The organism is Paenibacillus caui (assembly GCF_019904135.1).
Lineage (GTDB): Bacteria > Bacillota > Bacilli > Paenibacillales > Paenibacillaceae > Fontibacillus > Fontibacillus caui.
The window spans coordinates 1-96,527 of the sequence record NZ_JAIOGQ010000018.1 but is presented as its reverse complement, the minus strand read 5'-3'; the positions used below and the strand labels follow the sequence as shown (position 1 = coordinate 96,527).

The following is a 96,527-nucleotide window of genomic DNA, read 5'->3' as shown; positions in this document are numbered from 1 at the left end:
TCTGGGCCGTGTCTCAGTCCCAGTGTGGCCGTTCACCCTCTCAGGTCGGCTACGCATCGTCGCCTAGGTAGGCCGTTACCCTACCTACTAGCTAATGCGCCGCAGGCCCATCCGTAAGTGACAGATTGCTCCGCCTTTCCCAAGTCCCCCATGCGAGGAACTTGCGTATCCGGTATTAGCTACCGTTTCCGGTAGTTATCCCAGTCTTACGGGCAGGTTGCCTACGTGTTACTCACCCGTCCGCCGCTAACTCTCAAGAGAGCAAGCTCTCCATCAAGTCCGCTCGACTTGCATGTATTAGGCACGCCGCCAGCGTTCGTCCTGAGCCAGGATCAAACTCTCCAATAAGGATGAATAAATCATTCGTGAATATAGCGAAGGATTTTTCATCCAAAGACGGAAGGATCCGCTCACCCAAGGGGAGTGGTATTCCATCTAATGAAAGAGCGATTAGCTCATTTTGAATCTGACGAGATTAGATGAAACTTGAACGAACATTCAAGCCATCCTAAATTCTCTTAAATCCGGATTTTACATCCGTAAAATCCTCTCACTCGTTGTTCAGTTTTCAAAGATCAAACTGTCTTTCGTGCATCACCGCATCTCAGCGGCGACTTAAATAATATATCATATACCAGACTGAGATGCAAGCTTTTTTTATCAGTTTTTTTTCTACCTTCTGATTCGGAATGATAGTATCGCAAATCAGACAGGAATTAGAATATAACACATCACAAGATATAATACAAGCTTTTTTTAATAGCTTGTTGTTCTATGATAATGTCACTATGGGACAGGAGACATTGTTATTGACTAGAACAGAATTGAAGAAGGAAGGAGCATCATCACTCGGTCTTTCAGAAAGGCAAATCATTCGACTTAAGAAAAGGCATCAATCCGGGGAAGGAGTGAAGGGAACTTATCGGAAGAGGCTAATGCAGCGCTGCCCTGCCTGCTACAGAAGCACAATCGCAAGTTTGCGGTCAAACCCAAAAAGACGGAATCGGCCTACATACCGGCAGCTTGGACCCACAAACACGCTCTCGTACAACGGTAACCTCCTACACACTCGCAAGCCTACTCTTTTCGGTTTGATGCGAAAACGACGGTTTCAGATCCGGCAGACATTTGCCGCGAGGTATTGCTATGGCACCAAGGACAAGTACTAGCGTTGACGGTGACGGAGAAGCCCAAACGAAAAAAAGAAGCAATAAAAAAGGCGGACATGCATAGTGACATTTTCTCAGACGATTGACAGCTTTTTTTGAAAAGCGAAACAGGCGAAGCACATGCTCCGCCTGCAGGCTATTGCTATTCCCTCTTCCATCATTGACTGATCCAAGGATTGCGGCGTGATGACTTAGTCTTGCCGGAAGAACTGCGGGATTTGACACCCTTCTGGCCTAACCGATTTTGTCTTTTTCCGCTTCTTTTTTCAGCAGGCGCTGTCGATACTTTAGCTTTTGCCTCTTCGGATTTTGTGCCGATCTCTGCTTGACTATCAGCCTGATGCGTTTCTGACGCCTTTTCGGCACCGGGTTCCGCAAATTTTCTGAAGTAATCATCGGTGCCCGTACCGCCGATAGGGGAAGCAGGAACCACTGTACTCATGGGATTCATTACATTCATCGGCATCCCGTACGGCGAATACGCGGCGTTTGGATACATCATATTAGAGCCATAAGGGGACGCCGGAGCAAACTGCGGAACGTTCGACATAGGCAGCGAGAACGGAGCGTTCTCCTCATAGGCCGGGTAACTGGGAGCTTGAGGAATCCACGTGTTTGGATGGACGTTTACCGGTTCGGCATAGCTGTATGGCATCGAAGCAGGGAACGGAAAAGGCTGATTATTCACAGCCGGCTCTGCATATCCCCCGCAACCGCAGGGCGGCTCATAGTACGGAGCCGGAGCTAAAGCTCCATACGGCGCGGAAACGTTAGGGTCCGGAGCGAACCCTCCAAACGGAGACACGTTAGGTCCCGCAGCAAACGCTCCAAGCGGTGCAGAGACGTTAGGGTCCGGAGTAAACCCTCCAAATGGAGACACGTTAGGTCCCCCAGTAAATGCTCCAAGCGGTGCAGAGACGTTAGGGTCCGGAGCGAACCCTCCAAACGGAGACACGTTAGGTCCCCCAGTAAATGCTCCAAGCGGTGCAGAGACGTTAGGGTCCGGAGCGAACCCTCCAAACGGAGACACGTTAGGTCCCCCAGTAAATGCTCCAAGCGGTGGGGAAACGTTAAGGTCCGATGCAACCGCACCTGGCTGCCAAGAAGGATAAGGGTTGTTCGTAATGCCGGGGTAATTGCCGCTTAAGGATTCGACAGCCGGCATAGTGTTGGTTACGGGTATTTGCGGAAAATCGTAAAAAGATGATACGTTTTCGGACTGCTTTGTGATAGACAAATTTTCAATTGGTTTGATTTCTGGATAGCTGTACGGAGTTTCAGCTGCTATCGGCATTGGAGGATAATCCGTATTATAGACCGGAGGTTTCTCGATGTTGATCTCCGAGTATTGAACTTCATAGTGATAGTCCGGCTTTTTCGCTTCCGGCATAACAGGCATTACAGGAATAGGGATTGCAGGCTGCTCAGGAGCAGGGACTTCGGCTTTTGGCGCAAGCGGAGCAGGAACGGGGACTTCCACGTTTGGCGCAACAGGAGCAGGGGCCTCCTCTTCAGCTTTTGGCGGTGCAGGAGCTTCTGCTTCAGCTTTTGGCGGAACAGGTGCAGGCTTGGGAGCCGTATTTTTTTTCCCGATAGGTGCGACGTTACCTTCCGATTCAGCCCCTATCTGCGGCGCTTGATGCGTGCCCGATGGAATATTTACAACTTCCCCTACCAAAAGAGCATTCGGATTTTTTAACTGCGGATTGGCATCGATCATCGATTTGAGTGAAACTCCCCAGGCTTTGGACAATTTCCAAAGCGAATCGCCCTGCTTAACAACATGTTTATAAACAATGTTGTCATCTCCGGCAACGGGGACAGCCGCCGAAGGGATTTTCACTTTTTCCCCGATCGTCAGAACATCCGGATTGGCAATTTGCGGATTGGCCTCTATCAATGTTTGCAGAGGAACATCATACTTTTTGGACAGTTCATATAAAGTATCTCCCTCTTTTACCATGTGTATCTTCACGCGGCAAAAACCTCCTAATTTCTTCTTAGGGCCGTGATGTTAGCCCGTTTCCCATTGATACATCCTATGCACCTGCCCTGAAATTGTTATCCCTACAGCAAAAAAAATCCTTTCAGGCTCCCGGGACCGGGATTCTGAAAGGATCGCGTGTAAAAGATCTATTCCCAAACTTTTACTCCGTCCTTGTCTACAATGGAGCGGAATTCTTCAAGCAGCTGCAGCGTAATCGGGCCGGCATAGCCTTTGCCGATCGTGCGCCCATCGACTTCTCTTACGGCAATAACCTCGGCCGCAGTTCCTGTCAGGAACACTTCATCCGCAACGTAGACGTCATGCAAGGTGAAAGGCTCTTCCTTCAGCTTGTAGCCTTTTTGCTCGCAGATCTCTATGATTGCCTGACGAGTGATACCCTCAAGCGCACCCAGATAGCAAGGAGGGGTAATAAGCGTTCCATTTTTAACGATAAAAATATTGTCGCCAGACCCTTCCGTCACATAACCCTGGGCGTTCAACATGATCGCTTCGCCTGCGCCGGCCAGATTGGACTGGATTTTGACCAGAATGTTATTCAAATAGTTAAGAGACTTGATCTTCGGATTGAGCGCATCCGGAATGTTTCGGCGTGTAGAGACCGATACGGTTTTAAGGCCTGTCTTGTATGCTTCTTCGGAAAAGATGGCCAGCTGTTCCGCGATAATGATAACGGACGCCTTCTCGCAGCGGTTAGGATCGAGTCCAAGGTTGCCGGGACCGCGGGAAACAATAAGGCGGATATAACCGTTTCTGAGATTATTGCGGCGCAGTGTTTCTACAAGCGCGTCCTGCATTTCCTCGTAGCTCAAAGGGATGTCCAGCATAATGGACTTGGCGGAATCGTACAACCGGTCCAGATGCTCTTTACATTTAAAAATGTTTCCGTTATAAATGCGGATTCCCTCAAAAATACCGTCGCCATACAAAAAACCGTGATCAAAAACGGATACAACCGCTTTATCCTTCGTTACAAATTCACCATCCAAATAGATCGACTGCTCGAACTGCTCTGCCATCTTTTACTGCACCTCCGTTTGTAGTTCCCCATAAGTATAGCTGGGGTAAGAACCCAGTATCCGTACTTGACAGCCCAATGCTTCAATTTCCCCGATCGCCGCATTTAGAAGTATGGAATCTATCTGTTCAAGCACATCCATATAAAAATAATAATTGCCAAGCATCTTCTTGGTCGGCCTGGATTCGATCCGCGACAAGTTCAGCTTGCGCCAGGCAAATGCGGACAGCACCTGGTGAAGGGCTCCCGGAAAGTCCGAAGGCAAAGTAACCAAAATACTCGTCTTTTGTGAAGCTTGCCTGTTCGAGAGCTGGATTGATTCCCTGCCGATCAGCACGAACCGGGTAAAATTGTTGTTGTGGTCTGTTACCTTTTTGGCCAAAATGTCGAGCCCGAAGCGTGCAGCACCAAGCGATGTGCCGATAGCCGTCCAGCCTTCGCCTTCGTGCTTGGCCACACTTTCAATCGCTTCGGCAGTGCTTCCCACATTCTCCAATTCGGCCTGCGGCATGTGCGAACGGATAAACTGCTGACACTGCGCCATGGCTACAGGATGGGAGAGGACACGCTTTATTTTGCTAAAATCAACGTTTCCCTCTGTACCAACCTCCGACTTTCGCCCAATCAAATTCTGGATAGAAGGATACACCCACTCCAGCTGCATCGGAATGTCAACCTCATGCACCAGCCAATCCATGTGCAGACTTACCGAACCTTCAATCGTATTCTCAACCGGAATTACGCTAAAGTCGACATCCCCGTTCACCGCAGACAAAAACACATCGGATATTTGCTTGTGGTGCACAAGTTCCACCGGCTCTTCTCCGAACAGATACAAGACTGCTTCGTGGGAGACCGTCCCCTCCGGCAGCAGTGCAATTCTTTTCATCTGACTTCCCCTTTACTGTGATCCAAGTAGAAACGGCTTCCGACACCGACCCGAATCGCCCGTTTCCATAAAAAGATTAATGCTTTACACAAGGCTCTCCGCTGCAAAAGGAATCTTCTCTTCAGGCAGCAGCTTCCGTACCCCTTCGGTACTCGGCGAAAGCCAGAGCATTTTGGCGCTGATGCCGTGATCCGCAAGCACATTCTGCAAAAAGGCCGCAAGCTCGTCGCGACGCCCGGCACCGCGTTCTGTGAGTGCAAGCAGCGTCGGTCCCGCCCCGCTGAGCGCGGCGCCCAGCGCCCCGTGATCGGTCGCTTCCTCCAGAATCCGCTCCATTCCCGGAATGAGCGGAGCCCGATACGGCTGGTGCATTCTGTCACGCATCGCAGCAGCAATGAGATCAAGTCTGCCCGCAGCAAGAGCCCCGGTAAGCAGCGAAGCTCTGCTCACATTGAATACGGCGTCTTCCATGGTGATCCGGTCCGGCAGCACCTGCCGCGCTTTTGCCGTTGACAGCTGAAATGACGGAATGGCAACCAGCACCTCAAGATCGGCCGGAGGTTCTATCCGTACATGATTGGCGGAGCTCCCGTCCCATACCGCGGAAATAATGCCGCCAAACAGGGAAGCTCCTACATTGTCCGGATGCTTCTCCAGCGCAGTAGCCATTTCAAACAGCTTTTCTGCGGACAAGGGGGCGCCGATCAGTTCATTGGCCGCATACAGAGCGCCGACAATCGCCGAAGCGCTGCTGCCCAGCCCCCGAGCAAGCGGAATTTCCGAAGCCATCGAAATCTCCAGCTCCGGAACGGAAACGCCCGCTTCATCGAATACCTTCTGGGCTACTTCATAAATCAAATTGCTCTTGTCTTTGGCCACTCCTTTCATCTCTTCACCATACAGGCGGAAGACGGTCTTTGGAGCAGGCTTCAACTCGAGCCAGGCAAACAATGAAAGAGCCATGCCAAGCGTATCAAAACCGGGTCCCAGATTTGCCGTACTGGCCGGCACCTTAACGCGGACCCCTTCTAAATTGATCATACGCCTTTACCTTCCAGTTTGGCAATGGCAGCCATTACCGCTTCTTCAGAATCCTTCACGACGAGCGGTTCGCCTCCGATGCTCTTGATGGCAATGTTCGGATCCTTGAGTCCATGTCCGGTAAGAACGCAAACAACGGTCTCGCCGCCTTTGAAATAGCCTTCCCGCTTCAGTTTGTAAACGCCGGCTACCGAAGCCGCGGAAGCAGGCTCTGCAAAAATACCCTCGCGCGAAGCGATAGTACGGTAAGCGCTCAAAATCTCTTCGTCGGTCACGTAATTGATTTGACCGCCGGATTCATCGGCAGCCGCCACGGCCGTCTTCCAACTGGCCGGGTTGCCGATCCGGATCGCCGTAGCGACCGTTTCCGGCTCCAGAATCGGTTCGCCCTTCACAATGGCCATGGCGCCCTCCGCTTCAAATCCAGCCATGCGGGGAAGAGAAGCGACTTTCCCTTTGGCATGATACTCTTTAAAGCCTTTCCAGTAGGCGGAAATGTTGCCGGCGTTTCCGACCGGAATCGCCAGCACGTCCGGCGCCTTGCCAAGCTGGTCGCACACTTCGAATGCAGCCGTCTTCTGTCCTTCGATCCGGTACGGATTGACGGAATTGACGAGCGTAATCGGATGCTTGGCGGTAATTTCCCTTACAATTTCAAGCGCCCGGTCGAAATTGCCTTCAATCGCGATGACTTTGGCTCCATAGATCATCGCCTGAGCGAGCTTTCCAAGCGCAATGTTGTTGTTCGGAATCAGAACAATACAGTTCAGCCCCGATCTTGCGGCATATGCCGCGGCAGCGGCAGACGTGTTGCCCGTAGAAGCGCACATAATCGTCCGGCTGCCTTCTTCGATCGCTTTGGCTACCGCCATCACCATGCCGCGGTCCTTGAAGCTTCCGGTTGGATTCAGCCCTTCGTATTTGAAATACAAATCCAGACCGAGCTCTTCCGAAAGGTTCTCCGCGCGGACAAGAGGAGTATTCCCTTCCTGCAGCGTCAACATCGGTGTGTGCTCCGTAACAGGCAAATATTCTTTATAAGTTTGCAGCAACCCTTGATACCTCATCTTTTTCTCCAGCTCCTCTATATATATTGCGATAGTTCCCCTGTCAAGACCCTTCTTCTTTAGCCTTCCACACGGTATATGCTCTTGATGCGTCTGATGACATCCAACGATTCGAAATAATTGATCACCTTGTTTAAGCTCGCCTTGCTCGCGCTATGCGTAACAATCATAATTTCCGCGCCCGGCTGCTGTTCATTCGGCGTTTGGATCACGGAATCCAGACTGACGTCATATTCGGCAAAAATCTGGGTAATCCGGGCAAGCACTCCCGCCTTATCGTCCACTTGGAGCAGCAGGAAGTTTTTATAGAAAATTTGCTCGTCGCTCTTCAGCTTTTTGGGCTTATAAGGCGCAATCGCTTTAACACCGTTAACCCCCAGCTTCATGTTCTTGATCACGGCTACAAGGTCGGCCACAACCGAGGTTGCCGTCGGCAATTCGCCTGCGCCCGCTCCATAGAACATGGTCTCTCCGACAGCCTCTCCATATACATACACGGCGTTATATACGCCGTTCACCGACGCTATCGGGTGGGAAGATTTCACCATGGTTGGCTGAACGCTGATTGAAAACTCTTCGCCATCCCGCTCGGCGATGCCAAGAAGCTTCATTTCATACCCAAGCTGCTTCGCATAAGCGATATCTTCCTTCGAAACGCTGGAGATGCCGCGTACGCTGACATCACGAAGCTCTACATTGGAGCGGAAGCCCAATGTTCCCAGTATGGCCATTTTTCTCGCCGCATCCAGACCTTCAACGTCGGAAGTAGGGTCAGCTTCGGCATAGCCAAGCTGCTGCGCTTCCGCCAGCACGTCTTCATAAGAAGCTCCTTCCTGGCTCATTTTGGTCAGTATGTAGTTCGTCGTTCCGTTGACGATGCCTACAATTTTCATAATGCGGTCCGAAGAGAAGCCTTCAATCAGCGTACGGATAATCGGAATCCCGCCCGCCACGCTCGCTTCATAAAATACGTCGCACTGGTGCTCAAGCGCCTTGGCCAATATTTCGCTGCCGTAAAGCGCCATGAGATCTTTATTGGCCGTAATAATATGTTTTCCTCGTTCCAAAGCTTCGAGCAGATACGGCTTTGTTTCTTCGACTCCGCCCATCACTTCGACGATGACATCGATATCGGGATGACGTATAACCTCCCAAGGGTCCTGGGTCAGTTTGTCTTTGTCCACGTTAATGCTACGGGACTTGCTTATATTCTTTACTGCAATTTTCTCAATTACGATCGGTGAACCTACCTGGCTGCTCAAATCTTCCTGATGCCCTTCCACAATGCGTACAACGCCAGTACCAACGGTACCGAGGCCAAGCAGACCCACTTTAATTGCTTTCAAAAAGATCCCCTCCCAATCATCCTATCTTCTCTCATTATGAATAGAAAATTTCGTTGCTTAAAGATCAGCGAACAGCCTAAAGCCGGCCCGGCTAACCCTGCCCGACGATTTGAACTTTCTTCACCCCGGGAACTCCGCGAAGCTTTCCGAGCAGATCGTCCAATTCTTCCGTAAGCCTCGAAGTCTCGACAGAGATTACCACATTGGCTACTCCCTGCAGCGGGATACTCTGATTGATGGTCAGCACATTCCCGCCAAAGCTGGCCACAAGCGCCAGCATTTGGGAGAGAATTCCCGATCTGTGCTCCAGGTCAAGCGATACCGTCACGATTTGGTCACGTTCAAGCTGGTTCAGAAGATGGATTCCGTCTTTATATTTATAAAATGCGCTGCGGCTTAATCCTATCTGCTCTACAGCCTCGTGAACAGTCTTTACATTGCCGCTCGCCAGCAGCTGCTTCACCTGGAGTGTCTTGAGTACCGCTTCCGGCAAAATATCTTCCCGGATCAGATAATAACGTTCCCGCAAGGGCGTCCTCTCCTTAAAGACTATTGTATTCATATTGTGGACATTATAACTTATACATCCCATGTAAGCAATAGAAATCGGCCTAAATTCATTTCCGCATAAAAAAAAGGATGTCCGCAGTCCCCGAACCTCGAACTGCAGACATCCCCGTCTTAATAATAGTAACTGCTGCCTTCCACAAATTCGAACTCAAAATCCCCGATCCGGACGATGGTTCCGTCCGTAGCCCCGCGTTTTCTGAGCTCGTCGTCGATCCCCATATGGCGCATCGTCCGGGCGAGCTTCAGAATCGCGTCATGCGAATTGAGCTGCATCCGCTTCATCATCCGCTCGATTCGCGGACTTTGAACGACGAACGCTTCATTATCCCGGGTAATGGTGAAGCTGTTGTCAACCTGTTTATCCAGCTTGTATATTTTCCGCTCGTTAAGCGTTTCGACTTCTTCAATCGCCGGCGCTTCCGGTATTTCGTCCAGCAAATCGGCCGTTTTATAAAGCAGCTCCTGCACGCCGTCACGGGTAAGCGATGAGATCGGCATGATCATAAGTTCCGGGCGCACTGCTGCGATTTTCTCGCGGAAAGCTTCCAAATGTTCCGCCGCTTCCGGCATATCCATCTTGTTGGCCGCTACAATCTGCGGGCGTTTCTCCAGATCCGCGTTATACAGCTTCAGTTCCTCGTTAATCTTAACCCAATCCTCAAACGGATCGCGGCCTTCGGAACCGGCCATATCCACGACATGAACAATAACTCTCGTCCGCTCGACATGTCGCAAAAATTCATGTCCAAGCCCAACGCCTTCATGAGCGCCTTCGATCAATCCGGGGAGATCGGCCATGACAAAGCTCCGTCCCTCTCCAACTTCAACCACGCCAAGATTTGGCGTAATCGTTGTAAAATGATACGCGCCGATTTTTGGCCTTGCAGCCGAAACGACCGAGAGCAGCGTCGATTTGCCTACGCTGGGGAAGCCGACCAGGCCGACATCGGCCATAACCTTCAGCTCGAGAATAATCCAGCGTTCTTCGCCTTCTTCTCCATTCTCGGCCAGTTCCGGAGCCGGATTGTTCGGCGTCGCAAAACGGATATTCCCCCGTCCGCCCCGTCCGCCGCGGGCCACAACGACCTGCTGGCCGTGCCGGGTCATATCCGCCAGAACTTCCCCGCTCTCTTCATCGATAATAACCGTACCCGGAGGAATCCGCACGATCATATCTTCGGCCCCTGCTCCATGCTGGCTCTTGTTGCGGCCTTTTTCCCCGCGCTGCGCCTTGAAATGGCGCTGGTACCGAAAATCCATTAGCGTGCGCAGGCCCTCGTCTACGCGAAAAATAACGTCGCCGCCCCGTCCGCCGTCGCCGCCGGCCGGCCCGCCTTCAGGCACGTATTTCTCCCGCCTGAACGCAACGATGCCGTCGCCGCCGTCGCCGCCTTTTACATAAATTTTGGCTTTATCTACAAACATGCTTTCACCTCGTTTAAATTTCCGCACGGCATGCGGAGTTCATATGCCTTGGGCAGGGCTGCATCCTTCGCATAAATTCGTTTGCCGCGAGTAGCCTTCTCCACATTTCGTCTGAGCGTATCCTGATTTCCGGAATTGCCATCCTGTTCAAAGCGGACAACAACTTCGCCGCCTTCCCGGTAAATGGACATCGTAAGCCCAATGATCTCGCCCCACGACGAGCGTCCTCCAAACTGGAAGGCACGTATAGTCTCCATAATCGTTTCGGCGAGCTCTTCAGCCGCCTGACGATCCATCAATTTTCCCAGCTCCAGCTCTTCTTCGATCCTGATTTCAAGCTGCACCGATTTGTTCATTTCCCGGAAAGACTGCAAATAAAAGACGAGCGAGGGAATACCCAGCTTCGAAATTTTGCTCTCCGCAGCCATCCGTTCCCTTATTCTATCCAAACAGCTGAGCAGTTTATCATGCTTGCCAAGCTGAACATATCCGTAAAGAATTTGCAGATCATTCATCCAGTCGTGCCGATGATGTCCGAGTGTCGCAGAGGCTGCACGTTGGAAAGATTCCAGCAAACGGAGCTTCTCCTGCTCCTGCTGTTTGCGGGAATAGGCAACATATCCAACTACAACAGCAAGCACCCATACGCACAGCAGCAAGTATACACCCACTGATTTGTTGAAATAAAACAATACCAGGGGAACGAGCAGCAGGACTCCGGCTGCGATCGTCACTGATTTACGATCTTTCATGAGTTATCTCAATCCTCTACGTATTTTTACATTCCTGTCCAACTTACAACAGTATAACATAAAGTAACATTTTCCATGAGGCATGAGCTCTATACTTCAAAAAAAATCCCCGGCATACTGCCGGGGATTTCCGATCCGTTAAGGCTTCTTAAGCTTCCACTGCAGCCGCTACAGGAGCGACTTCAACAGGGTACACGCTCACTTTCTTGCGATCGCGGCCCCAACGTTCAAATTTCACTACACCGTCCACTTTCGCGAACAATGTATCGTCCTTGCCGATGCCAACGTTGGTTCCTGGGTGAATTTTCGTACCGCGTTGACGCACGAGAATGCTTCCGCCAGTAACCAGCTGTCCGTCAGCACGTTTCACGCCAAGGCGTTTCGCGATGCTGTCACGGCCGTTCTTTGTGGAACCTACACCTTTTTTGGACGCGAACAACTGAAGATCCAATTTCAACATGTTTGGTCAACCTCCTTCTTTAATTAGTCTTGGTCGAATCTTCTATCTTAATATACTTTCCGTATGACTTCTCAATAGTCCGAAGCATGACGACCAGCGAAGACAGAAGCAGCTCCGCCTTTTCCTTTGCCTCCACAGGGAATGAAAGCGGAAGATCGGCGCTTAAAAAGCCGTTCTTCATACGTGCATTCATCGCAATACCGGTCAACTCTTCCACTGCATTCACCGTTCCAACGGTAACGGCCGATACACCAGCGCAAACAATATCCCGTCCTGCCTTGGCGAAATTGGCATGGCCTTCAATCTTAAATCCGGTTACGGACCTTTGCTCGTCGCGTTTGATGGTCACGATAATCAATTACCGCACCTTCTTACGCCTGGATTTTCTCGATAGTCACCTTCGTGTACGGTTGACGATGACCTTGCTTTTTATGGTAGTTCTTCTTAGGTTTGTATTTAAATACAACCACCTTTTGGCCTTTGCCGTGACGATCGACTTTCGCCGTTACACTTGCGCCGGATACCAAAGGGGATCCTGCTACCAAACCGTTATCTTTGGAAACAGCCAATACACGGTCGAAAGTTACAGTTTCTCCATCAGCTGCGTTCAGCTTCTCGATGTAGAGAACGTCTCCTTCTTGAACACGGTATTGTTTGCCACCAGTTTCGATAATTGCGTACATTGCTTGCACCTCCTCATGTCTCAGACTCGCCTAATCCAGGTGACGCCAACTTGCAGACGCTCTTGTGACCCGACCGGAGCGGTTACAGCATGTGTACAAGCATTACTTGACACACATACTTTTGTATTCTAACACGGCTTTTCAAATAAATCAACTATGGTTTTAGAATTTTGTCGCTGTCTGAAACCTTTGATCCACGCTTTCCCGCATTTTTTTGCGGGTCATTTCGAGCAGTCCGAGCTTGGTCCATCCCATGATATGATGCTGCGTCCGGTCGCTTCGCATGCAGATCTGCAGCCGGTTCAGCACTTCGGTCCGGTGCTCCTCAAGCTCCATATCGATAAAATCAATAATAATAATGCCGCCGACATCGCGAACCCGAAGCAATCGGGCAATTTCTTCGGCTGCCTGAAGATTGGTACTGAATACCGTATTCTCCAGAGAATCTGTGCCGATATATTTCCCGGTATTAACGTCCACTACGTTCAGCGCTTCGGTCTGGTCCCATACCAGATATCCGCCGCCAGGCAGCCACACTTTTCTCTGAAAATCCTTATCCAGCTGCTGCTTCACACCATATGCTTCAAACAGCGGGGTTTGCGACCTGTGAATCCGGATCTGCGGTTTTCTCCCCGCCGCTATATGGTCCAGAAAGAGGCCGGCTTCCTCAGCCTGATCCGGGCAGTCCATCAGCAGTTCGTCCGACAGCGGGCTGAATACATCCCTCATCAGGCGTTGTACCATGCTCAGATCGCTATGTAGCAATGCGGGGGCAGGAAGAGTTTGCGCTTTAAGTTCAATGGCCGCCCATTGCCTGCGCAGCATATTCAGATCCTCTTCGATCACCCTTTGTTCCTGATCCTCTACGATAGTTCGAAAAATCAACCCCTCTTCTTCGGTACGCAGCTCTTCTCCTATATACTTCAACCGATTTCGTTCAGATTCGCGTTCGATCTTCTTGGAAACCGCAACATAACCGGCTGTAGGCATATATACAAGAAGCCGACCCGGGAGGGAATAATGCGTTGTAACCCGCGCCCCCTTCGTCCCCATCGCGTCCTTCGTCACCTGTACGACTACTTCCTGTCCAGGCACCAGCAATTCCGTAATAGAAGGTTTGATCTTCGGTTGTTTCTCCAAATGAGGGGGGAGGACGTCATCGATGTACAGAAAAGCATTTCTCTTTTGCCCAATATCGACAAAAGCAGCCTGCATTCCGGGAATTACATTGGCTACACGTCCTTTAAAAATACTGCCCACAATTTCTCTCTCATCCGATCGTTCAACGGCGTATTCCACCAGCCGACCGTCTTCCAGCAGCGCCATCTCGGCAGAACCGGGTTCGTAATGCACCATCATTTGTTTCATGCTTTCACCTCTGCTTCCGCTCTGGCAAGGAACGATGACCAGAGCCGCCCCCTGGAAATGATGGCAGTTGCCCGATCATCCATCCTTGCAGGAACCCATGCCGCTTCTTCATTTCAATTAATTTCCAAAAAACACACTCGTTCATTATATCATGAGGGCGGCCTCTTCAGAGCTCCGGATGTCCGGAAAGATAAGAGGCGATGATTCTTTGTTCGGGAACAATTCCCATCAATTCTCCCTTGACATTCATAACATAGACGAAATGATATTTTTCTCTCTTAAGTAGACGCAAGATTGCGTCCAAAGGTTTCGCTTCATCGGCAACAATCGGCTGGGCTTTTTTTGCCGCTTGCAGTTGTTTGGAAAAAGTACGTTGTCTGCCAATCAGAAACCGGATAAACCGGAACGGAATATGGCCGTGGTCCACCAGATTGGAATACAGCAAGAAGATGCCGACCATCAGCAAATTAAGCTGAATTCCCTGCCCTAGGACGAGCGGGTGAAGGGAATATACAGTGAGAAGCCCGCTGAAAAACACGCTGATCCGCGAGGACCACAGCAGCGTGGAATGATAAGGAATGAAGAGGCTGCATAGGGACTGACAGATTCTGCCCCCGTCAAGCGGAAGAATGGGAAGCAGATTGAACAATACGATCAGCAGATTCGATTCTATAAAATAGGTCAGAGACGGCCCGTCCCACCATTCGAACAGATGCAGCAGCAGGGCCATTCCCGCAAGAATGATGTTTTGCAGGGGTCCGGCCAGGGCAATCGCTATTTCTTTCTTCGCAGTCAGATATCCATTCTCTTCCATTACCGCGACACCCCCAAAGGGCAGCAGCTCTATGGACAGAACGGTTACCCCAAGCATTCTGGCGGCGGCCGCATGACCTAGCTCATGAACAAATACGATTCCGAACAGCACAATCAGTTCTGCAAAATGGCCGGTAAAGACGGAGGTAAGCATGACAATAACAAACAAGGGGTGAAAAGAAACCGGTATGCCGGCAAGCTTAATCAAGCGGCACCACTTCTGACGGATCGAGATAAAGGCCATCTTTTTTCATTGCAAAATAAAGCGTATCCGAACCGCTTGACTTCCCCGTGTAAATGCTGCCAACCGTTTCTCCGCCTTCAAGCCAGTCGCCTTTGGTCACGGAAACTTCCGACAGACGCCCGTAAACGGAGACATAGCCTCCGCTGTGCTGGACAACTACGGTTCTCCCTGTTAAGGCATCATTGCTGACATCGGTAACCCGCCCCGTCTCCACGCATTTGATTTCCTGGCTTCCGCTTGAATCCTGATCGGGCATAATCTCAACCCCTTTCAGGCTTACGGCAAATCCTTCCGCAAGCGTTCCCTGAACGGGAGCGGTAAACCCGCGGGAGCTTTGGACAAGCTGCTGCGGCTCATCCTTTCTGCCGAAGATGGGAATAAAGCTTGGAGCGCCTCCGAAATTGCGCTCATACCACGCTTCCACCGCCTGAAAGTCCATTTCCTTGTTCAGGGAGTCGGCAACAAAGCTGCGGATGGGCGAAGACCAGGGAGGCTGATAGCGGTGAATGCCCCATAAAATCCCGAAGACAACAGCGCTTGCTAACGTTCTTACCAGCAATGTCCGAAAAAAGGATCCGCCGGAAACCGGTTCGGATGGAAACGGCGGTTTTCCCGGCGAAAGCACGCCCTCTTCACGCCATAAACCGCGGCCTTGTTTCCATAAGAGCTCGGGATCCCTCTCCTCTGTCTGCCAAGGCGAAGGCGGCAGGGTCTTGTCGTGCATCTTTCTCTCGTGCTCATGATGAGGCGCTTCAGACGGCGCCGGGCGCTCCGGCGAAGACTCGCTCCCGAGGAGCTCCCTAATCCGCTCTACGCGGCGTTTTTTCGCATTGGATTCAACATTCATAATGTACCTTCCCCTCTTCCCGCGCGAAGAAACCGGCAGCAGGAGATGAACCGGCTGTCCCATATCTCCCGGGGCTTGTTCGCTACATTTTATGAGCTTGCCGAAGGGAATATGAACAAGCTCCCAGGAATAAAGGCAACAGAAAAAGGGCGCCCTCCAAAGCCGCTGCTGCGGCCCTCAGGCACCCTCGATACCGTTATTATTCAGATTTGCATTATGGCGGAGAATGGAATTAACCGCCTATTCCTAAAAACTTCTTGAACCGCGTAAAAGCGCCCTTCTTCTGATTAAGCGGCATAAGCGGAACCGTATCGCCAAGAATCCGGCGAGCGATGTTCCGATAGGCGATAGCGGCCCCCGAATCCGGATTCATTACGGTCGGTTCACCGTTGTTCGCCGCCTTGATGACATGTTCGTCATCCGGCACAATGCCGATCAGATCGATGTTAAGCACCTGGATCACATCTTCGATGTCCAGCATATCCCCGGACTTGACCATGTTCGGGCGAATCCGGTTCACGACCAGCTTGGGCGACTCGACATGAGATCCTTCCAGCAGGCCGATAATGCGGTCCGCGTCACGGACAGACGCATGTTCAGGCGTCGTAACGACAATGGCCCGGTCGGCTCCGGCGATGGCATTTTTGAAGCCCTGCTCAATTCCGGCAGGACAATCGATAATGACATATTCATACTCTTTCTTCAGCTCCAGAACGATATCGCGGACCTGCTCCGGGGAAATCGCATTTTTGTCCTTGGTCTGGGCTGCGGGAAGCATATACAGCTCATCGAACCGCTTGTCCTTCACAAGGGCCTGGTTCAAACGGCAGCGGCCTTCGGCTACGTCGCAAATATCGTAAATAATCCGGTTCTCCAGTCCCATCACCACATCCAGGTTCCGCAGACCGATATCCGTATCCACAAGACACACCTTTTTCCCCAAAAGCGCAAGCGCCGTACCTATATTAGCCGATGTAGTTGTCTTGCCTACTCCGCCTTTGCCTGAAGTGACGACAATTGCCTCTCCCATATCTACACCCCTTTAAACACATTGAAGTCCGGACGAACTTTTCCCACGTTGTTTATTTTATCAATCTGCATGGTTCCTCCCCGCAGAAAAGCAAACTCCATGCTGGACTCCCGGTTCTCCCATTCGTCGGGAGGCCTGCTGATAATCTCGGCAATCCGAAGCTGCGTCGGCGCCATGTAAGAAGCAGCGATGATGGCGAATTCGTTGCCATCCGCTCCCGCATGGGCCATGCCCCGGAGAGCTCCGACCACAATGACGTCTCCGCTGCATATGATCTGGCCGCCCGGATTCACATCGCCCAAAAACAACAGATTGCCCTCATGCCGCAAAACTTGTCCGGACCGAACCAAACCGCATAGCGTATGCAGGGAAGATCCGGCCTCGTCTTCCGGAACGCAGCCCTGCGTCTCGACCGAACGGATCAGCAGGTTCCCCTTTTGCTTCAATGTATCGAGAATTAGCGTTTTCTGTTCCTCGGAAATATTACGCATGCCCAGCTTCACATCGACATGCATAATCGGACCTGTCAATATATTCTGGTGGCTATGCTCCAATTTATAGCGCAATTCATTCAGCAATTCTGAAAATTCGCATTGATCATCAAGCAGGAAAACCAGGCCATCTTTGATGCCCTTGATTGTCACATGGTTGGATTTTACCGTCATCGCCTGTCCCTCCCCTTATGTTAATTCGCGCAAGGGTTGCTTTTTTCCTGCTTTCTACGCAAATTGACAGCCGGCGGCTTAAGCCTTTTCCTCCTGGGAACGGCGACTCGTCCTGTTTTCCAGATAGCGCCTAAGCGGAACATAGACGGCAAGCGCAAAAATAAAATGAAAAATCATATTCGGAACCATATGGTTCATGAGTGCCCAGCTATATGCGTGATGATCCAATTCAAACAGCTTGTAGATGCCGAATAAAATGGAATCAAGCATCAGGCTGCCCGTCAGTATGGCAAACAGCATCAAAGGAAGCGGCGTCCGTCCAAATTTGAAGATCAGGCCGATCAGATAGGCGGTAAATCCCATGCCAAACGAGTAGGGTCCAATCATTGCCCCATAGTAGACTACATCCTGGAGAAGGCCGAACAGGAGGCCGAGCAGCAAAGCTTTATGCCTGTTTTCATAAACGGCAACAAACAGGATGACGATAAAGACCAAGTGTGGAATAAGACGTGTCTGCCATAACGGAGGAATAAACCATGGCAGGACGGATCCTTCCGCTATGAACAATCCGAACAAAAGGAGAACAAGAAGATACCGGCGTTTTCCCATTATTGCGGAACCTCGGGCGTAATGACGACAAAAAGCTCGTTCCAATCGGAAAACTCGGTAGCAGGCTCAATATATGCCGTATCCGTCAATCCGTATGAACCTTTCTGCCGGCTGACTACCTTGCCGATGACCATAAATCGCGGAAATTCTCCTCCAAGTCCCGATGATATAATGGTATCCCCTTCTTTCAGCGGGTCGTCGCTCTTGATTTTGGTCATGAGGAACATGCCTTTATCCGAATCAAAGCTTTCGATCATGCCGAACGATTTGTTTTCATTCCCCTGAACGGTAGCCGCGATCGCGTTCGAATTGGGGTCTTTGGGGTCAAGCGTAGTGAGCAGCTTTACCGTCGAGGTAAAGTTGCTCACATGGCTGACCGTGCCTACGAGGCCCTTGTCGGAAGTGACCGCCATGCCATTTTTGATCCCGTTTTGGCTACCCAGATTAATGACCAGCGAACGGTTATCCGGATCATTGCTCACACTGATTACTTGCGCAATCCGATATTCATAGTCTTTGTTTCGCGCTTTCTGTTCATCCGTAAACTTCAGCAAATTAGAGTAGCGTTCATTATCCTGCTCGATTGAGTTGTATCTGGCTTTATCGCGCGTATAATGCGCCAGCGCAATCTTGAGCTCTTCGTTCTCCTTCTGGAGGGATCTCAGATTAGCTATATCTTCAAAGAAGCCCGTTATGTAGGAGACGGGCTTGTAGACAATATACTGTACAAATCCGACGGTGTCTTTCGTAAACTTCTCCGGCCAGGATAACCCCGCTCGCGGGCCGAGTGTAAATCCCATCACCGCAATGAACAGGATGAGTCCCATCAGCAGGAAAAAAAGCCGTTTATTTCCCAGCAATTTGAACAGTGTAAGCACCCTCTAACCATACATTTTCTCTCCCACTTCAAGGGTGGTTTATCTATTTTAACGTTTCGAACGGGCGGACTGGCTTCTGGTTTTAAACATATGGATGTTGTCAAGCGCACGGCCTGTCCCGATCGCTACACAATCAAGGGGATTTTCGGCAACAATGACCGGCATTCCCGTCTCTTCCGCCAGCAGCTTGTCAAGATTCCGCAGCAGCGCTCCCCCGCCTGTAAGCACGATACCCCGGTCCATAATGTCGGCGGCAAGTTCCGGCGGACACTTCTCAAGGGTCACTTTCACGGCCTCGACAATCGCGCCCACCGTATCGTTTAAAGCCTCGGAAATTTCATCGGATGTGATCGAAATCGTCTTTGGCAAGCCTGTGACGAGATCGCGCCCGCGAATTTCCATTGTCTCAACGGTTTCAAGCGGCATGGCCGATCCGATGTCCATCTTGAGCTGCTCCGCCGTTCTTTCCCCAATCATCAGGTTATACTGGCGTTTGATATATTGAATGATGGACTCATCCATTTCATCGCCCGCCACACGTACGGATTTGCTGGTCACAATGCCTCCGAGCGAAATAACGGCTACCTCCGTAGTGCCTCCGCCGATATCGACGACCATGCTGCCTGTCGGTTCCCATACCGGCAAATCCGCTCCAATAGCTGCCGCAAACGGCTCCTCAATCGTATAAGCTTCCCGTGCTCCCGCCTGCTTTGTCGCATCCTCGACGGCACGCTGTTCAACAGCCGTAATGCCGGAAGGCACGCATACCATAACATTCGGATGGCGCTGAAACATGGAGCGCTGCTTTTGAGCCTGGCTGATAAAATATTTGATCATGGTAGCCGTCGTATCAAAGTCGGCTATGACGCCATCTTTCATCGGACGAATGGCACGGATGTTTCCAGGAGTTCGGCCAATCATCTTCTTCGCCGATTCCCCAACCGCCACAATGCTCTTGGTGTCCGTATGAATGGCTACCACGGAAGGTTCTCTTACAACAATTCCTTTGCCGCGAACATAAACGAGCGTATTCGCTGTTCCCAAATCAATCCCCAAGTCTTTCGTAAAGCCACCAAACATGCTGTATTCTCCTTTTCTTATATCGCCCTGTTTCGGCATGATATCTGGACTATTATATTACATCAAACCTTGTTCCTTCAAACTGACAAATTCCCCGTCCCCGACAATGATATGATCCAAAACGTCAATGCCGACAATTTCTCCTGCTTCGCAAAGCCGTTTGGTGATATGAATATCCTCCGGACTTGGCGCGGGGTCTCCGCTTGGATGATTATGAGCGCAAACGATGGATGCGCTGCTGCATTTGATGGCCGCCCTGAACACTTCCCGAGGATGAACGATCGAAGCGTTCAGGCTTCCTATGGAAAGCGTCTCCTGGCCGATGAGGTGATTTTTGGTGTTCAGAAACAAACATACAAAATGTTCCTTCTGGAGATACCTGAGCTGATCCATGACCACTTCCGCAGCGTCTCTTGGACTGCGGATTACCGGGGACTCTCCCAGGCTCGAGCGCGCCAGCCTTCTGCCGATTTCAACCCCGGCAAGAAGCTGGATAGCCTTGGCCTCTCCGATTCCTTTAATCTGCATCAATTCATCAATGCTAAGATCAACGAGATTCCGGATGCCTCCCGCCCTGGAAAGAATTCTCTGGGCAACATGTATGGCAGACTCCTGATGTGTTCCTGTCCGAAGCAGTATTGCAAGCAGTTCAGCATGGCTCAGCGCACCCGCTCCATATCGCATCATGCGTTCTCTCGGTCGTTCTTCATGGGGGATGTCGCGCAGCATATATTGCGGCGACTCCATCGTGTTATCCTCTTTTCATCTAAAAATAACTGCAGGCTGCGGACAATCTCTAAGGCTGCCCGTAAATACGTGCATTCAAGTAACGTTTAATGAAGGTTAAAAGTTTCAATCCAGCACTTGAAGTCCGAGTTCGCCCAGCATATCGGCAAGAAGCGATAGAGGCAAACCCACCACGTTGAAATAGTCGCCTTCAATTCGGGTAACCAGGGAAGCGCCCAAGCCTTGAATCCCGTATGCTCCGGCCTTGTCGAGCCCTTCTCCGCTCCGGACGTAGGCCATCACTTCGTTCCGGGATAAAGGCTTCATGGTAACCTTTGTAGCCCTCGAGCGGACAATGGTTCGTCCGGTTTCAGCGTCGATACAGGCCACCCCCGTATAAACCTCATGATCCCTTCCTTGCAGGGAGGAAATCATGGAAGCGGCTTCTTCTTCATCCCTGGGCTTGCCCAAAATCTGTTCATCCTTGACGACTACCGTATCGCTTCCTACGATAATCGCCTCGGGCTTTGTCCCTAGTGAATCATAAACCTGCTGCGCTTTGCGCAGAGCAAGCTCGGTCACCATTTTCTCCGGATTCCAGTCCTGTGGAACAGTCTCATCTGCATGGCTTGGCATTACGGTGAACGGAATGCCGAGGACAGCCACAAGCTCTTGTCTGCGAGGGGAAGAAGAGGCTAGAATGATGGATTTGGAAGACTTCGTATTCAAACGCAGGAGCTCCTTCATGCCGGTCATATCTCAGCGGCAAACAGGCAGCAAACATTCAGTGTAATTGCCGCAGCCGGCTTAATCGTTAGTAGTTGTAGATTTGTAAAGATTACTGAAACGCAAAGCTTATTATAAGCTTGGAAAAAACAAAATGGCCCCAGTGTGACAAGAGTAGTAATCCCTGTCAAGCCTCGCCATTTTTTGACACTACATTATTATAAGGTTATTTGTGCCGCAATACAAACAGAAATCCGGCAGGGGAAAGTATTTCCTTCTCCTGCCGTAACCGGTCAGCCAGCCCCGCTTCAATTTTCCCGAAACAGCTGCTGTTCATCCAGTATGTAGCGCATGATTGAATTCTGCACTTCCCATAAATGCGACTTTGCTTTTGTTTTGCCAAACTGCTGAAGCGCTTCGACGGCGCTGTTCATCTCCGTTTCCATGCTCTGTACAAGCTGGCTGTCGCTGACGGTAAATCCGCTGCGTATAGCGGCCGCGCTTTGCGTAAAACTCACATGCTTCTCCTTCAGGCTGGCAAGAAGATCGGGATCCGCCGCCGGTGACTCTTCCAGCAGCAGCGAAGCCGACGTTTCGCTTAACAGCTTGACGAGCTCGGCGCTCAGCTCGGCATACGCCTCCAGCGAATCGCTCGCATTGCTGTAGCGGACAACCGCGGTAGTCGGAATAACCGCTTCATGCAGGATCAGATTGACGCCTTCAGCCTTCAGCTGTCCGCTTAGCAGCTTGGCCTGCTCCCGGTCCGGAGAGATGCCCGCGTAAACCCGATTATCGTTCAGGGTGTCCTTGGCTGCCGCTAGTCCGGAATCCTGAAGCTCCTGCTGGGCTTGTTCCACTCTTTCCGGCGTGCTGAAAACGCCGTATTGCAGAAAATAGTAGCTCTGCTCCGGAAGCGACAGCTGTACGGCCGGCGCATCGGATGCATCTTCGCTGGCTTCGCCCGTTACAGGCAGCGCGTCCACCGCCCTTTCCGCAGATTGACGAATTTCCGAGAGACCCGGAATCGGGAACTCCACTTCCTTATTAAATAAAGACAATACGACCAGACCGAACAAGGCTCCGGTGACAACCGCCCCGGTGACCGACCCGAATACTTTCCAGCCCGACGAACGGGAAGGCGGCCGGTAGTTTATCGGCTCATCCGTCCACAGCGGTTCCGCGCGGTTGAATCGCTCCTCCACGTCAAGGCGAAAATCGCGGCCTGCCGTATCTGTTTCGTATACAGGTCCATTTTCGTACATCGGGCCTTTTTCGTACATCGGATCTTTTTCGTATACCGGGCCATATTCCAAATCCTCTTCGCGGCCATAAGCTCTGTCATGCCCTCCGTCACGAGCCCGGTCATGAACCGGTTCAGGCTTCCTCTCATCTGTTTCGATCACACCCTGCAGCCCAATCGACGAGTGGTTTTGAAACGGATTGCCCCAGTCCTCCTGTATGTCAGTCCAGTTCCCGCGAAGCACCCCCGTCTCAGCAGAGGGCTCGTACTTCCGGACGGCTCGCCCGGTTTCATTGTCATCAGGCGTCGTCTGATGGCTGACAGCTGTATCCAATAACGATTCACTTTCCGGAGAACGGGCTGTTCCCGGTTCGTTAAACCGGAATGTCATTCTGGCTTTATTCACCGTCACACTCTCCTTGTCCATCTTCTATACTTAAAACGTATGATAGAGTTCAAAGAGATATGCTTGCATCAGCCTACATACTTTTCGGGATCATCAGCAGTTCCCGGATATCCTGTTCCGACCAGATCGATTTATCGGCCTCCGCGGCACCTAAGACATCCCGGATCAAATCCTTCTTTCGTTGCTGCAGCTCCAGCATTTTGTCTTCAATGGTTCCTTTTGCCGTAAGGCGTATGACCTGAACCGACTTTTTCTGGCCCAGCCGATGGGCCCGTCCCGCCGCCTGGTCTTCCACCGCCGGATTCCACCACAGATCATACAGCACCACCGTATCCGCGCCTGTCAGGTTCAGTCCCGTTCCGCCCGCCTTCAGGGAAATGAGGAAAATATCCTTTTCGCCCTGATTAAAACGGGCACACATGTCCACGCGCTCTCTGGCAGCGGTTTGGCCATCGAGATAAAAGGAGGACAGACCGTGACCGGTCAGTTCTCTCCTGATGAGTTCAAGCATACCGGTAAATTGGGAGAAGATCAGCATCCTTTTTCCGCCGGACATGCATTCGTTTACAATTTCCATAAGCTGCTCAAGCTTCCCGGATGACCCTTGATAGTTATCGATAAATAAACCGGGATGGCAGCATAGCTGCCGAAGCCGGGTAATACCGGCCAATATCTTTAACCGGCTTTTTTGGAAGCCCGCGGTCTCCAAATCCTCTTCCGTCTTTTTCTGCAGTTTGCTCAGGTAGACGGCATACAGCTTCTTCTGTTCCAACGTCAGCTCCGAGCGGGTCACCGTTTCAATTTTTTCCGGCAGCTCACGAAGCACTTCCGATTTCATCCTGCGCAAAATAAAGGGGCTCACCGCACGGGAAAGCTTGTCCCGGGACATCTCTTTAAATGCCTTTCTGCCGGTAAACAATTCGGGAAACACCGCATCCATAATCGACCACAGCTCGTCCAGCGAATTCTCAATCGGCGTCCCGGTAAGAGCGAAGCGCCGTCCGGCGACAATTTCCTTAACCGCTTGAGCCGTTTGTGTGGCATGATTCTTAAATGCCTGGGCTTCATCGAGAATCATGCTTCCGAATCTGAGGGACGCGTATATGTCCGTATCCCTGCGCAGCAAAGGGTAAGAGGTGATGATCACATCCGTATCCGAAAGATCCGCCGTCAGCTCATTCATTCGCTCGTCCTTGCTCCCCGCTACGACCTTTACCTTCAATTCGGGCGCAAATTTGGCAAACTCGTTCTCCCAATTATAGATCAGGGAAGCAGGGGTTACGATCAGCCCGGGAAGGCGCTCTACTTCAGGGAGGCGCTCTTCGTCAAGCCGCTCGGACAGAAGAAACGCGATGGTCTGCAGCGTTTTGCCGAGCCCCATATCGTCGGCGAGGATGCCTCCAAAGCGGTATTTGGCAAGCATTTTGAGCCAGCGGTAGCCCCGTTTCTGGTAATCGCGCATTACGTCTGCCAGGCTGGGCGGGACGTCCAGCTCAAGGCGCTCGGGATCGCGGATCTGCTCGAGAAAGCGGGACAGCGCTTTTCCTTGCCTGACTCCGTCACGGTATGTGCCGTCCAAATAAAGCGCGCGAACCAAGGGAACCCGGGCCGAGCCGGCCAAATCGCTTTTCCTCAGCCCCAGATCGTGATAAAGGCCGGCAAATCCGGCGAAACCGTCCTCTTCCAGGGACAGAAACGCGCCGTCCGGCAGGCGGTAGTAATTTTTCCGTTCTATAACCGCCAGAAGGATGCGCCGGATTTCCTTTTCGTCCACTCCATCCATGGAGAAAGAAATCTCGAGCCAGTTCATGGAAGCGTCTGCATCAATCAAAGTCTGGAACGTATCTTTGCCGGTGTGCACCCAATCCCGGACCGCCTGCGTAGCATAAACTTCCGCCTCGTTCTCGAGTGACGGAAGCAGCCGGAACAGCACTTCATAAATGGCCTCTTCCTCAGCCGTTATCCATTCATCGCCTTGCTCGGCAAGCCCCAGGCGGGCAACCGCGGACAATACCCGGGCTTCCTGCTCCGTATCTCTTAGGAGAATGGAATCCTCATGGATGGTCTGCCGCTGCTCTCTTCTAAGCGGAAAAATAACGATTCCGTCGTAATGAAATTCAAGCCGGATATAGAGCGTATCGTCCAGGCGATCCAGAAACAGCTTGGCCGCCAGCTTCGGCTGGATGATGCGGGACTCAATCGACCGGTCAATCGAAACAGTCCCCAGCGTTCTTAATTTCGGAACTACTTTTTCGATAAAAGCGTCGATTTGGCGGTCCGGAATTTCAAGCCCTTCCTCTTCCTCGAGGCCGGCCCGGTCCATCGCATTTTTGAATTCCTTAAGCATGCCCAGCCTGGCTGCGGACATCCGGTATACGTTCCCCCGGAAAACGGCGCAGTCGTAAGCCGGCATCAGCACCGTCTCCCCCAGGCCGCTTGCCACAAGAAGACAGCGCTGCGTCCCCTGCTTCTTCAGTTGAAAATCGATAGGGGGTCTCTTGTCGGTCAGCTGCATTTCGGCGGTAAAGCCTCCCGGCAGTTCCATAACCGCCCCGGCGGCAGCCAGCGAGTCCGCAAGCCGGTCCCAGGCAAGAGGCGGAATCAAAAGCTGCTTTTGAAGCGCGGACGATCTGCTTTTTCCGGTAAAACTGCTTTTTCCGGATGGCCTGCTAAACATGTGCCCGGACGCTTCATAAACGCGTTCACTGGCATAAATGGATACGAGCTGCTTCAGCACATCGTTGTCCTGTTCCTTGAATCTATGTAGAGGGTCATACGTAAACCCTTTGCTGAAAGGCAGCGGTTTGTTCTGATCCACATGCTCGAGAAACTGCCGGATATCCCGGACCGTGTAGAGCCGCCCCGGGCCTATCTTCACGCTGACGGCAAACCTGGAATTGCCGCTCGAATACAGCCCTTCCTCCAGGTGGCAGGTGAACTCCGCACCCAGCATCTCCTTCCTTTCGTCGGTCGTGTATATCGGAGGGGCGGCCAGACCGGCAGCACGGGTCTTCCCGCCAGACGCTGCCGATTGCCCGCCGCCGAACAAATCGATAAGCTGCGTGGCAACCCGTTCATGGCGGCGGCTTTCGGCAGGATCCATCGTTGGGGAGGCGGATCCCATAGCCATGTCCTCTTCCCCGTGTTTCGGACGTTGACCGTCTTCCGCAATCAGCTGGATCAGCACAGCGGCAATATGACTGCAGTAGCGAAAATGAGTATGAAAAGCAGGGCATTCGCACCGGGCCTCCGGCATGTCTTCCTCCCGCAAATCCACCGATACACTGTACCGTTCCCGTCCATCCACAGCCGCGCTGTAGCGGTTGACATCTGTCTTCTCAAGCTCGGTTATAAGACCTAATCTATAGTATTCCTTGCCTATTTTATAGGCATCGGGACCGCACAAGGTTCGGACCGTCCATGAATTCAGCATACGTTTACGGTATCCTTTCAAGTGTTTATTCAACTATAGCATATTTGCACTTTCCTTATTCAATTCCAAGGGTTGCCCGAAAGAAAGGCCATTAAGCCTGTAAAGGGCTGGCCGCCTGGCCCGCGTACCTCATCAGACATAAAAAAAATGGCCCGGGCAGAAAGTTCTTTCGCCCAGCCATTTTAAAAGTTCTGCAGTGCTTTCTATTTAAAAATCGACTTCATAGCCCATATCTCCAATGACTTCACCTGCAGCGTGCCATCTGCCCAGACCTGAAGGCCAAGGGCGTCCGGGCGGCTTGGATAAGCACGGGTAGTCAGGCTTTTAAGACCGTTTGCGTACATTTCAATCATCGAATGATCCACATAAATGTGAAGGTCCGGATCCTCTCCCTTAAGCTCCAGATGCCCTCCCTGGATACCGCCGCAGCGTTCTTCCGGACTTCGTGACGTTTTGCTTCGATCCGCTTTCAGCATTTGCTCGCCGGCATCATAATACAGCAGCGTCTCTTCTTCTCCGCCCGGGGAGCGCCGGACTTTAATCCCCATCTGTGTTGCCGTTCCGGCCTTCAGGCGGATGCGGATCTCCAGCATGTCGCCTTGAATGCCGCTGATTAGCCGATTGATCTGCTCCACAGGCACATCATGGATGTCGGCCAGTTTCTCGCCGCGAAGCGACTGCAGCTCTTCAATCGGTTCAACCCCGATACGTCCGTCCTGCCTTAGGAAAAGATGAACAGGCAACCCGGCGTTATGCGCCCATCCGGCTTCATATTCGGCTTTGGAGGTGCGTTCCCCCTGGGCAATCGTGAATACGATGTTTCTACCCGTCCGCGGATCGACCATACCGCTGGGACCGGTAAAATGAAAATCCCCGACATCCACCAGCTGCGGCTCCTCCTGGTCGGGATGGAATTTCACGTTTTCTTTGTCCAGCTCGCCGATCCAGTAAAAGACCTCGACATCGGCACCCGAGCCAACCGGACTGATCAGAAAGAGATGCTTGGTTCTTCCCTCCGCGTCCTCTCCCAGCGGCAGCAGAACGGGAAGCTCCCAAACCGGGCCCAAATAAGGGTATTTCTCATCATTGCCGATGTAAAAAGGGCCCTTGTACGTCCAGTCCAGCATATTGTCCGATACGAAAGCGAGCGCAGTTCCGCCTTGGCCATCCGTGCCGGAGCAGACGAGCATATACCACTTCGTCCCGTCCCGCCAGACAAAAGGATCGCGAAAATCGCCGAACAGCCCCATCCCTTGCTTCTGAATGATCAGCGGGTCCGGATGCTTGATCCAGCGAACAAGATCGTTATCCCCGTCCTCTTCAAAAGTGCTGCGCGCCAGCGCTATCCGCTGATTCGGCGATGCGCCGTCATGCCCGGCGGTGAAGAACAGCACCGGCAGGCCGGATTCATCGTAGGAAGCGCTTCCAGACCAAATGCCGTCAGGCGCAAGCTCATCTCTCTCCGGTGCAAGGGCTACCGGCAGATCCCGCCAGTGGACGAGATCATCGCTGACCCAATGCCCCCAGTGGATGCCGTGGAAATAAGGACCTTGCGGATTATGCTGGTAAAACAAATGATATTGTCCGTTGAAATAAACCGGCGCGTGAGGCTCGTTCATCCAGTGTGCAGGCGGACTGATATGGAACTTTGGACGGTGTTTGTCTTGGAGCAGGGGGCTTCGGTCGAGCGCAATATCTTCCTTGCGGATGGGCGGAAGATCGCCGCCGTGAACGGACAACGTTTGGGCAAACGAGGCTGCGATCTCCTCAGCCGAAAGGGCATCCCCATAGAGTTTAACCTCATCGATCAGACCGCTGAACATGCTCAGCGTAAATATCTCCGCGAGCTTCGCCGGGCAGTTGTTTCTCCCGATCAGCAGATCCCCCGGCCCTGCTTCGAGCCGGCTTCCGGGGCTGATATCCTTTGATCCGGCTTCGCGTCCGTTTAGATAAAGCTTGACGGTTCCTTCGCTTCCGTTAAAAACCGCCGCGATATGGGACCACTGATTTTTGCGAAGCGGATAGGCGTCATCAGCCCATACCTCCGTCCACCCGCCGTCCAGTCCGAACTGGAATGACCAGGAACCGTGCCGGAACATGCCTAAAATATAGCCGTGGCAAAGCTCACGGTCATGCTGGTTCACAATGGCCGACAATTTGCCTTCATCCCCCCACTCATAAGAGCGGGGGGCAACCCAGGCTTCAATGCTAAAGGAGGCACAGGAAAGTCTCTTCCCGTTTTCGTGGCGCACGTACGTGGAATATCCGTCAAAGGACAAGCTGCCGCCATGAACGCCCGGCCTCCACTGCGGATCGCGGGACACGGTATAGCTGGCCTCATTGAACACATAATGAACGGCGTCCTCCTGTCCGGTTACGGCTTCCCTGACTGTCCTCCCTTTTCCTTCATCCATAGGCCAATAAGCGATTAATTCCTTTCGCCCAGCTCCATTCATCATCGGTTCCCCTTATCTATAGATGGATTCCAGCTCATGAACATGCAGATCAAGCACTGCTGCGCTCCCGCCCAGCGCGTAAAACTCCATGTCTCCGCCAGGCTGCCCGGGAAAAATCTGATCCGTCATGACGGTCTTTCCGCCATCTCCAAACACCTCGACCGAGCTGCGGTCCACCCAGATCTGAAGCTGTACCGTTCCATCCGCTGGATTCATTCGGGCGCTGTGTCTGCATGCAAAATCGGGATGAAACTTGGTCTCGCCGGAGACGGTTCGGTCGATAAACAGCTCCTGACTCCTTGCGTCATAACCTACTTTCGTCTCCTGTCCCTGTATCCCGGTGCTTAGCTTCAGACCTACTTCAGCCGCCTGCCCCAGCTCAAACAGCACCTCGATCTCCAACAGCTGCCGGTTATGGCTCAAGCGGAAATCAGCCCCGGGCTTAAGGTCAAAGCGGTCCCGGCTTTCTGTTGATAGACGGAGCTTCCGCAGTTCTCTGACCGGGGTTTGAACGAGACGAAGGCCATCCTTCTCCTGCTTCAGATACAGCTCACGCGGGAGGGTCATGGCTCCGCGCCACGACTCGGCCGGGATGATCTTCGCATATTTCCAGTTGTTCATCCAGCCGATATAAATTCTCCGGCCGTCGCTGTCCGGAATATCGCTCCACGATACACCGGCATAGTTGTCGCGGCCGTCATCAAGCCACAGGACTTCGTCAGCCGGACGGTCGTTCCTGAATTCCCGCCCGTCGAACTCGCCAATAAAATACTGCGTCTTTGATCCGGCCTCAGGACTGTCGCCAATGCTCACGATCATGATCCATTTGCTTCTGCCGCCCCCGGCTGAAAGCCGAAACAAATCCGGGCATTCCCAGACTCCGTCGTGCGAGCCCTCGCCTATGCCAAAGTGGCTGGCGAACGACCATTCCCGCAAATTTGGCGAGGTATAGAAGGCGATCCGGTCCCCGGCCGCCAGCAGCATGACCCAAAGGCCGCTGTCTTCATGCCAGAACACTTTCGGGTCCCGGAAATCCTGATAGTTCTCATCCGAAAGAACCGGATTTCCAGCGTATTTGGTCCAGGTCCTGCCGCGGTCCTTGCTGAAAGCTATGCCTTGACACTGAAACGGGGTCCCAGATTCAGATCCGTCATCCGCCAATGTGAACAGGGCAACCAAACCCGACCCTCCGTTAAAAAGGCCGCTGCTGTCATCCTGGTCAACCACGCAGCATCCCGAGAAGATCATCCCTGCCTCATCGGGAAATAGAGCGATCGGCAAATGCTCCCAGTGCACCAGATCCCTGCTTACGGCGTGTCCCCAATGCATCGGTCCCCAGACACAGCTGTCTGGATGATGCTGATAAAATAAATGGTATTCCCCTTCATAATAAACAAGCCCATTCGGATCATTCATCCAATTTGCAGCCGGAGTAAAATGAAACTGCGGCCGAAGCGTCTCGTTAAACTGCTCTGTCATATGAACCCGTCACCTCTCTGATTCCGGGCAGGTATGATTTCCTGCACGATTCTCCCACCCATCTTTATATAATGTTTTTTGATCTATATAAGTTGAATAAATGATTGAATCATATGTCACTACGAAGATGGATAGTTCTTTAAGGTCGCTGTTCCCCCCGGATTTCTTTGAATAGGCCTTAACTAAGGAGAAATCCGGGGACAAAGGCGAACGCTTCGCTTCTTCAGAATCTATCCATCTATGATTATTTGATGTTTTGGTTGTAGCGGTCAAGACCTTTCTGATAAACCTCCATCAATTCTTTAAGGCCCATCTTGTCGAGCGTTTTCACATAATTGTCCCACTCCGCATCGATATTGCCGTCAACGATGAATTTCCCTCTCTGCGTATTCACGAATTTAATCAGCTCCGGCTCGATCCGGTTAATCGTATCCAGCTCTTCCGGCAGGAAAAAGATGCCCGGATAATTCTCCTTCTCCATATAGGGCTCATAGAATTTCTCCAGATCCACCTTGCGCTGCTTGGCGCGCGGCTCCATATCCACAATCTTTCCGAAATCGTCTTTGGTGATCACACCCGGCGCCCCGGCTCCGGGGGCAACCTTTTGGCGGAATTCGCCCGCTGAAACGCCTTCCGGAAGCGGCAAATTCACCAATTTTCCGCTAGCGTCCTTCTTATACACAACATCGATCGGACCCCAGTGAATTTGCGCCGCCATGTAAGGTTCGTACTGCTGATCAATCCACCGCATCGTAATTTCAGGATACTTATCCGCCTTCGTAATCACAAATGATCCGCGTGCAGGCCCGCCGCCATTGGCACGGCCGATGCCCTGCTTCCCGCCGGGTCCTTTCAGCGGAGGCACCAGCGCATAATCCTTACCCCGGTCAGCGCCTACAACCTCTTCGATCTCCCACCAAACGAAGGATCCCAGCGTTTCATCGGAAGTTTTGCCTTTAGCCAAATATTGGGGCGCATCCTGGGTGAACGATTCGGGATCAATCAGTCCTTGCTTATACCACTTCTCATTAAAATATTTCAGGGCTTCCTTGTACTCCGGCTGAACTGCGGTAAAGATAACCTTCCCGTCCCGAACGATCCGGTGTTCCAAATTGTCCGGCAGTCCAAACGCGCCGAACAATCCGCCGATATCCATACACCACTGCATGTGCATAAAGCTTAAAGGAATTTCGTCCGGTTTGCCGTTTTCATTTGGATCCTGGTTTTTAAAGGCTACCAGAGCATCGGTATACTCATCAAGCGTTTCCGGGAATTTGAGTCCAAGCTTATCCAGCCACTTTGTATTGATCGCATGGAAGAACGGATTCGTTCCGATTTCATTTTCTTCAAAGGTCGGCAGTCCGTAGATATGCCCATCTGGTGCAGTGATGGCTGCCTTGATATCCGGCCTCTTCTCCAGCAGCTTCTTCAAATTGGGGGCATACTTGTCGATCAAATCCTCCAGCGGCAGGATCGTGCCGTCCTTACCATAGGTCACGAGATCGTAGTCCGTAAACCCGGCGGCATAAAACGCGTCCGGAAGCGTGTCGCTCGCGACCAGCAGATTCTTTTTCTCGACATAGTCGGTATCCGGGATGTTCTCCCAGTCGATTTTCACATTGGTTTCCTTCTCCAGCTTTTTGAAGATTTCCATCTCACTGAAATTCGGGGCCAGAGCGGCTTTAGGAGCAACTACTTTCAATGTCACCGGTTCTTTGACGATCGGCAATCCTTCTTTGTTGAAATTGGTATCCTGTTCAGCCTTGCCCACATACCCGTTCCCATTGCCCGAACTCCCGCCGGAACAGCCCGCCAGAACCAAAGCTCCGGCAAGCATTACAGCTGAGGCGGATCTTACAATCTTTTTCATTTGTTCATAACCTCCCTTATTGATCACCATGACTTCTGGCACTGCTGCTAATAGCCCCTACAAAAACCGAGAGGCTGCTCCGTCCCGGGTGGACCACCCCCCTTCAGTGTTCAGACGTCTATCCCTTGATAGAGCCGATCATGACACCTTTGACAAAATATTTTTGCAGGAAGGGATACAAAATCAGTAAAGGCAAGCTGGACACGATGATCACGCCGTATTTGATCAGCTCGGTGACCCGCATCTTCGCGGCATAGGATTCCACATCGACCATCATGTTTGCGTTCACCTGGTTTTGAACGAGAATATTCCGCAGAACCAGCTGGAGCGGGTACTTCTTCTCGTCATTGAGATAAATCAGGGCGTCGAAGAATCCGTTCCAGAAGCCGACGATATGATAAAGCACCATTACCGCGATAATCGCCTTCGATAAAGGAAGCACGATGCTCAGAAAATATCTCCAGTTGGAACAGCCGTCGATGGAAGCCGCCTCCCACATTTCATCCGGCAGCGAGGACTGGAAGAAGGTACGTACGATAATGATATTGAACACGCCTCCGGCACCGGGCAGGGCCAAAGCCCAAATGGTATTCAGCATATTCAGATCCTTGATGAGCAAATAGGTTGGAATGAGTCCTCCGCTAAAAAACATCGTAGCGAGCAGAAACCACATGATGGTCCCTCTTCCCACCAAATCTTTTCTGGATAGCGGATAGGCCGCAAGCACCGTCAGCGATACTCCGATCAGCGTCCCCACCACTGCGTACAGAATGGAGTTCGCATACCCGCGCCAGATGGAAGAGTCGTTAAATATCCGGTCATAGCCGTCCCAGGTGAACCCCCGGGGAAACAGCCACACTTCTCCGGAATAAACCAAATTGGGGTCGCTTATGGAAGCAATCAGGATAAAATACAGCGGATAAAGCACCGTCAGCATGATGAGGGTCAACAGAATATAGTTGGCAGCGTCAAACAACATATCGCCTTTTGTTTTTCTGCTTAGTAGAGTGTTCACGGCGGGTCCCTCCTACCACAGGCTGGTTTCTGTCAGTTTTTTGGCAATTCGGTTGACTGCAACGATCAAAATGATATTGATCACGGAGTTAAACAGGCCGATGGCTGTCGAGAAGCTGTACTGCGATTTTTGAATCCCCAATTCGTACACATAAGTAGGAATGATGTTCGAGGTGGCGTAGTTCAGGTCACTTTGCATCAAGAAAGCCTTTTCAAAACCAATGCTCATAATATTGCCCAAGGCAAGGATCAGCAGGATCACGATCGTCGGCAAAATCGCCGGAATATCCACGTGCCAAACCCGCTTCCATTTGTTTGCGCCATCCATGACAGCGGCTTCATGAAGCTCCGGATTGACTCCCGCTAGGGCGGCTAAATAAATAATGGTTGAGAAGCCCGTCTCCTGCCAAATGCCGGACAAAATATACAGGGGGCGAAACCAGTTCTCGTCAGCCATAAACAGTACCGGTTTTCCGCCAAAAAACGAAATGATATGATTTACAATGCCGCTGTTGGGCGACAGGAACACGTTCAGCATACCGACTAGGACGACAGTGGAAATAAAATGCGGTGCGTAGATGACAGACTGGACAAATTTCTTGTATCGTTTGGCGAGCATTTGATTCAGCATGATGGCCACGATAATCGGCACCGGAAAACTGAAGACAAGCGACAGAAAGCTTAACGTGATCGTGTTCTCGATAAGGTTCCAGAAATTATAGGAGTCAAAGAACTGCTGAAAGTATTTGAAGCCGACCCATTCGCTGCCCCATATGCCCCGGCTTGGCGAAAAGTCTTTGAAGGCAATCTGAACCCCATACATCGGATAATACCTGAATACCAAATAAAGGATAATAATCGGCAGCAGGAACAAATAAAGCTCGTAATTGCGTTTTATTTTGCGCCAGGTATGTTTTTCGGGCTTGATTGTCTGAGCGTACTCATGTGGAGTGCTGATCTCCCTGTTCGTCAACATCATGCTTCCCCCTTTAAAATAAAGCGCTATCATTTTATTAAAACGATTACGTAATCGTTTTAATAAAATGTCCGGCTAATCTTTCGCAAAAGAATTAGCTCGAATTTCGGATAACCAGCTCTGTCGCCAGTTTGACCTCCCGATAAGGATTCTCCGGTTGTTCGATTCGCTCAAGCAGCATTCTTGCCGCTGTCTCCCCCAGTTCAATGGAAGGCTGCCTGACCATGGATAGAGCCGGCTGCGTGACCTGGGCCCATTCGTAGTCGTCAAAGCCGATAATGGCGATCTCATCAGGAATTTTGATCTTGTGTTCCTGTAAATAGGATAACGCTCCCATCGTCATCACGTTGTTGGCCACCAAAATAGCCGTAACTTCCGTTTCCTGCACCAGCTTTTTCGCCAGAACATAACCGCTCTTGAAGCTGGAGTGGGCGGAATCCGCGACCTGGATCAGCTTGTCGTCAACCGCTATTCCCTTCTCCGTCAGCGCCCTTTTGTAGCCATCCAATCTTTCGTCGCTGCTGGTGATTCCGAGTGACCCGGTAATAAACCCAATACGGCGATGTCCCTTCTTAAGGAAGTGGGTGACCGCCTGGTACGCTCCTTCTCCCCCGTCCGACAGAACACAGTCGCCTTGCATTCGCGTGGGTTTGCGGTCAATAAAGACCAGCGGATAATCTTCAAGCGTCATATCGCTTAAGTAAGAATGATCGTCAAAAGTCGGCGCCATAATTAAACCGTCAATCAGGTGGGAATTGAATGCTTTGATTTGTTCCCGCTCAACGTCGATATCCTCTTTGGAATTGCTCAATATGAGGTTGTATCCGCTTTCTTTTAAAACGTTTTCTATCCCTTGTGCTACAGACATGAAAAAGAAGTTCGAGGTATCCTGCGGCATAATCGGAACCAGCAGGCCGATAATTTTCGACTTCTTGCTGCGCAGGCTTCTGGCAACCGAATTCGGCCTGTAATTGAGCTCCCGCATAGCGTCGTAGACTTTCTTGCGCGTCTCCTTCATGACAAACCGTGTACCGTTAATGACATGGGATACGGTCGCCGTTGAAACATTGGCCCGTTTCGCTACATCTTTGATTCTTACCATGGGTTTTCTCTCCATTTAATCGTTTACGTAATCGATTAACTCTACACCTCACATGATAAATTTCGGAATAATTGTTGTCAATAATTAATTTGTATTTCTCCCACCCAATTTTTGATCTCCCTAAAAGTATTTAAAAATACGACAAAAAGCGTCCCCCTTGGAGGGGACGCGGTATTTATCGAAATTCGCGCAGTGCCTCAGTCGCTTAGGTTTAGTTCTCCCGTATCTGCTTGGCCAGCGCGTAGCCGACCTTCCAGATATCGCCGGCTCCCATGGTGAGAACCAAATCTCCCGACTGCAGCCGTCCCGTCAAATCCTGAATAACTTCTTCCTTAGTCGGGATGTATCTTGCTCCGGCATTGCTGTTCTGCTTGATCAGCTCAACCAGCTTGGACGAGCTTACGCCTTCAATCTGCTTCTCGCCCGCAGGTGAGTAAATGTCGGTGATAATCACCTCATTCGCATCCCCAAATGCTTTGCTGAACGCATCAAGCAGGAAAAAGGTGCGCGTATAGCGCTGCGGCTGAAAGACGGCGATAATCCGTTTGCCTGTCGCTTTGGCCGCACTGATTGTCGCCTGAATTTCCGTCGGGTGATGGGCGTAATCGTCGATTACCAGGATGCCGTCCGCTTCACCCAGCACCTGAAACCGGCGCTTGGCTCCGTGAAAATGAGACAGAGCCTCGGCAATCCCTTCGAAAGGAATGCCCGCTTCCAAACAAACGATAACTGTTGCGAGCGCATTGTATACATTGTGCTGACCAGGAATCGGCAGTTCAATGCTGCCCAGCTTTTGCTTGTTATGGTTCACCGTAAACGTGATTTTGCGGTCGCCGAGCACGATATCGCTGGCCGTATAATCACAGGCCTGTTTGATGCCGTAAGTAATAACTGAAGCTTTCACCTGCGGCAGCAGCTCGTGTATCGTTTCATCATCGCCGCAGACAACGGCCTTGCCTTCCGCTTTGGTCTGATTCAGAAACTGAACATAAGCTTCCTTCAGATGCCCGAAATCGCCGCCATAATTTTCAAGATGGTCGGCTTCGATATTGGTCACGACAGAGAGGGCCGGAAAATAGTGCAGAAAGGAGCCGTCGCTTTCATCCGCTTCCGCGACAACATACTTTCCCTTCCCGGCTTTCGCATTCGTCCCGATATTCATAATTTCTCCGCCTATGATATAGGTCGGGTCGGTCCCGCATTCCTCCATCACAAGCGCGATCATGGAGGAGGTTGTCGTCTTGCCGTGAGCTCCGGCAACGGCCACCCCGCTGCGTTCATTCAGCAGCCGGGCCAGCATCTGCGAACGGTGAAAAACCGGAATGCCCTGTTCCTGGGCCTCCACCCGTTCTACATTGTCCTTCGGGAGCGCCGTGGAGTAAACAACCATATCGGCGCCATGCACCTGCTCGGCCGTGTGCCCGATATAAATTTTGGCTCCTTTAGCCGCGAGTTTCTCTGTAAGTTCCTGGGAAGCGACGTCGGATCCTGTGACGGTATACCCCATCTCCAGCATGACACGGGCAATCGCACTCATACCATAGCCGCCGATCCCGATAAAATGAACGTGTTCTGTAACCGTATTTGACATTGTTTTCACCAGCCTTTTTCAGAATCGGTTTGATGCAGAAGAGCTGCCCGAACATCGGAAATTAAATAGAGCGTACCGGATACGACCCCGAGATCCTCCGCTTCCGTCTGCGATTTAAGGATTTCGAGAGCCGTTTTCCAATCAGGTTCCACGATGACTTTAAGCTCCGGCTTCGCTATACTTTCCTTCAGTTCCTGTACAAGGCTTAACAATGCCCCGGCATCCATTTTCCTGCGAAAATCCGGCTCCGTAAGGATGAGTGTATCCACTATTGGTAATATATGCTTGAAGTAACCGTGATGATGCTTGTTAGCCAGCATGCCCATCATCAAATTGAGCTTGCGGTAACGGTACACTTCCGGAATCGATTTGGAAAGCGTCTCCGCCCCTTCCGGATTATGGGCACCGTCAAGAACGATGCGCGGATCTTTGCTGACCAGTTCCATACGGCCAGCCCATGCCGTATTTCGAAACCCGCGTTTTACATCCTCATCGTCCAGGACAAATGCCATATATTGTCTCAGCACTTCCAGAACCATGATCGCTCCGGAAGCGTTTTTGCATTGATGTTCGCCCTGCAGCCCGATATCCAGGCCGATTTCCCGAAACGGTCCCTTGAAGAGCAGACTCTGTTCGTTCTCATGAATTCCGCCTCTCTCATAGGTGAACTGCTCTCCGAGCAGATAGAGGGCGGACTTGTTCTCGGCAGCCGTATTCTTCATGATACGGATCACTTCAGGCTGCTCTACGCAGCTAATAACAGGAACTCCGGGCTTGATGATGCCGGCCTTCTCCGCTGCAATCTTCTCCAGCGTGTCTCCCAAAATATCGGTATGGTCATACCCGACATTGGTGATTAGGGAAACGACCGGCGTTACGATGTTTGTTACATCCATCCTTCCCCCCAGGCCGGTCTCCCAAACAACGACATCCGGATAGCAAACTTCGGCATAATAGAGAATGGCCAAAGCCGTCGATACCTCGAACATCGTAGGCGAACCCAGTTCGGTCGCCGCTATTTCCTGTACAAGCGGGTAAAGGCGGTTCGACAGCTCCAGCAGGACGCTCTCGGGTATATCTTCACCGTTATACTGAAAACGATTCGTAAATTTTGTAATATATGGGGACGTATAAGTTCCCACAGCATAACCGCTTTCCCGCAGCGCGCCGGTCAAAAAAGCGCAGGACGAACCTTTGCCGTTCGTACCGGCGACGTGAATAAATTTCAGCCGCCGGTGCGGGTTGCCCAGCCGGTCCATCATAGCGTGAATCCGGTCCAGTCCCGGACGGATGCCGAACGGGATAAGAGCGTTGATCCATTCGACCGCTTCGTCGTAGGAACGAAGCGGGGCCCGGGTTTCTCCTTCAAGTACGTTCATGTTAGTTCACCTTAACCCTTCAGCTCTTCGATCCGGGCAAGCACTTTGGCGCGTTTGTCCGCATAATCCTTCTGCTTCGCTCGCTCCTCTTCAATGACATGCGCAGGAGCCTTCGAGACAAAGCCCTGATTGCTCAGCTTCTTGTCAACCCGCTCGACTTCCTTGTTTAGGTGGTCCAGCTCCTTCTCCAGGCGAGCGATTTCCTGGTTGATATCCAGCAGTCCGGCCAGCGGCAAATACAGCTCCGCTCCCGTAACAACAGCCGTCATTGCTTTCTCCGGAGTCGCGGTTTCCAAGGAAGAGGCAAAATCGGAAGTGTTGCAGAAACGCTGGATGTAATGCTCGTTGCGCTTGATGATATTTTGCAGATCGGCAGATGCCGGCTTCAGCAAAAGCTCAACCTTCTTGCTCATCGGCACGTTCACTTCCGCCCGGATATTGCGGACCGCGCGAATGATATCGATCAGCAGGCTCATCTCTGCAACAGCATCAGGAGCCGCAAGAGCTTCATCATAGGCAGGCCACTCCGCAAGTGAAATCGTCTCGCCCCGGTGCGGCAGATGCTGCCAGATTTCCTCTGTGATGAACGGCATAAACGGATGCATCAGGCGAAGCGTGCGGTCCAGCACATAGGCAAGCACCGATTGCGTCTTCGATTTGGCGGCCGCGTCGTCGCCATAGAGCGAGAGCTTCGAGAACTCGATATACCAGTCGCACAGGTCATCCCAGATGAAGTTGTACAGCAGCCGTCCGGTTTCCCCAAATTCATAGGAGTCGATCAAGCGTGTAATGTCGCGGGCCGTTTCATTGAAACGGTGCAGGATCCAGCGGTCGGCTGTGCCAAGGTTCCCGCTGATGTCGATTTGATCTGCCGTCACGCCTTCCAGATTCATCAAAGCGAAGCGGGAAGCGTTCCAGATCTTGTTCGCAAAATTGCGCGCCTGCTCGACACGCTCCCAGCGGAAACGCAAATCCTGTCCCGGCGTGCTGCTTGTCGAAATCATGTAGCGCATGGCGTCCGTGCCGTATTTCTCGATGACCTCAAGCGGATCGACGCCATTGCCAAGCGATTTGGACATTTTGCGGCCTTCGCTGTCTCTGACCAAACCATGCATAAGCACGTCTTTAAACGGCATTTCGCCTGTAAATTCAAGCCCTTGGAAAATCATCCGCGCCACCCAGAAATAAATGATGTCGTAGCCGGTTACCAGCACGTTTGTCGGATAATAGCGTTTAAAATCCTCGCTGTTTAAGTCCGGCCAGCCGAGCGTTGAGAACGGCCACAGGGCGGAGCTGAACCAAGTATCCAGCACATCCTCGTCCTGTCTAAGATCGTCCTTGCCCAGCTTCGCGCGCGCTTCCTCTTCATTCTTCGCTACAACAAACTCGCCGGTCGACTCCGAATACCAGGCGGGAATCCGGTGTCCCCACCAGAGCTGGCGGGAAATGCACCAATCCCGGACATTTTCGATCCAGTTCAGATAGGTTTTCTCAAACCGTTCGGGTACAAAATTGACGCCCTTGCCTGATTTTTGCGCCTCAATCGCCGCTTCCGCAAGCGGCCCCATCTTCACAAACCACTGTGTGGACAGGTACGGCTCTACAACGGCGCCGGATCTTTCGCTGTGCCCGACTTGGTGGACGTGATCTTCAATCCGGATCAGCACGCCAAGCTCTTTGAGATCGCTGACAATTTGCTTGCGCGCATCCGCACGGTCAAGCCCCTGGTACTTGCCCGCATCCGCGTTCATCGTACCGGTCTCATCCATAACCGTAATTTGCGGGAGATTATGGCGAAGCCCCACTTCAAAGTCGTTCGGGTCATGCGCCGGCGTAATTTTGACGGCCCCGCTGCCAAACTCCTTCTCGACATAATCGTCGGCGATAATCGGGATTTCCCGGCCGATAATCGGCAGAATCAGCGTTTTGCCAATCAAATCCTTATAACGCTCGTCCTTTGGATGTACGGCAACAGCCGTATCGCCGAGCATCGTTTCCGGACGGGTCGTAGCCACCGTAATATGGCCGCTGCCGTCTTTAAGCGGATACTGCAGATGGTACAGATGCCCATTAACCTCTTTGTACTCCACCTCGATGTCGGAGAGCGCCGTGCGTGCGGCAGGGTCCCAGTTGATAATTCTTTTTCCGCGATAAATCAGGCCTTTCTCGTAAAGCTTCACAAACACTTCCCGTACGGCCTCGGACAACCCTTCATCCAGCGTAAAACGCTCCCGGGAATAGTCGAGCGAAAAGCCCATTTTGGCCCACTGCTCATGAATGGTGTTCGCGTACTTGTCTTTCCATTCCCAAACCTTCTCCAAAAACTTCTCGCGCCCCAGATCGTAGCGGCTTACCCCTTCCTCGCGGAGCTTCTGCTCCACCTTGGCCTGGGTAGCAATGCCGGCGTGGTCCGAGCCCGGAATCCATAAAGCGTCATAGCCCTGCATCCGCTTGGTGCGGATCAGAATATCCTGCAGGGTACAATCATTCGCATGGCCGATGTGCAGCATGCCTGTTACGTTCGGCGGGGGAATGACGATCGTATAGGGCTCGGCATCCTTTCTCTGGCCTGCTTTAAAAAATTCATTATCCATCCAGTAGCGGTACCATTTCTGTTCCGCCGCTTTCGGATCATACGTGGTCGGCATTTCTGCCGATGCTGCTAGTTTTTGCTCCTGTGTCATTTTCTTCGATTACCTCCTGCTCTTTGGCCAAAAAAATACAAAAAGCCCTTCGTCTCAAAGGACGAAAGGGCTTTATCTCTCGCGGTACCACCTTTGTTTCGCCTAAAACCGCCAGCGCTCTTGTTCAAATGTTCAAAAAAAGAGGGGTTCAAGCGACACTTGATTAGCAGGGTAACGGCTGCGAGCCGGCCTGCTCTAACCCGGGTAAGGGGCTCAAACAGGCGACTTCCGGGCGACTTCGATCAGCTGTATCCTGCGGAATCTCACAGCTTAAGCAATTCCACTCTCTGAAGGGCATACTGTCTACTCTTCCCGATCATCGTCTTTGACTATAGTTCATAATAACTTTCTTGAAGCCTATAGTCAATGGCCGGAAGCGGATAGCTGACACAAATATACCCTGTTACGGCAAATAGAGAACCTGGCCTTCTGCAATATTTTGCTCGGACAGGCGGTTATGCAGCAAAAGTTCACGGGCGCTGACGCTGTAGCGGTCCGCGATTTCGTCAATCGTTTCTTCGCGCTGCACGATGACCATGCGTACCTTGCGGAACGGACTTGCTTCGTTCAGCTTGGAAATAAAGGACTCCTTCCACTGCCGGTCTTCCGGCTCGGCCTGAAGGGGTTCAGCGGCGGGCCGCTCTTCTTTCGTTTTGGCTTCTTCAGACGCAGGCAGCTGTCTGGGAGTCTGCAGCAGCTGGCTAAAACCAAAATGTTCGCCCCCTGATGCTTCGCTCTTTTTCTGGCTGTTCAGAGCGATCTTCGGCTCCTGGGGCTTCTCCCCTTCCGCAGGCAGTATTTCTGCCTCCGCCACGGGCGGTTCAGCGAAAGCAGCCTCCAGGACAGCGGGCTGCTCTTCTTCTGCAGATCCGGAAATCTCCGCAGCCTCAGCCGCCGCAGCCACCGGTTCGGCTGCCTCGGGTCTCGCAGCCTCGGGTTCCACTGCTTCGGGTTCGGCAGCCTCAGGTCTCGCAGCTACCGGTTCCGCAGCCTCCGATTCCGCAACTACTGCTTCCGCAGCCGAATCGGCACTGCCGGTTTCCGCTTCCGGAGGGTCTAGTTTCCATACCGGAAGCGCTGCAGGCTCGGCTGAGGATACAAATGCAGAAACCGTCTCATACCCAAACCGGCCGTCATCTTCTTCCGGCACCGCCGGCAGCGGCTCTCCGGACTCGCCTGCCAAGGCCGAAAAACCGGCTGCCGAAAAGGACTCATCGGCTTCCTGCGGGAATTCGCTCTCTTCCTGGTAACCAATATCTTGTCCCAAACGTTCTTTAACGTAAGCAGCGTCAGTGACTTCATCGAACCATTCGCCAGTCAAATCGGCCTGTTCCCGATTTTCGCTTGCGGATTCAAAGCCGGCTTCATCCTTCGATTCCTCCGCCTGTTCAAATAAAACGGCCTCGTCCCGATCATCTGGAGCCGATTTCTCCGTATCGAAGGCTGCCTCGGATGTAATCCATGGCGCCGATTCCTCTTCCCCTTCTCCCTGAACGTACGATGCCGTGTACTCCCGGCTGGTCCAGTCCTGCGGGGCAGGCGCAAAGGCAGTTGTTTCGATGCCCTGAAGGGACAAAACGCCGGTTACATTGAGACTTCGTTCATTCAAAAGATCGACGTCGAAATTTTCAATTTCCACGGAGATGTCCTCCAGCCGGTTGACCCTGCTGAGCGGAATGGTAATTTCAACCGGGATCAGGTGGGACAGTTCCCGTCTTTCGCCTTCCCCGCGGTATAAACCTGTCAGCAGCAAATGTCCCCGGAGCGTCGCATAATCATCCCCGGGCATAACCTGTATTCTTGGAAAAAGCTCAATCTCTTCCAGTTCCTCGATGCCGGTCTCTTCGTCCGATAAATGAACACGCTCGTAAATATCGAATCTTAAACCATAGGACTGATCAGACAAGGGCACATACCTCCTTTTTACACTTGCAAAAACGGGATTCTTCGCTCACAAAATGTGACCATAGCTACATCATCGCTCGTTTTTATCTATATGCCGTAAAAAGAAGCACATGCCAATCTTTTCGTCTGCTTAGCGGAAAGTTGCTTTTTGCAGCCTGCTGTGAAGCAGCGCAAGCTCCGTTGGCCAAGGGTCCAGTACCTCGATCTTCTCGCCTGTAAAAGGATGGACAAACTCCAATCGTTCCCCGTGCAGCGCCTGATGATTCAGCAGATTGTCCTTGGCTTTGGCTCCGTAAAGTTTGTCTCCGATCAGAGGATGGCCGGAAAAACTCATATGAACGCGAATCTGATGCGTTCTTCCTGTCTCCAGCGTCAGCCTGACCAGCGTGGCATCAGCAAAGGTCTGGACCACCTCAACGCGGGTAACCGCAGGCTTTCCTCCGGGTGACACGCGCCGGCGCCGGCTGTTGTGGCGGTCCCTTCCAATCGGGGCATCGATCACTGTAAGGGACGGGGCCACGACGCCCTCGACCCAGGCGATGTAGGTCCGCCCTATCTCCTTGCGCGACATGGCTTCGTCCAGCTTCAGCTGGGCGAGTTCATTTTTGGCATACAGGACGGGGCCGGATGTGTATTCATCGAGCCTATGAATATGCCTGACCGCGACTTTCTGGCCGCCCTCCGCGTAGTGGGCGGCGACAGCATTGGACAGCGTCGGCTCCTCCTCCCCGCCGTCAGGATGAACCTTTAATCCGGCGGGCTTGTGGACCACAAGGCAATGGTCGTCTTCATAGAGAACGACCGGGGGCGTGCCCCCTGGTTCAAACCCATATTCGCGCGGCGGGAACAGGCGCACGCGCAAGCGGTCCCCGGCAAGCCGAATATCCCCGCCGCCGGCAAGTCGCTTGAGCAGCTTGTCAGGCATGCCGATCACGCTGCCGAGCCATCCTGCCGCTGCCTCCGCCGGGTCAGCGGCTCCTCTGACCGCCTTGCCGGGCATCAGCTCCAGCCATTCTCCCCGCCGTCTTCCCGGACCCGTCATAGTCACAGCTTCTGCAGGGCGCGGCGGTTGGCTTCGATCGTATCGTCGATATCGGCTTCCGTATGAACGCCGGAGACGAACATGCCCTCGAACTGGGAAGGAGCCACGCTGACGCCTTCATCCACCATCGCCGCAAAATAACGGCGGAACAAGTCAAGATCGCTCGTTCTTGCCGTATCAAAGTTGATGACCTTTTGGGCCGTAAAGAACGGGCATACCATCGAACCGACGCGGTTCACGGTGAAAGGAATACCGCACTCTGCGGCATTTTGCTCAAACCCGGCCGCAAGGCGAGCCGACAGCGTCTCAAGCCGGTCATACACCTCGGGGGTAAGCAGGGACAGCGTCGTGAACCCGGCGGTCATGGCCAGCGGATTGCCGCTCAGCGTGCCGGCCTGGTAGATCGGTCCGGTCGGGGCGATTCGCTCCATGATTTCGCGTTTGCCGCCGTACGCGCCGACCGGCAGTCCGCCGCCGATCACCTTGCCGAGGCAAGTCAAATCCGGCGTTACGCCGAACCGGCCCTGCGCGCAGTTCAAATGCACGCGGAACCCCGTCATGACCTCGTCAAAAATAAGCACGCTGCCGTATTGCTCGGTAAGACTTCGAAGGCCTTCCAAGAAGCCCGGCAGCGGAGGCACGACGCCCATGTTCCCTGCCACGGGCTCCACAATGACGCCTGCGATCTCCTCGCCAAACCGGTCAAAAGCCAGCCGGACCGTCTCGAGATCGTTATAAGGCACTGCGATCGTATTGGCGGCCACGCCTTCGGGGACGCCCGGACTGTCCGGCAGGCCCAAGGTGGCTACGCCGGAGCCCGCTTTGATGAGCAGGCTGTCCGCATGGCCGTGGTACGAGCCTTCGAATTTCAGAATTTTGCTTCGTCCCGTATAGCCCCGCGCAAGGCGGATCGCGCTCATCGTCGCTTCGGTTCCGGAGTTGACCATCCGAACGATATCGATCGACGGCACACGGTCAGCGACCAGCTTCGCCATGGCTGTCTCCAGCAGCGTAGGCAGGCCGAAGCTGGTCCCTTTGGCAGCCGCTTCCTGCAGCGCCTTCACAACCTCCGGATGCGCGTGCCCCATGATCAGCGGTCCCCATGAGCCTATATAATCGATATAGGAATTGCCGTCGATATCATAAATATGGGAGCCTTTCCCATGATCCGCATAAACGGGCGTTAGTCCAACGGACTTGAAAGCCCGAACCGGACTGTTGACACCCCCGGGTATATATTGCTTGGCTTCGTCAAACGCTTGCCGCGATTTTTCCTCGATCCGTCCCTTGCTCTCCAAACTCATGAAATGTTCACTCCCCAGCTATGTAATGTATAGGCAAAAGACCGCCCTCTTCCGAAAGCGGCTTCTGCCGAATGTACTTACGTATAATATACCCTGAACGCAAGGCAAGCAGCATGGCTTGTGCCTTTATTTGGACTCCCGCAGCCAGCGGGCCATATCCTTGGAATAATAGGTGATGATCATATCTGCCCCGGCCCGCTTCATCCCCAGCAGCATTTCCGTTACAATGGCCTGTTCATTGATCCAGCCCTGCAGGGCGGCCGCCTTCACCATCGAATACTCGCCGCTGACATTATAAGCCACGATCGGCAGATCGAACTCTTCCCGAAGCAGCCTAATGACATCCATGAACGCCAGCGACGGCTTGACCATCAGCATATCGGCCCCTTCCAGCACATCCGATTCAGCTTCGCGCAGCGCCTCGCGAACATTAGCCGGATCCATTTGGTACGTTTTCCGGTCGCCGAACTGCGGCGCGGAATCGGCGGCCTCCCGGAAAGGCCCGTAGAAAGCCGAAGCGTATTTAACGGAATAAGACATGATCGGGATATGCGGGAAGCCGGCTTCATCCAGTCCATGGCGGATCGCCTGCACGAAGCCGTCCATCATGTTGGACGGAGCGATAATATCCGCGCCGGCCTGAGCCTGGGATACCGCCGTGCGCGTCAGCAGCTCCAGCGACTCATCGTTGAGCACATCGCCGTATACATGGCCGCCCTGCTCAAACGTATGGACCATGCCGCAGTGTCCGTGATCCGTAAACTCGCACAAGCACGTGTCGGCCACGACGAGCAGATCGGGGTAGAGCGACTTGATCTTCCGGGTCGCCTGCTGGACAATGCCGTCTTGAACGAACGCGGAAGTGCCGATCGCGTCTTTGGTTTCCGGAATCCCGAACAGCAGAACCGCCTTGATGCCAAGGTCAACGATTTCTTTAAGCTCCTCTTCAAGCGTATCCAGCGAAAATTGATAAACGCCCGGCATGGAAGCAATTTCCGACTTCACGCCGCTGCCATAAGTAATGAAAATCGGTTGAATCAAATCATCCACCGTCAATACCGTTTCACGGACGAGGCTGCGAATGGCTGCGGATTGGCGCAGACGGCGGTGGCGTACAATTGGAAAAGACATCATGCAACAGCTCCTTATTTCGATTTGCGGTTCAAGCCGCTTAACGATTCTATTAAACTGTCTATCGTAGCCTCTTCGGCGGTGACGGACACGCGCAGGCCGGCTTCCTCAGCCGTTCTGGCCGTGATCGGCCCGATGCAGGCAATGTTCGCCTTGTTCAAGGCTTCAGCCGGTTCGGCAAGCCCCATGCGCTTCAGTATGGCAATCAGATTCGTGACCGTCGAGGAACTGGTAAAGGTCACGATATGGATGCCGCCTTCTTCAAGCAGCTTCAGCAGCTCTTCGTCATCCTCCCCGGGCAGCACGGTTTCATAGGCGATGATTTCCGTTACGTCCAGCTTCCGCTGCCGGAGCACTTCAGGCAGCCATGAACGCGCCAGATTCCCCCGTGGAAGCAGCGCTTTCTGGCCGGGTTTCCACATTTCGCCCAGCTGTTCCACCAGTCCTTCGGCCTGGTATCGTTCCGGCAGGCTTTCCGCCACAATGCCTCTGGCAGCCAGCGCCGCTTTTGTGGCCGGTCCGACGGCTGCAATTCTCGCCTTGTGCAAGGATCTGATGTCAGTGCCCGCGCTCTCCAAATGACGGAAGAAGAACTCTACCCCATTGACGCTGGTGAAGAACACCCAATCGAACTGCTCAAGCGAGGAGAGCGCCTGTTCCGTATGCTTCAGCACCTCGGGATCTGTCGGCAAAACCGTTTCAATAACCGGCAGTTCATACGCTTCCCCGCCCAGTTCCTCAATCCGGCGGACCAATACGCTTGCCTGGGATCTCGAGCGGGTCACGAGGACCCGCCTTCCAAACAGCGGCAAATCTTCCACCCATTTCAGCTCTTCCCGCTGCAGTACCGCTTCTCCGACTACAATAACAGCCGGAGGCTGAAATTTTGCTGCGGCCACCTTGGCTTCAATATCCGCCAGCGTGCCGGTCAGCGTTTCCTGCTCGGCTCTCGTTCCCCATCTGATCAGCGCTACCGGCGTATCGGGCGAACGTCCGTGCTCAATGAGCTGCTGGCTGATATAACCGATTTTCGCAACACCCATCATAAACACAAGCGTGCCGGTTGAATTCGTTACTTTGTCCCATTTGATCGAATGATCCAGCTTCTCCGGGCTTTCGTGGCCGGTGATGATGGACAGGGAAGAAGCCAACTCCCGATGCGTCACGGGAATCCCTGCATAAGCGGGAACGGAGATGGCCGCCGTAACTCCCGGCACGATTTCAAACGGAACGCCACTACGGCGAAGCAGCCCCGCCTCCTCGGAGACCCGGCCGAAAATGGTCGGATCTCCGCCCTTCAGCCGAACGACCGTTTTTCCCTGAAGCGCCAAATCCACGAGCAGTTGATTGATTTCTTCCTGCTTCATCGTATGGCGGTCGGGCTTTTTGCCGACGTATATTTTTTCTGCTCCTTTTTTCATAGATTTCAGCAGACTGGGATTGGCCAGACGATCATATACGACAACATCCGCTATTTCTATGCATTGCAATCCCTTAACGGTAATCAAACGCGCATCGCCGGGGCCCGCCCCTACCAAATACACTTTTCCCGCCATACGTTCTCATCTCCTTACTTCAGCCAGAATGTCTCCCGCTCCCCGGGCGATCAGCTTATTCGCAACCTCGGTGCCAAGGCGCTCCGGATCGGTTCCTCTCAATTCCTCCTTCAAAATCGTCCGTCCATCCGGCGAACCGACCATACCGGTCAAATGCAGCTGAAGAGGAGCCGCGTGATCACTTGCCATGCTGTCACTCGCTTTATTTTCGCTGTTCGCTGCGGCATCGGTGTTGTCCTCAATGACGGCATAGGCCCCGATCGGAATCTGGCAGCCCCCGTTCAGTTCAGCGAGGAAACGCCGCTCGGCCTGCACGGTCAAGGAAGTAGCCGTGTCGTTGTACAGCGACAGCAAATGTCTGAGCTCTTCATCGTCTTCCCGGCATTCGATGCCAAGGGCCCCCTGTCCGACAGCAGGAAGGCAAAGCTCCACAGGCAGATAAGACGTAATCCGGTCCTTCCAGCCCATTCGCTCAAGTCCCGCTGCCGCCAAAATGATCGCATCAAAACCTTCGCTCACAAGCTTGCGCAGCCTGGAATCAATATTTCCTCTCAAGGTTTCGAGCCTTAAATCCGGTCTGCGCGCCTTGAGCTGGCTGGCCCGGCGAAGGCTGCTTGTTCCCACTTTCGCATTTGGCGGCAACTCATCCAGCGTCATGGACCCTCCTCCCTTTGCGATGAGCGCATCGCGCGGATCGGCCCGGCGGGGAACGGCTCCATTGATCAGGCCTTCAGGCAGCCATGCAGGCATATCCTTCATACTGTGTACTGCCATATCTATTTCCTTCTCCAGCATGGCCTGTTCGATTTCCTTGACAAACAAGCCTTTGCCCCCGACTTTGGACAAGGTTACATCCAGAATCCGGTCGCCTTTGGTTACGATTTTGCGTACTTCAAATTGAAAAGGGAGGCCCTGCTCCTTGCATATCGCTTTGAGGTCCTCGATAACTTGACCTGTCTGGGTAAGCGCAAGCTGACTTTGCCTTGTCCCTACTACAATCGTGCGCATGCTGTTCATCCTTTCACAATCCATTCATCGATTTGCTCTTCCGTCCACGGGCTAAAACGTCCCGCCCTGATCTGTTCCAATATATCCAGCTCCGCCAGTTTGCCAAGCAGAAGTCTTCGCTTGTCCGCATCCTCCACGGCGGCTTTCACCCGCTCTCTGACCGTTCTGAGAAAAGATACATAACGTTCATATTCCGGACCAAAAACCGATTCCAGATCTTCGGCGATCCGGCGCGATGCAGCCGGTCCTGCTCCGGAGGCGGACACCGAAATAACGAGATCTCCGCGCCGGATCACATTCGGACTAATAAAGCTGCCCTGCTCCGCAGATGTCGCTACATTGACAGGGATATTTAAACTTTTCGCCTCGGCTGCCGCCTCCAAATTTGCGGTTTTCTCGTTCGTGCAGGCATAGACCAGTCCGGCGCCTGCTTCCGCAATATCGCCAATCCTGTACGGTCTCTTCACCCAGCGAAAAGCGCCGGAGGCGTGACGCTGCTCAAGCTCCTCGCATAGCTTCGGGCTGATAATCGTAAGCACTGCGCCAGCCTCAATAAGAGGTTTGGACTTGCGGGCCGCGATCCGCCCCCCACCGATAACAACGATGGGCAAGCCTTCACAATCCACCATGATCGGGACATAACGGGGCATAGCATTACCTCCAGTTCCAGCTGTGAAAAGCCGACAAGGAATTGCTCAGAAAATTCACAATAACAATAGCATACCCCAGCAGCACCCATTTTGCCATGGAGACCCCGGATATACGCTTGTAGCTCCTGATTATAAAATAAAGCAAATACACCAGGAGAGAAACAAAAGTGGAAATCACCTTCAGGTCGAGGAAGGATTGCAAGCTTCCTTCTTTGGCCATGACCACCCCCGCGATTAACAAGGAAACTGACAGCAGTGAAACTCCCCACATGACCGCACCAGGCATGGAGCTGTCCAAATCCTCAAGGCTGGGCAGCCGGCGGATGGTGTCGCTCCACTTCTTCGTCTTCAGGCGGTGATGCAGAAAAAGATACATCGATGCGAATACGGCAGCCAACGTTAATGCGGCAAAGCTCACCCCTGCCAGAACAATGTGCAGAGTCAGCATACTGTGAAGCGTATAGCCATGAACCAGAGGATACTGGTCATCCGAAAAGCTGAGCCGGTTGGCCACCAGCATGACAAAGCCGGCCAAACTGACGAGAAGCACGGCCAGTTCTGTTCTCGGGAGGAAGGTTATGAACACCGACGACAGCATCAGACAAAAGGAGACCCACTGCAGATAATCGTAGGCAGACAACAGGGCGGCCACTCCTTCGGTTTGAAGGCGGCTTCCGAAAGCGAATAACATCAGAACCATCGAACAAGCAAGAAGCCCTGCGCCCATCCGCTTCGCTCCCGGATTGCGGCGAAAGCAATTCGAGAAATAAAACAGAAGGCTCAGGGCATAAATATAAATAGCAGCATCATCAATAATTACAAGTTGCGCCAAGGCTGTTCACCGCCTCATACGGACATCTGCGCCACAGAAAATGGTACGCTCTCAGATCGTGGAGATTTTTGGCTTTGAGAAGCGCGGTTGTCCGCGGCATTCTCCTTTACCGCCTGCGCCTCCTCGTTCCCAGCCGCCAACTGCTCCTCAAGCGCAAAAATGTAGCTGAACATGTCAAGGGCCTCAGCACCATTCTTCTCGGCAGCCATCTCCTTGATCCGGTTGATCGGATCATGCATCATCTGGTTCACGATGCTTCGCGTCAGTCGGCGAATGACCGTCCGCTGGCGCTCGTCCAGCTCGGGAAGCTTGTTGAATAAGCTCTGCAGCGTATCCTCATGAATGTCCGTAGCTTTTTCCTGGAGTGCCCGGATCACCGGCTTGACGCCAAGCGTCTGCAGCCAGTATGCAAAAGCATCCATTTCCTGCTTAATCATCAATTCGATCTTGGCAGCCTCATTCCGCCGCATCTCCAGATTACTCTCCACAATCCCCTCCAGATCATCTATATCATATAGAAAAACATTCGACAATTCTGAGATGGAAGGATCAAGATCGCGCGGCACAGCGATATCAATCATAAAAAGAGGATGCGAAGGCCGCTTCTTCATGCAGGCCGCGACATCAGCGGCTTTCAGGACATAGCCTTCGGCTCCCGTAGAACTGATCACGATGTCCACGTCCGCAAGTCTTTCGCCAGCCTGTTCAATTGTGCAGGGAGTTCCACTGAATCTGGACGCCAATTCCTGGGCACGAGAAAGCGTGCGATTGGCCACAATTACTTCGGCGGCGCCATTTGCAAACAGATGTTTTACGGTAAGCTCGCTCATTTTGCCGGCCCCGACAATAAGCACCCTTTTACCTGCAAAACTTCCAAAAATCCGCTTTCCCAGTTCAACCGCCGCATAGCTTACGGAAACCGCGCTTTCGCCGATGGATGTTTCGGAATGAGCCCGTTTGCTGAGCGTAATCGCTTGTTTAAACAGCATATTAAACAGCGTGCCTGTTGCTTTATTCTCTTGGGCAAGCAGAAAAGCAGCTTTAACCTGGCCTAAAATTTGCGTTTCGCCGAGCACCATCGAATCCAGTCCGCAGGCCACCCGGAACAGATGCTGAATCGCCTGCTCTTCCTCATAGGTATATAAATGCTGCATGAATTCGGTACGCGGAACATCAAACCATTGTTCCATGAAGCTGTGTATGAAATGGCTGCACATCGGCAGCCGATCTATGGCTACATAAAATTCGGTACGATTGCAGGTTGCTAGAACGACAACTTCCAATACACCTTTCATCTGTTTCAACTCCGCAAGCGCTCCCGGCAAATCTTGCTCTGCAAAAGTAAACTTCTCTCTTACCTCTACCGGCGCCGTGCGGTAGTTCAAGCCAACTGCAATAATGTGCATTGTAAGTTTCACCTGCCTTGTTAGGAATACTAAAAAACCAAGAAATCATTTTTTTCACTCTCAAACAATGTTAATTATATCACACTGCCAGCCCATCTTTCGGCCATTAATATGAAATGTTTATGAAGAATAAAACGCCCCTGCGAGAGGGACATTACCTATCGTTACCCATGAATGAAAAAAAATAACCGTGGAGACTAACTTCCACAGTTATTTGCGCCGCATTCCGAATCGTCTTAGGCGAGCTAGACTTCAGGAAATGCACAGTTTATTTTTTTCGGGAAAATTGAATTTATTACCTATGATTGGCTTTACACAAGTTCAACTTGCACGCCGGATGGTGTTTCCACCTTCATTTCACCCAAACCGCGAATCAGTTTCTTTGCATAGGTTTTCTCCGGTTTCAATATGGATACCAGGTAATCAATAGCCAACTGCGGGTCAACCGTTTCTCCGCAAGTGTAGCAATCAATTGCCGCAAATCCTCTCTCAGGATACGTATGAATCGAGAGATGACTCTCTGACAGCATTACAAGGACCGTAGCCCCTTGTGGCTCGAATTGCTTGGATTGTACGGACAATACAGTTGCCCCGCATGCTTCAGCAGCTTCTACAAGATGGTTTTGCAGGAGCTCCGCATTGTTCAATACATCAAAGTCGACTCCCCAAGTATCAACAGCAACGTGTCTTCCGAAAGTTGAATATTCCATCTTCCGGTTCCCCCTTCCTAGGAATAAAATGTTTGAAAAATTTCATCCGCTAGGACCTACGTCATTCACTTCCCGAGGGAATAATCTCTCGCAACATCTACATGTCCTGAGTGAATCCTGGTTCCTATATTCTTTTCAACGAGATTAAAAATAACATCTATTAATGACAAATGCAATACTTTTTTTGAAATCCCGATCTTTATCCGAGCCCAAGTTTAGTACGGCCTGTCTGCCCTTTTTTCGTGCCTTATTCCCTTGCCCCGAACAATTGGAAAAACCTCTGAAGGAAGCTTCTGTTTCAATAATAAACCGCCTCCGGCAGGAGGCGGTTTATTATGCTTATTCGCTTTCGCTTAGTTAGCGTAGGGCAATCCAGAATCAAGCTTCCAAAGCGAATAGCCTCTGCGAATTGCGCCGCAGCTCCTTATCTACCCAATCTACGGTATCCCCGCTAACGTTAGCCATTCGCAGTTCCAGCAGCGCATTGATTTCCTTGCGGATCTGGTCGATCTCGGCCTCAATGAGCTTAAGCTCAAAGAGGCTTCGCAGTTCACCAAGCGTATTCTTGTATTGATATACCAGCTTGCAGGCATCCGCCTTTTGCTCAGCAATTTTGATCACACGACCCTCTTCATAGCTGTACTCCATCACAAAACCTTCGTAAATACGGTATACCAATCCGCAGCCTTTGAATTCGGCAAACATTCGCCGCATCACATTCGTCAGTCTCGGATTCTTCAGGCGGAAAGAACATTCACAAACATAAAATCCGTCTTTGCAGTCAAAAGCCACATGGAGTTCCTCACCGTCACGGTCCAGCAATACAACCTCCTGGCCGCCGCCCTCAAGCACTTTGACCTGCTGACAGACGTGGGGATCATAAACTTTACGAACAAACTCGCTCATTTGGGCTTCCGACATACGCATCGTGGCTTTTACATATTCTGTGGCTATCCGCTTAGCCATACAAATCTCCTCAATTCCTTTAACAATCCTTTAGCATAATTATACACTACTTTTTTAAGGAATTGCTTGGTGTGAAAATCATGAATTTCATCCGAATTTCAGAAAAAAACGGATTGAGGCTGATTGTGCGCCAAAGATTCGTAAGCTTGCTCGGTTTCCTGTTCCAACTTCTCTTGTTCCCATGCCGCTTTGACGGATTTTTCAAATCTGCATAAACGATGAATCAAATCCCGTTATCTGCTTCTAACGCGCCAATGCTCCGGCTGATGACTTCCCACAGCTCATCCTTGCCGATGCCTTCCTCGGCCGAGAACATCACAAACTCATCTCCGGCCCGCAGCATCAAGTCTTCCTTAATGACCTTGATGTGCTTCTGCCAGCGGCTCTTCGGAATTTTGTCCGCTTTGGTAGCCACGATGCAAACCGGAAGCTCGTTAGCCTTCAGCCAGTCGTACATCAGAATGTCGTCCTTGCTCGGCGGATGCCTAAGGTCAATCACCTGAAGCACCAGCCTAAGCGTTTCTCTCTCGGTCAAATAGCTTTCAATCATTTTGCCCCAAACGGCGCGCAGGCTTTTGGACACCTTGGCATAACCGTATCCCGGAACGTCGACGAAATACAGATCATCGTTAATCCGGTAATAGTTCAAATGCTGCGTCTTGCCGGGCGTGGAGCTCGTCCTTGCGAGGTTCTTCCGCGAAATCATCCGGTTGATCAGTGAGGACTTGCCTACATTAGAACGCCCTGCCAGAGCAATTTCCGGCAAGGCGTCTTCAGGATACTGATCAGGCCGGACCGCACTAATGATAAATTCGGCCTTTGTAACTTTCATATTCAATCCCCTTCTAATGCACTTCGCTATGCTGCACAAGCGCGTGCTCGAGTACCTGGTCCATGTGGGAAACCGGTACAAAGACAACATCGTTTTTGACACTCTCCGGGATATCCTTCAAATCCCGTTCATTGTCCTTGGGCAGCAGAATTTTCTTATATCCGGCACGGTGGGCGGCCAGCGACTTTTCTTTCAATCCGCCGATCGGGAGCACCCGGCCGCGCAGCGTGATCTCGCCCGTCATGGCGATATCTTTGGAGACATAGCGGTTTGTCAGCGCGGAAATAAGAGCTGTCGCGATCGTAATACCCGCCGATGGCCCGTCTTTCGGAATGGCGCCCTCCGGAATGTGAATATGGATATCGTTCTTCTCATGAAAATCTTCCGGGATGCCAAGCTCCTTCACCTTCGAACGGGTATAGCTGAACGCCGCCTGCGCCGACTCTTTCATGACGTCTCCCAGTTTCCCGGTCAGCGTCAGCTTGCCGGAGCCCGGTACGACGGTCACTTCGATGACAAGCGTCTCGCCGCCGACCTCCGTCCAGGCCAGACCCGTTACCGTACCGATCTGATCTTCAAGCTCCGCAACACCGTAGCGGAATCTCGGAATGCCGAGATATTCCTTAATATCTGCGGGCTCTATGCTGATCGTCCGTTCGGGATCCGCTACGATGGATTTGGCCGCTTTGCGGCACAGCGCCGCAATTTGCTGCTCCAGGTTCCGGACGCCGGATTCGCGGGTATATTCACGGATCGTCGTCATCAGTGCATCTTTGCCAATCTGCAGCTGCTCGGGGCTAAGTCCGTGTTCCTTCTGCTGCTTCGGCAGCAGATACCGCTCGGCAATCTCAAGCTTTTCAAGTTCCGTGTAACCCGGGATGTTCAGAAGCTCCATCCGGTCAAGCAGCGGTCTCGGAATATTGTGAACCGCGTTGGCCGTCGTAACAAACATGACGTTCGACAAGTCGAACGGAAGCTCGATGAAATGATCGCTGAACGTATTGTTCTGTTCCGGATCGAGCACTTCCAAAAGCGCTGCGGACGGATCCCCCCGGAAATCGGAAGCCATCTTGTCGATCTCATCGAGCAAAAATACAGGATTCATCGTTCCCGCTGTCTTCATCCCTTGAATGATCCGGCCCGGCATTGCGCCGACGTATGTGCGGCGATGCCCGCGGATTTCCGCTTCATCACGCACGCCGCCCAGCGAAATCCGGACAAACTGCCGGCCAAGGGAACGTGCGATGGAACGGGCAAGCGATGTCTTGCCTACTCCGGGCGGGCCTACTAGACAGAGGATGGGCCCTTTCAGCTTCTTGACCAGCTTCTGGACGGCCAAATATTCGAGCACACGTTCTTTCGGCTTGTCGAGACCGTAATGATCCTTGTCAAGCACGGCCTCCGCTTTGTCCAGGTCGAGATCATCCTCCGTCTTCTCGCTCCACGGCAAACTGAGCAGCCAGTCTACATAGTTGCGGATGATGCCTCCCTCCGCGGAGCTGGCCGGCATTTTCTCAAGACGGTCAATCTCCTTGGCAACCTTCTCACGGACTTTCCCCGGCAGGTTTTTGTCCTCCATTTGCGTGCGCAGCTCTTCGGCTTCGCCCGCCCGGCCCTCTTTGTCGCCGAGTTCCTTCTGGATTGCCTTCATCTGTTCGCGCAAATAGTATTCCTTTTGCGTCTTTTCCATCTGCTTCTTGACCCGCTGGTTGATTTTGCGTTCGAGCTCCAGCACCTCGCGCTCGTTATTTAAAATGTCCAGCAGCTTCTCGAGCCGCGCCCGGACATCTATCGTTTCGAGAATTTCCTGCTTCTCCTTGATCTTTAGAGACAAATGGCTTGTGATGACGTCGGCGAGCCGCCCCGGCTCTTCGATATCCGAAACGGCGGCAAGCGTCTCGGGGGTCACCTTCTTGGATAAATTAATATAATGTTCGAACTGGGCGAGCAAAGTACGCATCAAAGCATCGACCTCCGGATCGGAGGTATCCTCTTCGGGACGTTCTTTGGCAATGACCTCATAAAAATCCTCATTATCAAGGTATTCCATGATTTCAGCCCGTTCCATTCCTTCTACCAGAACACGGATTGTACCGTTCGGAAGTTTGAGCATCTGTCTTACTTTCGCTACTGTTCCAATCCGGAAAATATCTTCTTGCGTGGGCTCTTCAATGTTCACTTCAGCTTGAGAACACAGGAGAATCAGGTTGTCTTCAACCATCGCTTTATCCAGTGCCTTCACTGACTTCTCACGGCCTACATCCAGATGCAATACCATGCTCGGGTAGACAAGAATGCCACGCAAAGGCAGCAGCGGAAACCGGCGGCCCTTGGATTTATGATGTCCCATCGCTTCGCACCTCCATTGGCTCTCGGGTACAATTGCCTGCCTGCCATTCATATGACCTGCATGGCAATATCATTCCTATTTTAGCAAATGTTTATTTAAAACACCAACTAAGCAAACTGACCAGCTTATTACGAAACGCTTGCTTACAGGCACAACAAAAAGCAGCCTAAGGACAGTGTGTCCATTTCGGCTGCTTTGTCATTCTACATTTTGCCTGATTGCGGGGATTTCGCATGCAGGTAAGGAGCCGGCGGGGAAGGAGGCGGCATAAAAAGATCAGCCACTCCTTTGGAAGCTGTACCCTCCGTCTGGTCTTCATATCCCGGACCAAAGATGAGCCCAAACGCTTCATTAATTGACTCAAGCGGAATTACCCGCACACCTTCCAGCCCTTCAAACAGCGTTTGCCAATTCTCCTTCGGAATCAGGACTGTGGTGGCTCCGCTTTGGAAGGCGGCTTCCACTTTCGCCACGACGCCGCCTATCGGCTTAACCTTCCCGTAAATGCCGAGCTCGCCGGTCATCGCGATGCGGGGATCGACAGGCACCTTGCGGATGGCCGATACAACAGCCGCGGCAATCGCAAGGCCCGCTGAAGGTCCGTCAATCGGGGTGCCGCCCGGAAAATTGATATGCAAATCGTATTTCTCCGGCTCGATCCCGATATTTTTGAGCACGGTCAGCACATTTTCAACCGATCCCTTAGCCATGCTTTTACGGCGCAACGTGCGGCTGCCGCCTCCGCCGATCTCTTCTTCATCGACAACGCCTGTGATGTTGCAGATGCCCTGACGGCCGTTCGGTGCCGGAACGGCCGTCGCTTCGATTTCAAGAAGGGTGCCCATGTTGGGACCGTATACGGCCAGGCCATTGACTACACCGATTTGCGGATAATCGGCAACCTTTTTGTCCGGACGGGGAACGAGCTGACTGCTCGTGGCTACCCACTCCAAATCCGAGGCAAGCAGCGTATTGCGTTTCTCCGTCAAAGCAAGCCCGGCGGAAAGCTGAATCATGTTGACGGCTTCCCGTCCGTTGGTCGCGTATTTCTTGACGACTTCGACCGCTTCCGGACAAGGCTGGAATCCGAGCCTTTTCACGGCGTCTTCCGCAATTTGCGCAATTTCCTCCGGCAGAAGCGGCCGGAAGAAAATTTCCATGCATCTCGAACGGAGGGCCGGCGGGATCTCTTGCGGCGAGCGGGTAGTCGCCCCTACAAGGCGGAAATCCGCCGGAAATCCATTTTGAAAAATATCATGAATATAAGCAGGCGTGCCTGTATCTTCCGAGTTATAGTACGCGCTGTCAAGGAACACCTTGCGGTCCTCAAGCACCTTGAGCAGCTTGTTCATCTGCACGGGATGCAGCTCGCCGATTTCGTCAATAAACAGGATTCCCCCGTGCGCTTTAGTGACAGCGCCTGCCTTCGGCTGGGGAATTCCCGCCACTCCCATGGCGCCTGCCCCTTGATAAATCGGATCATGCACGGACCCGATCAGCGGATCCGCAATTCCCCGTTCATCAAATCTGGCGGTCGTGGCATCGATCTCCGTAAACTTGGCATCGGCCCGGAAAGGGGATGCGGGATTCTTTTTGGCTTCTTCCATGACGACCCGCGCCGCCGCCGTTTTGCCGACCCCCGGAGGCCCGTAAATAATAACGTGCTGGGGGTTCGCGCTGCAAAGCGCTGCTTTTAACGCGCGCAGCCCATCCTTCTGACCCACGATATCTTTCATGGATGCGGGACGAGTGCGCTCTGCGAGCGGCTGGGTCAGCGATATGGAGCGAAGTTTCCGCAGCTTCTCCATTTCCTTCCGGGATTCACGGTCCACTGCGGATCGGCTTCCTTTCTGGCTCCGGAGCAGATTCCAGAAATACATGCCGATAATAACCCCGAAAAACAGGTTTACAACCATGACAATGACGCTTAGACTCATGCTAGATCAACCTCCCGTTTTCTCCTGCTGTACTGCTATGTCATCATGGGAAGATCAAGTTGCCCTGACTCTTCACTTCATAATGAGCTCATACTTGGTAGTATAGCCTTTTCGAAAACGGCTAAACGCGGGTTGCCTTAATTTTTCTAAAGCGCTCATAAGAAAACCGTCCGGAAAATTCGCCGGACGGTCCTTTGTCGTGCTATGAGATACGTTTGTACGTGCCCTATATTGCATTGCGGGCAGGCTGGAAAAACCGAGTTGAGTTATGAGGAATGGGTTAGCCCGTGCTTCCGGCCGGGAATTTCCCCCGTCTCCTCATACACTTTGACAATGTTGTCGATTTCTTTCTTGAGCTCAGTCAGCAGTTCGGCTTCCGGCACTTTGCGGATCATCTCGCCGTAACGGAACAACAAGCCTTCTCCCCGGGCGCCTGCGATGCCAATGTCTGCTTCGCGCGCTTCACCCGGGCCGTTAACGGCGCAGCCTAGCACGGATACTTTAATCGGCACCTTGATTTTCGAAATGTATTCCTCCACTTCATTGGCGATGGAGAACAGATCGATATCAAGCCGGCCGCAGGTCGGGCAGGAAACCAGTGTAGCGGCGTTGGTGATCAGCCCGAAGGTTTTGAGCAGCTCGCGCGCCACCTTTACTTCTTCTACCGGGTCCGCGCTGAGTGATATCCGGACGGTCGAACCGATGCCCATGGAGAGCAGCGCGCCGATGCCGGCCGAGCTTTTTACCGTCCCCGCGAACAGGGTTCCCGATTCCGTAATTCCCAAATGCAGCGGATAAGGAATCACTTCAGCCGCTTTGCTGTACGCCGCAATGGCCATCGGCACGTCGGAAGCTTTGAGGGACACGATAATATCGTGGAAATCCAGTTCTTCCAGAATACCTATATGGAACAAGGCGCTCTCCACCATAGCCTCAGGCGTCGGATACCCGTATTTTTCAAGCAGATGGCTCTCCAAGGAACCGGCGTTTACCCCGATCCGGATCGGAATGCCGCGTTCCTTGCAGGCATTGACAACCGCTTCTACCTTCTCACGGCGTCCGATATTGCCCGGATTGATCCGCACTTTATCGATGCCGTTCTCGATGGCGAGCAGTGCAAGCTTGTAATTGAAATGAATGTCCGCCACCAGCGGAATGTGAATCTGCTTTTTAATTTCTTTAATGGCCGCCGCAGCCTCTTCATTGTTGACGGTTACCCGGACAAGCTGGCAGCCCGCTTCCTCAAGACGTAAAATTTCGGCAACCGTAGCCTTCACATCTGCGGTTTTTGTTGTACACATGCTCTGAATAATCACTTCATTGCTGCCGCCAATCGTTAGATTGCCAACTTTGACCGGCCGCGTATCTTGTCTGAGATATGTCATCAGTCTCTCTCCCATAATGCCAAAGCTCCACCCCTTGCCGGGGCTGTGTTCCTCATTAAACGCAGGTTCCGGTAGAGGTGGAGATTCGGCATTTATAATTGACCGCATTCTGCAGGCTGCACCATTGCAGCTTTATGCGCTCTCTTCTTGTTTCTTGCTGCTGTCCGTTTTCAGTTCCGGAATCATCTTCTCTTCCACAACTTTTTCGGTGATGACGCAGCTGGTTATGTCGTCACGGGAAGGCACTTCGTACATTACGTCGAGCATGATGTCCTCAATAATGGCACGAAGACCGCGCGCGCCTGTATTGCGTTTGATCGCTTCGCGCGCAATCGCTTCAAGGGCCTTCGGTTCAAACTCGAGCTTGACGTTATCCAGCTCAAGGAGTTTCTGATACTGCTTCACGAGCGCATTCTTCGGTTCGGACAGAATACGGACAAGCGTCTTCTCATCAAGCGGCTCCAGAGCGGAAATGACCGGGAGACGTCCTACAAACTCCGGAATAAGGCCGAATTTAAGCAGATCCTCAGGCAGAACGAGCTGCAGGTATTCACCCGGCTTCAGTTCTTTTTGACCATCGGAAGCGGCATTAAAACCGATTACTTTTTTGCCGACCCGGCGTTTGATCATCTGTTCGATTCCGTCAAAGGCGCCGCCGCAAATAAACAGAATATTGGTGGTATCGATCTGGATGAACTCCTGATGCGGATGCTTGCGCCCGCCCTGCGGCGGAACAGAGGCAACCGTGCCTTCCAGAATTTTGAGCAGAGCCTGTTGCACACCTTCGCCCGACACGTCGCGGGTGATGGAAGGGTTCTCCGATTTGCGGGCCACTTTATCGATTTCATCGATGTAGATGATGCCGCGTTCGGCCTTCTCTACGTCATAATCGGCTGCCTGAATCAGCTTCAGCAAAATATTTTCGACGTCTTCGCCAACATAGCCGGCTTCCGTCAAGGATGTCGCATCGGCAATGGCAAATGGAACGTTCAGAATTTTGGCCATCGTTTGCGCCAAAAGGGTTTTACCCGAACCGGTAGGTCCGAGCAGCAAAATATTACTCTTCTGCAGCTCCACTTCTTCAATCTTGCTGCCTGAATTTACGCGTTTGTAATGGTTATATACCGCAACGGAAAGAGACTTTTTCGCAGCATCCTGTCCGATTACGTATTGATCCAAAATTTCGCGGATTTCGCGCGGCTTTGGAATCTCCTTCAGATCAAGCTCTTCGTCATGCCCCAGTTCTTCTTCAACAATTTCGGTGCAAAGCTCGATGCACTCGTCACATATATAAACGCCTGGTCCTGCAACCAGCTTGCGAACCTGATCCTGCGATTTACCGCAAAAGGAACATTTCAGTTGGCCTTTTTCTTCGTTGAATTTAAACATTACGACACCCCTTTATGAAATATTAGGCTTATCGATGACTTTGTCAATGATCCCATAAGCCTTGGCCTCATCAGCACTCAGGAAATAGTCGCGGTCTGTATCGCGCTGTATCTTCTCAAGGGGCTGCCCTGTCCGCTCTACATAGATCTGATTAACCTTTTCCTTCGTCTTCAGAATCCAATCGGCATGGATTTTAATATCCGCCGCCTGACCTTGAACACCGCCCAAAGGCTGGTGAATCATCACTTCACTGTGCGGAAGACCGAAACGCTTTCCCGGAGCGCCTGCCGTAAGGAGCAGTGACCCCATGCTTGCAGCCATGCCGACGCAAATTGTAGAAACATCAGATTTGATGTACTGCATTGTATCATAAATACCCATCCCCGCCGTTATAGAACCACCGGGAGAGTTGATGTAAAGGTGAATGTCTTTCCCCGGTTCTTCAGCATCCAGAAACAGCAGTTGCGCTATTACAAGGTTAGCCACTTCATCATCGATTGCGCCACTGAGAAAGATGATTCGGTCCTTAAGCAGTCTCGAGTATATATCGTATGACCGCTCTCCGCGACTCGTCTGTTCCACAACCATTGGTACTAAGCTCATGACACCGACCCCTTCTTCAAATCATCTCATCAGCGCTTACACCTGTATTCTAACACGTTCAAACCCCTATGTCATTTTTCCAAAAGCGATGCTTTTTTCGGGGGAAGTTGAAACGGCAAAGCCGTGCTGTGAAAGACGGCATCCGTTTCTGCGGGAATGATTAAGAAAGAATAGGTGTTCCGCTATTTTTTCCGATCGTTTAAAATAACCCCACTTTGTGGGGGGTTCGCTTCGAGGAGGGTTCAGGCAATTTACCGAGGACCCCGGAAGTCTTATTGCTTGAAAAATGAAGGCACGCAAAAAATCACGTGCCTTCCTGCATTCATTATATGAAACTCATTTCGGAAAGAGACAATTACTCGGCAGCTTCTTCTTTTTCCGCAGCCGCTTCTTTGACAGCTTCTACTTCCTTGCTGTTTGCAACAAGAAATTCGATGGTTTTGCGGAGCTGAACTTCTTCGCGCAGGCTTCCCAAAGATCCGTTAGCCGCAAGAATGTTGCGGATTTCGTCATTGGAACGCTTGTACATTTCAGCCATATTCGAAAGTTCCTGCTCGATGTCTTCTTCGGAAACGGCAATGTTCTCCTCTTTCGCAATTTGCTCAAGAACAAGGTTGTTGCGGACGCGCTTCTCGGCGTCGCCTTCCATTTGCTCTTGCAACTCGGTCAGAGTTTGTCCGGAGAAGCTCAGGAACATATCCAGGTTCATGCCTTGCGTGCGAAGACGATTGTCAAAATCGCGAACCATGTTTTGAACTTCGCCAAGCACCATCGGTCTTGGAATGTCCACTTCGGCATTTTCAGCCACTTTTTCAACAACCGCAGATTCGCGAGCCGACTCATTTTCTTTCTGTTTGCGGGATTCGAGTTCTTTCTTCAAATCCTCTTTATATTCTTCAAGCGTGTCGAATTCGCTGACATCTTTCGCAAATTCGTCATCCAGCTCAGGAAGCTGTTTGCGTTTGATCTCATGCACTTTCACTTTGAAAACCGCTTCTTTTCCGGCAAGCTCTTTGGCATGGTAGGCTTCCGGGAAAGTAACGACAACGTCTTTGAAGTCGCCGGTTGCCAATCCAACCACCTGTTCTTCGAAACCAGGGATGAAAGAACCGCTGCCGAGTTCAAGCGAATAACGTTCGGCTTTGCCGCCTTCGAAAGGCACGCCGTCTACGGATCCGTCGAAATCGATAACGACCGTATCACCGTTTTGGGCTGCTTCTTCGTCAATCACGCTCAGTTCGGCATGACGCTGTTGCAAGCGTTCAAGCTCTTCGTTCAGTTCCGCCTCCGTAACTTCGGAGCTGGCCGCAGGCACTTCCACGCCTTTGTATTCTCCGAGCTTTACTTCAGGCTTAACCGTTACTTTAGCTTTAAATTTGAAAGGTTGTCCTTTCGCAAACTGCTCCACATCCACTTCAGGACGGTCTACCGGAAAAATATCGGTTTGTTCGACAGCTTCGGTGTACACTTCAGGGAGCAAAATGTCGATGGCGTCTTGGTAGAGGCTCTCCACACCGTAGCGTGCTTCGAAAATCGGCCGAGGCACTTTACCCTTGCGGAAACCAGGCACATTCGCTTTCTTGACCACTTTGTTAAAAGCTTTATCCAGCGCCGCCGCTACGCGTTCCGCTTCGACTTCAACCTCGAGAACGCCGAGGTTCTTCTCTATTTTTTCCCAAGTTGCTTTCATTATATGCTTTCCCCTCCAAAATAGTTCACATTACTGAAATGAAAAACGAAGCGAGTTATCCGTTTTCAGTATGTCTGATCGATTTTCACGTTCAGAATAACCATTATATTATATACAAGAATAGTTGATTTTACAAGTATGCAGAGCCGTGCAGGCAAATGTCAACCTTTTCTTCAAAACATTGCTCCGCGAGCCGCAAATTGTTTCATTGAACGATAAGCTTGTTCAAAACGCAAACGCAGCGAATCCGTAATGCCGTATGCCGTACGGATCTCCTCATCCGCTCTGTTTCCTTGCAGGCTTTCTGTAACGGTTTTGTGAAGGGCTGCCGCCCATACGTCCAGCGACGCATCCACTTCGCTCAAGATCGAGCGGTAATCCGAGGTTCCGTACACTCCCATTATAAACTGATACCAGAACTCCTGGGCAAAATAAAACAGAGCCGGATTATGAACCTGAGCCTCCTGCGCAACCCGGTCCAGGACATTTTGTACGGCGGCCGGAAAATCTTCCTGCCCCAGCGGAACCGACTCGATGTCGATCCCGATATGCTCCTCGGCCCTTGGCAGTTCAACGCTGCCGCTGCCTCCCCGCTTTCGCAAGGTTTGCAGAACCCGGAACTCCAGAACCGGATGATGCGAGCCGCTCTCCAGCCACTTACGCAGGGTTTCGTCAATCTCGGGCGCTTGTATAAATGAAAGCTGTTCAAGAGCAAGAAATGTATGCTCGGACAGCGGTTTTTCGGTGACCGTTTGGAGAAGCCTTTCGGCATACCCTTTATCTTCCGCGAATTTCATTTCCGCACGCCTGCGGGCAAAGCCTTCTTCCTCTTCGGCCTGAACTTCCCGCGGTTTCTCCGGAGGCTGTGAGGATGCCGGGAACGCCTCATTAAGCCAGTTCAGCAGCGCCCCCCATTCATCATAATGGCGGGGATCCTGAACTTCGCATTTCAGCAGAAAGCGCAGCAGCTCGGCTGCGTCAGCATAGCGCTCCGTTTCGAGCATCCGGGTAAGTTCCACCTGGTAATAATCCAGCGTCTTGGGAAACAAAACAAGATTGTCTTTGCTTGGCTGCTTATTCCCGTTAATAAATTTCTCCCACCTTTCTTCCGAAATCCTCAATGATTTGTAGATTATAACATAGAGATTCCAAAAGTGAAAAAATTCGGACTGTTTAAAATTAGCTTGCTAATTCTCTTATTATGTGATATATTATTTTTTGCTCGCATTTTATTATTTTTTGTCCCAGTAGCTCAGCTGGATAGAGCAACGGCCTTCTAAGCCGTCGGTCGGGGGTTCGAATCCCTCCTGGGACGTAATACCAAAAAGCTCTCCTTTACGGAGAGCTTTTTTTACGTCCAGGGGATGAGAACCCCATCAGGGGTTCGTCGGAGCGATGCCGACTGTTCGTGGCGGCAGAGCGGAGTCTCGAGCGTTAGCGAGAGTACCCTGACTGGGACGGGGCCTAAAGCTCTCCTTTGCGGAGAGCTTTTTTACGTCCAGGGGATGAGAACCCCACCAGGGGTTCGTCGGAGCGATGCCGACTGTTCGTGGCGGCAGAGCGGAGTCTCGAGCGAAAAGCGAGAGTACCCCGACTGGGACGGGGCCTAAAGCTCTCCTTTACGGAGAGCTTTTTTTACGTCCAGGGGATGAGAACCCCATCAGGGGTTCGTCGGAGCGAGCCATCCCAAAACTTTTGCTCGCGCTCCCGTTGGAGTTGCTTTGTCACAGGGGCTTCAGCCTTAGGTTCTCCACCAACTGCCCGTCAGCTACAAGTCGACTTGGTTCTTACCTCTGCCGGACTTGCATCGGCTTGTTGTGCCTAGCTTGACTAGGCGCGCGGTTTAAAAAAGCTCCCGGGAGGGGAGCCTTATTAAGCTGGTATATCCTTAATTTTCTTTTTACTTAAAATCCCCATAAATCCAGCCACTACGAACAATACGCCTGAGAGTATGTAGAAGAACGAAATACTGATAAACCCTGCAACTCCACTAACCAACATAAACCATCCCGCAAGTTTTGGTTTAGCCTTTGAGAAGGCCGCACCTACTATTCCTAAGATGCTAAATATCAGGGCTGAGATTGCCAATCCTGTAATACTGGACGTTCCAGTTTCTGAAAATGCAGCATCAATACTCCCAACAAACATCGCAATTATTGCTGCGATAATGCCAAAAATCCCTGCAACTAATCCCATTGCAAACAACTTACTTCCTCCCTTCATTTTATAGTTCTAATATACCACTTATTTCTATGCATTGCACCAATTTTTCCTCGAAACTAGAAATATATTCCTAGTTCTTATAGACTATTCGTGTAATGATTATGCATATTAAGGGGATAAAATGAATGAAAATCAAGCTAGGAGCGACTGCAATTCCAGAAATATTCAAGATTGTGATGAAACCGTTGAAAACAAAGGTATTGAAGAAGCTGCTGTTTCCTGAGTCATGAATACTGGCTTGTCTGATGCCGAAGATCCGGAGCACAATTTGCGGATTTTATATTCGTTTTATTCGAAATGAATAACCGGATCGTAAAAAAAGGGGCGTCCCCAGCAGTTAAAAACTGCTTTCAGGGACTGCCCCTTAACTTCTATAGGAACCGCTGCGCCGTGATCACACCAGCGCCCGAAGGCTGAGTGTCACTTCTTTGCCTTTTGCCGTATCTTGTTCCTGGGCGACGACCCAATTGACAGCCAGAGTTTCTTTTAACCGCGCAAGCTGTTCATCTGTCAAATGAAGTCCCTCGATCCGTCCTTCTCCTACCAGGAAGTCCGACTCCGAGCTTAAATGAAAGGCTTCTTCCAGCCATATTTTCAGCCCGTTCCGGGTGTTGAACGTGATCCGGTATCCGGCAAGAAGCGCTTGCTCCAGCTGCTCCCCATGCTCCTCCGCGTAAGTAAAGAAGTCGTCGTAACGGTAATGCTCTTCCTCCGCGGCCCGAAAGACATTGACGTCTCGGGAAGAAAGGGCATCAAGAAGCTGGGTCTGATCCAGGCCGGCTTTTTTGGCGTGCTCTAGCAGGATGGCCGTATGCTGGGATAGTTTAACTTGTTCCATACAAATGATCTCCTTCAATTTTTTTCGTCATGGAGGTGGCAGGCGACAAAATGTCCCGGGCCTATTTCGGTCCACTCCGGTTCTTCCTGTCTGCAGCGTTCAGTGGCAAACGGACACCGGGAAGCAAATTTGCAGCCGCTGAGGTTGCTTAATGGGCTGGGCAAATCGGCTTGCAAAGCCGGGACAGAGACGTTCCGGACTTTTGGATTGGGCACCGGAATAGCGGCGAGCAGCGCCTGCGTATAAGGGTGAGCGGGATGCTCGTAGAGCTCATCGCTCGGAGCCATTTCCACCAGCTTTCCGAGATACATCACGCCGATGCGGTCAGAGATATGCCGAACCATGGAAAGGTCATGGGCAATGAACAAATAGGTTAGTCCGTATTCCGCCTGTAAATCTTCCAGCATATTCACAACCTGCGCCTGGACGGAGACATCCAGCGCAGATATCGGTTCGTCGCATAGAATAAATTCCGGCTTGACCGACAGCGCTCTAGCAATGCTGATCCGCTGACGCTGGCCGCCGCTGAATTCATGCGGATAACGGTCCGCATGCTCCGCCTTAAGGCCTACCTTGTTCAGCAGCTCCAGCACCGTTTCACGGTTCTCCTTCTTATTCTTGAACCCGTGAATGCCCAGCGGCTCGCTGATCAGCTGGGTTACGTTCATGCCTGGGTTAAGCGAAGAGTAAGGATCCTGAAAGATCGTTTGCATTCTTTTCCGGTAAGGCTTAAGCTCGCGTTCGTTCATTTTCGCCAAATCCTGGCCGTCAAATCGAATAGAGCCCTCCGTAACGTCATATAACCTTACGATACTGCGTCCTGTCGTCGATTTTCCGCAGCCCGATTCGCCGACAAGTCCAAAGGTTTCGCCTTTAAAGATGTGAAAGCTTACACCGTCCACCGCTTTGAGCAGACCCTTTTTACCATGGGCTCCCGTTCCTCCGCCGGATGCGGAAAAATATTTCTTAAGCCCTTGTACCTTGAGCAGAGGCTGTGCGTCCATAGGATTCCTCCTTCCGAGGTTTTGTGTCATTGCCTTCCACGTCCTGGCCTATCCAGCAAAGAGAGCGATGTCCCGTATTTGTCCGCCGATAAGCCGGCATTCTGGAACAGATGCTACCGGCATACGGGCAGCGCTCCATGAACGGGCATCCGGGAGGAGGCGCCAGCATATCAGGCGGAGACCCTTCGATAGCTTCAAGACGTTCTTTGGTACCCGCCACAGATTTCGGTATCGATTTCAGCAGCCCTTGTGTATAGGGATGAAGCGGGTTCTCAAAAATCTCTTCAACGGTTCCTTCCTCCATAATGAGCCCGCCGTACATCACAATAACCTTCGTGCACACTTGGGCAACCACGCCCAGATCATGGGTAATGAGCATGATTGCCGTATTCGTACGCTCTTTGAGCTGCTGCATCAGTCTCAGAATTTGCGCCTGGATCGTAACGTCCAACGCAGTGGTCGGCTCGTCGGCGATGAGAAGCTCCGGATTGCAGGAGAGCGCCATGGCGATCATCACCCGCTGACGCATCCCGCCGCTGAACTCGTGCGGATACTGATCGATCCGCTGTTCGGGAGAAGGAATGCCCACACTCCGCAGCAGCTCGATCGCCTGCTTGCGGGCGGCTCTTTTACTAACCTTTTGGTGACGTAAAATCACTTCGGTAAGTTGCTTGCCGACACGGATGACCGGATTAAGCGAGGTCATGGGATCCTGAAAGATCATGGATATCCGGTTGCCTCGTATTTGTCGAAGATCCCGCTCGGGAAGGTCCAGAAGATCGGTATCATGGAACAGCACTTTACCATCCATAATGCGTCCGGGCGGCTGGATGAGACCCATAACAGATTTGGCGGTCACGCTCTTGCCGCTGCCGGATTCGCCAACGATCCCGAGCACCTCGCCCTGATTTATAGTAAAGTCCACCCCCCGGACAGATTGGACTTCGCCCTGCTGTGTCATAAAGGAAGTTTTCAGGTTTTGCACGGATAATAAATTTGTCACGGTTTCACCCCGGTAAATGGTTGAATTACTGTACGGCTTCGTCGGCTTCAGCAATGGCTAGCGTTTGCTCGCTTTCGGTTCGAAGGCCACCCGGAAAATATCGCCGAGAAAATTAAAGGACAAAACCGTCAGCAGGATAAATAAACCTGGAAAAATAGCCATGTAAGGAGCGTCGCTGATAAAGCCCTGCGCATCATTCAGCATACTGCCCCACGAAGAATTCGGCTGTTTGATCCCTAGCCCCAGAAAGCTGAGGGAAGATTCCATCAAGATCGAAGAAGCGATATTCATCGATGCCGAAACAATAATAGTAGGCATTATACTAGGTATAATGTGCTTCATGATAATACCGAAGGTGCTTTGCCCCGAGACCTTGGCATAAAGCACGTATTCGCGCTGCTTGACGGATAGAGTCTCCGCCCGGACGATTCTGGAGATGCTCATCCAGCTCAAAATGCCGATAATGAATACAATAGTTCCAATCCCCGGTCTTAAGTAAGCGTTCAGGATCAGCATCAGAAAGAACGAAGGAATGGACATCAGAACGTCTACGAGACGCATGAGGATATTGTCTATTTTTCCGCCAAAGTACCCGCTGACCGTGCCCACAGCCGTGCCAAGCGCTACCGAGATCATCATGGAAAGGAAGCCGACGCTCAAGGACACCCTCCCTCCGTATAAAGCTCTTGCAAAATAGTCACGCCCATAGTCGTCTGTACCGAACCAATGGGCGCTGCTTGGGCCCTGGAGTCTGTCCATAACGACGATCCGGTTAGGATCATAAGGAGCCAGAAAGGCAAAAATCGCTGCTAGAATAAAGACCGCCAGCACAATCAGGGCGGCTACCCCGGTTTTCTGGTGTTTAAACTGGCCGACCATGGCGCGCCATCGCAATGAATTCATAGCTTGTTCACCCCGCCGTTTTAATGCGCGGATCCACCACGCCGTATAATATATCAGCCGTCAAGTTGCCGATGACCAGCATGACAGATGTTAGCATTGTAATGCCCATGATGACCGGATAGTCCAGCCCGGACACGGATGTGATGCCTAGCGACCCCATTCCCGGCCAGGAAAAAACCGATTCGGTAATAAAGGCTCCGGCAATGAGCTCCGGAAGAGACATGCCCAATATGGTAACGACCGGAAGCAATACATTGCGAAAAACGTGGCGCCACAGGATCGTATTGCGCGTCGATCCGTAAGCATACTGGATTTGCACATAATCCTCTTCCATTTCGCTAATGGTGCTGGACCGGATGTAACGCATATACATAGAGATATTTATAAAGCTAAGAACCATGACTGGAAGAATCCCGTGCTTCATGATGTCCCATGCGGAGTTTGAGCCGACTGTGCGCATGCCCATGCTGGGCAGCCAGTGCAATTTAAAGGAGAACCAGAAAATCAGCAAGATGCCGAACCAGAAGCTTGGAATGGAAATGCCGATATATGAGAATAAACTAAGAAGCCGGTCAACAGGGCGATTTTTGCGGGAGCCCGCATACATACTTAAAGGCACTGTAATGATTAATGACAGCACAAGCGCAGTTCCCATCAATCCGATCGTGGCCGGGATTCTTTCGGCAATCATGGTCAGCACTGGTCTATGGTTAATCAGCGAGTAACCAAAATCACCCGTCAGAACATTTTTCAGCCAGAGAAAATATTGAATATAAACCGGCTTGTCAAGCCCCAGGCTTTGCCGAATTCGCTCTACATCCTCTGCGCCCATATTAGGGGTGACAAAAGAAAGCACCGGATCCCCGGGAGCCAGCTTGATCAGAGCAAATGAAACTAACGATATGAAAAATAGCAGGGGAACGGCTTGCAGAACCCGCCGCAGAATAAAGCTTTTCAAGAAGTTTCCCTCCCAAACGGGGCGCCGGCCCAGGCAGGCCGGCGTCATTAGTAGCTTGCTGATTATTTTTTGTAAAGCTTGGACAAGTCCTCAAGCATAACTACCGGTTTAGGACGGGCTTCTTCAATACCGCCATAGCTGTTGTCAACCGCTACGACCGCTTTCGTGTAGGCTATCGGATAAACCGTCATTTCGTTTGCCACCGTTTGCTGGATTTGCTTGTACAATTCCGCCCTCTTGGCTTCATCCGTCTCGACCGCACCCTTGTCCCAGAGAGCGTCGAATTCAGGATTTTTGTAATGGGAATAGTTGTACGCTTCATTACTCATATAAAGAGATTTATAGGCATCAGGTTCATATCCCATAATATAGCCGCCGAAGTTAAGCTCGAAATCCTTGTTGTTCATATCGAGTGTTTTGTTGCCGTAAGCCGTGACATCCATGGGAACGAGTTCAACCTCGATGCCCGCATCCTTAAGCTTCTGCTGAACATACAGGGCTTGGCTTTCCTGCGGCTTGTTCGTATTGGAATAGGCCAGACGAAGCTTCAGGTTGCTTACGCCAGCTTCGCTGAGCAATTGCTTGGCTTTGTCCAGATTATAGTCATACTTCTCTAGATCCGAAGTTTGATACAGCGTATCCGGAGTCAGGATCGATGGGGCCGGTTCCGCAAATTCCGAAGAAGAGTAGGAAGCCGCAATCATTTCATTCTTGTCCAGCGCATAGGCGATAGCCTGACGGACTTTAACATTTTGCATGGATGGAATATTCAGATTGAACACCATGTATTGGAGGCGTCCTTCCGGATAGACCAGCAGGTTGAATTTTCCGGTATCCTTCAGCTTCTTGTAATCCTGCGTATCTACCATGCGCATCTGGATTTCGCCGTTCTGCAGGGCGAGATTGGCAGCATTCGGATCTTTGGCGATCCGGTAAGTCACCGAATCCAGATGAGGCTTGGCCGCAAAATAATCATCAAAGCGCTCCAAAGTCACATATTCGCCAGGACGGTATTCTTTGAATTTGAAGGGGCCGGAACCAACGGGATTGCTATTTTTCCTACTTTTCTCAATATCCGCTTCACCTTTAAAAATATGTTCCGGAATCGGGTAAAGCTGAACGAGCGCGCCGTCAAATGCAGCAGACACTTCAGGCAAAACAATGTTAACCGTCAAATCGTCCACCTTGCTCACTTTCACCGGCTTGCCGTTAAAAACATACATGCTGCGGAACGGATTGTTCTGCTTTTCATCCAAAATGCTGTTGATCGAAAATACAAGATCGTCCGCTGTGATCGGCTGGCCGTCATGCCATTTCAGGCCGCTGCGCAGTTTGATCGTATACGTCAAATGGTCGTCCGACACCTTCTCGCTTTCGGCGAGCACAAACGTCTTCTTCCCATCGTTGATATTAAATAAAGGAGAATAAAGTGCCTGGTTAATCGTCAATGTCACCCGATCCCCTGCGTAAAGCGGGTTGAGTGCTTTGGGATCATCGGACACGGCAATAATGATGGAGCCGCCATCTTTCGGCTGGCCGTTATCGGCAGGTGCAGAGCTGGCAGAACTGTTCTGGCCGGACGAAGCCGTCGAACTGTTTCCGCCTTCGCCTCCGCATGCGCTGAGTACCGTCATCACGGAAATGAGCAGCGCGGTTAGCCATAAATACTTGCGATTCATGTTTATGTACCCCCAATAGATTAAGTTTATAATCAAGTATAATCAGAGGTATAAGAAAATTCAATATAATTATTCACACTTTTTTGATCGGATTTTAAAACTTTCAAGGTGATGGACGAAGTCGATTTCGGGGGCGTAGAAAACCTCTGGGTCAATGCCGAGGTAGGCGATGGCGGAGCCGTGTTTGTGCGCTGACGACTTCCTACTACAATTAATAGCTTGAATAATCCGGAAGGCAGCCTACGGAGGCATATAGCATTTTGTTGACTTTGTCATACACTGTCTTACAATTTGTCTTACAACTCTAAATCATCCTCTTCATCCTCGGCCCGACCACTTTACATTTTTAATTGGACGCTGTACAATAATCACATTGCAAGACACTTGGGTTAGTCATTAAGTTGTTAGTGTCAAAGACGTGATCATATTAAGCAATAACTTCCTGCGGGTGTAGTTCAATGGTAGAATGCCAGCTTCCCAAGCTTGAGGCGAGGGTTCGATTCCCTTCACCCGCTCCAACGACTCCCTAGCAATAGCCGCTTTTAAGGGCGGATGGCTTTTAATGAGGAATTATCCATAAAAAATAGTGCATATATATTTTGTAGATGAGCAGCGCTTATTGCTGCTCTTTTTTGCGTTGTAGATAAATTGATGAACTCGTTTGAAGTTAGGTAGGTCATTTTTTCATTTTACATAAATCCCCAACTAATAACGCATAATACGCGCATCATTTCCAAATTATGAAAGACGGAAAGACTGCCTTTCTTTCGCTTATGGTCAAATGCAGCATACTCGGGGCGCTGCCGGCATATATATGGGATGATACGTTTCATCCTGTTATGAATCTATCTATTATGCATTTTATTCTGAGGGGGAGTTTTACTTTGAAAACAACCGGCGATCGTATTTCAAAGCTCGTTCTGCTCACGGCTGCCTCCATGGTGTTCATAGGAGGATGCGGAAGCAAAGACTCCGCTGTCCAAACGGCAGCGACGAATGTTAAATCCCAGGCCTCTTACTCCATTTCAAAAGCCTCATACGCTGCTAAAACCTCAAAGCGTCATGCCATCGAAGCTACGGACGGCAGCCTCAGACTGACCGTGCCGGATGGCTGGGAGAAGGACGATACGCTTAACAGGGCGGCAGCGCTGGCCGTCTCCGACCGTTCCAGGGAAAAATACGCGCTCATCATCCCTGTATCGCGGAATGCTTTGAGTAAGGGCGCGGCGCTGGAAAGCTTTAAAAAAAGGTTCATAGCCGATACAAAAGTAGCGCTGCACAACTTCCGGATCGTCGAAAGCAAAGACATCTCCATCGGGGGATTTCCTGCCCAAACGGTTGAGTTTTACGGAACGGCCAGAAATGTAAATCTCCACTATTTGGCCGCCATTATGGAGAAGGACCGGCATTTCTATCAAATTATCACCTGGTCTACCGAGAGCCGTTTCAGTGATTATAAAGACGAATTCTTGAATGTCGTTCAATCTTTCAAAATATTAAAAGAGAACACCGCCGCCTCCGTTCCGGTCCTCGGTTCTGCAGCAGCCGAAGCTTCGCTTTTGATCAGCAGCGACCAAGAGACGGGAATTACCGTACCCGAAGGCTGGACCGCTGATAGCGATTTGACCGCCGGAGCCGACCTTCAGGCCTCTCACCCGGCAACAGAAGATTACCTTGTCGTATTAAGAGAGAGAAGATCCGAATTCTCGCAGAATACAACGATCACGGACTATTACAGGCTGGTAAGCGACAATATGAAGCACTCCATTCAAAACGCCAGGCAGGACAAGCCCCGTCAAACCAGCGTCGGCGGTCTGACGGCAGTTCAGTTTATGCTTAGCGGCGAGGTGGACAAAGTCAAAGTCAGCTACCTGGTCACCCTGGTGGCCTCCGGGGATCATTTTACCCAGGTGCTGCTGTGGACAAGATCCGATCAAATGGAAGAGAAGCTGAAAACCTATAAGTACATCGTAAATTCGTTTAGAGAGCTATAGCGTTCAACCGGAAAACTCAGATTGGAAATCGCTGTAACCGCCATGCTAAAATATAAATAACATCTAAAAATTTATATAACCGCCAAACGCGATACGCGGGCGGCAGCCGTTCCTTGAGGAGGGATCGTCAGATATGAGCTTTACATTGCAAATTGGGGATAAAGCGCCGGATTTTTACCTGAAAGGAACCGACGGGAATCACTATTCTCCGGAAAGCTTTGCAGCTTCCAAATATCTCGTCATTTTTTTCACTTGCAACCATTGCCCGTTTGTGCTGGGCTCGGATGAAATCACACGCCATACAGCGGACAAGTTCAGCAAGGATAGCGTAACCTTTGTAGGCATCAATGCCAACAGTGAACATACACACCGGGAAGACTCCTTTGAGTATATGATTGCACGCATGGAAGAAAACCGTTTCCCATGGATTTATCTCCGGGACGAGCACCAAAAGACTGCCAGATCCTACGGCGCTCTTCGCACTCCGCACTTCTATGTTTTCGACGAGGAACGCAAGCTGGTTTACACCGGCCGAGGCGTAGACAATCCGCGGCAAACGGACAAAATGACCGTGAATGACCTGGATCGCGTCCTCACGGAGCTTGTTTCAGGCAAGCCAATCAGTGTAAGTGTAACGAACCCGATCGGCTGCAACGTGAAATGGGACGGCCAGGACGCGCATTGGATGCCGGCGGAAGCCTGTGACTTAATATAAGGAGGAACTTAAGGATGTCCGAGATTTACGATTTCAAGGTCAAAACGATCGATGGCGAAGATACTACCCTTCGTCCCTATGCGGGTAAAGTGATGTTGATCGTCAATACGGCCAGCGCCTACGGCTTAACCCCGCATTACAAAGGACTGCAGCAGCTGTATGATACATACAAGGATCAAGGCCTTGTAGTGCTCGGCTTTCCGTGCAATCAATTTGCCGGGCAGGAGCCGGGCACGGAACAGGAGATCAAGCAGTTCTGCGAGCTGAACTACAAGGTCAGCTTCCCTATGTTTTCCAAAATCGACGTAAAGGGCGAACACGCGCATCCGCTCTATCAATATCTCGCCAGCAGCACCCCTGCCCCATATAAGACGGGCGATATCGAATGGAACTTCGTTAAATTTCTTGTCGACCGAAACGGAACGATTGTTAAACAGTACAGCGCGCGGACCGAACCTTCCGCGATCGAAGAGGACGTCCAAGAGTTGCTGGGATAGTCCTGTTTGACCGGCTCGAACCCGCAGTACAAAAAGCCGACCCTCTGCAAGAATGCTGCCAGGGCCGGCCCTTTTATTTTCGGTAAACCGCTCCCGGGACTTGCCCTGGCCGGTTCTACCATGTCCTCTAATTCTTCATCTTCGGGTCAAGCGCGTCGCGCAAACCGTCACCCATCAAATTAAACCCGAGCACGGTCAGCATGATCGATGCCCCCGGGAAAATAACGGTCCAGGGCGCCGTCTGAATGAACTGCCTGGAATCGGACAGCATTTTGCCCCATTCCGGCTGCGGCGGCTGGGCGCCGAGTCCGAGAAAACCCAGAGCGGCCGCTTCAATGATCGCCGTAGCTATCCCTAGCGTCCCCTGAACAATAACAGGAGTCAGACTATTCGGCAAAATGTGGTGCAGCAGAATTCCGCTGTTCTTCATCCCGATCGACCTTGCGGCGGTTATAAACTCCTCTGTTTTCAAACTGAGCACCTTCGCCCGGACAAGCCGGCCGTATGCCGGGATATTAACGATGGCTATCGCAACCAGCGCGTTTTGCAGGGATGGCCCCAGAACAGCGACGATCGCAATGGCGAGCAGCATGCCGGGAAATGCCAGCAGAATATCAAACAGGCGGGATATCGCCATGTCAAGCCATTTCCCGTAATAACCAGCCAGAATACCGAGAAGAGTGCCGAAGATCACCGAGCCGATGACCGAAAAGAACCCGACCCACAGGGAGATCCGCGCTCCGTAAATGACTCTCGTGAATATGTCCCTGCCGACATCATCCGTTCCAAACCAATGGTCGCCGGAGGGCGGTTTCAGCCGGTCCAGCAATTGAGGCTCCTTATAGCTGTATGGAGCAATCAAGGGAGCCAAAGCACCCAGCAAAATAAAAATGACAATAATGAAAAGCCCAATCATCGCCAGCTTGTTGCGGCGAAAGGAATGCCAGGTTTCCCGAAGAGGACCTTCCGTCTTGCTTGATACAGCCGGCGGCGTGCCGGCAGTCTTCATCGCAGCCTCTGCCATTCGATTCCCCTCCTTTAACGATATTTAATGCGACGATCGATCACTGAATACAATAAGTCGACGATGAGGTTGACCATCACAAAAATAAACGCGATAACCAGAATGCCCGACTGGATGACCGGATAGTCCCGGTAGCTGATCGCATCATACAGATAGCGGCCGACACCGGGCCAGGCGAAAATCGTTTCCGTCAGCACCGCCCCTCCAAGGTGGGAACCGGTCTGCAGTCCGACAACGGTCAAAATGGGAATGAAGGCATTTTTCAGGGCATGCTTGTATACGACAAAAAACTGCGGGAGCCCCTTGGATCTGGCTGTACGGATATAATCCGACTTCATGACCTCAAGCATGCTGGAACGGGTCATACGGGCAATAACCGCCATCGGTATCGTTCCTAAAGCAATGCTTGGCAGAATCAGATGCTTGATTACAATCCACAGCTGATCCCAGCGCCCTGCAATCAGGGCGTCAAGGATATACAATCCGGTTACGGATTCCAGCGGGTTGCGCTGATCTATGCGTCCGATGGACGGCAGCCAGTGCAGCTTGATCGAGAATATCCACTGCTCCATCAGCCCCAGCCAGAAAATCGGCATGGAAATGCCGATCAGGGCCAGCAGCATGGCGACATAATCAAACCAGGAATTCTGCTTCCAGGCGCTGATGATCCCGGCATTGATCCCGACTACGATCGCAAACAGCATCGACGTAAACGTTAATTCCAGAGTAGCCATCAGGTACGGCCCCATTTCCTTGGCAATGGGCATTTTGGTGCGAATGGATTGCCCCAAATCCCCTTTAAGCAAATCCCCCAAATAGGTGAAATATTGCTGAAGCCAAGGTTTATTAAGGCCAAGCTGCTCTCTGAGCGCCTGCTTGGACTGCTCTGTCGCCTTCTGTCCCAGTATCGTTTCCGCCGGATCGCCGGGAATCGCATGAATAATGGAGAATACAATAATCGTCATCCCCAGAAGCACCGGTATGAGCACCAGGAGCCGCTTTACCACATAAGAGTTCATCTTGCTTCACCTGCCGAGAAAAGAGTAGGAACGGCCCGAAACCGGGCCGTATTACGATTAGGCTTATTCAAAATAAACACTGCTGTAGTATTCGGTCCCCGTTGGATCCGGTACAAAACCTTTCAGGCTAGCTTTGCCAGCCAGGATCGGAGTGGTATGAACGAGCGGAATCCACGGAGCATCCGCCTTGATGATGACCTGCGCCTGTTTGTACAAGTCGGAACGTTTGTTTTGATCCGTTTCCTTCTGTGCTCCAGTGAGCAGCTTGTGGAGGTCCTCATTCACGTAAAAGCTGTAGTTGTTCGATCCAATGGCATCCTTGTCAAGCAGCGTGTAAATAAAGTTGTCAGGATCTCCGTTATCGCCGGTCCAGCCGAGCATGTACAGATCGTCTTTTTCGCCCGCCTTGGCATCATCCAGATAGGTAGCCCACTCCGGAGACTCGATATTCACTTTGACTCCGATTTTGGCAAAATCAGCCTGAATGACCTCGGCCACTTTTTTGCCGTCCGGCATATAAGGTCTTGAAACCGGCATTGCGTAGAACGTGTATTCACCAGGGAGACCGTCCGGGTATCCGGCTTCTGCAAGCAGCTGCTTGGCTTTATCCAGATCATAGGTATAATCCTGCACGGCATCGTTGTATCCCCAAAGGGTAGGCGGCATCGGGTTTACCGCAGGGGTGGCCTGGCCGGCGAAGAACGCATCAATGATTCCCTGTTTGTTAACGGCATAATTCAAAGCCACGCGAACCTTCGGATTGTCGAAAGGCTTTTTCTTCGTGTTAAATCCGATGTAGGCAACGTTAAACGGCGGACGTTCAATCTTTTGCAAAGACGAATTGGATTCGAGCTGCGATAAATTATCGGGACTCACGTCCTCCATCAGGTCGATTTCACCGTTTTGCAGGGCGTTAAATCTTGCGGAGTTGTCCGGAATCGAGCGGACGATCACTTTATTCAGCTTCGGAAGACCTTCCTTCCAGTAGTCCGGGTTCTTCTCCAGGGTGATGGAGTCGTTGCGTTTCCATTCCTTGAAGACAAAAGGACCTGTGCCGACCGGCTCATTCTTGAAGTTTTCTTTCTTCTCCTTGATGGCCGTCGGACTCGCGATGCCAAAGCAGGTCATCGCCAGGTTCTGCAGGAACGGAGCCTGGGGCTGGTTCAGAACAAATTTAACCGTATGGTCATCGGCTGCCACCACATCCTTAATAACACGGGCACCATCTGGACCAAACATGGAATCATAATAGTCGAACGAATCGCCTTCAAATTTGAATTCGCTTTTCGGATCGCTCCACCGCTTGAAGTTGAACACCACCGCATCCGCGTTGAAATCGGTGCCGTCATGGAATTTGACGCCCTGCCGCAGGGTGAACGTATACGTCAGGCCATCCGGTGAGATGTCCCATTTTTCAGCAAGGGCCGGTTCGACTTCTGTCGTGCCTTCCTTGTACTCAAGAAGCGAATCATAAACCTGGTGGACGATTTTCAGGGATTCACCGTCGGTCACGATAGAGCCGTCAAGGGAGACGGAGTCTCCGCCGCGTCCGATAATCAGCGTATCCTGAGTCTGTCCCGAAGCGGGCGCCGAGGCCGAGGCTGAAGCAGGCCCATTGCTGGCAGAGGCGTTGCTGCTCTCTGAAGCGTTATTCGCGCCGCCACCGCACGCACTCAAAAACATGGTCATTCCCAGAACCACAGCAAGCAATCTGCTCGTTCCTTTGTTCATTTAAGACCCTTCCTCTCTCATGATTAATATGTATTTAAAACCGGCGGAGTGCCAGTTCTAAACAGATGCCCTGCTTTGTTCTCTGCTTTGTTCGGCCTGCCCTTGCTGCGCCGGATCCGGGTCCTGCAGGCGGCCGCTTTCGTTATGCAAGAAACAGGCTGTAAAGTGCCCTTCCCCCGTTTCCTGCAGCGATGGCCTTTGCTGGCGGCATATCTCCATGGCATGGGGGCAGCGGGTGTGAAACGCGCATCCTTCCGGAGCCTTGGATGGGCTCGGCACATCGCCCTGAAGAATAATGCGCTGGCGTTTAGCCTTCGGATTCGGGATGGGGACGGATGACAGAAGAGCCTGCGTATAAGGATGCTGCGGATTGTCGTAAAGCTCCTTTTTCCCCGCAATTTCAACAATCCGTCCCAGATACATCACAGCTACCCTGTCGCAAATATGCTTCACCACGCTTAAATCGTGGGCGATAAACAAATACGTCAGTCCGAATTCCTCCTGCAGGTCCTGCATCAAATTGATGACCTGCGACTGGATTGAGACATCGAGGGCTGACACCGGCTCGTCGGCGACAATCAGCTTCGGCTGAACCGCCAGCGCCCGGGCAATCCCGATCCGCTGCCGCTGTCCCCCGGAGAATTGGTGGGGATAACGCTGCAAATGGGCGGCGGGAAGACCGACAATTTCCATCAGGCGTTCGATCCGCTCGCGCCGTTCTTTGCCGCTCCCTATACCGTGAACCTTTAGCGGCTCTTCGAGTATGCGCTTGACGTTTTGTCTGGGATCGAGCGATGAGAACGGATCCTGAAATACGATTTGCATTTCCTTTCTTCGCTTCCGCATCTCTTCCGCCGAAAGCCTTGTGATCTCCTCCCCGTCAAAAAAGATTTGTCCGTCCGAAGGCTCGATCAACCGCAGCAGGCTGCGGCCGGTTGTTGATTTGCCGCACCCGCTCTCGCCAACAAGGCCAAAGGTTTCACCGCGGCGGATAGCGAAAGAGACATCGTCCACCGCCTTGACATAAGATACTGATTTCCGGAACATTCCGTTATTTACGGGATAATACTTCTTCAAGTGCTTCACCTGCAGCAGCTCGTCACTCGGGTTCGCTGAATTCATATCGCGCCCTCCTTTGCCGAGGAATAGAGCCAGCAGCGGCAGCGATGTCCGGAATCCTCGCCCTCAAGCTCCGGCAAATGCCCCCTGCAGACCTCCATCGCATGCTCGCACCGGTCGGCGAAACGGCAGCCCTGCATATCCATGCTCATCGCCGGGACCTGTCCGGGTATCGAATACAACCTGTCAACCGACTCATTCATCAGCGGGATCGAACGGAGCAAGCCTTGCGTATAAGGATGCATAGGGTTATCAAAAATTTGTTCTGTTTCGCCTTCCTCGACGATTTTCCCCGCATACATCACGACGACCCTGTTGCACATTTCGGCAACCACACCCAGATCGTGGGTAATCATCATCATGGCCGTGCCGTTTTCTTCATTCAACTGCCGCAGCAGGTCCAGAATCTGGGCCTGGATCGTGACATCAAGCGCAGTCGTGGGCTCGTCCGCAATCAGCAGCTCCGGGCTGCAGGAGATCGCCATGGCGATCATGACCCGCTGCCGCATGCCCCCGGATAGTTGATGCGGATATTCGTCTATGACGGATTCCGGCCGCGGGATGCCCACCTTGGCGAGCATCTCTACGGAATGCTTCCGGGCTTCCTTGCGGCTCGCTCCCTTGTGAATCCGCACGGTTTCCCCAAGCTGCTGACCAATGGTCAACAACGGGTTTAGCGAAGACATCGGTTCCTGAAATATCATCGAGATCCGGTCCCCGCGGATTTTTCTCATTTCCCTTTCAGGCAGCGGAACCAAATCGCGTCCTTTAAAGCGGATAGAACCGTTCACGATCCGTCCCGGCGGCTTAGGAATGAGGCCTAGAACGGATAAGGAAGTCACGCTTTTGCCGCAGCCGGACTCGCCGACAACGCCGAGCACTTCCCCGCTCCGAACCGTAAGGCTTACTCCGTCCACTGCCGGAATCTCCCCGCGCGATGTTATAAAATGAGTATGCAAATCCTGAATCTCCAGCACAGATTCGTGCATAACACCCCTCTTTTCCCGAAAATTTGTTCAATCCATCCAGAAAAAAGGAAAATACCCATTTCTATTATCGGGTAATGAGAATATTACAATAACTTTACTATTTTCACAATATAAATGTAAGTTTAGTTCCCGTTATTTGTTACATATTTTTGAATATCATTTTAAATTGTATGTTTTTATGTAATATATAATGACATTTAAATTTGAGATGCACCTAATGATAACGGCTGACGCCATAAATAGACGGCAGCCGTTCCTGTAGAAATCTTTTAAAAATCATTGCACGGCGCTGCACTCGCCTTGCAGTTCAGAACCCTGTCCATACGTCCTTGGCGTACAGCCCTTCCTGGAGCAGTCGGTCCAGCCAGTCAGCAGCCTCATCTTCGCCGGTCTGGTGAACTTCGGCGTAGGCCTCCTTCAATGCCGCCTCCACATCAGGAGCCATGCGTGCCCCGTCTCCGCAAATATACAGACGTCCCCCGACATCCAACATGCCGATTAGGGCTCCTGCCTCCTCCCGCATCAGATGCTGCACATAGCATTTTTCTCGTCCTTCCACCCTGGAGAAGGCGGTATACAGGGTAACAAGCCCATCCCGCTGCGCCGCCTCCAGCTCTTCGCGGTATAAGAAGTCCTGCTGCGGATGCCTGCAGCCAAAGAACAACCGGGCCTCCCCAAGCTTCCGTCCTTCGTCCCGGAGGGCGCGCCGCGCCTGAAGGAAACCCCGGAACGGCGCTATGCCGGTCCCTGGTCCGACCATAATGACAGGCGTTTCCGGATCTTCAGGAAGCTCGAAGATAGGTCCGGGAGTCCGTATGAACATGAGCACCTGGTCCCCGGGCTTCAAGTTCGCCAAATAACCTGAGGCGATCCCCTTGTATTCGCCGTGGCCGCTCCAGGCAGGCCCCCTGACGACGCTGACGGTGATGCTGGCCTGATCCGCCCGGATCCTCGGCGAGCTTGAGATGGAGTAGTAACGCGCCTTCAGGGGCGGAAGCAGCTCCAGAAAGCGTTCGAACGGCAGCTCGCAGGCCTCGTATTTTTCCAGAAGAACGAGCATTGAAAGCCGTTTTTGGCGAACCTGTTCCATATAGACCTGTTCGTCCATTAAAGCCTCGAGCTCTCTCTTGTGAGGGGGACAGACGGTGCAGGCGGCCAGCTCCCGCAGTTGGGCCCGGGTGGCCGCATCCTGCAGCTCCACACTGTGGCTTAGCAAATCGAACAGATTGACCGGCTTGCCAAGCGGCAAATGGGCTGCGCTCCGGCCGGCGCCGTCCAGAACCAGATGCTCGGCTCCGCTAAGCCCGAACCGCTTCAGCACCCGTTCAACCAGCTCCGGCGGATTTAGAGGTATAATCCCCATGTGGTCGCCTTCACGGTAGCTGACTCCCTCCGGCAGCGCTATTTCCAAATGCCGTGTGCTCCGGCCGCTGCCCTCCAGCTGCAGCTCGCGATTCTCCACTACCTCAGCCAATTTGGCCGCATATGTTTCCGCCAGCGGGATTCCCGCCAGACCGTTTACAAATCGGACGGACAGCGAACTTTGGTCGCTTCCCTTGCCCTCGCTCAGCTTCAAGCCAAACGACCTTGCCAAATCAGGCCACAGCTGCCCGGTCCATTCATCTACCTGCTTCTCAAAGTCTCCGCTTGCGTCGGCTTCTCCAAGCCGGGACAGCCGCTCGGCGCCCCCTGCCGCCAGCAGCCGATCAATCAGATGCGGTATCCGCTGGTACGTACCTGCCCAGTTATGGTCGCCGCAGCCCATAACGGCATATTTCACGCCCTTGAACTCGCCTGCTTCCGCATGCTGCAGCCATTCGACAAAGGCTGACGCATTGCTAGGCGGCTGCCCGTTATACGAGGCAGTTACGATCAGAATGGCGCCTTCCTTCGGGAGCTTCCCGACCTTCTCATCCAATGCCGCCGCCTCGCTGCGAAAGCCTTGGTATCTAGCCTTCTCCGCCAGTTCACGCGCAATGCCCTCCGCCGTACCCAGATTGGAGCCGTACAGGACCAGCAGCGGCGTCTGATGCGCGTTTGCTTCATCCGGCAGCACTCGTTTGACAGCAGGTTCCGCTTCTTCCGGCACGAAGCCGGGAACAGCCACAGCCGGCTGTCCGCCGCGCGGACGGACCCGGATCGTGAAGTTTTCCGGCTTGAGCGTGAGCGTCTCCTTCACTTTAAGCCTGTAATCCGCATAGTCGATCAGGTCAAAATGTTTCAGTACCATTCCCAGCACCAAAGTCGCCTCCTGCAAGGCGAACTGCTGCCCGATGCACGCCCTTTGCCCGTTGCCGAAGGGCTTGTAGGCATGGTGCGGTATTCGGCTTAGGTCTTCGAACCTTTCCGGCCGGAAGCTTTCCGCATCGTCCCCCCAAGCTTCCTTGTCCCGGTGCAGCTTCGGGATCAGCACATTGACGCTGTCCCCTTTCTTTAGCGGATACTCGCCGCCAAGAATCGTATCTTCCTTCGCATAGAGGGAGAAAGCCGGCGCTGTCGGCCAAAGCCGCAGCGATTCATTTAAAACCATCCGAATATACTTCAGATTTCGAACTTGCCCGTAGGTCGGCACCATATCCTTCAGCACGCGGTCCGCTTCTTCTTGCGCCTTGCGCAGCGTATCCGGATTTTTCAGTAAAAAATAGATAGCGAACGACAAAAGCCCGCTCGTCGTCTCATGTCCGGCAATCAGGAACGTGATGATCTGGTACCGGATATTCTCATCATCCAGCCCCTCTCCCGTTTCCGGATCCTTGCCGCTGAGCATGTGGGACAGCAAATCGTCCTCCCCCCCATGCCCTCGCTTCTTCCGCTCCGCGATCAAATGATCCACCAGGGAGAACATCATCCGGATGTCCTGCTCAAACTGCTTCTTCTTGGAGATCATCAGCGTGTTCTGCAGCCGCAGCCGCTGCAGCTGGCCCATCGCTTCATCCAGCGCCCGCACCATGCTTGCAATAAAAGGATGCGGCTCTTCCCGGTAAAAACTGTTGAAGCGGTAGTTGAAGCCGCACAAACCGATCGTATCCAGCGTAAGGCGCGTCATATCCTCGGGAACATTCACATTCTCGTCCGGATTGAGACGCGACCATTTCTGAACAAGCTGCAGCGCCAGATCAAGCATTTTGGCATGATAGCCCTGCATGGCCCGCTGGCTGAAGCTTGGCAGCAGAATATGATGCGCTTTTTGCCAATTGGGCTCTTCTGTCCAGCTTGTAAACAGTCCGTCACCCGTAAAAGACCTCACCTTCTGCAGCGGGGCCCATACCCGCTTGTCGAATCTGGACTCATCCGACGCGTCTGCCACCAGCTTAGGGCTCGAAATATACAGCTCCGTACGCCCCGGCAGCTCCAAACGGAAAATGGGGCCGTATTCTTCGGCCAGCTTAACCATTGATTGCACAGGCTCTTCCAGATTCAGCTGCGGCAAATTGCCTAGCGGACCAAATGTTTTCGGCTGCGGAATGGAAATGGATCGAGACATGCTACTCACTCCTCACTTATGATTTCGGCAATGACTGCGGCCTTCAACAACACGAAATGACTAAAATGGTATTACGGTCAATTTTAAGCAAAACAGGCTTCCCATAGGAAGAGGAAAAATTGTAAGCCTCTTACAGTAACCTATCACTTCTAAAATAGATGTTCAACAGGCTCAAGGTCTAAGATTCCCTGCGAACAAAGGCCTAAAAACAGAAATCGCCAGGTACGCTCACAGATAGATCCGAATCCAGAAACACGGAATTTTTTAAATATGTTATATTTTATATAGTGGCTTTAGAAAAAAACGTGCATCACCGTGAACAAGCAAGAAGGAGGACCGGCAATCTTGAAGAGTTTTGAACTGCTCACTGCTTATTTGAAGAAAAATTGGCCCCTCTATTTGACCGCTGTAATCCTGATCATCGCCTCTAACGGTGTTCAGGCCCTGCTTCCGCAGGTTCTGGGAAAAGTGACGGACGGCCTTAAGGAAGGCTCGCTCGGGCAACAGGGTATCATCCGTTACAGCCTTATGCTGCTGACCATTGCAGTCTCCTACGGCGTGCTGTTCGGGCTCGGGCAATTCACGATTATGCGTCTGGGCCGAAGATTTGAATTTCTGACGCGGGGCAAAATTTTCGCCCAATTCTCCCGCCTCAGCGAGGACTATTTCTCCAAGCAGGGCACAGGCAAGCTGCTCAGCTATGTTATGAACGATGTTACGTCCGTTCGGGAAGCTATTTCTTTCGGGATGACCCAAACAACTAACGCCGTCTTTATGGTTATCTCCTGCATCGTCATGATGCTGATTACCGGCATTCCCGCATCCCTGATGCTGGTCAGCATCTGTCCGCTTGCCTTGATCCCGTTCCTCGTCACGTATTTTGGTCCCCGCATTCGCGCGAGATCCATGGCCGTGCAGGAAAACCTCGCCTCGATGACGGAATCCGCCGACGAACAAATCGGCGGCATCCGGGTCACCAAGACGTTCGCCATTGAGGAAACAGCCCGGCAGCGGTTCGGCAGTACGGTAGAGAACGTACGAGGCGCCCAGCTGCATCTGGTGCGGCTCTCTTCCCTGTTTCAAGCGCTGCTTCCCTTTCTGGGCGCTCTGTCGCTGGCAGTGTCCCTGATCGTGGGCGGCTATATGACCCTTCAGCATCGAATGACCCTCGGCAGCTTCGTCGCCCTTACCTTCTATCTCCGCATGCTGACGGGACCGCTGCAGCAAATCGGAAATGTCATCAACATGATGCAACGGTCAGGCGCTTCGCTGGATCGCGTCAACCGGCTCCTCGCGGAGGTTCCCAGCGTGCGGGACCGCAAATCCGCCGTTCCGCTGCGTTCCGCCGGCAGCATTGTTTTCGATCACCTCTCCTTTTCCTATCCCGGATCAACCGACAAAGCGCTCGACGATATCAGCTTCAGCATCCCCGAAGGCCATACGGTCGGACTGATCGGCCGGACCGGAAGCGGCAAAACCACTCTCGCCAAGCTGCTGCTGCGTATTTACGAACCGCCTGAAGGCACGATTACGATAGGCGGCCAGGACATCACCAAGCTTACGCTGGAAACGCTCCGGAGAAAGATCGGTTACGTGCCGCAGGACGGCTTCCTGTTCAGCACCGATATCGCCGACAACATTTCGTTCAGCGACCGCTCGGCGGACATGGGGCAAATTCGCTTTGCGGCGGAGCAAGCTTTGCTGCTCGAAAGCGTCAATTCATTTCCGGAAGGGTTTGAAACCAAGCTGGGCGAACGGGGCGTAACCTTGTCCGGCGGGCAAAGACAGCGGGCCAGTTTGGCAAGAGGGCTGATGAAGAAGCCGGAATTTCTCATTCTTGACGACAGCATGAGCGCGGTGGACGCCTTAACGGAATCAGGCATACTAGGAAATCTGGTCAAAGACCGCAGGGGAAAAACAACGCTGATCATTGCCCACCGAATCAGCAGCGTCCAGCATGCGAATGAGATTATCGTTCTGGATGAAGGGCGTATTGTGCAGCGCGGCACCCATGAACAATTGATGCAGCATCCGGAAGGCATGTACGCTTCGCTATATCGGATTCAACAGGAGGGATTACAGCATGCCTAATTCCGCATCCTCCGCCATGCAGGCAGAGCAAGCAGCGAAGGCGCAGACACAGGAAAAAAACAGGTCCTACGAGGCGTTCAAGGCCGTGTTTGCTTATGCCAAACCGCACCGTCTCACATTTATCGGCATCTTTTTCTGCGCGCTTCTGGGCATCTCGGCCGATTTGCTTCAGCCCTATCTGGTTAAGATCGCTATTGACGATCACCTGGCAGGAGGAAAGACCGACTTTGGGTTTATCGCCATCATTGCCGGCGTTTATCTCGGCATATCCATCGTCAGCTTTATTTTCACTTATCTGCAAAACAATTTGCTGCAATATGCAGGACAAAGCATTGTGGCGCGTATCCGGAACGATTTGTTCGAGCACATTTCAAAGCTCTCGATGTCGTATTTCGACAAGGTTCATCGCGGCAGCCTCGTGACGAATGTTTCCAGTGATACGGAGACTATCAGCCAATTTTTCACGCAGGTGCTGCTGAGCCTGATTCGCGACGGAATGACGCTCATTCTGATTATCGTATTCATGTTCCGGCTTGACCCTGCCCTCGCTTGGTACTGCCTGATCGCGCTGCCCGTCATCGGACTTGTCGCGTTTCTGTTCCGACGCTATTTGCGCGAGGCTTATCAGGTAACACGGAGCCGTCTGTCGCGGCTCATCGGCTTTGTCGCCGAAAATCTGTCCGGAATGGGACTGATTCAGGCGTTCCGGCAGGAGGAAGAGCAAACCCGCCGCTTTAACGAGAATAACCAAAGCTATTGGCAGGGCATGATGCGGGAAGTTCGCGCCAACGTTCTCTTCAACCGGACTTTCGATATACTTGGCAACGTCGCGCTGGTGCTTGTCGTCTGGCTTGGCGGGATGGCCGTGTTTCACAATCAGATTGAAGTGGGCGTGCTTTACGCCTTCACAAGCTATATCCGACAGTTCTTTCAACCGATCAACCAGATTACAATGCAGTGGAATACTTTTCAGTCAACCATCGTGTCGATGGACCGGATCTGGAAAATATTCAGCACCAAGCCGGCTGTCAAAGAACCTGAACAGGCCAGCAGAAGGAACCTTCAACTGGACACGGTTCAGGGGAAAGTCGACTTTAATGACATCTCCTTTGGCTATTCGTTAAGCAAGCCAGTTATTCCGCATCTTGATCTGCATCTGGCTTCAGGCGAAATGGTCGGGATCGTCGGAACAACCGGAGCCGGAAAAAGTACGCTCATCAGCCTGCTTAACCGGTTTTACGATGTGAACAATGGCAGTATAGAAATTGACGGGACCGATATCCGTGACATTCCGCAGCATCAGCTGCATCGTCTCGTCGGTCTGATCCAGCAGGAGCCGTATCTGTTCTCCGGCAGTGTTTTGGACAATGTACGCCTGTTCCAAAGCGATATTTCCCGGGAAAAAGTGGTCGATGCCTGCCGCTTCGTCGGCGCCCATGACATGATCATGCGAATGCCTAAAGGCTACGATACGCCATTGTACGAAAGAGGGAGCGGCCTTTCCGCCGGTGAACGCCAGCTGATTTCTTTTGCAAGAATCATGGTGTTCAAGCCTAAAATTTTGATCCTGGATGAAGCCACCGCGAATCTGGACTCACAGACGGAACAGCTTGTCCAGAACGCGCTGCAGACTGTCTCGAGGGGACGAACAACGCTTGTCATTGCTCACCGTTTATCGACCGTTATGCACGCCGACCGCATCCTGGTCATGAAGAACGGCCGGGCTGTCGAGGAAGGAACGCACCAAGAGCTGCTAAAGATGCACGGATATTACGAGCAACTGTACAATCACGCCAGGGCAGAATGCTGAACAAACCTGTTTAATCCCCGAAATTTGCTAGATCATGTTCCCTCTCCAGGGCTGAATGGTTATAATTGGATCAAATGACCTTTGTCGGAGGATTGCTTGATGGTTACACGCAGAAAAGAACCGTTTCGTTACTCGATGGAAGCGCCGCTTGATTGCCGGATCGAAATTACTGCCATCGACCGGATGCCGGTAACAGGCAGGCTGGCCCAGGTGGAACTGCTTGACATCAGTAAGAATGGCTGTAAAATCCGTAGTCAGCTAGATTTGCATGCTGCCGACCATTCCATAGAATGTTTGGTGCATATGCAGTTGAATGACGAGCCGTTTGTATTTCCCGGCCGAATCCGGTGGCAGCGGGAACTGGAAAGCCCGTACCAGTATTATGGAGTTCAATTGCAGATGAGTGCTGAGGAGAAAGAGAAAGTCAATGTGGAGCTGCGTACCCTCGCAGCCGAGCGAAAAATAAAAGTGATGTAATAGACTTTTTAGACATGATGGAGACTGGATTTTGACCGGCGTATTTACGCCGGTTTTTTTCGTCTTGTTGTTAGAAGAAAATTCGGCTATTTACTTTTCCCGCCCCAGGGCTTACAATGAACTCATAATTGAAGTGAGTAATCACTCATTTTCTAAAAATAAGGATGTGATTTTTGTGCAAACCTCCGCTTCCCCCGTTCTATCGGCCAGCCAGGTCAGCCGGTCGTTCGCGGGCAAAACTATTCTCAGCGATATCAATCTGGAGATTATGCCGGCTGAAACCTTCGGGCTGCTTGGACCGTCCGGCTCCGGAAAAACGACTCTGGTGAAGATGCTCGCCGGGATCGACGCCCCTTCCTCCGGGGAGGTGAAGCTCCTCGGCACACGGCTGCCCAAACTGTCCATGCTTAAGGAAATTGGCTATATGGCTCAGGCCGACGCCTTGTACAATGAGCTGACCGCCCGGGAAAACATGGAGTTCTTCGCCGCCCTGTACGGCTTGAGCGGCAAACGAAGAACGCAGCGGATTCTGGAAACGGCGCAGCTTGTGAATCTGGAAGAGCACCTGGGCAAAAGAGTTCAGCAGTACTCGGGCGGAATGAAGCGGCGCCTGTCGCTGGCGATCGCCCTGCTGCATGAACCGCCGATTCTGCTGCTTGATGAGCCTACCGTCGGGATTGACCCGCTGCTGCGCCAGTCGATCTGGGCAGAGCTTAAGGCGCTGAATGAACGGGGTACCACCGTTGTGCTGACGACCCATGTCATGGATGAAGTGGAGAAATGCGACCGCCTGGCCATGATTCGCAGCGGACATATCATTGCTGAGGGTACTCCGGCCGGGCTTCTGCGGACGACCGGCGCTGCCACGATCGAAGAAGCCTTTATTCAATTTGGAGGTGAAGCCAAATGAGAACCTGGGCCATTATGCTCCGCATTTTGCGGCAGTTCCGGCGGGACAAACGGACGGTTGCGCTTATGTTCATTGCTCCGCTTCTGGTGCTGACCCTCATGAATCTGGTCTTTAACGGCAAAGATTACGTTCCCCGGATCGGGATCACCGGCAATTCTACAGCTCTAGCCGCCATGCTGGAGAAGCAAGACGCCAAGGTCATCGTTTACGACAGCTCGGATCAGGCTGAAAAAGCGCTGCAAGGACAGGAAATCGATGCGGTTGTCTCCGCCGGGAATCATAAGGCGCCTGCCATAAGGCTTGAAGGAAGCGACCCCACCGCCAATCGTTCGGTCATGGAGCTGATGCAGAGCGCCCTTTCCGGTCAAAATCCGGGAGCCGATGCGGCGAAGCCCGAAATCACCTATTTGCATGGCTCCGGAGACATGAGCACCATTGATCATCTCGGACCCGTTTTAATCGGATTTTTTATTTTCTTCTTCGTATTCCTGATCGCAGGCGTCGCTTTCCTGAGGGAACGGACGACCGGAACGCTGGAGCGGCTGCTCGCCTCCCCCGTCAGACGTTCGGAAATTGTGCTCGGCTACGTAGGCGGGTTCGGGCTGTTCACCATCGCCCAAGCCCTGCTCATTACCTGGTACAGCATCAAAGTGCTTGGGATCGTGATGGCAGGTTCCTTCGGCTATGTGCTGCTGCTTACGCTGCTGCTGTCATTAACCGCCCTCACGCTGGGGACGCTGCTTTCCGCTTACGCCAACAATGAATTGCAAATGATTCAGTTTATACCGCTCATTATCGTCCCGCAGCTGTTTCTCTCCGGATTGTTCAATCTGGATACGCTGCCTGACTGGCTGGCCGCCTGCCGGGTAGTTATGCCTATGTACTACGGTGCGCAGGGACTTAGCGACGTAATGATCAGGGGACAAGGCTGGAGCGCCATAGCGCAGAGCGTATATGTTCTGCTTGGATTCTGTCTGCTGTTTACGGTGCTGAACATCCTCGCGCTTCGGAAACACCGCAAAATCTAGGCGGGTATGTTAAAATGATTGAAAGGGTGATGAATACCAGAAAGGGGAAAGGCCATGACTCGTCAGCAGGATCAGGAGATTGAACAATGGCTGCAGGAGCTGTCCCTGTTGGATGAGGATCGCAAAATGACGGCCAAGCAGCTGAAAATTATCCAATCCGCCGTTGAAATTTTTGCCGAAAAAGGCTATGCGTCCGCATCGACAAGCGAGATTGCCCAGCGTGCGGGCGTAGCGGAAGGAACCATTTTCCGGCATTACAAGACAAAAAAGGACCTGCTTCTTTCGATTGTATCGCCGCTTATGGGCAGACTGGTAGCTCCGTTTATCATCAATAATCTCAAAGAAGTGCTTGATCCGGTTTACGATACATTCGAGGATTTTCTGAGGGCCGTTATTGCCAACCGTATCGCCTTTGCGCGCAAACATATGAAAGTCATCAAGATTCTCATCCAGGAAATTCCGTTTCAGCCCGAACTGAAGAAAGCCTTCATTCAGCGGGTCGGAGCTCCAATTGCCGCCCGAATCCGCAAGGTTATCGTTTATTATCAACAGCAGGGACAGCTTAAAGATATTTCGCCTGAAATGGCCGTGCGTTTCATGGCATCTACCATTATAGGTTTATTTGCCGAAAAGTTTCTTCTGTTCCCGGACGATCCCTGGGATGAGGAAGCCGAAACGGAGCAAGCGATTAAGCTCATTTTGCATGGCCTTGGGAAAGGCAATGACTGAACAATAGTTGAAGAATGATTGGGAATAATTGTAAACCATGATCCTCTGCATCGCAGTATTCCAGAAGGAGGCGAGGTTATTGAATCTGTATTTTCGGGATAATTTTTTTAGTACCGGTGTTACGGAGATTCTGAATGAACAGGGAGAAAATGTCGGCCATCTAGATTTGAAGAGCGCTTTTAGCTCGGCGATCGATGTGTATGGGCAGAATGGCCAGCTGCTGTGCAAAGGGCATTTTCCGTTCTTCTCAGGCAAATGGGAGGTTACCGGTGGCGATGGAAGACCGCTCGGCGTACTCCGAAGCAGAGTTGCATTTTTCACCAAGAAATTCACATATGAAACCCAAGGACGAGGGAGTTACGAAATAACATCCCCGGCGTTTTCAAGGGAATATGAGATATCCGATGAATCCGGTATTGTGGCCAGTTTCAAACAAGTAAATGGTTGGTTTTCTTCAGGTGCTTTTCTTCTGAACAATCAATGTGCTGATTTGAATACTTACGAGCTTGTGACGGTGATCATGGGAATGCACCAAATTCAGAAAAGGCACCAAGCAGCGGCAAACAGCGCAACCTGATCGATGTTCAACGAACGGGAAACGAAAACGATAAAAAATCAAGAATCCGCGCGGAGCGGATTTTTTGATTTGTGACGAAATCCGCCAAGGGGGTTCCATTATATGCGGGAAGTCATGAAAAAGCACAGGGCACTGCCTGCGCTTCAAGGAGATTTTCGGGTTTGAGCGCCCTTTGGTGTCACGCACTTTCTTGCTGTGCGATCAGCTCCGCCGAGCGGTTAACGGTACGGACAGGAGACAGCATCAATAGGGCAACGGAACAAAGAGACAGACAGCCTGCCAAGAAGATCGTCCAGCGAAGCCCGAGCCACGATCCCGCGATCCCCCCCAGCAATGCTCCCAGCGGAATTGCGCCGCGGCTGATAAAAAGCTGCGTGGCATTCACCCGCCCCATAATCTCATTGGGCGTCACGGCCTGTCTTATACTGACCTGGGTGATAAAATAAACGGAATTGCCCAAGGAAGAACACATTTGAGCCAAAAACAGCAAAGGCAGAATCAAATAGAAATTACCCGCCGCAAAAGAAACCATCATCAGACCTGCTCCAATCATGACGGCAGCACCGATAATCGCAGAGCCTATGCCTATTTTTTGGGCCAGCCGATTTGAAAGCAAGGCTCCCGCAATGGAGCCGACACTCCCGACACCATAGATCAAACCGATCTGGGCCGGATTTACGGAAAGATTTTGCACCAGAAAAAGCATATAGACCGCATCGAATGCACAGCGGGAAAAATTGAGGATGGCGGTAGTGAGCGAAATGGTCCGCAGAAAAGGGCTGGTAAAAATATGCGCAAAACCGCCTGTAATTTGTTTCAGCATGCCTTTTCTGGGCAATGACGGTTTGACTTCGTTAGCCTTGATTCTCCTAAAGAAAAAGATGGATACAATGTATGTAAGGACATCTACTAAAATGGCTACCGGAGCGCTTAAAACCTGAATCAGCGATCCGGCTGCGCTGGGCCCGACAAATTGAGTCGTAGCACGGGTAGCCTCCAGCTTGCTGTTTCCTTCCGTCAATGCTTCTTTGCTCACGATAGTCGGCAGGAAAGACTGGTAAGCAAACTGAAAAATCATCGAGCATGAGGCCGTCAAAAAAGCGATCAGACAAAGCAGCCACATATTCAGCAGCTGAAGCCCGTTCAAAACAGGGATGAGCGCTAAAATTAGCGCAGCGATCAGATTGGAGTAAATGAGGATAGGAAGACGATTTACCCGGTCAACCCAGACTCCGGCAAATAAACCGATAATAAAAAAAGGAGCCGTGGAGGCTGCTGTCAGCAGACCCATTTGCGCGGCATCCGCCTGAAGCATAACGACCGCGATAAGCGGGATGGCCATGAACGTAATTTGCGACCCCATTACAGAAACTGTTTGACCGATCCATAACTGTCTGAAATTCAGGTTGTTCCATAGGCTTGATGAGGCAAGCCTGATTCTTTTGATCAATATAAAAATCCCCCTTCTCGTTTAAACCCGCCACTAGCATTCACACCCTAATGGCTGTCCTTTCAGGGATATTATACCAGTTTATGTTCCATTTTTAACCAACTTATTTATTCTGAATTCTCAATATACTTATCATTGTTAGAAAACAGATTCAATTGGACTCGAGGTGAATGAACATGTACCGGGCTCCATTATTTGAGAACGATGCACCCGTAGCACTTTTCCACCCTTAGTGGAGTGATACTTAAATGAAAAACACTTGGTTAGGACTTTTGGTTTGTTTAGCGACAATCGGCGTTTTCAGCTTTGGAATCGCGGATTGCAGCTGCTTAACGCCTCAAGCGGAGGGCTATTGTTCTTCTTTCAGCCCGTGGTTGGGACATTACTCGGATGGCTTGTTTTAGGAGAGGACATAGGTGTAACGTTCTGGATCGGCTCCATCCTGATTCTTAGTGGTGTTTTATTTGTTATCAACGAGAGCAAATAGTATTTAATGCCCGGTTGAGTTCTGTCTTCAGCTTGCAGCCTCGCTTTTTCAATATCCGCTAAATCAGGCCTTGACCATTATTCCTCGAAGGCCATTTAATTAGGCACGATCACTAAATTGCACTATTACTGCTGAGTTTGATTTTAAAAAGTGTACAAGTCATAGCTTGTATATCTTTTATCCTCTACTCTAAAAACACCTACAGATTCAAAATACAGAAATTTCAGTTCATCTTCTTGTAGATCAAGCGGGAGCTCTTTGAACCAATCCTTATGAATATCCTCTTCGATTGTTCTACTGGATCTCCAAAGGGAAAGTCCAATTTCAGGGAAAACATACGTAGAGCCTAATGCTGGATGTTTCTTATCATACGGTGAAATACTATCCAACTGGGAAACTAACTCTCTTACTTTTGTTCGGAATAGATCAATTTCATGAAAAAAGAACCCCTCTGTATCATCGGGCGGAACCTCGATAAAGCTTGCCAAACCATCAGTATACTCTACTCTATACCAAATACCACTGTCTCTTATGAGTTGATTGATCTCATTTTCGTTCATCCCAAGTTTTGCTAGGCCTATTGATTTCCCTGGAACAACGGGTATTTTTCTCAAAATTTGATCCCTCCTGAAGAGTTATTACTGACTTATAAATCCGAAGAATCCTTCAGCTACATTGTCCTTGGCGCGCTCGAACAAGGCTGCAGGAAAGTGTCGGCTTTCAGCAGCGACGGTGGCAAACTGACGGTAGGCGAATGGGAAAGCATGTCTGATCGGGACGGCTCGATGCAACGGCAAGGAAGTTGGCATTTCGGAGCGACGGTTCATTATGCGGACGGAACCGGTTTTGCCGATGTGAGCGGGTATGCGAAACCTTTCTACGACCAGCTAAGCGGACTTCCCGTAGAACTATGATGATGACCCTTCCGGGGTCATTTTCTTTTGTGTGCAACCTTTTATCGTTACCAGGCGTAGCCGCTAAGAATCGGTGAACACGTTTCGCAAAGAGGACCAATCGGTTATTTTGGGTTCCAGCCGTTGCTCGATTTTGAGGACATAGATGTCATGGCGAATATAATCCTCCGTTACCGTAACGAAAGCTTTATTTCGAGTCCAGCCGCCCTCGACTTGCCCATTCGTCCAGAACGTCGCCGTCAAGGATTGTTCCCGATCCGCTACAATGTTCAGGATCCGTCCGCCTTTCTCCTCGTAAATCGTGTTCTCGATCGGATGTCGGTAGACAGGTCCGATATCTTCGATCTGATGCTCTCCGTAATGAATGACAGCGATGCGGACTCCTCTTGCGGAAGCTTGTCTAATGTGCGGAAGAAGGGAAATGGATTCCTCCCGCCACATGGCGATTAATAGTTCCCGTTCGGCAGTTTCGATCATTTGTCCGGCCTTCGCCAGCGCTTCTTCGCTCGTCGCCAGAGGCCAAATGTAATGCTCATTGCTTTTCGCTTTTTCATCCGCAATCGTTTTGGACACCGTCTCTAAACTTTGGACGATCTTTTGCGTTTCTTTGGATGCGAGCTCATCCGTCTCCATCGCGGCATACAGCCGCCCGTCCTCGTTGTCGGTAACGGGGAGAATATACCCTTTTTCCGCCAATTTCCGGACGACTTCGTATATTTTGGAGGTGGGTATTCCGGATTTTTTGGCCATTTCGTATGGCGTTTCAGGCTGATGCATTAATAGAGCCAAGTAGGCCTTCGCTTCGTATTCGGAAAAGCCGATATTCGTCAGCGCTTCAATGGCAGTCGGGCGTATTTTCATGGATGGATCACTCCTGAATCGTATTGAGACTCCCACGACTAAAGTCGCAAGCCCTACACCTTACGGTGTGACGGGTGGGATTCTTGAATGACTAAACGTTCGCAGTCCATTTCTGTTTTGAACAGCCTTCAAGATGAGGGCATCTCATCGCCCCTCCTAAGACAGTGCATATAGCATCTTAGGCTGATTGACTGTTACCATCAATCATAGGTGCATATCGAATATTCATAGCACCGACTAAATCTCTATGTTTTTCGAATCCGCATTTACACTTAT

Annotated in this window: 79 protein-coding genes, 2 tRNA genes, 1 rRNA gene, 2 pseudogenes and 1 other annotated feature; of the genes and pseudogenes, 14 read left to right on the top strand and 70 right to left on the bottom strand. The window is 51.8% G+C overall.

Going from position 1 to position 96,527, the window contains the following annotated elements; all coding sequences use genetic code 11:
• The 53 genes from K7397_RS12450 to K7397_RS12190 all read right to left on the bottom strand — a co-directional run.
• Positions 1–348: ribosomal RNA gene (locus K7397_RS12450) — 16S ribosomal RNA — on the bottom strand; the annotation flags it as partial.
• 978 nt (positions 349–1,326) lie between these two features.
• A complete protein-coding gene (locus tag K7397_RS12445; RefSeq protein WP_223068284.1) occupies positions 1,327–3,144 on the bottom strand; it encodes a LysM peptidoglycan-binding domain-containing protein in 1,818 nt (605 codons plus the stop codon).
• A gap of 158 nt (positions 3,145–3,302) precedes the next feature.
• The gene (gene ilvE, locus K7397_RS12440; protein ID WP_223068283.1) at positions 3,303–4,193 is read right to left on the bottom strand and encodes a branched-chain-amino-acid transaminase; all 891 of its coding nucleotides are present in this window, start codon (positions 4,191–4,193) and stop codon (positions 3,303–3,305) included.
• A 3-nt stretch (positions 4,194–4,196) separates the two neighbouring features.
• Positions 4,197–5,081 carry a prephenate dehydratase gene (gene pheA / locus K7397_RS12435; RefSeq protein WP_223068282.1) on the bottom strand — a complete coding sequence of 295 codons (885 nt, stop codon included), beginning with the start codon at positions 5,079–5,081 and terminating at the stop codon, positions 4,197–4,199.
• An 84-nt stretch (positions 5,082–5,165) separates the two neighbouring features.
• Entirely contained in the window at positions 5,166–6,122 is a 957-nt protein-coding gene (thrB, locus tag K7397_RS12430; RefSeq protein ID WP_223068281.1) for a homoserine kinase, read from the bottom strand.
• Positions 6,119–7,189, bottom strand: a complete 1,071-nt coding sequence (thrC, locus tag K7397_RS12425) for a threonine synthase (RefSeq protein ID WP_223068280.1) — start codon at positions 7,187–7,189, stop codon at positions 6,119–6,121. Before thrC ends, thrB begins: the two co-directional genes overlap by 4 nt.
• A 59-nt stretch (positions 7,190–7,248) precedes the next feature.
• Positions 7,249–8,535 carry a homoserine dehydrogenase gene (locus K7397_RS12420; protein WP_223068279.1) on the bottom strand — a complete coding sequence of 429 codons (1,287 nt, stop codon included), beginning with the start codon at positions 8,533–8,535 and terminating at the stop codon, positions 7,249–7,251.
• A gap of 91 nt (positions 8,536–8,626) precedes the next feature.
• Positions 8,627–9,064, bottom strand: coding sequence for an ACT domain-containing protein (locus tag K7397_RS12415; RefSeq protein WP_223068278.1), 438 nt, complete (start codon positions 9,062–9,064; stop codon positions 8,627–8,629).
• Positions 9,065–9,216: 152 nt separating this feature from the next.
• Positions 9,217–10,530, bottom strand: coding sequence for a GTPase ObgE (gene obgE / locus K7397_RS12410; RefSeq protein WP_223068277.1), 1,314 nt, complete (start codon positions 10,528–10,530; stop codon positions 9,217–9,219).
• On the bottom strand, positions 10,521–11,282 hold the full coding sequence (locus tag K7397_RS12405) for a Spo0B domain-containing protein (protein WP_223068276.1): 762 nt from the start codon (positions 11,280–11,282) through the stop codon (positions 10,521–10,523). Before K7397_RS12405 ends, obgE begins: the two co-directional genes overlap by 10 nt.
• 148 nt (positions 11,283–11,430) lie before the next feature.
• A complete protein-coding gene (gene rpmA, locus K7397_RS12400; protein ID WP_223068275.1) occupies positions 11,431–11,742 on the bottom strand; it encodes a 50S ribosomal protein L27 in 312 nt (103 codons plus the stop codon).
• 19 nt (positions 11,743–11,761) lie between these two features.
• On the bottom strand, positions 11,762–12,100 hold the full coding sequence (locus K7397_RS12395) for a ribosomal-processing cysteine protease Prp (protein ID WP_223068274.1): 339 nt from the start codon (positions 12,098–12,100) through the stop codon (positions 11,762–11,764).
• 13 nt (positions 12,101–12,113) lie between these two features.
• Positions 12,114–12,425, bottom strand: a complete 312-nt coding sequence (rplU, locus tag K7397_RS12390) for a 50S ribosomal protein L21 (protein ID WP_223068273.1) — start codon at positions 12,423–12,425, stop codon at positions 12,114–12,116.
• Between the two features lie 12 nt (positions 12,426–12,437).
• Positions 12,438–12,519, bottom strand: a sequence feature (ribosomal protein L21 leader region).
• A gap of 68 nt (positions 12,520–12,587) precedes the next feature.
• Positions 12,588–13,793, bottom strand: coding sequence for an Rne/Rng family ribonuclease (locus K7397_RS12385; RefSeq protein ID WP_223068272.1), 1,206 nt, complete (start codon positions 13,791–13,793; stop codon positions 12,588–12,590).
• 166 nt (positions 13,794–13,959) lie between these two features.
• Positions 13,960–14,814, bottom strand: coding sequence for a M50 family metallopeptidase (locus tag K7397_RS12380; RefSeq protein ID WP_223068271.1), 855 nt, complete (start codon positions 14,812–14,814; stop codon positions 13,960–13,962).
• On the bottom strand, positions 14,807–15,697 hold the full coding sequence (locus tag K7397_RS12375; protein ID WP_237690875.1) for a M23 family metallopeptidase: 891 nt from the start codon (positions 15,695–15,697) through the stop codon (positions 14,807–14,809). Before K7397_RS12375 ends, K7397_RS12380 begins: the two co-directional genes overlap by 8 nt.
• 232 nt (positions 15,698–15,929) lie before the next feature.
• Entirely contained in the window at positions 15,930–16,727 is a 798-nt protein-coding gene (gene minD / locus K7397_RS12370) for a septum site-determining protein MinD (protein ID WP_223068269.1), read from the bottom strand.
• Between the two features lie 2 nt (positions 16,728–16,729).
• Complete coding sequence (locus K7397_RS12365; protein WP_223068268.1) at positions 16,730–17,392, bottom strand: septum site-determining protein MinC; 663 nt, start codon at positions 17,390–17,392, stop codon at positions 16,730–16,732.
• Between the two features lie 78 nt (positions 17,393–17,470).
• Positions 17,471–18,001 carry a rod shape-determining protein MreD gene (gene mreD / locus K7397_RS12360; RefSeq protein WP_223068267.1) on the bottom strand — a complete coding sequence of 177 codons (531 nt, stop codon included), beginning with the start codon at positions 17,999–18,001 and terminating at the stop codon, positions 17,471–17,473.
• Entirely contained in the window at positions 18,001–18,879 is an 879-nt protein-coding gene (gene mreC, locus K7397_RS12355) for a rod shape-determining protein MreC (protein ID WP_223068266.1), read from the bottom strand. Before mreC ends, mreD begins: the two co-directional genes overlap by 1 nt.
• A 48-nt stretch (positions 18,880–18,927) precedes the next feature.
• Complete coding sequence (locus K7397_RS12350) at positions 18,928–19,959, bottom strand: rod shape-determining protein (RefSeq protein WP_223068265.1); 1,032 nt, start codon at positions 19,957–19,959, stop codon at positions 18,928–18,930.
• A gap of 57 nt (positions 19,960–20,016) precedes the next feature.
• Entirely contained in the window at positions 20,017–20,706 is a 690-nt protein-coding gene (radC, locus tag K7397_RS12345; RefSeq protein ID WP_223068264.1) for a RadC family protein, read from the bottom strand.
• A gap of 105 nt (positions 20,707–20,811) precedes the next feature.
• A complete protein-coding gene (locus tag K7397_RS12340) occupies positions 20,812–21,414 on the bottom strand; it encodes a Maf family protein (protein WP_223068263.1) in 603 nt (200 codons plus the stop codon).
• 305 nt (positions 21,415–21,719) lie between these two features.
• Positions 21,720–23,057 (bottom strand): SPOR domain-containing protein, encoded by a 1,338-nt coding sequence (locus tag K7397_RS12335; protein WP_223068262.1) that lies wholly within the window; start codon positions 23,055–23,057, stop codon positions 21,720–21,722.
• 73 nt (positions 23,058–23,130) lie between these two features.
• Complete coding sequence (locus K7397_RS12330; RefSeq protein ID WP_223068261.1) at positions 23,131–26,490, bottom strand: DEAD/DEAH box helicase; 3,360 nt, start codon at positions 26,488–26,490, stop codon at positions 23,131–23,133.
• Between the two features lie 203 nt (positions 26,491–26,693).
• Entirely contained in the window at positions 26,694–28,949 is a 2,256-nt protein-coding gene (locus K7397_RS12325; RefSeq protein WP_223068260.1) for a LamG-like jellyroll fold domain-containing protein, read from the bottom strand.
• 9 nt (positions 28,950–28,958) lie between these two features.
• Positions 28,959–30,425 carry a glycoside hydrolase family 32 protein gene (locus K7397_RS12320; RefSeq protein WP_223068259.1) on the bottom strand — a complete coding sequence of 489 codons (1,467 nt, stop codon included), beginning with the start codon at positions 30,423–30,425 and terminating at the stop codon, positions 28,959–28,961.
• A 244-nt stretch (positions 30,426–30,669) separates the two neighbouring features.
• Positions 30,670–32,295 (bottom strand): ABC transporter substrate-binding protein, encoded by a 1,626-nt coding sequence (locus K7397_RS12315; protein WP_223068258.1) that lies wholly within the window; start codon positions 32,293–32,295, stop codon positions 30,670–30,672.
• Positions 32,296–32,413: 118 nt separating this feature from the next.
• Positions 32,414–33,310, bottom strand: coding sequence for a carbohydrate ABC transporter permease (locus K7397_RS12310; RefSeq protein ID WP_223068257.1), 897 nt, complete (start codon positions 33,308–33,310; stop codon positions 32,414–32,416).
• A 12-nt stretch (positions 33,311–33,322) separates the two neighbouring features.
• The gene (locus K7397_RS12305) at positions 33,323–34,288 is read right to left on the bottom strand and encodes an ABC transporter permease (RefSeq protein WP_237690874.1); all 966 of its coding nucleotides are present in this window, start codon (positions 34,286–34,288) and stop codon (positions 33,323–33,325) included.
• A 91-nt stretch (positions 34,289–34,379) separates the two neighbouring features.
• Positions 34,380–35,387 carry a LacI family DNA-binding transcriptional regulator gene (locus tag K7397_RS12300; RefSeq protein ID WP_223068255.1) on the bottom strand — a complete coding sequence of 336 codons (1,008 nt, stop codon included), beginning with the start codon at positions 35,385–35,387 and terminating at the stop codon, positions 34,380–34,382.
• A 211-nt stretch (positions 35,388–35,598) separates the two neighbouring features.
• Positions 35,599–36,978: a UDP-N-acetylmuramate--L-alanine ligase gene (murC, locus tag K7397_RS12295; protein WP_223068254.1), complete on the bottom strand. Its 1,380-nt coding sequence runs from the start codon at positions 36,976–36,978 to the stop codon at positions 35,599–35,601.
• 5 nt (positions 36,979–36,983) lie between these two features.
• Positions 36,984–38,357: a bifunctional folylpolyglutamate synthase/dihydrofolate synthase gene (locus K7397_RS12290; protein WP_223068253.1), complete on the bottom strand. Its 1,374-nt coding sequence runs from the start codon at positions 38,355–38,357 to the stop codon at positions 36,984–36,986.
• An 11-nt stretch (positions 38,358–38,368) separates the two neighbouring features.
• A complete protein-coding gene (locus K7397_RS12285) occupies positions 38,369–41,041 on the bottom strand; it encodes a valine--tRNA ligase (RefSeq protein ID WP_223068252.1) in 2,673 nt (890 codons plus the stop codon).
• A 403-nt stretch (positions 41,042–41,444) separates the two neighbouring features.
• Positions 41,445–42,947: a LysM peptidoglycan-binding domain-containing protein gene (locus K7397_RS12280; RefSeq protein WP_237690873.1), complete on the bottom strand. Its 1,503-nt coding sequence runs from the start codon at positions 42,945–42,947 to the stop codon at positions 41,445–41,447.
• Between the two features lie 129 nt (positions 42,948–43,076).
• Positions 43,077–43,988 carry an RluA family pseudouridine synthase gene (locus K7397_RS12275; protein WP_223068250.1) on the bottom strand — a complete coding sequence of 304 codons (912 nt, stop codon included), beginning with the start codon at positions 43,986–43,988 and terminating at the stop codon, positions 43,077–43,079.
• A 2-nt stretch (positions 43,989–43,990) separates the two neighbouring features.
• Positions 43,991–45,292 carry a glutamate-1-semialdehyde 2,1-aminomutase gene (gene hemL / locus K7397_RS12270; RefSeq protein WP_223068249.1) on the bottom strand — a complete coding sequence of 434 codons (1,302 nt, stop codon included), beginning with the start codon at positions 45,290–45,292 and terminating at the stop codon, positions 43,991–43,993.
• A 126-nt stretch (positions 45,293–45,418) separates the two neighbouring features.
• Entirely contained in the window at positions 45,419–46,423 is a 1,005-nt protein-coding gene (hemB, locus tag K7397_RS12265) for a porphobilinogen synthase (protein WP_223068288.1), read from the bottom strand.
• 14 nt (positions 46,424–46,437) lie between these two features.
• On the bottom strand, positions 46,438–47,979 hold the full coding sequence (cobA, locus tag K7397_RS12260; protein WP_223068248.1) for a uroporphyrinogen-III C-methyltransferase: 1,542 nt from the start codon (positions 47,977–47,979) through the stop codon (positions 46,438–46,440).
• 6 nt (positions 47,980–47,985) lie between these two features.
• Complete coding sequence (hemC, locus tag K7397_RS12255; RefSeq protein ID WP_223068247.1) at positions 47,986–48,987, bottom strand: hydroxymethylbilane synthase; 1,002 nt, start codon at positions 48,985–48,987, stop codon at positions 47,986–47,988.
• A 5-nt stretch (positions 48,988–48,992) separates the two neighbouring features.
• Positions 48,993–49,637, bottom strand: coding sequence for a precorrin-2 dehydrogenase/sirohydrochlorin ferrochelatase family protein (locus tag K7397_RS12250; protein WP_223068246.1), 645 nt, complete (start codon positions 49,635–49,637; stop codon positions 48,993–48,995).
• A gap of 4 nt (positions 49,638–49,641) precedes the next feature.
• Positions 49,642–50,469, bottom strand: coding sequence for a cytochrome c biogenesis protein CcsA (gene ccsA / locus K7397_RS12245; protein ID WP_223068245.1), 828 nt, complete (start codon positions 50,467–50,469; stop codon positions 49,642–49,644).
• Positions 50,470–50,483: 14 nt separating this feature from the next.
• Positions 50,484–51,875, bottom strand: coding sequence for a glutamyl-tRNA reductase (gene hemA / locus K7397_RS12240; protein WP_223068244.1), 1,392 nt, complete (start codon positions 51,873–51,875; stop codon positions 50,484–50,486).
• A gap of 311 nt (positions 51,876–52,186) precedes the next feature.
• Positions 52,187–52,585 (bottom strand): adenosylmethionine decarboxylase, encoded by a 399-nt coding sequence (gene speD / locus K7397_RS12235; RefSeq protein WP_223068243.1) that lies wholly within the window; start codon positions 52,583–52,585, stop codon positions 52,187–52,189.
• Between the two features lie 378 nt (positions 52,586–52,963).
• On the bottom strand, positions 52,964–53,551 hold the full coding sequence (locus K7397_RS12230; protein ID WP_223068242.1) for a non-ribosomal peptide synthetase module: 588 nt from the start codon (positions 53,549–53,551) through the stop codon (positions 52,964–52,966).
• Between the two features lie 223 nt (positions 53,552–53,774).
• Complete coding sequence (gene yihA, locus K7397_RS12225; protein WP_223068241.1) at positions 53,775–54,383, bottom strand: ribosome biogenesis GTP-binding protein YihA/YsxC; 609 nt, start codon at positions 54,381–54,383, stop codon at positions 53,775–53,777.
• A gap of 13 nt (positions 54,384–54,396) precedes the next feature.
• Positions 54,397–56,733: an endopeptidase La gene (lon, locus tag K7397_RS12220; protein WP_223068240.1), complete on the bottom strand. Its 2,337-nt coding sequence runs from the start codon at positions 56,731–56,733 to the stop codon at positions 54,397–54,399.
• Between the two features lie 203 nt (positions 56,734–56,936).
• Positions 56,937–58,670 (bottom strand): ATP-dependent protease LonB, encoded by a 1,734-nt coding sequence (gene lonB / locus K7397_RS12215; protein ID WP_223068239.1) that lies wholly within the window; start codon positions 58,668–58,670, stop codon positions 56,937–56,939.
• Positions 58,671–58,936: 266 nt separating this feature from the next.
• A complete protein-coding gene (ispG, locus tag K7397_RS12210) occupies positions 58,937–60,055 on the bottom strand; it encodes a flavodoxin-dependent (E)-4-hydroxy-3-methylbut-2-enyl-diphosphate synthase (protein ID WP_223068238.1) in 1,119 nt (372 codons plus the stop codon).
• Positions 60,056–60,187: 132 nt separating this feature from the next.
• The gene (clpX, locus tag K7397_RS12205; protein WP_223068237.1) at positions 60,188–61,444 is read right to left on the bottom strand and encodes an ATP-dependent protease ATP-binding subunit ClpX; all 1,257 of its coding nucleotides are present in this window, start codon (positions 61,442–61,444) and stop codon (positions 60,188–60,190) included.
• Between the two features lie 12 nt (positions 61,445–61,456).
• Complete coding sequence (gene clpP, locus K7397_RS12200; protein WP_223068236.1) at positions 61,457–62,047, bottom strand: ATP-dependent Clp endopeptidase proteolytic subunit ClpP; 591 nt, start codon at positions 62,045–62,047, stop codon at positions 61,457–61,459.
• Positions 62,048–62,402: 355 nt separating this feature from the next.
• Entirely contained in the window at positions 62,403–63,737 is a 1,335-nt protein-coding gene (gene tig, locus K7397_RS12195) for a trigger factor (protein WP_223068235.1), read from the bottom strand.
• Between the two features lie 173 nt (positions 63,738–63,910).
• A complete protein-coding gene (locus K7397_RS12190; RefSeq protein WP_420488780.1) occupies positions 63,911–64,741 on the bottom strand; it encodes a hypothetical protein in 831 nt (276 codons plus the stop codon).
• A gap of 237 nt (positions 64,742–64,978) precedes the next feature.
• Between K7397_RS12190 and K7397_RS12185 the strand changes: the two genes are divergently transcribed.
• Positions 64,979–65,052, top strand: a tRNA-Arg gene (locus K7397_RS12185).
• Between the two features lie 557 nt (positions 65,053–65,609).
• Here the strand turns inward: K7397_RS12185 and K7397_RS12180 are convergent.
• From K7397_RS12180 to K7397_RS12150, 7 genes are all read right to left on the bottom strand, one after another.
• The gene (locus K7397_RS12180) at positions 65,610–65,933 is read right to left on the bottom strand and encodes a DUF4064 domain-containing protein (protein ID WP_237690877.1); all 324 of its coding nucleotides are present in this window, start codon (positions 65,931–65,933) and stop codon (positions 65,610–65,612) included.
• A 421-nt stretch (positions 65,934–66,354) separates the two neighbouring features.
• On the bottom strand, positions 66,355–66,798 hold the full coding sequence (locus tag K7397_RS12175; protein ID WP_223068232.1) for a hypothetical protein: 444 nt from the start codon (positions 66,796–66,798) through the stop codon (positions 66,355–66,357).
• Between the two features lie 14 nt (positions 66,799–66,812).
• The gene (locus tag K7397_RS12170; protein ID WP_223068231.1) at positions 66,813–67,802 is read right to left on the bottom strand and encodes an ABC transporter ATP-binding protein; all 990 of its coding nucleotides are present in this window, start codon (positions 67,800–67,802) and stop codon (positions 66,813–66,815) included.
• Positions 67,765–68,805, bottom strand: a complete 1,041-nt coding sequence (locus tag K7397_RS12165; protein ID WP_337926718.1) for an ABC transporter ATP-binding protein — start codon at positions 68,803–68,805, stop codon at positions 67,765–67,767. Before K7397_RS12165 ends, K7397_RS12170 begins: the two co-directional genes overlap by 38 nt.
• A 57-nt stretch (positions 68,806–68,862) precedes the next feature.
• Positions 68,863–69,708, bottom strand: a complete 846-nt coding sequence (locus K7397_RS12160; protein WP_223068230.1) for an ABC transporter permease — start codon at positions 69,706–69,708, stop codon at positions 68,863–68,865.
• 7 nt (positions 69,709–69,715) lie between these two features.
• Positions 69,716–70,666 (bottom strand): ABC transporter permease, encoded by a 951-nt coding sequence (locus K7397_RS12155; RefSeq protein ID WP_223068229.1) that lies wholly within the window; start codon positions 70,664–70,666, stop codon positions 69,716–69,718.
• Between the two features lie 62 nt (positions 70,667–70,728).
• A complete protein-coding gene (locus K7397_RS12150) occupies positions 70,729–72,345 on the bottom strand; it encodes an ABC transporter substrate-binding protein (protein WP_223068228.1) in 1,617 nt (538 codons plus the stop codon).
• A 444-nt stretch (positions 72,346–72,789) separates the two neighbouring features.
• Between K7397_RS12150 and K7397_RS12145 the strand changes: the two genes are divergently transcribed.
• From K7397_RS12145 to K7397_RS12130, 4 genes are all read left to right on the top strand, one after another.
• Positions 72,790–72,863 (top strand) — tRNA-Gly (locus K7397_RS12145).
• A gap of 366 nt (positions 72,864–73,229) precedes the next feature.
• Positions 73,230–74,339, top strand: a complete 1,110-nt coding sequence (locus K7397_RS12140) for a DcrB-related protein (RefSeq protein ID WP_223068227.1) — start codon at positions 73,230–73,232, stop codon at positions 74,337–74,339.
• Between the two features lie 133 nt (positions 74,340–74,472).
• Positions 74,473–75,054 carry a thioredoxin family protein gene (locus tag K7397_RS12135; protein ID WP_223068226.1) on the top strand — a complete coding sequence of 194 codons (582 nt, stop codon included), beginning with the start codon at positions 74,473–74,475 and terminating at the stop codon, positions 75,052–75,054.
• Positions 75,055–75,068: 14 nt separating this feature from the next.
• The gene (locus tag K7397_RS12130) at positions 75,069–75,551 is read left to right on the top strand and encodes a glutathione peroxidase (RefSeq protein ID WP_223068225.1); all 483 of its coding nucleotides are present in this window, start codon (positions 75,069–75,071) and stop codon (positions 75,549–75,551) included.
• 127 nt (positions 75,552–75,678) lie between these two features.
• On the opposite strand, the gene K7397_RS12125 is transcribed toward K7397_RS12130, so the two are convergent.
• The 6 genes from K7397_RS12125 to K7397_RS12100 form a co-directional block, all read right to left on the bottom strand.
• Entirely contained in the window at positions 75,679–76,575 is an 897-nt protein-coding gene (locus K7397_RS12125) for an ABC transporter permease (RefSeq protein ID WP_223068224.1), read from the bottom strand.
• 14 nt (positions 76,576–76,589) lie between these two features.
• Positions 76,590–77,594, bottom strand: a complete 1,005-nt coding sequence (locus tag K7397_RS12120; protein WP_223068223.1) for an ABC transporter permease — start codon at positions 77,592–77,594, stop codon at positions 76,590–76,592.
• A 63-nt stretch (positions 77,595–77,657) separates the two neighbouring features.
• A complete protein-coding gene (locus tag K7397_RS12115; RefSeq protein WP_223068222.1) occupies positions 77,658–79,325 on the bottom strand; it encodes an ABC transporter substrate-binding protein in 1,668 nt (555 codons plus the stop codon).
• A gap of 57 nt (positions 79,326–79,382) precedes the next feature.
• Positions 79,383–80,447 carry an ABC transporter ATP-binding protein gene (locus K7397_RS12110; protein WP_223068221.1) on the bottom strand — a complete coding sequence of 355 codons (1,065 nt, stop codon included), beginning with the start codon at positions 80,445–80,447 and terminating at the stop codon, positions 79,383–79,385.
• Positions 80,444–81,433, bottom strand: coding sequence for an ABC transporter ATP-binding protein (locus K7397_RS12105; protein ID WP_223068220.1), 990 nt, complete (start codon positions 81,431–81,433; stop codon positions 80,444–80,446). Before K7397_RS12105 ends, K7397_RS12110 begins: the two co-directional genes overlap by 4 nt.
• A 307-nt stretch (positions 81,434–81,740) precedes the next feature.
• On the bottom strand, positions 81,741–84,917 hold the full coding sequence (locus K7397_RS12100) for a bifunctional cytochrome P450/NADPH--P450 reductase (protein ID WP_223068219.1): 3,177 nt from the start codon (positions 84,915–84,917) through the stop codon (positions 81,741–81,743).
• Between the two features lie 345 nt (positions 84,918–85,262).
• Here K7397_RS12100 and K7397_RS12095 point away from each other — a divergent pair, with 345 nt between their 5' ends.
• The 7 genes from K7397_RS12095 to K7397_RS12065 all read left to right on the top strand — a co-directional run bounded on the left by K7397_RS12095 (position 85,263) and on the right by K7397_RS12065 (position 92,539).
• Positions 85,263–87,008, top strand: coding sequence for an ABC transporter ATP-binding protein (locus K7397_RS12095; RefSeq protein WP_223068218.1), 1,746 nt, complete (start codon positions 85,263–85,265; stop codon positions 87,006–87,008).
• Complete coding sequence (locus K7397_RS12090; RefSeq protein WP_223068217.1) at positions 87,001–88,818, top strand: ABC transporter ATP-binding protein; 1,818 nt, start codon at positions 87,001–87,003, stop codon at positions 88,816–88,818. Before K7397_RS12095 ends, K7397_RS12090 begins: the two co-directional genes overlap by 8 nt.
• Before the next feature lie 99 nt (positions 88,819–88,917).
• Complete coding sequence (locus K7397_RS12085; RefSeq protein WP_223068216.1) at positions 88,918–89,295, top strand: PilZ domain-containing protein; 378 nt, start codon at positions 88,918–88,920, stop codon at positions 89,293–89,295.
• Positions 89,296–89,470: 175 nt separating this feature from the next.
• A complete protein-coding gene (locus K7397_RS12080) occupies positions 89,471–90,205 on the top strand; it encodes an ABC transporter ATP-binding protein (protein WP_337926717.1) in 735 nt (244 codons plus the stop codon).
• On the top strand, positions 90,202–91,233 hold the full coding sequence (locus tag K7397_RS12075; protein ID WP_223068215.1) for an ABC transporter permease: 1,032 nt from the start codon (positions 90,202–90,204) through the stop codon (positions 91,231–91,233). The genes K7397_RS12080 and K7397_RS12075 overlap by 4 nt, the downstream gene beginning before the upstream one ends.
• Positions 91,234–91,287: 54 nt before the next feature.
• Positions 91,288–91,962 carry a TetR/AcrR family transcriptional regulator gene (locus tag K7397_RS12070; protein WP_223068214.1) on the top strand — a complete coding sequence of 225 codons (675 nt, stop codon included), beginning with the start codon at positions 91,288–91,290 and terminating at the stop codon, positions 91,960–91,962.
• 79 nt (positions 91,963–92,041) lie between these two features.
• The gene (locus tag K7397_RS12065) at positions 92,042–92,539 is read left to right on the top strand and encodes an LURP-one-related family protein (protein ID WP_223068213.1); all 498 of its coding nucleotides are present in this window, start codon (positions 92,042–92,044) and stop codon (positions 92,537–92,539) included.
• Positions 92,540–92,717: 178 nt separating this feature from the next.
• Here K7397_RS12065 and K7397_RS12060 read toward each other — a convergent pair whose 3' ends face one another.
• Positions 92,718–93,989, bottom strand: coding sequence for an MFS transporter (locus tag K7397_RS12060; protein WP_223068212.1), 1,272 nt, complete (start codon positions 93,987–93,989; stop codon positions 92,718–92,720).
• Between the two features lie 298 nt (positions 93,990–94,287).
• Here K7397_RS12060 and K7397_RS12055 point away from each other — a divergent pair.
• A pseudogene (locus tag K7397_RS12055) lies at positions 94,288–94,476 on the top strand (EamA family transporter); the annotation flags it as partial.
• Between the two features lie 143 nt (positions 94,477–94,619).
• Here the strand turns inward: K7397_RS12055 and K7397_RS12050 are convergent.
• The gene (locus tag K7397_RS12050) at positions 94,620–95,090 is read right to left on the bottom strand and encodes a hypothetical protein (RefSeq protein ID WP_223068211.1); all 471 of its coding nucleotides are present in this window, start codon (positions 95,088–95,090) and stop codon (positions 94,620–94,622) included.
• A 96-nt stretch (positions 95,091–95,186) separates the two neighbouring features.
• Here K7397_RS12050 and K7397_RS12045 point away from each other — a divergent pair, with 96 nt between their 5' ends.
• Positions 95,187–95,390, top strand: coding sequence for a hypothetical protein (locus K7397_RS12045; protein WP_223068210.1), 204 nt, complete (start codon positions 95,187–95,189; stop codon positions 95,388–95,390).
• Between the two features lie 63 nt (positions 95,391–95,453).
• On the opposite strand, the gene K7397_RS12040 is transcribed toward K7397_RS12045, so the two are convergent.
• Positions 95,454–96,251, bottom strand: coding sequence for a TrmB family transcriptional regulator (locus tag K7397_RS12040; RefSeq protein ID WP_223068209.1), 798 nt, complete (start codon positions 96,249–96,251; stop codon positions 95,454–95,456).
• 178 nt (positions 96,252–96,429) lie between these two features.
• Positions 96,430–96,527: pseudogene (locus K7397_RS12035) on the bottom strand (RNA-guided endonuclease TnpB family protein); the annotation flags it as partial.

What these genes read in the sequence shown, in the direction of transcription:
- K7397_RS12180 (WP_237690877.1), bottom strand. Translation starts at nt 65,933, where the DNA reads ATGGGATTAGTTGCAGGGATTTTTGGCATTATCGCAGCAATAATTGCG.
- K7397_RS12190 (WP_420488780.1), bottom strand. Translation starts at nt 64,741, where the DNA reads ATGCTCGAAACGGAGCGCTATGCTGACGCAGCCGAGCTGCTGCGCTTT.
- thrC (WP_223068280.1), bottom strand. Translation starts at nt 7,189, where the DNA reads ATGAGGTATCAAGGGTTGCTGCAAACTTATAAAGAATATTTGCCTGTT.
- K7397_RS12290 (WP_223068253.1), bottom strand. Translation starts at nt 38,357, where the DNA reads ATGAACGTACTTGAAGGAGAAACCCGGGCCCCGCTTCGTTCCTACGAC.
- lonB (WP_223068239.1), bottom strand. Translation starts at nt 58,670, where the DNA reads ATGAGTCTAAGCGTCATTGTCATGGTTGTAAACCTGTTTTTCGGGGTT.
- hemB (WP_223068288.1), bottom strand. Translation starts at nt 46,423, where the DNA reads ATGTCTTTTCCAATTGTACGCCACCGCCGTCTGCGCCAATCCGCAGCC.
- thrB (WP_223068281.1), bottom strand. Translation starts at nt 6,122, where the DNA reads ATGATCAATTTAGAAGGGGTCCGCGTTAAGGTGCCGGCCAGTACGGCA.
- K7397_RS12305 (WP_237690874.1), bottom strand. Translation starts at nt 34,288, where the DNA reads ATGATGTTGACGAACAGGGAGATCAGCACTCCACATGAGTACGCTCAG.
- K7397_RS12385 (WP_223068272.1), bottom strand. Translation starts at nt 13,793, where the DNA reads ATGAAACAAATGATGGTGCATTACGAACCCGGTTCTGCCGAGATGGCG.
- rpmA (WP_223068275.1), bottom strand. Translation starts at nt 11,742, where the DNA reads ATGTTGAAATTGGATCTTCAGTTGTTCGCGTCCAAAAAAGGTGTAGGT.
- pheA (WP_223068282.1), bottom strand. Translation starts at nt 5,081, where the DNA reads ATGAAAAGAATTGCACTGCTGCCGGAGGGGACGGTCTCCCACGAAGCA.
- K7397_RS12120 (WP_223068223.1), bottom strand. Translation starts at nt 77,594, where the DNA reads ATGAACTCTTATGTGGTAAAGCGGCTCCTGGTGCTCATACCGGTGCTT.
- murC (WP_223068254.1), bottom strand. Translation starts at nt 36,978, where the DNA reads ATGTCAAATACGGTTACAGAACACGTTCATTTTATCGGGATCGGCGGC.
- ilvE (WP_223068283.1), bottom strand. Translation starts at nt 4,193, where the DNA reads ATGGCAGAGCAGTTCGAGCAGTCGATCTATTTGGATGGTGAATTTGTA.
- K7397_RS12115 (WP_223068222.1), bottom strand. Translation starts at nt 79,325, where the DNA reads ATGAACAAAGGAACGAGCAGATTGCTTGCTGTGGTTCTGGGAATGACC.
- obgE (WP_223068277.1), bottom strand. Translation starts at nt 10,530, where the DNA reads ATGTTTGTAGATAAAGCCAAAATTTATGTAAAAGGCGGCGACGGCGGC.
- yihA (WP_223068241.1), bottom strand. Translation starts at nt 54,383, where the DNA reads ATGAAAGTTACAAAGGCCGAATTTATCATTAGTGCGGTCCGGCCTGAT.
- K7397_RS12350 (WP_223068265.1), bottom strand. Translation starts at nt 19,959, where the DNA reads ATGTTTGGTGGCTTTACGAAAGACTTGGGGATTGATTTGGGAACAGCG.
- clpP (WP_223068236.1), bottom strand. Translation starts at nt 62,047, where the DNA reads ATGAGCTTAGTACCAATGGTTGTGGAACAGACGAGTCGCGGAGAGCGG.
- lon (WP_223068240.1), bottom strand. Translation starts at nt 56,733, where the DNA reads ATGGGACATCATAAATCCAAGGGCCGCCGGTTTCCGCTGCTGCCTTTG.
- hemL (WP_223068249.1), bottom strand. Translation starts at nt 45,292, where the DNA reads ATGAGTTTGGAGAGCAAGGGACGGATCGAGGAAAAATCGCGGCAAGCG.
- K7397_RS12275 (WP_223068250.1), bottom strand. Translation starts at nt 43,988, where the DNA reads ATGACGGGTCCGGGAAGACGGCGGGGAGAATGGCTGGAGCTGATGCCC.
- K7397_RS12300 (WP_223068255.1), bottom strand. Translation starts at nt 35,387, where the DNA reads ATGGTAAGAATCAAAGATGTAGCGAAACGGGCCAATGTTTCAACGGCG.
- K7397_RS12100 (WP_223068219.1), bottom strand. Translation starts at nt 84,917, where the DNA reads ATGTCTCGATCCATTTCCATTCCGCAGCCGAAAACATTTGGTCCGCTA.
- K7397_RS12315 (WP_223068258.1), bottom strand. Translation starts at nt 32,295, where the DNA reads ATGAAAAAGATTGTAAGATCCGCCTCAGCTGTAATGCTTGCCGGAGCT.
- K7397_RS12405 (WP_223068276.1), bottom strand. Translation starts at nt 11,282, where the DNA reads ATGAAAGATCGTAAATCAGTGACGATCGCAGCCGGAGTCCTGCTGCTC.
- K7397_RS12040 (WP_223068209.1), bottom strand. Translation starts at nt 96,251, where the DNA reads ATGAAAATACGCCCGACTGCCATTGAAGCGCTGACGAATATCGGCTTT.
- K7397_RS12375 (WP_237690875.1), bottom strand. Translation starts at nt 15,697, where the DNA reads ATGAATGTTGAATCCAATGCGAAAAAACGCCGCGTAGAGCGGATTAGG.
- K7397_RS12130 (WP_223068225.1), top strand. Translation starts at nt 75,069, where the DNA reads ATGTCCGAGATTTACGATTTCAAGGTCAAAACGATCGATGGCGAAGAT.
- K7397_RS12230 (WP_223068242.1), bottom strand. Translation starts at nt 53,551, where the DNA reads ATGGCTAAGCGGATAGCCACAGAATATGTAAAAGCCACGATGCGTATG.
- K7397_RS12285 (WP_223068252.1), bottom strand. Translation starts at nt 41,041, where the DNA reads ATGACACAGGAGCAAAAACTAGCAGCATCGGCAGAAATGCCGACCACG.
- K7397_RS12365 (WP_223068268.1), bottom strand. Translation starts at nt 17,392, where the DNA reads ATGACGGTAAAATCCAACCATGTGACAATCAAGGGCATCAAAGATGGC.
- K7397_RS12090 (WP_223068217.1), top strand. Translation starts at nt 87,001, where the DNA reads ATGCCTAATTCCGCATCCTCCGCCATGCAGGCAGAGCAAGCAGCGAAG.
- K7397_RS12320 (WP_223068259.1), bottom strand. Translation starts at nt 30,425, where the DNA reads ATGACAGAGCAGTTTAACGAGACGCTTCGGCCGCAGTTTCATTTTACT.
- K7397_RS12135 (WP_223068226.1), top strand. Translation starts at nt 74,473, where the DNA reads ATGAGCTTTACATTGCAAATTGGGGATAAAGCGCCGGATTTTTACCTG.
- K7397_RS12160 (WP_223068230.1), bottom strand. Translation starts at nt 69,708, where the DNA reads ATGAATTCATTGCGATGGCGCGCCATGGTCGGCCAGTTTAAACACCAG.
- mreD (WP_223068267.1), bottom strand. Translation starts at nt 18,001, where the DNA reads ATGGGAAAACGCCGGTATCTTCTTGTTCTCCTTTTGTTCGGATTGTTC.
- hemC (WP_223068247.1), bottom strand. Translation starts at nt 48,987, where the DNA reads ATGCGCACGATTGTAGTAGGGACAAGGCAAAGTCAGCTTGCGCTTACC.
- K7397_RS12075 (WP_223068215.1), top strand. Translation starts at nt 90,202, where the DNA reads ATGAGAACCTGGGCCATTATGCTCCGCATTTTGCGGCAGTTCCGGCGG.
- minD (WP_223068269.1), bottom strand. Translation starts at nt 16,727, where the DNA reads ATGGGAGAGGCAATTGTCGTCACTTCAGGCAAAGGCGGAGTAGGCAAG.
- K7397_RS12175 (WP_223068232.1), bottom strand. Translation starts at nt 66,798, where the DNA reads ATGGAACAAGTTAAACTATCCCAGCATACGGCCATCCTGCTAGAGCAC.
- K7397_RS12330 (WP_223068261.1), bottom strand. Translation starts at nt 26,490, where the DNA reads ATGCTGAATTCATGGACGGTCCGAACCTTGTGCGGTCCCGATGCCTAT.
- rplU (WP_223068273.1), bottom strand. Translation starts at nt 12,425, where the DNA reads ATGTACGCAATTATCGAAACTGGTGGCAAACAATACCGTGTTCAAGAA.
- K7397_RS12110 (WP_223068221.1), bottom strand. Translation starts at nt 80,447, where the DNA reads ATGAATTCAGCGAACCCGAGTGACGAGCTGCTGCAGGTGAAGCACTTG.
- cobA (WP_223068248.1), bottom strand. Translation starts at nt 47,979, where the DNA reads ATGGCGGGAAAAGTGTATTTGGTAGGGGCGGGCCCCGGCGATGCGCGT.
- clpX (WP_223068237.1), bottom strand. Translation starts at nt 61,444, where the DNA reads ATGTTTAAATTCAACGAAGAAAAAGGCCAACTGAAATGTTCCTTTTGC.
- ispG (WP_223068238.1), bottom strand. Translation starts at nt 60,055, where the DNA reads ATGACATATCTCAGACAAGATACGCGGCCGGTCAAAGTTGGCAATCTA.
- tig (WP_223068235.1), bottom strand. Translation starts at nt 63,737, where the DNA reads ATGAAAGCAACTTGGGAAAAAATAGAGAAGAACCTCGGCGTTCTCGAG.
- K7397_RS12170 (WP_223068231.1), bottom strand. Translation starts at nt 67,802, where the DNA reads ATGGACGCACAGCCTCTGCTCAAGGTACAAGGGCTTAAGAAATATTTT.
- hemA (WP_223068244.1), bottom strand. Translation starts at nt 51,875, where the DNA reads ATGCACATTATTGCAGTTGGCTTGAACTACCGCACGGCGCCGGTAGAG.
- K7397_RS12325 (WP_223068260.1), bottom strand. Translation starts at nt 28,949, where the DNA reads ATGATGAATGGAGCTGGGCGAAAGGAATTAATCGCTTATTGGCCTATG.
- K7397_RS12150 (WP_223068228.1), bottom strand. Translation starts at nt 72,345, where the DNA reads ATGAATCGCAAGTATTTATGGCTAACCGCGCTGCTCATTTCCGTGATG.
- radC (WP_223068264.1), bottom strand. Translation starts at nt 20,706, where the DNA reads ATGGAGTCGCCGCAATATATGCTGCGCGACATCCCCCATGAAGAACGA.
- K7397_RS12250 (WP_223068246.1), bottom strand. Translation starts at nt 49,637, where the DNA reads ATGCCCCGTTATGTCCCGATCATGGTGGATTGTGAAGGCTTGCCCATC.
- K7397_RS12105 (WP_223068220.1), bottom strand. Translation starts at nt 81,433, where the DNA reads ATGCACGAATCTGTGCTGGAGATTCAGGATTTGCATACTCATTTTATA.
- speD (WP_223068243.1), bottom strand. Translation starts at nt 52,585, where the DNA reads ATGGAATATTCAACTTTCGGAAGACACGTTGCTGTTGATACTTGGGGA.
- K7397_RS12125 (WP_223068224.1), bottom strand. Translation starts at nt 76,575, where the DNA reads ATGGCAGAGGCTGCGATGAAGACTGCCGGCACGCCGCCGGCTGTATCA.
- K7397_RS12070 (WP_223068214.1), top strand. Translation starts at nt 91,288, where the DNA reads ATGACTCGTCAGCAGGATCAGGAGATTGAACAATGGCTGCAGGAGCTG.
- K7397_RS12085 (WP_223068216.1), top strand. Translation starts at nt 88,918, where the DNA reads ATGGTTACACGCAGAAAAGAACCGTTTCGTTACTCGATGGAAGCGCCG.